Raw genomic sequence first — 113,712 nt, forward strand, 5'->3', positions numbered from 1 at the left:
GTGGCACCGGCCGACACGGCGGGCAGTGCCAACGGGCTCTACAAGTACGGGGCGGCCACGGCCTTCCCGTCGAACACCTTCGGCTCGGTGAACTACTGGGTCGGCCCGATCTTCACCACCACGGCGCCGCCCGCCCTGCAGGAGGGGCTGTCCACGGAGGTGAGCGGGCAGTGAGCACGGTCAGCGTGGTGATCCCCTGCTACAAGTACGGCCACTTCCTGGCGGACTGCGTCAAGAGCGTGCTGGACGAGCAGGAGGGCGTCGACGTACGGGTACTGATCATCGACGACGCCTCGCCCGACGACTCCGCGGAGGTCGCCCGCGCGCTGGCGGCCACCGACCCGCGGATCGAGGTACGGGTCCACGAGACCAACAAGGGCCACATCGCCACCTACAACGAGGGCCTGCTGGAATGGGCCGACGGGGACTACGTGGCCCTGCTGTCGGCGGACGACCGGCTGGTCCCCGGGGCCCTGGTGCGCGCCGCGGCCCTGCTCGACGCGCATCCGGAGGCCGGCTTCGCCTACGGCAGGCCGCTGCGCTTCCGGCACGGCGGGCCGCTGCCGGCGGCCCGTACCCGGAGCACCGGGTCGGTCGTGTATCCCGGCCGATGGTGGCTGGACCGGCGGTTCCGGGAGGGCACCGGGTGCATCACCTCACCCGAGGTGGTGGTCCGCACCAGCCTCCAGCGCAAGGTCGGGGGCTACGATCCCGAGCTGCCGCACGCCGGCGACATCGAGATGTGGATGCGTCTCGCGGCGCACGCCGACGTGGGCTACATCCGCGGAGCCGACCAGGCCTTCTACCGGGTCCACGGCGAGAACATGTCCACCACGGACTTCGGCGGGCAGCTCGACGACCTGCGCCAGCGCCTCGTCGCCTTCGACTCGGTGCTCGCCAAGTGCGGCGGGCTGCTGCCGGGGTCCGACCGGCTGGCGCTGTCGGCGCGTACCCGGCTGGCCCGGTACGCGCTGCGGCGCGCCTACCGGGCGTACGACCGGGGCCGTACGGCGGTGGTACCGGTCGACGAGCTCGTGGAGTTCGCCGCCGAGTGCCTGCCCGGGGAGTACACGAAGCTGGCCGAGTACCGGGCGCTGCTCAGGCGTCGACGCATCGGGGCGCGCACCATGCCGTACCTCCAGCCGCTCGTGCTCTCGGCCGTGGCCGACCGGGGGCGCGAGTGGCTGTGGTGGCGGTCGTGGAAGCGTCGAGGGATTTGATGACGCGAACGCCGTGTTCAGCGGGTCGCCCCGGCGAGGGCGGCCCGCTCGGGCTCCTCGGCCCGGACCACCGGACCGGCGTCGGTGGCGGCCTCGTGCCGCTGCCGGCGCCGGCTCCGGCGTGTCAGGAGCCGGTCGGTCCACAGGGCCACCGCCACGCCTCCGACCCCGCCCAGCAGGGCGGCCCCGGCGAGGCCCCGGCTCTTGTTGCCGGTCTGCGCCACCGAGGTGGGCGGTACCAGCAGCGTCACGCTCATCCGCGCGGAGTCCGGGACGCCCTGCTGCGTCTGCAGGTCCGTCAGGTGTTTCGTCCAGACCTCGATGATCTTGCGGACGGCCGTGTCGGCGGTGGCCGGATCCGCCTGCTCCGCCTGGATCTGGAGCGAGGGGATCAGATAGCGCGGGGTGACGCTGGTCCCGCTGTTCCGCGGGATCAGCCGGTACGTGCCGCGTACCCCGGCGGCGCGCAGCTCCTCGGCCCCCTCGGGCGAGTCCAGCTGCTGCACGGCGGCGTAGGAGACGGCGGCGAGCGGTGGTTGCAGATTGGCCAGTTGGTTGGGCTGGTTGTCCGTGACCGGCGGCTTGAGCACGACGATCGCCGTACTCAGGTACGTCCGGGTGGGGTGCAGCACTTGCACGGCTCCGGCGGCCGCGAGCACCGCCGCCACCATCAGGACGTACCAGCGCCGACGCAGCGCACGGATCAACTCACCAGGCGACACAGGGATTCCTTCCGTTGTGACCGATCTTTCCAGGACACGGGTAGGTCCGCCATCAATTGCGTTTCCCTCGGGGGGTGTTCATGAGCATCGGTGAGATCGTCGCGGTGCTCCGGCGCCGCTGGTACGTGATGGTGCCGATCACGCTGATCAGTCTGCTCGCGGGGGCCCACCTGTACCGTTCGGTGCCGGTGGCCTACCAGTCGCAGAGCTCGGTGGCGCTGCTCGACTCCACGGCGGTGGCCGAACTGGCCCCCGCCTTCGGCAATCCCATCGCGAACGCCGGCGGTTCGCTGGTGGTCACCGCGGACGTGCTGATCAGGACGCTGTCGGGGACGGACGCGGCGCGGGACCTCCAGGGCATCGGTGTGACCGATCCCTACACGGTCGGGTTCGCCGCGAACACCTCGGGGCCGATGCTCACGCTGACCGTCACGGGGACCGACCGGGAGAACGTGCTGGAGGAGACCAACAAGCTGACCGCCTTCGCCGGGGAGACGCTCAACGCGCTCCAGGCGGCGGCCGAGGTCCAGCCCGCGTACATGGTGCAGACGGCTCCCGTGGTGCTGCCGCAGACCCCGGTGCCGCAGATGAAGAGCCGCTACCAGCAGGTGCTGGGCGTCGTCATCCTGGGCACCACCGCCGCCTTCGTCCTCTCCTTCCTGACGGACAGCCTGCTGGCGGCGATCCGGCGCAGGCGCGCGGCCGAGGCCGCCCCGGCCCGGGGGCGCGGGCGCCGCAAGCCGTGGGGGCGACAGCTGGACGCGACCGCCCTGCTCAGCGGCTATCTGGCGCTGGCCTTCTTCATCCCCTCGAACCTGACCCTGCCGGGGATGGGCGGGGTGGGCACTCCGGCCAACGTGTTCGCACTGCTGTGCCTTTTCTGGTACCTGGCGGCCTGGATCACCGGCCGGATCCGGCCGGCTCCCGGTACCCGGCTGCCGCGGGTGGTGATGTGCCTGCTGGCCTTCTCCGTCCTGGGCTCCTACCTCGCGAACGCGATGCGCGGCAGCTCGCACAAGGAGGTCCTGGCGGCGGACCGCGGACTGATCGGGCTGCTCGTCTGGGTGTCCTTGGTGGTGCTGGTCTCCGCGGGGATCCAGGACCGCGAGCGTCTGGACGTGCTGTTGCGCCGGGCCGTGGTGATGGGGTCGGTGGTGGCCGCCATCGGCTTCTACGACTTCTTCACCGCGACGAACGTCGCCGACAGCATCAGCATCCCGGGCCTGCAGTCGAGCGTCGCCCAGATCACCACCCTGGACCGGGGTTCCTTCACCCGGCCGCGGGCGACGACGGCGCAGCCCCTGGAGTTCGGCGGGATGCTCGCGATCCTGCTGCCCTTCGCCGTGCAGCAGGCCTTCGATCCGGTACGCCGGCACCTGCGCGCCTGGCGCCGCTGGGCCCCGGTGGCGCTGATGGGGGGCGCGCTGCCGCTGACGGTGTCGCGGACCTCCATCATCGGGGCGCTCATCGTGGTCCTGGTGATGGTGCTGCGCTGGAAGCCGGAGCGGCGGTGGGCGGCGATCGGGCTGCTGATGGGCGCGGTGGCCTGCTTCAAGGTGATCATCCCGGGGTTGATCGGCACCATCACGGCGCTCTTCGCCTCGTTCGTGTCGAACTCCGACAGCAGTACCCAGGCCCGTACCGTCAAGTACAGCGCGATCGTCCCCTATCTGACCGAACGTCCCCTGTTCGGAAGGGGTTTCGGGACCTTCCTGCCCGAACTGTTCTTCTTCACCGACAACCAGTACATGCTCACCCTGGCGGAGATGGGCCTGGTGGGGCTGCTCGCCCTCCTGGTCCTCCTGTTCACCGGGATCCACCAGGGCGGTGCCATCCGGCGGCTGGCCCGCACCGAGTCCGACCGGGAGCTGGGGCAGGCCTTCTTCGCCTCCGCCCTGGTCTCCCTCGTCATCGCCGCCACCTTCGACGCCCTCAGCTTCCCGATGTTCGCCGGGGTGTTCTTCCTGACGATCGCCGCCGGAGGCAGCTACCTCGGCTTCATCCGGCGTACGGCGCCGGAGCCCGCAACCGTGGAGTCCCCATGCAGTTCGACCAACCGACCGCCGTCCGCCGACCGGAGCCGGGTGGCGGCCCGATAGCCGTCCTCGTCGTCACCTGGAACAGCGCCGCCGTGCTCCCCGAGTTCCTCGCCTCGCTGCCCGAGGGCATGGCCGGGCTCGACTGGCGCCTGGTCGTCGCCGACAACGACTCGGCCGACGACACCGTGGAGCTGATCCGGTCCCTGGCCCCGGACGCGACGGTCGTCCAGACCGGCCGCAACGCCGGTTACGCGGCCGGGGTGAACGCCGCCCTGGCGGCCGCCGCCGCGTGGGAGGGCGGCTTCCGCGCGGCCCTGGTCTGCAATCCGGACGTCCGGATGAGGCAGGGCTGCGCCAAGGTGCTCGTGGACGCGCTGGGCACCGGGACGCCCGGCGGCGCCCGGGTGGGGATCAGCGTCCCGCTGCTGTACGAGGAGGACGGCCGTACGCTGCTGCTCTCGCTGCGCCGGGAGTCGCGGGTGACCCGGGCGCTCGGCGAGGCGGTGCTGGGCAATCGTCGGGCCGGGCGGTTCCCGCGTTGGAGCGAGATGGTCACCGACCCGGCCGCGTACGAGCGGGCGACGGTCGCGGACTGGGCGACGGGCGCGCTGATGGCACTGTCCGGGGAGTGCCTGGAGGCCTGCGGGGCCTGGGACGAGTCGTTCTTCCTGTACTCGGAGGAGACCGAGTACTGCCTGCGGGCCCGCGACCTCGGCTTCGTCACCCGGCTGGAGCCCGCGGCCACGGCCACCCATCTGGGCGGGGACTCGCAGGTGTCGCCCCGGCTGTGGACCCTGTTGACGCTCAACCGGGTGCGGCTCTACGGGCGCCGGCACGGGGCGGCGGCGACCGCCGCGTTCCGGGCGGCCGTACTGCTGCGGGAGACCTCCCGCGCGCTGCTCGGCCGGCCGGCCAGCCTGGCGGCCGCGAAGGCCCTGGCCGACCCGGCGGCGCTACGGGCCACGCCCGGGCCGTGACGCTCACCGTGACGTCGCCCGGCGGGTGATGCCGGTGAGCTTGTCGGGGTTGGTGACCGAGTAGACGCCGATGATCCTGTCCCCTTCGGGGGTCAGGTCCACCACGACGACGGCGAGCGGACCGCCGTCGGCGAAGACGAGCGCTCCGGGGTCGCCGGCCACCCGGCGGTGGCGGAGGTCGACACCCTCCGCCGGGAGGGCGCGCGCCACCGCCATGAACACGGCGGCGACCCGGTCGCGGCCGTGGACGGGGTGCAGGCTGACGGCCGGACCCTTGCCGCCGCCGTCGGTCCAGAGCGTGACGTCGGGCGCCAGGAGTTCGAGGAGCGTGCGCAGGTCCCCGCCGAGCGCGGCCGCGGCGAAGCGCTCGGTGACCCGGGCGTGCAGGTCCGCCTCGGGCCGGTGGCGGGGTCGGCGGGCGTGGACGTGGCGGCGGGCCCGGGTGGCGAGTTGGCGGACGGCCGTCGGCGAACGGTCCAGGATGCGGGCGATCTCCGGGTGCGTGAATCCGAACACCTCGTGCAGCACGAACACGGCGCGTTCCAGCGGGGACAGCGTCTCCAGGACGACGAGCAGCGCCATCGACAGCGCCTCGGCCCGCTCGACCCCCTCGCCGGCGTGGTCCTCGACGGCGGCGAGGGGCTCGGGCAACCAGGTGCCGACGTAGCTCTCCTGACGGCGGCCCAGCTCCGCCCGTCGGGCGAGCGCCTGGTTCACGGCGATCCGGACGAGGTACGCGCGGGCGTTCTCGACGGGCTCGGCGTCGGGTCTGCGGTGCCGGGCGGACCAGGCCAACCACACCTCTTGGAGCGTGTCCTCGGTGTCGGCGACGGTGCCGAGCATGTTGTAGACCACCGAGAAGAGCAGTTCGCGGTGGCCGAGGAAGCGGTCGGTGACGGAGTCGAGCGGGTGGGGCGGCGGGGTGGCGGTCATGCGTCCTCCTTGTCTGCCGTGACCGAAGAGGTCGCCCGGGCCGGGAGTGTGACACGCGGCGGCCCGGGTGTGAGCCGTGTCACGGTGGGCCGCCGCGATGTCACAGCCGGAGCCGGGTCCGCCCTCTGTGGTGGCGTCCGGGGTGGATGGGCCGCCCCGGCGCACAGAGGAGGGCCTTTCATGCGTACACGGATCCACGGCGTCCGCGTCTTCGACGGCCGGCAGGCCGCCGGTGTCCAGGACGTGGTCGTGGAGGACGACCTGGTCGTGGCGGTGTCCGCCCCCGGGGCGGCCCAGGACGCCGACGTCGAGGTCGACGGCCGGGGCAGGACCCTGGTGCCGGGGCTGATCGACGCGCACACCCACGTCTTCGACGGCAGTCTCGCCGAAGCCCTGCGCCACGGGGTCACGACCGAGCTCGACATGTTCTGCCTGCCGCGCCCGCTCGCCCGCCACCGGCGGCTCGCGGCCGACCGCGACGACGTGGCCGATCTGCGCAGCGCCGGCCTACTGGCGACCGCGCCCGGCGGACACCCGACCCAGCTGATCGCCGCGCTGACCGGCACCCTGCTCGACCCGGAGGACGTGTCGGAGATCGACTTCGTGGCGGATCCGGAGCGGGCGGCGGAGTTCGTGAAGGCCCGCCTCGCCGAGGGCAGCGATTTCCTCAAGCTCGTCATCGACGACGGGACCGTGCACGGCGCCGATCTGCCCGTCATGTCCCCGGCGGTCGCGAGCGCCCTGACCGCGGCCGCCCGCGCGGCCGGGCTCCGGGTCGTCGCGCACGCCGTCACCGCCACCGACGTGGTCACCGCGCTCGACGCGGGAGTGGACGGGCTCGCCCATGTGTGGGCCGATCTCGCCCCGCGGGACCCGGCGTGCGCACGCCTCGCCCGGCGGGTCCGCGACCAAGGCGTGTTCGTCGTGTCCACGCTGGCGTACTTCGAGGCGGTCGACGCCCAGGGGGCCGGCGCGGCGACGTGCGTGCCTCCCGGCCGGTACCCGGCCGCCGTCGGCGCGCTCCGCGCGCTGCGCGAGGCGGGCGTCCCGCTGCTCGCCGGCACCGACGCCACCCCGTTCGCCCCGGCCCACGGCGCGGGTCTGCACCGTGAACTGGCGCTGCTCGTCCAGGACGGCGGGCTGAGCCCGCGGGAGGCGCTGACCGCGGCGACCGCCCTGCCGGCCCACCACTTCGGCCTGGCCGACCGGGGCCGGATCGCCCCGGGGCTGCGCGCGGACCTGCTGCTCGTGGAGGGCGATCCGACACAGGAGGTCTCGGCCCTCGGCGCGATCGTCGACGTCTGGCGCCGCGGCGTACGGCAGGCCCGCTGAGCCCGGACCGGCACGTCCGGCTCCGTCCCCCACCCTTCCAGGAAAGGACCACACCCATGTCCGACGAACGCTTCGTCCTCCTCGACGCGGGAGCGGCCCGTCCGGGCCGGATCCCGCTGCCGCCCGCCTTCTCGGTGAAGGCCGCCACGGCGGACACCGAAGGGCGCTTCTCCCTCCTCGAAGTGGTGCTGGCGCGGGAGATCCCGCGTCACACGCACCATGTCGCGGACGAGAGCGTGTACGTGTTCGACGGTGAACTCCTCGTCGACTTCGAGGACCGCTCGCACACCCTGACCGCCGGGCAGTTCGTCCTGCTCCCCCACGGCGTACCGCACGCGCTGCGCCCCGGTCCCGGTGGGCCGCCGCGGGTGCTGCAGATCTCCTCGCCGGGCGGCTGGGAGTGCTTCGTGGAGGACATGATCGAGGCCGGACCGCACCTGACCGTCGACGGCCGACTGCACCCGGCCCGACTCAACCGGATCGCGCGCCGGCACGGCATCACGTACGAGGAGACGGAGCGGGGGGCGTCTGATCCCAACTGGTCCAGAAACTTTCCGGGTTGACCAGGTAGCGGACCGTCGCCCGAGGGAGGTGGCGTACCTCGTGGTGGCGGGCGTAGCGGCGGATCAGTTCCCAGTCCTCGCGGGGCAGGACCTCGGGGGTGCGGCGCAGTCGGCTGAAGTGCAGGGACCGGGTGCGCCGTGCCACGAAGGCGTTGGTGTCCAGGAAGGCCTCGTGTGCGGCGCGGCGGCGGTCGAAGGGGACCGAGAGGACGTCCCGGTCGGTGCCGTCGGGCAGCACCCTGCGCAGGGCGGTGTAGACGGCGTCCGGCCCGTCGGGTGCCTCCAGTGTGGCCAGGGCCTGCTCCAGGTGGTCGGGCTCCCAGAGGTTGTCGTCGTCGAGGAAGGCCACGTAGCGCGACCTGGTCAGGCGGATCCCTACGTTGCGCACGACACCGGCGGTCGCCGTGTTGCGGGCCAGGGAGACTGCGAACAGTCGCGGGTCGGCGGGGAGTTCGGGCAGGCCGGCGCCGTCGTCGACGACGATGACCACATGGTCGGTGACCGTCTGGGCGAGGGCGGAGCGGACGGCGGCCCGTAGTGCCTCGGGGCGTCGGTGGGTGGGGATGACGGTGGCGACCAGGGCGGCCGGGGGTTCGCCCAGGTCAGCGGCGAGGCGGTGGGTCTCGGCGTCCTCGAAGCGGCGCAGCCGTAGGGCGGAGGGGGCCAGCAGGACCTTGTTCCGGGCTTCGAAGAGCACCAGCCAGCCGAAGGTCCGCTTGAGCAGTTCCCAGGGGGCCCGCGCGATCCGGCGCATCATGTCCTGTCGGTCCTCTCGGTGGTCAGGAGGCGGGTGGGGGTTCGACGGGGCGGCCGTCGGACATGCGGTTGCCCTTCCACACGTTCCCGGCGCCGGTCGCGTTCCAGGCGGTGGCGGCGCCGTAGGCGCCGGCGGCCGGGTGGTACTGGGTGGAGAAGACGTTGTTCGTGACCTGGATGCCGGTGGCGCCCGGGCCGCCGCCGTAGAGGGCGTACGCTCCCCCGGCCAGCCAGTTGCCGTCGACGATCACGGAGGAGACCACTCCGGTGTCGGCGAACAGGCCCACGGCCGCGGTGGCGCCCTTGTCGACCGCCGTGGAGTTGAGCAGGGTGTTGCGGCGGATGGTCAGCCGGCCCTTGTTGCCGCCGCCGCTGATGACGGCGTCGGTGTGCTGCCATTCGCCGCCCTGGTTGCGGAAGGCCACGATGTCGTGGACGTAGTTGTCGTGCAGGTCCCCCTGCCCCATGGACAGGGCGTTGCCGAACACCGAGATGTCGCACCAGCCGACCTCGATGGAGCTGCCGCCCATGTTGGAGACCGCGTAGTTGACCCCTCCGTTGTCGGGGCCCTTGCCGGGGACGGCGGTGATGGTCGTGTGCAGGACCTTCAGTCCGCTGAAACCGGGGCGCAGGTTGATCCCCCACCAGTTGGTCGAGGTGATCCTGCTGTCGATGACGGTCACGTCGTCGGCGTAGATGTCGAGGGAGCCGCGGATGTCCCAGCCCTTGATGACCATGCCGTCCTGCTTGACGGACATGTTCCCGGTGTCGTGCCGCTCCAGCGCGATCCGCGGGCCGGTGGTGCTCGCGTCGGGGAATCCGCAGGTGCCGGGCGAGGTGCAGGCGGGGGTGGTGGGCGGCGGTTCGTTCCCGGACGGCGAGGCGGTCGGGGAGGGTGGGCCGGAGGTGGTCGGCGAGGCCGAGGCCGACGGTGGGGCCGGGGCCGTGGTGGAGGGGGTGGCGGGCTCGGTGGCGCCGGGGGCGGCCGCGTGCTCGCTCACGGCGGTGCGGTCGGCCTGGTAGAGGGTGAGGACGACGGCGAGGACCACTCCGGCGAGCAGCCACGCCGTCAGGCGCCTTCGGTGCTGTGTCACAGCTGTCTAGCCTTTGAGTAATGCGCGGCCGGGCAGGACGCACAGGACGTAGCAGAGGGTTCCGGCGGCTCCGGTCGCCAGGAGCGCGAGGACGCCATCTCCCAGGTACCGCTCCAGGAGGAGGAGTACGGCGGACATCACCGCGCCGCCGAGCAGCGGCCAGGCGCAGGCCCGGGCGACGGTGCCCAGGCGGATGCCGCCGCGGTGCAGGGCGAGGAGGAAGACCGGGACCACGACGGCCCCGGCGACCAGGACGTGCCCCTGGGCGACTCCGACGATCCCGCCGGTGCGGGCGCCGATCACGAGGGCCGGGATCAGGATGATCAGCCACAGTCCCTGGACGCCGATGAGCGAGCGGCGGTGGCCGATGGCCACCAGGCAGTCGTAGGCGAGTTCGCAGCCGATGCGGACCAGGCCGAGTGCCATCAGCCAGGGCAGGGCCCGGGCGGCGGGCAGCCAGCGTTCGCCGTAGATCAGTTCCACGACGGGAGCGGCGAGGGCGGCGAGCAGGACGCAGATCGGGACGGTGCCGGCCATCACGACGCCGAGGGCGCGGGCGAATCCGGCGGCCAGCGCCTGTGGGGAGTCGGCCAGTCGGGAGAAGCCCGCGAAGGAGACGCGGCGGGCGGCCTCGGAGATGATGCGGACGGGCCAGCCGGAGATGTTGAAGGCGAGCACGTAGAAGCCGAGGGCGAGGGGGTCCAGGGCCGAGCCCACCACCATGGTGTCCACGTTGACCACGCCGAGGGCGAGCATGCTGGCACCGGCGAGCGGCAGTCCGAACTTCAGCAGCGCCCGCGCCTGTTCCCGGTCCCAGCCGAACTTCAGGGTGCCGGGTGCGGCGAGGCAGCAGCCGATGAGCGCGGCCACGTTGCCGACCACGGATCCCCAGGCGAAGCTCATGGCGCCCCAGCCGTCGACGGCGAGGAGCAGGGTGACGGCGGTGCTGAGGACGAAGTTGAGGCCGTCGACGGCCATCCGCCGGCCCTGCGCGAACTCCCGGGTGAGGAAGCCGGCGGGGACCTGGGAGAGTCCGTCGAGCACCACGCACAGGCACATCACCCGCAGGACGCCGGAGGCCTCGGGCGAGCCGAGCACCCCCGCCACCGCAGGGGCGACCGCGAAGAGCACGGCGTACAGCAGGCAGCTGGAGGCGGCGCTGAGGGTGAGGACGGTCGGCGCGAAGCGGCGGGGGTCGCCCTCCCAGCGCACGATCGCGAGCGAGACGCCGAGTTCGTTCGCGGAGAGGAGGACCAGCAGGACCGTCTGGGCGATCCCGTACACGCCCCAGGCCTCGGGGCCGAGGAAGAAGCGGGCCAGGACGATGCCGGTGGCGAAGTTCCCGAGGCGCATGACCACGGTGTTGATCAGGCTCCACTTGGCCGCGGAGCCGACCTTGCGGCCGAGCGACGGCGCCGGGGCCGGGGTGGTGTCGCTCGCGGTGTCCGCGGCGGGGCCGGTCACGGTGATCCGGCCGTACGGGAGCCGGCGGCGCCGGAGCCGGCCGGATGGGCGACGGTCATGCGCAGGGTGGCCGTCGGGTCACCGGCGTCGGCGTCGGAGCCCTCGCCGCTCTCGCCGCCCTCGGCGGGGGCGGGTCGGTGCTTGCCGGGCGAGGCCCCCCGGCGCTTTCGGGCCTCCACGAAGAAGGTGGCCACCAGGCTGAGGACGAAGCCCAGTGCGCCCGCCATGATCAGGAACTGGAGCCTGGCCTTGGTCTGCGCCTCCGGCTTCTGCGGGGGCACGATCGTGGCCATCCGGATCATGGCGTCGGGGGTCACCGACTGCTGGGTCTGGAACTCCAGCAGTCGCTTCTCCGCGTACTTGGTGAGGATCTCGTCCGACTTCAGCACGGCGGCCTGGTCGGTCCCGACGACACTCAGCCACATGTAGGGGCCGAGCGCGTTGTCGGCGATCTTCGCCTCGTGCACTCCGGTGACGCCGAGGGACTTGAGGTCGGCCTTGGCGTCGTCGGAGTTGAGGTTGCGGGCCAGGCCGTCGGCCATCCCGGTGAGCGAGGCCTGGGTGCTCAGGAAGGGGTTGCCGTCGAAGGCCACCGTGGCCTTCTTCGAGTTCAGCAGGGTCACCGTGCTCTGCGACCGGTACTCCACCGGGACCAGCAGGTACACGGCGGCGGTGAGCGCCGCCGTGATCAGCAGTCCGGGCAGCAGCACGTACCAGCGTCTGCGCATGACCCGCCAGATCTCCGCGAGATCCATGGTCTTCCCCTTCGCATTGCGTTTACAGCACGTGCTGTTGTTCGGTGGCCGCCCCGCGCGGGACGAGGTCGGTGGGGCGCGGCCTGGTGTGTGCGGGCGGTCCGTCGAGCAGGACCGCGGCGATGCGCTCGCTCGCCCGGCCGTCCCAGAGTTCGGGGCAGCGCGGGGCGGGAGGATCGTCGAGGACCCGGTGCACGGTGGCCGTGATGCGCTCCGGGTCCGTGCCCGCCAGCACGTTCGTACCCTCCTCGACGGTGATGGGGCGCTCGGTGTTCTCCCGCAGGGTCACGCAGGGCACCCCCAGGGCGGTGGTCTCCTCCTGGACGCCCCCGGAGTCGGTGAGGACCACGCGGGCGGAGTCCTGCAGGGCGATGAAGTCGAGGTATCCGGCGGCCGGGACCAGTCGGATGCCGTCGGGCACGCCCAGCTCGGAGAGCCGTTCGGCGGCCCGCGGGTGCACGGGCAGCAGCAGCGGACAGCGGTCGGCGATCTCGCCCAGTGCCTTCAGCAGGCCGCGCAGCGCTCCCGGGTCGTCCACGTTGGCCGGCCGGTGCAGGGTGACCAGGCCGTAGCCGCCCCGGGTCAGCCCGTACCGGTCCAGGACGTCCGACCGTCTGGCCCGGTCCAGGTTGGTGAGCAGGGTGTCGATCATGACGTTGCCGACGACGTGGATCTGGTCGTCCCGGTAGCCCTCGGCGCGCAGGTTCACGGCGGCGTCGGGCGAGGGGGCCAGCAGGTAGTCGCTGAGCCGGTCGGTGGCGACCCGGTTGACCTCCTCGGGCATGCTCCAGTCCCGACTGCGCAGCCCGGCCTCCACGTGGGCCAGCAGGGGGCCGGCCTTCGCGGTGACCAGGGCGCAGGCGAGGGTGGAGTTGATGTCGCCGACCACCACGACGGCGTCCGGGGCGAGTTCCTCGACGAGCGGCTCGAAGGCGGCCATCACCCGACCGGTCTGTTGGGCGTGGCTGCCGGATCCGGCGCCCAGGTAGCGGTCGGGCGGCCGGATGCCGAGGTCGCGGAAGAAGACGTCGTTCATCGACTCGTCGTAGTGCTGCCCGGTGTGGACGAGGATCACGTCGGCGCCGCGGCGCTCCAGTGCGTCCATCACCGGTTTGATCTTCATGTAGTTGGGCCGGGCCCCGGCCACGCAGACGATCCTGGTCACGGGGTCAGAGCACCTCCACGGTGGGTCCGGAGACCCGGTTGCGGCAGTCGAGGACGTAGGAGGCGTGCTCGGTGACCATCCGGTAGTCGAAGGAGTCGTGGTCGGTGAGCAGGACGACGACGTCCGCGGCCGCCAGTTCCTTGCGGGTCGGTTCGACCCGCACGAGGCGGGCGTCGACCTTGATGCTCTCGACGACGTGGGGGTCGGCCGCGCGGACCTTGGCGCCCATGTCGAGGAGCAGTTGGGCGATGCGGACGGCGGGCGACTCCCGGGCGTCGCCGGTGTTCTTCTTGTACGCGAGTCCCAGCAGCAGGATCTTGGAGCCGTTGACCGAGCGGCGCTTGGAGTTGAGCGCGTCGATCACGCGGCGCGTCACGTATTCGGGCATGTGGTTGTTGATGTCGTTGGCCAGTTCGACGAAGCGGAAGTTCTGGCCGAGTTCGCGCTGGACCCGCCAGTTGAGGTACGAGGGGTCGATCGGCAGGCAGTGGCCGCCGACGCCCGGGCCGGGGGTGAACTTCATGAAGCCGAAGGGCTTGCTGGACGCCGCCTCGATGGCCTGCCAGACGTCGATGTCCAGGTGGCGGGCGAACATCGCGATCTCGTTGACGAGGGCGATGTTGACGTGGCGGAAGGTGTTCTCCAGCAGTTTGGCCAGCTCGGCCTCCTTGGGGGAGCGCACGGGCACGGTGGTGTCGACGAGGTCCCCGTAGAAGGCTTCGACGGCCTTCAGGGAGCGGGCGTCGACGCCGGACACCACCTTGGGGGTCTGCTGGAAGCCCCAGACGGTGTTGCCCGGGTCGATGCGTTCGGGGCTGTAGCCCAGGTGGAAGTCCTCGCCCGCGGTGAGGCCGGAGCCGTCCTCCAGGATGGGCGCGAACAGTTCCTCGGTGGTGCCCGGGTAGGTGGTGGACTCCAGGATGACGGTGGCACCCGGGCGCAGGAAGCGGGCCAGGGTGTGCGCCGACTCCTCGATGTAGCGCAGGTCGGGGGCCCCGTCCTGTAAGGGTGTGGGCACGGTGACGACGGCGACGTCGAAGCCGCCGCAGTCCCGGGCCAGTTCGCTGGGGCGGTAGGTGCCGCGCGCCAGTGCGCGCGCCAGCCGTTCGGAGGAGACGTCCTCCACGTACGACTCACCGGCGGCGAGGCTCTTGACCCGCCGGGTGTCCACGTCGTACCCGATCACCTGGTGCCCGACCTCGGCGGCCCGGATGGCCAGCGGAAGTCCGACGTATCCCTGTCCCACGACGACGACGCGCATCAGTAACTCCTGTTCGCGGAAGCGGAAGGGGCGGACGGTGTGCGGTGGATGAGTTCCCGGACCGTCATGAGGAGGAAGGCAGCGTTGGTGGTGAGGTAGCGCTTGCCGAGCCGGCGCGGCTCCTGGAGGGTGCGGTAGAACCATTCGAGCCCCATCCGCTGCCAGACCAGGGGGGCCCGCTTGGTGATGCCGGCGAGGATGTCGAAGGAGCCGCCGACGCCGTGGACCACGTGGGCCCCGGTGCGTTTGCCGTAGCCGGCGGTGAAGATCTCCTTCTTGGGTGAGGTCATGCCGAGGAACAGCAGCCGCGCCCGGCTGTCGGCGATGGCGTCGGCGATGCCTTCCTGGTCACCGTCGCCGAAGTAGCCGTTGCGGCTGCCGGCCACCCGCAGCTTCGGGAAGCGCTCGGCGATCTGCCCGAGCATCATCTCCAGGACGTCCTCCTGGGCTCCGAGCAGGTAGACGGGGATGTCCGCGACCTCCGCGGCGGCCAGCAGCCGCATGAACAGGTCGATTCCGGCGACCCGTTCGGGCAGTTTCACACCCAGTACCCGGCCGGCCCAGACCACGGCCTGGCCGTCGGCCAGGACGAGGTCGCAGCCGGCGACCGCCTCGGCGAGGAGGGGGTCGCGCCGCATGTTGACCAGCTTGGCCGCGTTGACCATGCCGATCTCGATCTGTTCGCCGCGCCGTACGGCGTCCAGGCAGCGCTGTACGGTCTCGTCCATGGTCAGCGGGTCGAGCGGGACCCCGAAGAGGGACTCTCGTCGTGTCATCTCCGGGGCCCTCCGAGCCAGGCGAAGAGCATCCAGCCGAACTCGTACGGTCGGCACTCGCGGTCCACGGCGCCGGGTCGGAAGATCCGGTCGAGCGGGGCGAGCCGGGCGTGCGGTGCCACGCGGGTGGTGAGCCCCCGGGCGGCCCGGACGGCCTTCTTCGGGTCGCCGCGGTAGACCTTGCGCCAGGTGACGCCGAAGTCCTCGCGGATCATCGACTCCCGCGGGTTCCCGGTGGGGTCCGCGAGCTCGGGCACGTCCGTCATCCAGCGCAGGCCGCGGCGGATCGCGGCGCCGAAGTCGGTGCCGCCCGCCTCGGCCAGGTCGAACAGGGCGGTCGGGGCCATCGCGTGCTGGTGCACGCTGTAGACCGGGTAGCCCTCCACCACGCCGCCCTCGCGGGCGTCGTAGTGCCACCACCACTGTCCGCCGTCGCCCTGCAGTTCGCAGATGCGGGCGGCGCAGGCGTCGGCGGCCGCCAGCGCCTGCGGGTCGTCGCCGCTCGCGTGCAGCCGGGCCAGTGCCTGCAGCGGATAGGTCTGGTCGGCGAAACAGGCCACGTGGGCTCGGTAGCCGGGTACCAGTCCGGGCTCGGTGGCGTGCGGGAAGAGCGGGCTGTCGCCGATCCGTGCCGCGAGCAGCCGTACGCGGGCCGCCGCGAGGCGTTCCTCCACGTCCACCACGGCGCGCGCGGCCGTGAGCGCGGAGAGCACCCAGGCGGCCTCGACCGTGTACTGCGGTCGCCCGGGTACGTCGAGCGTGGCCACCCGGTCGAGCGCGTCGGCCAGTTTGGGGTGGCCGGTCTCCGCGGCGGCCCAGGCGATGAGCGCCGCGTCGCCGAGGTTCACCACCCCGGGGAGGCGTTCCACGAGCAGCCCCGTGAACTCCTGCGCGGTGTGCCCGCCGAAGAGCGCGCGCTGCCGGTCCTCGGGCAGGAAGCGGGCTCCGAGCGCGGTGATCGCCGCGTACCGGGTGCTCGTTCCCCGCTGTTCCAGGACGGGGGTTCCCTCGGGTGAGATGACCCCTGCCCGGGTGAAGACGAAGGTCTCCTCGTCCGGCAGGTACATCGCCGGTAGCCCCGCCTCGGCCAGCGCGAGCAGCCGCTCGGCCAGGGCGTGCAGCGACTGGTCCTCGTGGGCCAGTGCTCCTAATCGTGTGGTGTTCATCGGGTCCCCACCCCGATTCCCCTGGTGCTCCCCGCACCCCGTATGTCCGAGCTGTTCGGCTCCAACACACCTACCCCCTCTGATCGTTCTCCTCGGACGGACCTGGCGGTCGTCGCTCCGTGGAGGGGGACTGCGCATGACGGCGTCCGTGCCCGCGGCGATGTCACGCCGATGGCACGAACCGTCCGAAGGCCGGCGTCTGGATCCCCCCAGCGATGCCTCGGACCGGGACACGCGTGAACGGCAGTGTCAGCAGGCGCGGGTGTGCCCGCGCCGGCCATGGCACTGCCCCGGTGCCCTCGTCGTACACAACCCCCCACTGAACATGGCCTGTTGCCTGCTCAGATCCCGTGTGCAGGGACACGTTATGCCCGCGGATGTTCGTTGATTGCGGTTTTGAGGAAATGCCGGTGCCCTAAATTGCCGACATTCCGTCAGGTTCGCTCGATGAGCGTGCCGTCCTTCTCTTCGTGCAGCGCTCCGGTGCGCGGGCACTCCCAGGCACCCGGTTCCCCCTCGCGCTCCACCAGGCGGACCCCGGCCCGGCCCACCCACCCGATCCGTCGCGCCGGCACACCCGCGACGAGCGCGAAGTCCGGCACGTCCTTGGACACCACGGCGCCGGCCGCGACGAGCGCCCAGCGTCCGACGCGCACCCCGGCCACGCACACCGAGCGGGCCCCGAGCGAAGCCCCCTCGGCGACCACGACCCCGGCGGCCTCCCAGTCGCCGTCGCGCTTGATCCGACCCTCGGGGTCGACGGCGCGCGGGTAGAAGTCGTTGGTGAGCACCGCCGCGGGGCCGATGAAGACCCCGTCGCCGAGGACCGCGGGCTCGTAGACGAGTGCGTAGTTCTGCAGCTTCACGTGGTCGCCGATGCGTACGCCGGGCCCTACGTAGGCCCCGCGCCCGACGATGCACCCGCGTCCGAGCCGGGCCTCCTCACGGATCTGCGCCAGATCCCAGATCGTGGTTCCCTCACCGAGTTCGGCGCTCTCGTCCACCTGGGAGGAGGGTTGGATACGGACACTCACGGCACGGTCCCCTTACGGCTGCGAGGCATACGGAAGCACAGATGCACCATGTACGCATGTACGGAGTGCGGGTGCACGAACCGAGCATATGCGCCGAGGGGCCGGCCCACCCGCAGATCAACCGACTGTTCACGCAACGCACTTGAGCCCGGCTCGCGACGGCCCGATCGGCGACGGCCTTCGGGAACGGAACCGGGTCCCGGGCCGGCCGCCGGATCGGGGAGAACATCACGCAGCGGCGCATTGGGGGCGGAAAGGGGTGAAACCCGATCGACGGTGGGGCGTTAGAGGGGTGGGCCGCCGTTTCGCCCGCGGCTCAGACGAGAGTACGAGGAGCACGATGACAGACCCGAGGCCGGCCGGACGCGGTCGGATGAAGCTGGCAGCCCGATGCCGGGTGGCCACGGAAGCCCCCGCCTTCGGGATGGTCGTCTTCTGCGCGATCCTCTTCAACGCCGCGTTGATGGGGGTGGAGACCTACAGCGGCCTCGCCGCGGAGTACCGGCTCGTGCTGCAGGGCGCGGAGAACTGCTGCCTGGCCCTGTTCACCCTGGAGATGCTGCTGCGCGTGGGCGCCTGCGCGGACCGGCCGAAAGCATTCTTCCGCGACCCGTGGAACCTCTTCGACCTCGCGGTCGTCGCCTCCGCCTTCGTCCCGCTCGTCCGCGAGAACACCACCTTGCTCCGGCTGCTGCGCCTGGCCCGGGTGCTGCGCACCGCCCGCTTCCTGCCGCACCTGCGCATCCTGCTGATCGCGGTGGGCCGCAGCCTGCCGGGCACCGCCAGCTTCCTGTTCGTCGGTGCGCTGGTGCTGTACGTGTACGCGATGATCGGCTGGGTCTGCTTCGCGAGGTCGGACCCCGGGCACTACGGCTCCGTGGGCCGCGCGATGCTCACGCTCTTCCTGCTGACCACGCTCGACGGTCTGACGGACGCCGTCCGCGCGGGGCTGCAGATCTCCCGGCTGAGCATCATCTACTACGCCTCCTACGCGCTGCTCGCCTCCTTCGTGCTGGTGAACGTACTCATCGGCGTGGTCCTCAACTCCCTCGACGAGGCACGCGAGATGGAGGACGAGGCGAAGCGCGCCCCGACGCCGGGGGCGGAGCCCGACGTCCGGGCGCGGATCGCCACCGCCCGCCGGGCCCTGGACGAGATCGAGGCGAGCCTGCCGCCCGCGGCCGACCGGCCGGAGCGGCGGCTGGAGGCCTCTCACACCGGGGCCTGAGGCCGCCCGGGCGGCCTTGTCAGGTGCCGTCGCCGGAGATCAGCCGGATGTCCCGGCCCCCGTACGGGCGCTCCTCGGTGCTCCAGCGTTCCGGCCAGCCGGGGAGCGGGGGCTGCGGGTCGGCCTTGAAACGCACGCCCTGGAAGTGGACCCCGCTCCCGAAGTGTGCGTTCCGGAAGTCCACCGGCTGTTCGAACGTGGTGTCGGTGCTGGTCAGTTCACGCTCCCAGGTGGAGGACGCGAAGGTGACGGGGCCGGCGAACCTGGTCCCGCTCAGTCTGACCCGACCGCCGAAGGATGTGCCCGCGAGGTCGGCCGCGCCGGCCACGTGCATGGCGCTCAGGTCCGCGGCGTCCTCCAGCACGGCTCCCGCGAAGGACACCTCCCCGCGGAACACGGCGTTCGTGTACGCCGCCGGGCCGCGGAAGACCGTACGCCGGAAGCCGCTCGCCGCGTGGAAGCGGCTCCGGTCGAAGGCGCCGCCGTCCTGGAACACCGCGCCGTCGAAGGAGGCGGGGCCGGTGAAGGTCGCTCCCACGAACGCGGCCCGGCCGGTGAACACGGCCCGTACGAAGGAGGCGCGGTCCGTGAACTCGACGTCCACCCGGTTCCAGTCGTCCACGAAGTGCGCCCGTTCGAAGGCGGCGGGCCCCAACCGGACCGGTCCCGAAGAGCGGGGCTCCAGCGCCGAGAGCAGGCGTGGGAGCAGACCGTCCGCGAAGGTGGTGCCCCGCAGGTCCACCGGCGCTCCCTGGGCGAGGGTCGCCAGGTAGGCCCGCTCCTCCTCCGCCTCCAGGTGCGCCAGGCACCGCCCGAACCCGGGCAGTCGGATGCCGACACAGGCCGCCGACCCGCCCACGTCGACCCCGCAGGTCGGCCAGTCGGCGGTCTCGGCCAGGAGCCGGTCGGCCTCCATCAGGACGTACCCGAGCCGTTCGGCGGCGGGTTCCGGGCCGACGGACACCCAGCCCTCGTCCGCCGCGCCCACCCGCTCCAGCTCGACCGGATCGGGGAACCCGAACAGACCGTCGAGATCCGCGTGCAGGCGGTGGGACACGGCGAGGACCAGCGTCCCGGAGGCGGCCGTCCGCCGCAGCAGCCCGAGCACCGCGGGATGCCGGACCAGCCGGCCGGCCTCGCGCGGCCCGATGCCCAAGGCCACGGCGAGGGAAGGATGCGTCCCCTCCATCCACCGGTCTCCGTACCCGACCGCCACCCCGCGCAGCGCGGACAGCAGGTGCCCCGCCCTGGCGTGGGCACCCGGCGGTTCCACGGCGACGAGCAGCGGCTCGTCCCCCTGGCCACCACTCAGCCGCCCGCCGACACGGGCCCGCGCGATGAGCTCGACCAGCATGTCCCTCGTCTCCGAGATCGGCGAACTCCCGATCGGGATCAAGCCGTCGTCGCCGGGCAGTACCGCCAGGCACACCCCGGTGTCCGGGTCCTGGGCCCGCCCGGATCCCTCCAGCGCCGCGCGGAAGCCCGGTTGTTCCAGCAGGGCGTCGGCCAGCAGGAACACCATGCGGTTGCGCCAGACCGTGTGGACGACGCCGACCAGCGCGCCGTCGACGGAGACCGGGCCGCCCCGGAAGTGCGTCCAGCCCTCCGGTTCCCCCGAGAGGCGGACGAGTTCGCCGTTGCGGCCGCCGTCGTGCGGGGCCGACTCGCCGGTCAGCGCGAGCGGGTCCCCCTGGTCGGTGCGGCCGTCGATCCGTAGCCGGTCCGCGCGGTGGTGGTCCGCCGCTGTCAGCCAGGGCAGCGGCTCGGCGCAGAGGGCCGGGTCCACCAGGTCTTCGTCGGCCCGGAGGAGAAGCATCCGGGGCGTCGCGTCGTCGGACCACACCGTGCGGCAGGGGATCTCCCGGTCGGCGGGCCGCACCCAGGTCACCGCGCCCGGCGCGGGTGGTGCCTCGCCGACCGTGAGGACCAGCCGTGGCGTCAGCAGGGTGCCGACCTCCTGCGGCTCGGGCATGGCGTCGTGGCGGACCCGGACGACCCGGTCGGTCAGGCCCGGCTCCCGCGGGGGTCGCGCCGCGAACGGCAGGGCACCCTCGGCCACGCGGCGCACGCCGTCCCGGCCCGTGGTGACCCGGGTCGCGGAGAAGTCCGGGCCGGTGCTGCGGTTGCGGGACATGAACTCCCAGACCCGGCGCCGGACCAGTTCCCGTACGGCGGCCACGTCCCCCCGCAGCTGCGAGCCGAGCAACGCCTCCCGTACGCCGGGCAGGAACTCGAACTCCACTTCCCCCGGGTCCCGTTCGTCCTCCCAGGTCTCGAAGAGCCCGCCGAGGGCGACTTCGGCGAGGTGGCCGTGCTCGGAGTCGCGCAGCAGGGATCTCCGTACGAGGGTCATCACGGGCAGGGTCAGCGGCACGGCGGCCAGGTGGGCGGCGAGCCGCTGGGCCGTCGGCGAGGCGCTCGCCCGGAAGCGTTCCACCACGTCCAGGGCGCTGAGGCCGCCGGCCGGGGCGGGATCCTCCGGGGCGCTCGCGGCGGCGGGTTCGGGGTCCAGGCGCAGACAGGCCAGGCGCCGCCACCGGCCGTCCCCGGAGACCACCCGCACCAGCCGGGCCAGGCTGCCGGAGGCGACCCCGACCACGGGAACGACGGGAACCACGGGGAGGCCGGGCGGGGCGGCGGTGCGGCGACGGCCGGCGCGGGCGCTGCGGGCGGCCGGGACCCGCTGCCAGGAGCGGGTGGCGGCGGCCGGTCGGTCGGCGCGGACGGCGAAGGGGACGGGCCGGACGGCGCCGCGTGTCCAGAGCCGTTCGGGCAGGACGTTCAGTACGGCCACGGCGTTGTGGGCGCACCAGTGCCGGAGCATGTTCCGCATCGGGGCTTCCCGCCAGCCGCCCGCCACGGTGTCGGAGAGGACGAGGATCAGCCGGCGGCCCGCCGGGTCGGCCAGTTCCAGGGGGTTGCGGGGCGGGCCGTCGTGGCCGTGGGTGACCATCGGGGTCGCGCCGGGGCCGGTCCCGGTCAGCTGCCAGGTGCGCACGTCGCGGAAGACCCCGCTGCGGGTCAGGACGCGGCGGAGCTCGTCCACGTGGTCCGACCAGAGCAGCATGGAGTGGTGGGTGTCGACGACCAGTGCCAGGTCCAGCCAGCGGCTCTCGGCGGGGCGCAGGACCGGGGTCGTCACCATGCGCTCGATGCTGCGTTCCACGGTGAGCTGCTCGTCCAGTTCCTCCCCCGGGCCGCCGATGGAGCGTCGACCGACGGGCCGTAGGGAGCGCATCAGGGCGAGCGGGTCGTCGAGGGAGGCGGCGCGGGGCAGTCGCAGGGGTGAGCCGCGGCGTTCCGTGGCCTCGTCGGCCGGTTTCCCGGCGAACTCGCGCCGGGCGGCCGGGAAGAGCTGGACGGCCGGCTCGCCGCCGGGCGGGGCGCCGGCCCCGGGGGTGGGGCCGGGCTCGGGTGCAGGGGGGTCGGGGGGCGGCGGCCGCTCGCCCGGCGGGTCGGCGCCGGGGTCGCCGGGCGGGTGGGCCCCGGCGGGGTCCACCCGGGCCGCCAGCCACAGGATGTCGGCGATCTCCTCCGCCCCGATGCCGGTGCTCGGGACGCTGCCGTCGGCACGGTCGGTGCCGTCGGCGAGGGCCGCGAGCAGCTTGTCGATCACGCCGTGGGCCCGGTCAGGTGCTGCATGACGGTGGCGAGGAAGCGTTCGCGGTCCGCGGGCGCGGACCAGGCGCCGGCGAGGCGGAGTTGGATGGCGTTCAGGAGCTGGTCGGTGGCCAGGTCGCCGTCCTCGCCGCGGTCGAGGAAGGCCTGGACGAGGTCCTGGTACTCCTCGCCGGAATCGATGTCGACACCGAGCCGGCGGCGCACGATGCGGGCGAGTTTGTCCGGGCCGGGCGGCTCCAGGTGCAGGCGGACGCAGCGGCGCAGGAAGGCGGGCGGGAAGTCGCGTTCGCCGTTGCTGGTGAGGACGACGATGGGGAAGTAGCGGCACTGGACGCGGCCCTGGGTGATCCGTACGACCGCGTCGGGGTCGTCGTCGGTGCCGATGGCGACGGTGGGGTCCTCCTGGGCGAGGCGGGCGAGTTCGGGGATGAGGAAGCCGCCGTCCTCGAAGACGGTGAGGAGGTCGCCGGGGAGGTCGATGTCGCTCTTGTCGATCTCGTCGACGAGCAGCACGCGGGGGCGGTCCTGCGGGAGCAGGGCGGTACCGAGGGGGCCGAGGCGCAGATAGCGGGAGATCGACGGTGCGGAGGGAGGGTCCTGCGCGGGCGCGGTCGCGGGCGGCGTCGCGGTCGCGGGTTCGGTCAGGGCCGGGGGCGTGGCCTCGGCCGCCGCGTGGTGTGCTCCCGGGGTGCGCAGTTGCTCCAGCCCGGCCTCCTGGAGGCGGCCGATGGCGTCGTACAGGTACAGCCCGTCCCGCAGGACGGTCCGGCTGGTGATCGGCCAGTGCAGTACGGGCCCCAGGTTCAGGTCGGAGGCGATGCTGTAGGCGAGGGTGGACTTGCCGACGCCCGGCTTCCCGGTGACGAGCAGCGGCCTGCGCAGGTGCAGGGCCGTGTTGACCACGTCCTTCTCCGGTTCGTCGGGTACGTAGCCCTCGCCGCGCCGCCAGGTGCGCTCCCAGGCCGCTCCCGCGCACCCGGGCGGCGCGTATCCGGGGTCGGGGGCGCCGGTGAAGTCCCGCCAGGGTGGCGGGAATCCGGCCTCCAGGCGGGCACGCCGGTCCGCGCCCTCGCCGGTCCCGTGGTACAGCCACCAGTCCTTCACCACTGCCTCTGCCTCCATCTTCGGTTCCGCCGTCGGTCGGTGGTCGGGGTCAGGCCAGGGACCGGAGGCCCGGCATGTCGTCGGGATCGTCCCACAGGAGCACCAACTGGTCTGCCCCTGTGGGTGGTTGGTGGGCGTGTGCGGCTCCCGCGGCGGCGCGTGCGGCTCCCGCCGCGCCGACTGCGGCCGCCCGGCGCACCTCCCGTACGCGCGCGGGCAGGGCCAGCACGTCCAGTGCGCCGGGGTCGGGGCGGCCGTCCGGCCCGGTCGGAGCCAGCAGGTCGAGGAGGGCGGGCGCGGGCAGGCCGCCGCCGCGCCGCCATACGGCCACGGGGAGCCCCCCTTCGAGTACGGCTTCGAGCAGCCCGGCGTGCGGGGCGGCCGTGGTGTGCGCGAGGACGCAGGCGGGCGGTGGCTGCGCGGCCAGTTCCATCCCGAGCGCGTCGGTGACCTCGTCGTCCGTGACGACCCGGACCGCGTCGGGGTGCCGGCCGCCCTGGGCGTGCAGCCAGCGCCAGGTGCCGTGCCACTCGGCCCGGGTGTCCGCGCGCTCCTGCGGGCAGCGCACCACCACCTGGTGGAGCAGGCCGAGGGCGCGGCGCCGGCCGGCCGGCCCGCGGGGCACCGGCCACTGGTCGAAGTCGGCGTCGAGCAGTTCGTACGGCACGTGGAACTCGACGCGGTCCACGACGGTGTACGCCTGCCGCCCGGCGTCGCCGTCGGGCTCCGACGCGCCGCCGATGAGCGCGAGTTGCCGTACGAGCTCCTCCCGTACCCGGTCCAGTCCGACCGGCGCTCCCTCCGACTCCCAGATGTGTCGGACCTGTTCGCCGCGCAGCCACATCCGGGCCAGGAACCCGGTCTCCCCGCCCGGCGGCGTCTCCAGCCGCACGTGCACGACGGTCCGCCGGGCGGGCGGCGGGGGCGGGGGCAGCACCGGCAGGGCGAGGCGCTCGCGGGTGGCGCGCACCCACTCCCCGAGCCGGTCCGCCCACGGGGTGTCGCCCGCGGTGGCGGCCCGGTCCGCGAGGAAGCGTACGAAGGGCACGGCCAGCGGCATCCCGCCGCGGCCGCCCTGCCGCTCGTCCAGGTCCTGGACCACCTCCAGCAGGCCCTCCCCCGGCAGGCCCGCGTGCACCGGTGTGGTGCAGCCGGCCGCCTTGAACGCCCACGCGTAGGCCTCGTGGGCGCAGCGGGGCAGCTCGCGACCCTCGAAGAGGGTGCCGAGGCCGTCCCAGGCCGCCTGGTCGAGCTTGGCGGCCCGGGGCAGTGCGGCCCGGGTCAGGTCGTCGTCGAGGAAGGAGCAGGCGTCCCAGTCCCGGTCGACGATGAACTGCGGCAGCTGCCAGCCCTCGCCGCGTTCGCGCAGCTCCTGGAAGGTGCGGTGGATGCTGAGGGCGGCGCCGGGCAGCCCGCTGACGCTCTCCCGTACGGAGCGTCCGCCCAGTTCGCCGAGCAGGGCCTCGGTGAACCGGCCGGCGCCGCGCTCGGCGTCGTTCTGCGCGACCTCGCCCTCGCGGGAGGCGTAGAGCCGGAACTGTCTGCGGCCCGGGACGGAACTCCCGCCGCCGTAGTCGGTGTTGCCGAAGTTCCAGCGGGTGTCGCGGGGCGCGTCGACCCGGCAGGAGTCCACGAGCGCGGCCTGGAGCGGGAAGCGGCGTTGCTTGACGAGGTCGGTGCGCCACCAGCGCAGCGCCGAGTCGAGGTTGAGGTGCCTGATCTGGCTGGGGCGGGCGTCGGCGCAGGGCAGCATCAGCTCCTCGCGCGGCCCGAGGTAGCCGTGTCCGGCCCAGAAGATCCACAGCAGGTCGCCGTCGCACTGGGGGAGTTCGTCGAGGAGCGCCGACTTCACGTTCTCCTCGGTCGCCGGCCGGTAGGCCGTGCGCAGGGCGGTCATCGCCGGGGCGTCCGTCCAGTCGAGGTCGCCCGGTTCGTCGAGCGGGGAGAGCAGCAGCCGGACGTTGCCGGGCGGCACCTCGGCGGGGCCGGTCAGCCACCGGGCGAAGCGCAGGGCGTCGCGGGCCGGGCCCCGTAGGTTCCAGCGGTGGCTGATGTCGTAGCGCTCGACCCCGGCGACGAGCGCGAAGGTGCGCTGCGGTCCGAGGGCCGGGGGCAGGAAGTCGGCGGGAGTCACCCGATCTCCGCCTCGGTCACCGCCTGTTCGATCCGCTCGTAGAGGGAGTGCTGTTTCCAGTAGGCACTGTGGCAGGTCGGGAAGGGCTGACGGCTGCGGATCTCGTGGTCGGTGACGCGCGCGTCACCGGGGAAGACGGGTTCGGCGAGGTAGGAGAGGACGTCGTGCCGGTCGTAGACGTTGAGCCAGCGCGGGAAGCCGTACGGGAGCTTCGCTCCGGGTTCGAGCGCGGCCAGTGCGCCCAGTTCGTGGAGGAACGGGGCCTGGGAGCCGACGGTGACCAGCAGCTCGGCTCCGGGGACGGCCTCGCCGCGGGCGGCGGCGAGGGTGAGGAGGTCCACGAGGGCGATCCCGCCGAGGCTGTGGCCGATGAGTACGGTCGGCCCCGGAGCGGCGGTGATGCGGGTGTGCAGGAAGTCGCGGAGCTCGTGGCCGCGGGACTGGTAGCGCAGGATGTCGCCGAGCACGGGGGTGGCGCCGACGGTGAGGGAGCCGCGTCGGGTGTCGAGGAGCGGCTGGGTGGTGACCCGTAGGGCGAGCCGGCCGAGGACGGCGGCGACGCGGGCGCCCGGCACCCGGCCGTCGCCGCCGAGGCGGGTGGTGAGCAGTTCGACGAGGCGGTCGCGTTCGGCGGCGGTGCAGTCGGCCTCGTCGGTGACGGCGGCGGTGGCGAGGGCGGTGGCGGTCACGGCCCGGGCGAGGGCGGTGGCCAACTCGCGGGCCTGCGGCTCGTCGGTGGCCCGGGCCGCGGCCCGGGCCGCCTCGGCGGAGTCGGCGGTGGAGTCCAGGGCGGCGGCGAAGCCCGCGACGAGGCCGGTGCCGTGCAGCAGGGCGCCGAGCTCGTCACCGGTGCGTGGCGGTGCCGGTGGTAAGGCCTCCAGCAGGGCGAGCACCCGGGGGCCGGCGGCCTGTACGCCGGGCATCGCGAAGCCGTCGTCGTGGCCCGCGTCCTCGTCGGCGTGGGCGGCGTCGGCCCCGTGTCCGCCGTCGTGATCGCCGGGACCGGGCCGGCCGACCTCGGCCAGGACCCGCAGCTCGCACAGCGGGTCGGCGAGCAGCAGCGCCCACTCGGCCGTCTCCGCGTCCACGGCGTCGGGCGCGCTCCGTGGGGCGGGGCGCATTCCGGGCACCGAGCGGCCGCCCGCGCCGAGGGTCGCGCCGAACCGGTCGCCCCAGTAGCAGGATTCGACGGCCGCTCCGTGGAATCTGTCCGTCAGCCGTTCCCGGACCAGGGCGAACAACCTGTCGTGCCGCTCGCGCCGTACGCCCGTACCGTGGACAAAGAGAAAACGCATCGCAGCCCGGCCCCCCTCGCGCAGTCGTCCCCCGCCCGGCACCATAGCCCGGCGGGGGTAACAGGGGCCATGGAACGTCGAGTTCGGCGTGCGCGGGCGGATCGGGGGCCGCCGGCCGGGGAATCGGCTGCGGGGGCTGTGAGCACGGACACGTCCGCCCTTCGGAACCCGGGCCGCCGCTCCCCCATCGAACGAAGAGTCTGAATGCGTCTGGGGCGGGAGTACCACATGGTCGGCAAGGTTGACGGGCGGGAACGGGAGCGGGGCCGCCGGTCCGCCCCGCGAGGCTCCATGGTCGTCGGCCTGCTGTGCACCGTGGTCCTCGCGGGCGTCGGATACGCCGCCTGGGAGCTGCGCGGTATCGCCGCCACCCGCGCGGACGGCGATCCGGCGCAGGGCGTCTACCAGCAGGACCCCGAGCGGGCCGACAGGACGGCGGCCGCGGTGCTGGACGGGATCGTGCGGGAGGACCCGGAGCCGCCGAAGGACGACAAGGCCTTCACCGGCGGCGGCACGGTGGACTGGCGGTACGCCGGGTGGCAGCCCTCCGACCCGCTGGAGGCCCGGCCCGCCCCGGCCGAGCCCGCCGTCGGCGCGCTGTTCTCCCCGGGCGGCGACGGCGACCCCGACCACCACTGCTCGGCCGTGGTGGTGCACTCCCCGCGCGGCGACCTCATCGCCACCGCCGCGCACTGCGTGTACGCCGGCGGCTTCCGGACCAATCTGGCCTTCGCGCCCGGCTACCGGGACGGGGTGGCCCCGTTCGGCATCTGGGTGCCGACCCGGATCGACGTGGACCCGCACTGGACGCAGGACCAGGACCCCGATCACGACGTCGCCCTGCTCCGGCTGCGCCGGCCGGGCTATCCGGGGCAGCGGTTGGAGGACGTCACGGGCGCCCTGACCATGGACTTCGGCACCGAACTACCGGCGCCCGCCCGCCTCATGGGCTATCCGAACTACGCCGAGCAGCCGGTGGAGTGCCGGAACACGGCCGTCCTGGCCGGGCCGACGCAGGTGCGGCTGGACTGTGCGGACGTACCCAACGGGACCAGTGGCGGCCCGGTCCTGACCGGCCGCGGCACCCTGGTCGGGGTGATCGGCGGCCGGGACGGGGGCGGGGACGAGGAGACCTCGTACAGCGTCCGCTTCGGCGACGCGGTCCGCGCCCTGTACGAGCGCTCCACCAAGTCCTGAACGGTCTCGGGTTCCGCGTCGCCGGACTCGTCGGCACGCATCGCGCAGCAGGCAGCACATCGACGGGACCGGGACATGGCGCTGTTGCTGCCCGCCTCCGCCGAGGAGATCGGCGCGGCCGAGGCGACCCGTCCCGGCCCGGGCCCCGGCCAGGACGGTCGATGCGGTCGTGACGGCCGCGGATTTCTGGGTGGTTGTCCGGCTCGTCGTCGTTCATGCCGCAGATTCTGCTGTGCGGGGGGCGCGCGCGGCAGTCCCGAGCCGGGGCGCCCGGAGGCGACCCGGGGGCGGGCGGACTCGTGCCGGGGCGCCGGCGCGATCCGCTCAGCGCGGCAGGGCGGCGTACGAGACTCCCGTGAGCTTCTCGGAGGCGGCCCACAGCCTCTCGCCGGACGTGTCGTCGAGGGTCCAGCCGGCCCGCCAGGACCGGGCGGGGGCCCCGCGCCAGCCGAACCGGGGGCCGATGAACGCGTCCGGCTCGACCCCGGGCGCGGTGGCGGCGTGGAGGGTGGGTCGGGCGCCCGAGGAGGTGGGTTGGGCGAGGACCGCGTTGCCGAGGGCGGCCACCCGTGAGGTGAGGGTGGGGCCCTCCAGCTTCGACGCCCCGGAGTGGAGGTTGCTGGAGGCGTAGCCGGGGTGGGCGGCGACGGCGGTGATCGGGGAGCCGGCGGCCGTGAAGCGGCGGGCGAGCTCGTGGGTGAAGAGCAGGTTGGCGGTCTTGGAGCGGCCGTAGGCGATCCAGCGCCGGTAGCCGTGCTCGCCGCCGACGTCGGCGAGGCCCGCGTCGTCGGGGTCGATCCGCCCGAGCACGTGGAAGCCGCTGGAGACGTTGACGATCCGGGCCCCTGGGGCGGCGGCGCGCAGCCGCGGCAGCAGCAGTCCGGTCAGGGCGAAGTGCCCGAGGTGGTTGACCCCGAACTGCGTCTCGAATCCGTCGACGGTCCGCCCGTACGGCAGGGCCATCACACCCGCGTTGTTGATCAGCAGGTCCAGCGAGGCGTGCAGCTGCCCGTAGGCGGCGGCGAACTCCCGTACGGAGGCCAGGTCGGCGAGGTCCAGCGGCAGGAACTCCGCCCGCGCCCGCGGGACCTCCGCGCGCAGCCGGATCACGGCGGCCCTGCCGCGGGCCGCGCTCCGGCAGGCCAGCACCACCTGGGCGCCGCGCCGGGCGAGCTCGCGGGCGGTGACGTACCCGATCCCGCTGTTGGCCCCGGTCACGACGGCGACGCGGCCGCTCTGGTCGGGGATGTGCGTGGCGTTGCGGCCCGGCATGGCGGCTCCCTCGTGAAAGGCACTGGGTTACCGAGGGTAGTGCGGGGGTGTTCCGCTGCTGTCGCCGGGCCGGAGCCAGGGCGGCGCGGGTCGTGGATCCGCAGGCCAGTAGGCTGCGGCGGGTCCGCCCTCTTCACCCCCTCCCGCTCCCGTCCCCGAGGAACCGCGCAGTGAGCTCCCCGCCGCCCCCCATGCCCGTGACGGTCGTCGGCCTCGGCGCGGACGGCTGGGCCGGGCTCTCCGCCGCCGGCCGCTCCGCTCTCACCTCGGCCGAGGTGCTGATCGGCGGGCCGCGCCAGCTGGACCTGCTGCCGGCGGCCGAGTGCGCCGGCGAGCGGGTGGCCTGGCCGAGCCCGCTGCGGCCCGCCGTGCCGAAGCTGATGGCCGAGCACGCCGGTCGCCGGATCGCGGTGCTGGCCAGCGGCGACCCGATGTTCTACGGGATCGGCCGCGCCCTCGCCGAGGAACTCGGGCCGCGGTCCCTGCGGGTGCACCCGCACCCCTCGTCGGTGTCCTACGCCTGCGCCCGCCTGGGCTGGCCGCTGGAGGACACCGAAGTGGTCACGGTGGTCGGCCGCCCGGTGGCCCGGCTGGCGGCCGCGCTCCACGAAGGACGCCGGGTGCTGGTGCTCAGCGCCGGAGCCGCGTCCCCGGGCGAGATCGCCGCACTGCTGCGGGAGCGCGGCTTCGGCCCGAGCCGGATGCGGGTCCTCGAACAGCTCGGGTCCGAGCGCGAGGACACGTACGAGGGCCACGCCGACACCTGGGACCACGCGCCCGCCGACCCCCTGAACGTGGTCGCGCTCGACTGCCGCCGCGACCCGACCCACGACGCGCCGCGGCTCGGCGCGACCCCGGGCCTCCCGGACACCGCGTACGAGCACGACGGGCAGCTCACCAAGCGCCATGTCCGGGCCGCGACCCTGTGCGCGCTGGCCCCGGCCCCCGGCGAGTTGCTGTGGGACATCGGCGGCGGCTCCGGCTCCATCGGCATCGAGTGGATGCGGACGCACCCGTCGTGCCGGGCGGTGGCCGTGGAGCGCGTCCCGGAGCGGGCCGGGCGCATCACCCGCAACGCGGCGGCGCTGGGCGTCCCCGGCCTGCGCGTGGTCGTCGGGGCCGCGCCGCAGGCGCTGGCCGGACTGCCGGCCCCCGACGCCGTGTTCATCGGCGGCGGGCTGACCGCCCCCGGCCTGCTGGACGCGGTCTGGGACGCGCTGGCCCCCGGCGGCCGGCTCGTGGTCAACACCGTCACCCTGGAATCGGAGGCGGTGCTCGCCGAGCGCTACCGACGCCATGGCGGCGAACTGGTCAAGCTCGCCGTCGCGCACGCCGTGCCGGTCGGTGGTTTCACGGGCTGGCGGCAGGCGATGCCGGTCACCCAGTGGTCCGTGACGAAGTCGGAGGGCTCGACCGCCGGGTCGACCGAGGAGAAGGATCGAACATGACCGTGTACTTCATCGGTGCCGGCCCCGGCGCCGCCGACCTGATCACCGTGCGCGGCGCCCGGACCCTGGCCGCCGCCCCCGTCTGTCTGTACGCGGGCAGCCTCGTGCCGCGCGAGCTGCTGGCCGAGTGCCCCGCGGACGCCCGCCTGGTCGACACCTCGCAGCTGAACCTGGACGAGATCGTCGCCGAGTACGTACGGGCCCACGCGGCGGGCCAGGACGTGGCGCGGCTGCACTCCGGCGACCCGTCGATCTTCAGCGCGGTCGCGGAGCAGATGCGGCGGCTGGACGCGGCCGGCATCCCCTACGAGGTCGTCCCGGGCGTCCCGGCCTTCGCCGCGGCGGCCGCCGCCCTCAAGCGGGAACTGACCGTCCCCACCGTCGGGCAGACGGTGATCCTGACCCGGATCGCCCAGCAGGCCACGCCCATGCCGCCGGGCGAGGACCTGGCCACGCTGGGCCGCAGCGGCGCGCTGCTGGTGCTGCACCTGGCCACCCGCTACGTGGACCGGGTCGTCGACGAGCTGCTACCGCACTACGGGGCCGAGTGCCCGGTGGCGGTCGTGGCGATGGCCTCGCGCCCCGACGAGCTGATCCTGCGCGGCACCCTGGCCGACATCGCGCCGCAGGTGAAGGAACACGGGCTGGTGCGCACCGCCGTCATCGTGGTGGGCCGCACGCTGGGCGCGGAGCAGTTCCGTGACAGCCACCTGTACTCGCCCGAGCGTGACCGGCATGTCTGCTGAGTCGGCCCCCCGTCCGGACCCGCGCCCGGAGCCCCGCCCGGAGCCCAGCCCGGACGGGCGCCCGGCCCGCCACGTCCTGGTCCTGGGCGGTACGACGGAGGCCCGCCGCCTCGCGGAGGCGCTGGCGGCCGCCCCCTCGGGCCGGGTGACCACCTCGCTCGCGGGCCGGGTGACCTCGCCCGTGCTCCCGCCCGGCGAGACCCGCGTCGGTGGCTTCGGCGGCGTCGAGGGCCTCGCGGCCTGGATCGTCGCCCACGACGTCACCCATGTCGTGGACGCCACCCATCCCTTCGCGGAGCGGATGAGCTTCCACGCGGCCGGGGCGGCCGCCCGCACGGGCGTACCGCTGCTGGCACTGCGGCGGCCGGGTTGGACGCCGCGGTCGGGCGACCGTTGGACCTTCGTGGACTCCCTCGACGAGGCGGCCGACCGGCTGCCCGCCCTCGGCTCCCGCGCGTTCCTGACCACCGGTCGGATGGGCCTGCACACCTTCGCGCACCTCACCGACACCTGGTTCCTGGTGCGTTCGGTGGACCCGCCGGCGCCGCCGGTCCCGCCGCGCCTCGAAGTGCTCCTGGACCGGGGTCCGTTCACCCTGGACGACGAGCGGGGGCTGATCGCCCGGCACCGGATCGACGTCCTGGTCACCAAGGACAGCGGTGGCTCGGCCACCGCCCCCAAGCTCACCGCGGCCCGCGAGGCCGGCATCCCGGTGCTCGTCGTACGCCGCCCTGCGGTGCCGGCGGGCGTGCCGGAGACGGGCTCCGTCGAGGCCGTGCGGGACTGGCTCGCCACGAGCCGGTAGCCAGGCTCCGGTTCTGCCCCGGGGAAAAGGAATTGCCTGCCGGGGCCGGGTCACGTTGGGTGGACGGCATGACCGTGCTGCACACCGAACGCCTCGTCCTGCGCCCCTGGCGGGACTCCGACCTCGGCCCCTGGGCGGCGATGAACGCCGATCCCGAGGTTCGGGAGCACCTGGGCGACCCGCTCACCCGTGAGCAGAGCGAGGCCTCCATGGCGCGGTTCCGGGCCGCCTTCGACCGGCGGGGCTACGGCTGGTGGGCCGTGGAGGTCCGGGCCACGGGCGAGTTCATCGGCTTCGCGGGCATGGACGACGTGGACGAGGGCATGCCGTTCACCGGGGTGGAGATCGGCTGGCGGCTCGCCCGTGCCTCCTGGGGCGTGGGCTACGCCACCGAGGCCGCGCGGGCGGTCGTGGCCCACGGCTTCGACACGCTGGGGCTCCCCGAGCTCCTCGCCGTGACCACGGCCGGCAACCTCCGCTCCCAGGCGGTGATGCGGAAGCTCGGGATGACCCGGAACCCGGCCGACGACTTCGACGACCCCGACGCGCCCGAAGGACCGCTGCGTCCGAACGTGCTGTTCCGGCTGGAGCGGGACGCGGCGCCGGCGGGCGGTGCGTCGGGCTCCCGCTGAGGCGCCACCGTACGGGCAAGGCCCGGTGCGCTCGTCGCACCGGGCCTTCCCGCGTGTACCGCCGCGTCCCGCCTCACCCGGTCACGGGTAGCGGCGCGGCGTCCAGGTGATCCTCGAACCGTCGGCCCGCTCGGTGACCTGCGTCTGCGAGGAGCCGATCAGCAGGATCGTGCGCATGTCCACCTCGGACGGCTCCAGTTCGGCGAGCGTGACGATCCGCACCGACTGCTCGGGGCCGCCCACGTCGCGGGCGACGACCACCGGGGTCTCCGGCGAGCGCAGTTCCAGCAGCAGCTCCCGGGCCTGGGCCACCTGCCAGGTCCGACTGCGCGAGCCCGGGTTGTAGAGGGCGAGCACCAGGTCGGCCGCGGCGGCCGCGCGCAGCCGCTCCGCGATGACCTCCCAGGGCTTGAGCCGGTCCGAGAGCGAGATGGTGGCGTAGTCGTGGCCGAGCGGGGCACCGGCCGCGGCGGCCGCCGCGTTGGCCGCGGTCACCCCCGGCAGGACCCGTACCGGCACGTCCTTGTACGCGGCCTGCCCGGCCACCTCCAGGACCGCCGTGGCCATCGCGAACACACCGGGGTCGCCGCCGGAGACCACGGCCACCCGCTTGCCGCGCCGGGCGAGGTCGAGGGCGAACTCGGCGCGCTCCGACTCCACCTTGTTGTCGGAGCCGTGGCGGATCTGGCCCGGCTTGACGGGCACCCGGTCCAGGTAGGTGGTGTAGCCGACCAGGACCTCGGCGTCGGCGAGGGCGCGCCGGGTCTCGGGGGTGAGCCACAGCGGGCCGGCCGGGCCGGTGCCGACGACGACGACCTCGCCGGGGCCGGACGGGACGCTGCCCGGGTTGCCGATGCGGCTGGGGAGCACGGCGACGGCGAAGTACGGCACGCTGTCGGCCTCGATGTCGGCGAGGAGTCCGGTGCGCTCGCCGGCCATGGTGGCCCGTTCGACGTAGCGGGCCTCGGCGAGCCGACCACTGCTCTCCATCGCGCCGCGGACGGCGGGGAAGGTCCGGCCGAGCTTCATCACGACCGCCGAGTCGGTGGCGGCGAGGCGGGCGGTGAGCTCCTCCTCGGGCAGGGTGCCGGGGAGGATGGTCAGCACCTCCTCGCCCTCGACGAGCGGGGTGCCGAGCCGGGCGGCGGCGGCGCTGACGGAGGTGACGCCGGGGATGACCTCGGCCTCGTACCGGTCGGCGAGCCGCTTGTGCATGTGCATGTACGAGCCGTAGAAGAGCGGGTCGCCCTCCGCGAGCACGGCGACGGTCCGGCCGGCGTCCAGGTGCGCGGCGAGCCGGGCGGCGGCGGCCTCGTAGAACTCCTCCATCGCCCCCTGGTAGCCGCCGGGGTGGTCGGTGGTCTCGGTGGTGACCGGGTAGACCAGCGGTTCCTCGACGTGGTCGGCGCGCAGGTGCTTCGCGGCGATCGAGCGGGCGATGGAACGGCCGTGGCGGGCGCTGTGGTAGGCCACGACATCGGCCTCGGCGATCACCTCGACGGCGCGCAGGGTCATCAGCGACGGGTCGCCGGGGCCGAGCCCGACCCCGTACAGCCGTCCCTTGGCGATGTCGCTCATTCGGCCACGCTCGCAATGGCGTTGAGGGCGGCGGCGGCCATCGCGCTGCCGCCGCGCCGGCCGCGCACGATCAGGTGGTCGAGGCCCGAGGGGTGGGCGGCGAGGGCGTCCTTGGACTCGGCGGCGCCGATGAAACCGACGGGGACCCCGATGACGGCGGCGGGGCGCGGGGCGCCCTCCTCGATCATCTCCAGCAGCCGGAACAGGGCGGTCGGCGCGTTGCCGACGGCGATGACCGAGCCCTCCAGCAGGCCGCGGTCGCGCCAGACCTCCAGGGCGGCGGCGCTGCGCGTGGTGCCCATCTTCGCGGCGAGTTCCGGTACGGCCGGGTCGGAGAGCGTGCAGATCACGTCGTTGTCGGCGGGCAGCCGCTTGCGGGTGACACCGCTGGCGACCATCTGCACGTCGCACAGGATCGGCGCGCCCGCCTCCAGCGCCGCGCGGGCGCGCAGCACGACCTCGGGGGTGTACCCGAGGTCCTGCGGGAGGTCGGTCATTCCGCAGGCGTGGATCATGCGCACCGCGACCTGGGCGACCGTGTCGGGCAGCCCGGAGAGGTCCGCCTCGGCGCGGATCGTGGCAAAGGACTGGCGGTAGATGGCCGCGCCGTCCTTCTCGTACTCAAACACGGTGTACTCGCTCATTTCTTCACTACGTCGGGGTCGGTGCGGGCGTCCGCGAGTGCCGCGGCAAGTTCGGTGGGCCGTACGTCGTCGCGTACGGGGCGGCCGGGTGCGGCGAGCCGGTATCCGGAGCCGGTGGCGACCAGATCCACCCAGGCGGTGCCGCGCGGATGCCCGCAGCGGCGCTCGCAGCCGGACCAGTGCACGGGCAGCGGACCGCGCGCCCGGTCGGCGACGGCCCGCGCGTCGGCCCGTACGTCCGCGAGGGATTTCGCGCAACCCGGGCGCCCGGTACAGGCGGTGACGGACTGCCAGGAACTGTCGGGGGTGACGACCAGCCCGGCGTCCTCGATGCGGGCGGGCACGTCCAGGGGCACCGAGGGCAGGACGACGCTGCGCCACGGGGTGATCCGCAGGCCGCCGTTCCCCTCGTCCGCGGCCTGCGCCAGGAGCCGCCACTGCGCGGTGTCGAGCCGGCCGAGCGGGGGCAGCACGCACAGGGTGGCGTGGCCGTCGGGCCCGATCGACGGCCCCGGCCGGGGCGGAGCCGCGGACGGCCATGCGACGGCGCCGAGGGTCACGCAGGCGATGCCGGCGGCATCGAGCCGCCGAGCGAACTCGCGCTCGTCCAGGATGTGTTCGGCGGGCAGTTCGGCCACCCGCCAGGCCTGCGTACCGGCTTCGGCGGCGACGTCGAGGAAGTACCGGGCGGCCAGCAGCGCCGCCCGGGGGGCGTCCGATCCGGCCAGCTCCACGGCGTCGGCGGCCCGGCCGAGCCGGACCAGCGCCCGGCCCCGGGAGCGGCCGAGCACGGTCACGTCGGGGGCGAGCGCGGCCACGTCGCCGCGGCCGTCGTCGAAGGCGAACAGGAACCGCCCGGACAGCGCGGCGGCCCAGGGGGCGGCGCACAGCAGCCGGTCGAATTCCACGGCCCGGGCCGACGCGTCGGGCCGGTCGGGTCCGTCCAGGCCGGACAGGGGCGTGGCCACGATGTTCCGTACCCGCTCATGGCTCGGCGCGGGCAGCAGCCCGGCCCGGTCCAGCAACTCCGCGAGCCCGGCGCCGCACCCGTCGGCCAGGCCGCGCAGTTGCACGTTGCCGCGCGAGGTCAGCTCCAGGTGCCCGTCCCCGAACCGGTCGGCGGCGAGCGCCAGCGCCGAGGCCTGCTCGACGGTGAGCAGCCCGGCCGGTACCCGGACCCGCGCCAGGAACCCGTCGTCCGCCGCGTGCAGCCGCAGCGCGCCGGGGCAGGCGTCGCCGCGCTCCCGTATGACGGGTTCGTCCCGCGATGCGGCGGAAGGGGGCTGGGGCATGGCCGCGAGCATACCCACGATTGCGCCCCCCGGACCTGTGTCCGTCACCACCCCGACCAGCGACATTCGCCCCCGCCACCACCCAGCACCCCCATTCGGCCCCACCCACCCGTCCACCCCCACCCCACGCCTCCAGCCCCGCCGGCGTTTGAGGCGCGGGGCCCGGGGCAGAGCCCCGGCAGCGGCGCCGCACCGGCACGCCACCCGCTCCACCCCACCCACCCCCGCGGGAGCACCCGGCGGGAGCCACCCGGCCGGAGCCACCCCGCCCACCCCGGCGGGAGCCACTCGCCCCTAAGATGACCTTCCGGCGGACCACACGGCCCGCCGTCGCCGAGGACGGCGACATGGGAGGAAGCCCGGTGCAATTCCGGCGCGGTCCCGCCACTGTGAACCCCGCGGAGCGATCCGGCGCCCGGGGTGAGTCAGGAACTCCCGCTGTCCTCACACTGCCCGGGGCGCGGAAACCCCGAGGAAGGCCTGCCGCCGCATGATCCTGCTGCTGTCGACGTCCGACACCGATCTGCTCAGCGCCCGCGCAGCGAACACGGCGGACGGCCCCGTCCCGTACCGGTTCGCGAACCCCTCCCGTCTCCCCCTCGACGACCTGCCCGGCCTCCTCGACGGGGTCGACCTGGTCGTCGTACGCCTCCTCGGCGGCCTCCGCGCCTGGCAGGACGGCCTCGACCTGCTCCTGTCCCCCGGCCAGACCCGCCCGGTCGTGGTCCTGACCGGCGAACAGGCTCCGGACGCCCAGCTCATGGAGGCCTCCACGGTCCCCATCGGCATCGCGGCCGAGGCCCACGGCTACCTCGCCCACGGCGGTCCGGCGAACCTGGAGCAGCTGGCTCGGTTCCTCTCCGACACCGTCCTGCTCACCGGTCACGGCTTCGAGCCGCCCGCGGCCTCCCCCACCTGGGGACCGCTGGAGCGCACCCCGCGGCGCACCGAGGGCCCGCGGGTCGCGGTGCTGTACTACCGCGCCCACCAGATGAGCGGGAACACCTTCTTCGTGCACGCCCTGTGCGACGCGATCGAGGGCCACGACGCCCAGGCGCTGCCGCTGTACGTGTCCTCGCTGCGCACCCCCGAGCCGGAGCTGATCGCCGCGCTGGAGTCGGTCGACGCGGTCGTCACCACCGTCCTCGCGGCGGGCGGCACCAAGCCCGCCACCGCCTCGGCGGGCGGCGACGACGAGTCCTGGGACGCGGGCGCGCTCGCCGGCCTCGGCGTGCCGATCCTCCAGGCCCTGTGCCTGACCGGCTCGCGCGCCGCCTGGGAGGAGAACGACGAGGGCCTCTCCCCGCTGGACGCCGCCACGCAGGTCGCGGTGCCCGAGTTCGACGGCCGTCTGATCACCGTCCCGTTCTCCTTCAAGGAGATCGACGAGGACGGCCTGCCCGCCTACGTGGCCGACCCCGAGCGGGCCGCCCGCGTCGCGGGGATCGCCGTACGCCACGCCCGTCTGCGGCACATCGAGCGCCGCGACAAGAAGGTCGCGCTGGTCCTGTCCGCGTACCCGACCAAGCACTCGCGCATCGGCAACGCGGTCGGCCTCGACACCCCGGCCAGCGCCGTGGAGCTGCTGCGCACCCTCATCGCCGGTGGCTACGACTTCGGTCCGACCGAGGACATCCCGGGGCTGGTCTCGGGCGACGGCGACGAGCTGATCCGCGCCCTGATCGAGGCCGGCGGCCACGACCAGGACTGGCTGACCGAGGAGCAGCTGGCCCGTAACCCGGTCCGGATCCCGGCCGCCGACTACAAGCGGTGGTTCGCCGAGCTCCCGGCCGAGCTGCGGGACAGCGTCACCGAGCACTGGGGCGAGGCCCCGGGCAACATGTTCGTGGACCGCTCCGCCAACCCGGAGGGTGACATCGTCCTCGCGGCCCTGCGCCGGGGGAACCTCCTCATCCTCATCCAGCCGCCGCGCGGCTTCGGCGAGAACCCGATCGCGATCTACCACGACCCGGACCTGCCGCCCTCGCACCACTACCTGGCCGCGTACCGGTGGATCCAGGCGCGCGCCGAGGACGGCGGTTTCGGCGCCGACGCGATGATCCACCTGGGCAAGCACGGCAACCTGGAGTGGCTGCCCGGCAAGAACGCGGGCCTGTCCGCCGCGTGCGCGCCCGACGCCGCCCTCGGTGACCTGCCGCTCATCTACCCGTTCCTGGTCAACGACCCGGGCGAGGGCACCCAGGCGAAGCGCCGGGTGCACGCCACGCTGGTCGACCACCTGGTGCCGCCGATGGCGCGCGCGGAGTCGTACGGCGACATCGCGCGCCTGGAGCAGCACCTGGACGAGTACGCGCAGATCTCCGCGATGGACCCGGCGAAGCTGCCGGCCATCCGCGCGCAGATCTGGACGCTGATCCAGGCCGCCAAGCTCGACCACGACCTCGGTCTGGAGGAGCGCCCGGACGACGACGGCTTCGACGACTTCCTGCTGCACGTCGACGGCTGGCTGTGCGAGGTCAAGGACGCCCAGATCCGTGACGGTCTGCACGTCCTGGGTGGTGCGCCGACCGGTGAGGCCCGGGTCAACCTGGTCCTCGCGATCCTGCGCGCCCGGCAGATCTGGGGCGGTACGACGGCCCTTCCGGGTCTGCGCGAGGCGCTCGGCCTGGACGAGTCCAAGGCCACCCGTACCTCGGCGGACACCGTGGAGGAGCAGGCCCGCGCCCTGGTCCAGGCGATGGAGGACGCGAACTGGTCCCTGGACGCCGTGTCCTCGGTCGCGGCGGACCACCCGGCGGACGTCGCGGCGGTCCTGTCGTTCGCGGCCCGCGAGGTGGTTCCGCGCCTGGCCGGCACGACGGACGAGATCGCCCACGTGGTCGCCGCCCTGGACGGCCGTTTCGTCCCGGCGGGCCCTTCGGGCTCGCCGCTGCGCGGCCTGGTCAACGTCCTGCCGACGGGCCGCAACTTCTACTCGGTCGACCCCAAGGCCGTCCCCTCCCGCCTCGCGTGGGAGACGGGCCAGGCCCTGGCCGAGTCCCTCCTCACCCGCTACCGCACCGACAACGGCGAGTGGCCTGCCTCGGTGGGCCTGTCCTTGTGGGGCACGAGCGCGATGCGCACGTCGGGCGACGACGTGGCGGAAGCCCTCTCCCTCCTCGGTGTCCGCCCGGTCTGGGACGAGGCCTCGCGCCGCGTCACCGGCCTGGAGCCGATCCCGCTCGACGAACTGGGCCGCCCGCGCATCGACGTGACGCTGCGCATCTCGGGCTTCTTCCGCGACGCGTTCCCGCACGTCATCGGCCTGCTGGACGACGCGGTGCGGCTCGCGGCCTCGCTGGACGAGCCGGCCGAGCAGAACTTCGTCCGGGCGCACGCCCAGGCGGACCTGGCCGAGCACGGTGACGAGCGGCGCGCGACGACCCGTATCTTCGGCTCGCGCCCGGGCACGTACGGCGCCGGCATCCTGCAGTTGATCGACTCCCGCGACTGGCGTACGGACGCCGACCTCGCGGAGGTCTACACGGTGTGGGGCGGCTACGCGTACGGCCGGGGTCTGGAGGGCCGCCCCGCCCGGGACGAGATGGAGACGGCGTACAAGCGCATCACGGTCGCGGCGAAGAACACGGACACCCGCGAGCACGACATCGCGGACTCGGACGACTACTTCCAGTACCACGGCGGCATGGTGGCCACGGTCCGCGCCCTGCGCGGTACCGCTCCCGAGGCCTACATCGGTGACTCCACCCGCCCGGAGACGGTCAAGACCCGCACCCTGGTCGAGGAGACCTCGCGTGTCTTCCGGGCCCGTGTGGTGAACCCCAAGTGGATCGAGGCGATGCGCCGCCACGGTTACAAGGGTGCCTTCGAGCTCGCGGCGACGGTGGACTACCTCTTCGGGTACGACGCCACCACGGGCGTGGTCGCGGACTGGATGTACGACAAGCTCACCGAGACGTACGTCCTGGACCCGACCAACCGCGCCTTCTTGGAGGAGGCCAACCCCTGGGCCCTGCACGGCATCGCGGAGCGCCTGCTGGAGGCCGAGTCGCGCGGCATGTGGGAGAAGCCGGACCCGCAGATCCTCGAATCCCTGCGCCAGGTCTACCTGGACACGGAAGGCAACCTGGAGGGCGAGGCGGAGTAGTCCGCTCCCCGGAACACAGGCCGTCCCCCTCACCCTGCCGAAGGGTGAGGGGGACGGTTCTTTCGTTCAGGCCCACGCGCCCCGAGCACGCGGACCTGGTGGGTGACTACGCCTTGACCGTCTGGTTCAGCGCGACGAGCGCCTGGGCCCAGCGCACGTACTTCAGCTGCCCGAAGTCGGCGACGGTCTTGACCCCGAAGGCCTGGTGCAGCAGCTCGCCGTCCTCGTCGCTGACGCCCTTGAGCGCGGCGACGGGTGCCGCGAGCACCTCGGCGAGCGGCTTGTCGGCCCACGCCTTGTCGAGCACCTTGTCCAGATCGATCGCCATGAGCGTCCCTCTCGGATCCCCGAAACGAATATCGGGGCAAACCTAACCCAATCCGACAATCACCCCACGCTCCGACACCCCGGGGAGACATCCCCGCTCAAGGCTCAGGGCTCAGGGCTCAGGGCTCCGACGGTTCGGGGGGGCCGTGCCCGCTCCGCCCCCCGTCGGGCTCGGAGCGGTACACGCGGACGGACGCGCAGCGCACGAAGCTCCTTCCCTCCGAGCGCCTCCCGGCAGCTCGCGCCCCTCGCCAGAATGGACTCCATGAGTTTCGACATCTTCGTATGCCGCTTCGAGAACGGCGAGCCGGCGTCGCTGGACATGGGCGCCGCCCACGAGATCCTCGACCCCCACGCGGTGGCCCGGGACCCCGAGATCGGCTTCCTGCAGGTGAGTACGGCGGACGGCGAGGAGGCCGGGGTGTACCTGAACGATCCGACCGGCATCACCTTCAACCGCTTCGGAGGGGGCGGGGTCATGGACCTCCTGGCCGACCTGCTGCGGCGGCTGGACGCCGTGCTCATCGTGCCGGGCGGGCCGACCATGATCCGGCGGGACGAGGACCACGCACGTCTGCCGGCGGCCCTCAGGGACGAGTGGCCCGTCGTCGTGGCCCGGACCGGGGCCGAGATCGACCGGGCGATCCGGGCCGCCTGATCCGACGGGCGACCGGCCGAAGGCCCACCCCCGCCGCACCCCGCGCAATCCCTCGAAGGGGGGCATCGACACCTACGGGTGGTTCGAACGCCGGGTCTCCGCACGGCGCATGGGCTCCGACGCGTGGTCGCACCTGTGTGCGGGCATTCGTTCCCCCGGTCCCGTGACGCCGCTCTGAGCAGCCACGTTCATGCGGCGTCAGTGCGCAGCCGCGGCACCTCGGGAGGAATCTTGCGATCCGTGCACGTTCATGTGGCGTTCGACCCGACACCGGGCGGGGGTGGCCGCGCATGAGGCTCCTCAAGCGACCCGAAGCCCCCGAGCCCGCCGTCTCCGAGAGCGAACGGCGCCTCTTCGGCGGGCCCCTGCGCTACGACGCCGGCTGGTCCAACCACGAATACGCCCAACTCGAAGGGCGGCTGCTGACCACCCTGCGCTCCATGCCCCGCATGGTCGGCGGAACCCTGCGCCTCGCCCGGGACACCGACCGGCCCGCCCTGCTCACCGTCGCCGCCGCCGAGGCCGGGCAGGGGATCACCTCCGCCGTCGGGCTGCTCGTCATCAGCGATGTGCTCCGTACGCTGCTGAGCGAGGGCAGCGCCGCCGACCGGCTGTACGCGGCCCTGCCCGCCCTCGCCGCCGGGGCGCTGGTCGCCGTCCTGGGGGCCGTGCTCGCCGCCCGTTCCACGGCGGCCGCCGGACGGCTGGAGCCCAAGGTCGAACGGGCCGCGTACGAGCAGTACCTGAGCGCCGCCGTCGAGGTGGAGCTGGAGGCCATCGAGGACGGGGAGTTCCGGCGGCTGTTGGACAGCGCCCAGTGGGGTCCGCCCTCGGCCCGCCGCACGGTCGGCGCCTGCGTGGCCACCCTCGGCGGGGTCATCTCCCTGATCGCCACCGCCGGGGTGCTGACCGTCCTGCACCCCCTGCTGCTGCCGATGCTGTTGCTGATCGCCGCCCCGCGCGGCTGGGGCGCGATGCGGGTGGCGCAGCGCCGCTACCTGTCGATGATCACCTGGGTGGAGCACGTACGGGCCGCCCGGCTCATCGGCCAGCTGCTGATCTCCCGCACGTCGGCCCCCGAGGTACGGGTGCACGGCGTCGGCCGCTACCTGCTGGGCCACTACCGCAACATGGCCGAGGTCGCCGAGAGCGAGGCCACCCGCCTCGCCAAGGACAAGGCCGCCACCGAGCTGCTGGCCGCCGCGCTCTCCGGCCTCGCGGCCCTGGTCACCTACGGGGCGATGGGCGCGCTCATCGTCTCCGGCCGGATGGACCTCGCCGTCGCCGGTACCGCCGTGATCGCGGTGCGCACCGGTTCGGCGAGCCTGGGGGCGCTCGTGGCCACCACCAACACCCTGCACGAGGAGTCCCTGTACGTACGGGACCTGGAACGGTTCGTCGCCGAGGCGGCCCGCCGCGCCATCCCGTCCGGCGGGGCCCCGCTGCCCGAGCGGCTCGCCGCGGTGCGGCTGCGGGACGTGGACTTCAGCTACCCGGACCGGGACGAGCCCGCCCTCAGCGGGGTCTCTCTCACCATCGAGGCGGGCCAGGTGGTCGCCCTGGTCGGCGAGAACGGCTCCGGCAAGAGCACCCTCGTCAAACTGCTGGCGGGTCTGCACCTGCCCGACTCGGGTTCGGTCACCTGGGACGGGGTGGACGTGCGGGACGCCGACCGGGAGCAGGTCTTCGACCGGGTCGCGCTCCTCACCCAGGACTTCGAACGCTGGCCGGTGACCGCCCGTACCAACATCGCCATCGGACGCCCGGGGAAGGAGGACCCCGAACGCGCCGTCGACCAGGCCGCGGAGGTGGTGACCGCCGCCCGGTACGCCGGGGCCGACCGGATCGTCGAGAAGCTGCCGCACGGCTACGAGACGCTGCTCGCCCGGGTGTTCAGGGGTGCCTCGGAGCTGTCGGGCGGGCAGTGGCAGAAAATCGGTCTCGCCCGCACCCGTTTCCGCGACGCCCGCGTCCTGGTGGTGGACGAGCCCACGTCGGCGCTCGACCCGGAGGCGGAGATCGCCGCCTTCGACAGCATCCGGGGCCTCGCCGGCCCCGAGCGCGCGGTCGTCCTCGTCACGCACCGGATGTCCGGGGTGCGGTTCGCCGACGTCATCTACGTACTCCACGAGGGCCGGCTCGTCGAGCGGGGCGGCCACGACGAACTGATGGCGCTGGGCGGCCGGTACGCCTCCATGTACGCGATGCAGGCGGAGCAGTTCGGCCACGATCCGCGGCGCCGTTCGCCGTCGATCCCCCGGCAGTCGCCCGCACCGCAGAACGACGACTCGGTCACCTGAGCCGGGCGGGCCCGTCGCGGGGGGACCTGCGACGTCCCCAGCGTTATCCGGTGCGGGGGGCCCGCGCCGGCGGAAGCCCGGATCCTCACCTGAAGCGGTGAACCGCCCCTTATCCCGCGGTCACCAGGGGTAGGGCACTGCTGATCTCGTGCGGGGGTCCGGGTCGACCGGGCCCCCGCACCCATGGAAGAAAGGCCGACCCCGCCGTGACGCAGCCGTTTCAACTGCCGGATTTCTATGTGCCCTATCCGGCACGACTGAACCCCCACCTGGAGCACGCGCGGGCCCACACCAAGCGGTGGGCGCGCGGCTTCGGGATGCTGGAGGGTTCGGGCGTCTGGGAGGAGAGCGACCTCGACTCGCACGACTACGCGCTGCTCTGCGCGTACACCCACCCCGACTGCGACCGCGACGCGCTCGCTCTGGTCACCGACTGGTACGTGTGGGTGTTCTTCTTCGACGACCACTTCCTGGAGATGTACAAGCGCTCGCAGGACCGTGACGGTGCCAAGCGGTACCTGGACCGGCTCGCGGCCTTCATGCCCATGGACCTGTCCGACGGGTTCCCCGAGCCGACCAACCCGGTGGAGGCCGGGCTCGCGGACCTCTGGGCGCGGACGGTCCCCGCGATGTCCGCGGACTGGCGGGAACGGTTCTCCTTGTCCACGAAGAACCTTCTCGACGAGTCCATGTGGGAGCTCGCCAACATCAACATCGGGCGTGTGGCGAACCCGCTGGAATACATCGAGATGCGCCGCAAGGTGGGCGGCGCCCCCTGGTCGGCCGGCCTGATCGAGTACGTGTGCGCCGAAGTGCCCGCACGCGTCGCGCACTCGCGCCCGCTCGGCGTGCTGCGCGACGCCTTCGCCGACGCCGTGCACATCAGGAACGACCTCTTCTCCTACGAGCGGGAGGTCGCCGACGAGGGCGAACTCTCCAATGCCGTGCTGGTGTTGGAGACCTTCCTGGGCTGCACCACCCAGGAGGCCGCCGAGGCCTCCAACGACCTGCTCACCTCCCGCCTCCACCAGTTCGAGCAGACCGCGATCGGCGAGCTCCCCCTGCTCTTCGCCGACCACGCGCTGGACCCGACGGAGATCGCGGCCGTCCTCGCCTACGCCAAGGGCTTGCAGGACTGGCAGTCCGGCGGCCACGAGTGGCACATGGTCTCCAGCCGCTACATGAACAAGGAGGCCAGGCCCACCGCCCCGGCGGCCCTGCCCTTCCAGCCGTCCGGGCTCGGCACCACCGCGCTCGATCTGCGGTCCGTGTTCACGCGGCGTTCGATGGAACTGCGGCACCGCTCCTTCACGCACGTCCCCTTCGAGCGCACCGGTCCCTCGGTCGTCCCCGACATCTACATGCCGCACCGGCTCCGGATCAGCCCGCACCTGGCGCACGCGCGCGAGGAGTCCGTGGCCTGGTCCCGTCGAATGGGCCTGCTGGACCCGCAGCCCGGCGACCCCGGTTCGGCGATCTGGACCGAGGAGCGGCTGCGGGGCTTCGACTTCGCGCTCTGTTCGGCGGGCATCGACCCCGACGCGACGCCGCAGGAGCTGGCCCTCAACGCCTGCTGGCTGACCTGGGGCACGTACGGGGACGACTACTACCCGGTGGTCTTCGCCCAGGGCAGGAACCTTCCGGCGGCCAAGGCGACGACGGCCCGCCTGATCGCCATGATCCCGGTGGACCACGCCGAGCAGCCGGAGCCGGTGACCGCGATGGAGCGCGCGCTGGGCGATCTGTGGGTGCGTACGACCGCTGCGATGGCCGCCGAGCACCGTGCCGAGTTCCGGGCGACCTTGGTGAGCATGCTGGAGAGCTGGCTGTGGGAGGTGGACAACCAGATCCGCAACCGGGTCCCGGACCCGGTGGACTACGCGGAGATGCGCCGCCACACCTTCGGCAGCCACCTGACGATGTACCTGTGTCGGCTCGGGCACCGGGGCCGGGGCATCCCCGAGGAGATCTACGCCTCCGGGACCATCCGGTCCCTGGAGAACGCGGTCGCGGACGCCGCCTGCATGATCAACGACATCTACTCCTACCAGAAGGAGGTGGAGGTCGAGGGTGAGGTCCACAACTACATCCTGGTCGCCCGCACCTTCTTCGGCATCGACTACCCGCAGGCCCTGGGCATCTGTCATGAGCTGATGACCCGGCGCACCGAGGAGTTCGAGCACATCGTGGCGACGCAGCTGCCGCTGCTCTACGACGACTGGAAGCTCGACCGGCCGGCCCGGCAGGCCCTGGACGCGTACGTGGGAGAGCTGAAGGACTGGCACGCGGGCATCCTCAACTGGCATCAGAAGATCCGGCGTTACCGGCCGGAGGACCTGCACGCGCGGCCCGATCGGTTGGCCACCGCCGTCCTGGGCGCCGGCTTCGGGATGTCCGCCGCGCGGATCTCGCTGCCCGCCTGATCCCGGCGTTCGGGGGCGGCCGGCCCGACCGCCCCCGATGTGGCCCCGCGTCAGAACTCGTCCGCCGTGTGCGGCAGTACGGCCGTCCGCAGGGCCGCGTCCAGTGCCGCCGCCGAGCCGGGGGTGTGCTCCCGTACCAGCCCGGCGGCGACGAGTTCCTGGGCGCGGGTCCCACCGAGGTAGCAGGCGGCCAGTTCGCGCACGTCCAGGGCCAGGTCGGCGGCGGAGTCGGCGTGCTCGCACGTGGCCCCGTCCGGCCCGGCCGCCAGCCGGAACCGCCCGGCGTTGGCGGGCATGTGCGCGTCGTGCACCTCCAGCACGACGTCCACCGGCGCCGCCCAGGAGCGCTCCGTCAGCGCCGCCCGTACGTCGACCAGGCGCAGCCAGAGCGCGGGGAACTGCGAGGTGACCCGCACCTGGTCCCGGTCCGCGGCGAAGTGCAGCAGCGGGTCGTCCACGGGACGGCCCCACGCGCGGACCGTCCCGGTGAGGTCGAGGGAGGCCACGCACTCCCAGAGCGCGGCGGCGACGGCCGGGGTGTCGGCCTCCAGCTCGTCGACCCGGACCAGGCCGGGCACCCGGGCGGCTCCGGCGCCGTCCTCCGGCTTCGTGCGGTAGAGCACGTAGCCGGCGATGGGTCGGTCCGCCTCGCCGAGGACGATGATCCGCGGCGGGCTCAGTTCCTCGTCCTCCTCGTCCTGTTCGGCCAGCCACTCCTGGGACCAGCGCTCCGCGCTGCGGGTGGGGCGGCCGGCCCGGCCGGCGCGGGCGGCCTCGTGGAAGGGCCCGACCACGGCGACGGCCTCCTGCGGGTCGACCAGGCGCAGCGGGCGCCGGTCCGGGTCGATGCGCAGGGCCAGCGGGCGGGTGGAGTCGATCTCGATGGTGACGCCCGTGGTGGCGCTTCCGTAGCCGAAGCGCCCGTAGATCGCCGCCTCGGAGGCCCAGAGGGCGGCGAGCGGGCTGCCGGCGTCGGCGGTCCGCCGCAGCATCGCGGTCATCAGCCCGGTGAGCAGGCCGCGTCGGCGGTGGGTGGGGGCGACGCCGACGAAGGTGAGCCCGGGGCAGGGCAGGTCCGCCCCGGGCACCGAGAGCCGGAAGTCGTGCGCGGCCATGAAGCCGGCCAGGACCGTGCCGTCGTAGGCGCCGATCCGGTCGCAACGCGCGAGCAGGGCGTGGTGTCTCTCCCGGACCTCCTTCTCGGGCCGGTCGTGGAAGACCAGGTAGGCGAGCTCCAGAGCACGGTCGATGTCGGACTCGGGTACCTCGCGGATGTCCACCATGATCGCGAGACTAATCGGTCATCTCTGACCGGTCATCCCATAAGGGCCGCCGGCCATGGGTTTCCGGTCGCTCCGGCGGGCGAGTGGTACGACGGGCTGCGGTGCGGGACGGCCCGGCAGGAGTGGCGGGCCGTACGATCCAGGTGGACGCGCGGCACGGACCGGCCACGCCGCCGCCGTGTCCCGGGCTTCCGCCCACCCGCGTCCGTCCCGCCCCGCCCCCCCGCCCTGGAGAGGGAGCAGCCGCCATGGCTCGACTGCACTCCTACACCACCCGCGTGACCTGGACCGGAAACCTCGGCACCGGCACGAGTCACTACCGCGCCTACTCACGGGCCCACGAGGTGGCCGCCGGGGAACTGCCGGTGATCCTCGGCAGCTCCGACCCGACCTTCCACGGAGACGCCTCCCGCTGGAACCCCGAGCAACTGCTGCTCGCCGCCCTGTCCCAGTGCCACATGCTCTCCTACCTGCACTTCTGTACGCTGGGCGGCGTGGTGGTCACCTCCTACGTCGACGAGGCGGCCGGGACGATGGGCACGGCCGGGGACAGCGGGCGGTTCACGGAGGCCGTGGTGCGCCCCCGGATCACCGTCGGCGACGCGTCGATGGTGGACGCTGCGATCGCACTGCACGAGGAGGCCCACCGGGCCTGCTTCATCGCCAATTCGGTGAACTTCCCCGTCCGGTACGAGCCGACCGTGACGGTGGGCTGAGCGTCCGGGCCGGCCCGGTCCCGCCGCTCCCCGCCCCGGCCCGTCGGGCAGGACACCCGGTCGACATGGCCTACCGGGCGGCGGGGCCGGTCCAGCCGGTCGGGACGTGGCCGAGCCGGACGCGCTGCGGATGGTCGCCGACGGGTACGGAGACCCGCTTGGCGCCGGTGGCGAAGTCGATGGCCGTGACCCGGTCGGCGCCGCTCTCGGAGATCACGCAGGCGCTGCCGTCGCCGGAGACCGTGGCCCAGTACGGCTTGGCGGCGGGCACGAGCGGTCCTTCGGCGAGGGTGGCGCGGTCCACGACGGTCGCGTAGTCGTCCATGGTGCCCGCGATGCAGAGCTTCGCCCCGTCGGGGCTCATGGACATGCCGTGGTGGCGGGAGTCGTTGACCCAGGTGGTGCGGTCGGTGCTGGTGGCGGGATTCATCGGGAGGGTCTTGAGGCGGGTGATCCGGTCGGAGGGGACGTCGTACTCCAGGAAGCCGTTGAAGAAGGACACCTGGAAGTAGAGCTTCGACTCGTCGGGGCTGAAGGACACCGGTCGGACGGCGTCGGACAGGTCGCGGCGGCCGAAGGCGTCGAGCCGCTCCCGCATGTCGATCACCCGGACGGTGCGGAAGGTCTGCGCGTCGACGACGGTGATCTTGCGGTCGCCCTTCGTCCAGTCCAACCAGGGCGCGTCCAGGGCGGTGTTCACCTCGCCGATGGAGCTGTTCCACAGGAAGCGGCCGTCCCGGGTGAAGGTGTTCTCGTGCGGCTTGTCCCCGGTGCCGAAGGAGCCGACCTGTCGCCCGGTGGTGATGTCCAGGACGTGCACGGTGTTGGAGGTGGAGGCCGAGACGGCGACGCGGGTCCCGTCCGGCGAGACCGCCATGTGGTCGGAGCGGAATCCGGAGACGGGGAAGCGCCAGTTGACGCGTCCGGTGGCCACGTCGATGGACACGACGTCGGCGAAGCTGGGGCGGGAGACGACGACGGCGGAGCCGTCCGGGGTGGTGAACATGTCGTCGACGAACTGGTCGTGCCCCTCGCCCGCGCTCTCGCGGATGCCCAGGAAGAAGGCGAGCTTCACGGGGTTGAGGTAGATCTCGCGCAGCCGGTCCGCCTTGTCGGGGATCACGTCGATCCGGCCGACCTTGGCGAGGTCGCCGGTGGAGGCGAGGACGTCGGCGGTCCCCTCCCAGTTGTTCCCGACGAAGAACACCTCGCGCAGGCCGTCGCCCGGAGCGGCCGCGGGCGCGGGCGCCGCCGGGGCCGGGGTGAAGGCGGTGAGCAGGGTGGCCGCGGCCAGCAGGCCGAGGGTTCGCACGGTACGCAACATCCGCTCAACTCCGGTACGGGGAAGGGATGGAGAGGGTGCCTCCTCTTACCGGCGGGTAAGATAGGGGGAACGTCGAAAGGGCGCAACCCCCACGGGGTGCGCCCTTTTCTCACGTTCGGCCGTCACGCCTTCAGGCGACGGAGCCGATCCGGTCGAGCATCGTGTGCGAGAGGTCCGGGTGGATCGGGATGTGCGCGCCGGTCAGGGACACGCCGGTGCCGCCGCGGCGGTTCGCGACGATCTCGGCGGCGATGGACAGCGCGGTCTCCTCCGGGGAGCGGGCGCCGAGGTCCAGGCCGATCGGGGAGCGCAGCCGGGCCAGTTCGAGCTCGGTCACCCCGACCTGGCGCAGTCGCTCGTTGCGGTCCTCGTGGGTGCGGCGGGAGCCCATGGCGCCGACGTAGGCGACGGGCAGTCGCAGGGCCAGTTCGAGGAGCGGGACGTCGAACTTGGCGTCGTGGGTGAGCACGCACAGGACGGTCCGGCCGTCCACGGCCGTGCCCTCCAGGTAGCGGTGGGGCCAGTCGACGACGATCTCGTCCGCCTCGGGGAAGCGGGTCTTCGTCGCGAAGACGGGCCGCGCGTCGCACACGGTCACCCGGTAGCCGAGGAACTTGCCGATCCGTACGAGGGCGGAGGCGAAGTCGATGGCACCGAAGACGATCATCCGCGGGGGCGGGACGCTGGACTCGACGAGGACCTTCAGCGGCTCGCCGCAGAGCCTGCCGTCGGCGCCGATCTCCAGCACGCCGGTCCGTCCGGCGTCGAGCATGGCGCGGGCCTCCTCGGCGACGGTCCGGTCCAGCTCGGGGTGTCCGCCGAGGCCGCCCTGGTGGGCGCCTTCGGTACGGACGAACACGGCGCGGCCCATGAGCTCGGCCGGGCCCTGCGCGACGCGGGCCACCGCCGCGGCCTCGCCGCGGGCGGCGGCGGCCAGCCCGGCCGCGAGGACCTCCCGTGCGGGAGAGCCCACGCGGACCGGGGTGACCAGGATGTCGATGATTCCGCCGCAGGTCAGGCCCACGGTGAAAGCGTCGTCGTCGCTGTACCCGAAGCGCTCGTGGACGGTTTCGCCGTCCTCCAGCGCCTGCCGGCACAGCTCGTAGACCGCACCTTCCACACATCCACCGGAGACCGACCCGATGGCCGTGCCCTCGCTGTCGACGGCGAGAGCGGCCCCGGGCTGCCGGGGCGCGCTCCCGCCGACCGCGACCACGGTGGCGACGGCGAAGTCACGCCCCTGCTCGACCCACCGGTTCAGCTCTTCGGCGATGTCCAGCATGGGGGCCTCCTCGGAGGTTCGGTTCCAGTATCGGATACGCGCGGCGGTCGCGCGGATCGGCTACGTGGAGGTGCGGTCACGTGGTGAGTCGGATGGTTCCGGGTCAGCCGACCCCGAGCCAGTGCTCGATCGGGTTCAGGGCGAAGAACACCACGAAGATCGCGGTCAGTGCCCACATGAAGCCGCCGATCTCCCGGGCCTTGCCCTGAGCGATCTTGATGGCGACGTAGGAGATGACACCGGCGGCGACACCGGCCGTGATCGAGTACGTGAACGGCATGATCACGACGGTCAGGAAGACCGGGATCGCGGTCGCGCTGTCGGCCCAGTCCACGTGGCGGGCGTTCTGCATCATCATCGCGCCGATGACGACCAGGGCCGCGGAGGCGACCTCACCCGGGACGATCTGCGTGATCGGGGTGAAGAAGAGGCAGGCGGCGAAGAACAGGCCGGTGACCACGGAGGCGAGGCCCGTACGGGCACCCTCGCCGACACCGGTCGCGGACTCGACGAAGACGGTCTGGCCGGAGCCGCCCGCGACGCCACCGATGGCGCCACCGGCGCCGTCGATGAAGAGCGCCTTGGACAGGCCCGGCATGCGGCCCTTGTCGTCGGCCAGCTTTGCCTCGGTACCGACACCGATGATGGTGGCCATGGCGTCGAAGAAGCCGGCGAGCACCAGCGTGAAGACGATCATGCCGACCGTCATGTAGCCGACGTCGCCCCAGCCGCCGAAGGAGACGTCACCGAAGAGCGAGAAGTTCGGCATCGAGACCGCGGAGCCGTCCAGCGTCGGCGGGCCGTTCTTCCAGGCCTTCGGGTCGATGTCCACGACGGCGTTGAGGATCGCGGCCAGGACGGTACCGCCGACGATGCCGATCAGGATCGCGCCGGGCACCTTGCGGGCCTGGAGCATGAAGATGGCGATCAGGGTGATGCAGAAGAGCAGCACGGGCCAACCGGACAGCTCGCCGACCGCACCGAGCTGGACGGGGGGACCGAACTCCGGACCCTTGCCGACGAAGCCGGCCTTGAAGAAGCCGATCAGGGCGACGAAGAGGCCGATGCCCATGGTGATGGCGTGCTTGAGCGCGAGGGGGATCGCGTTCATGATCATCTCTCGGAGGCCGGTGACGACCAGGAGACAGATCACGACACCGTAGACCACACACATGCCCATGGCCTGCGGCCAGGTCATCTGGGGGGCCACCTGCGAGGCCAGCACGCCGGACACGGAGAGACCGGCGGCGAGGGCGAGCGGCACCTTGCCGACGAAGCCCATGAGGAGCGTCGTGACGGCGGCGGCGAACGCGGTGGCGGTGATGATCGCCGATCCGTCCATCACCGTGCCGGCGACGTCCTTGCCCGACAGGAGCAGGGGGTTGAGCAGGAGGATGTACGCCATCGCCATGAAGGTCGTGATACCGCCACGGACCTCGTTGCCGACGTTGGACCCTCTGTGCGTTATGTGGAAATACCGGTCGAGCCAGGACCGTCCGGCGGGCGGCTGGGAGCCGTCGCCGGCGTCCTCCGCGGTGGTCTTGGGCTCTACTGACGATTGGGTCATGGTGCCTAACTCCCAAGGTTCAAAGGGGCACCCGCTTGGAGATTGGAGACGCGGGATTTGGGATGCTGCGTTTGGCTGCACGACCCGGGGTGACGGCCCGAGGCGACGCGAATGTTCACTGCGTTTACTGCGGGTAGCGCGGGGGTGACCGCTGGTACTACGAGGGTTCTTGCAGGGGTACTGCCAGGTGAAGGGACCGCGAGCGGTGCGGTACTTCGTACGTCCTCCGGGCGGTGTGGCGTGAAGTGTGACGTTCCCATGCACACCGCCCGGAGAGTCTGAGGGGTCCGGAGCCTCACGGCCCCCGGACCACGCCGTCCTAGAGGGTCCCGGTAAGGGCTTCCGGACGGATCGGCGTCTTGTCGATCTCCAGACCCGTCGCCTGCCGGATCGCCGCGATGACGGCCGGGGTGGACGAGAGGGTCGGGGCCTCGCCCATACCGCGCAGGCCGTAGGGGGCCTTCGGGTCGGCGAGCTCCAGGACGTCGACCGGGATGGTCGGGGTGTCCAGGATGGTCGGGATCAGGTAGTCCGTGAAGGAGGGGTTGCGCACCTTCGCGGTCTTCGGGTCCACGATGATCTCTTCCATGATCGCGACGCCCAGACCCTGGGTGGTACCACCCTGGATCTGACCGACCACGGAAAGCATGTTGAGCGCCTTGCCGACGTCCTGCGCGGTCGCCAGCTCGACGACCTTGACCAGGCCGAGCTCGGTGTCCACCTCGACGACCGCGCGGTGCGCGGCGAAGGTGTACTGGACGTGGCCGTTGCCCTGGCCGGTGACCAGGTCGAAGGGCTCGGTCGGCGCGTGCCTGAATTCGAGTTCGAGGTCGATGGCCTCGTCGCCCAGGATGTCGGCGATGTCCGCGAGGACCTCGCCGCCGTCGGTGACGACCTTGCCGCCTTCGAGGAGCAGCTCGGCCGTGGCCCACGCCGGGTGGTACGAGCCGTTCTTGCGGCGGCCGATCTCCAGCAGGGCCTCGCGGACGGCCTCGCAGGTGTTCTTCACCGCGCCACCGGTCATGTACGTCTGCCGGGAGGCGGACGTGGAACCGGCGGAGCCGACCTGGGTGTCGGCCGGGTGGATGGTCACCTGCGTGACGCCGAGCTCGGTACGGGCGATCTGCGTGTGGACGGTGATACCGCCCTGGCCGACCTCCGCCATGGCCGTGTGGACCATCGCGACGGGCTCGCCGTTGATGACCTCCAGGCGCACGCGGGCGGTGGAGTAGTCGTCGAAGCCCTCGGAGAAGCCGACGTTCTTGATGCCGACCGCGTAGCCGACGCCGCGCACGACGCCCTCGCCGTGGGTGGTGTTGGAGAGGCCACCGGGCAGCGCGCGCACGTCCGCGCTCTCGCCGGCGGACTCCCACTGGCGCTCCGGCGGCAGCGGGCGGGCCTTGACCCGGCGCAGCAGCTCGGCGACCGGCGCCGGGGAGTCCACGACCTGGCCGGTGGGCATGATCGTGCCCTGCTCCATCGCGTTCAGCTGACGGAACTCCACCGGGTCCATGCCCAGCTTCGCCGCGAGCTTGTCCATCTGGGCCTCGTAGGCGAAGCAGGCCTGGACGGCGCCGAAGCCGCGCATCGCGCCACAGGGCGGGTTGTTCGTGTAGAGCGCGATCGCCTCGATGTCCACGTCCTCCAGGACGTACGGACCCACCGAGAGGGAGGAGGCGTTGCCCACGACCGCCGGGGAGGCGGACGCGTACGCCCCGCCGTCCAGGACGATCCTGCACTTCATGTGCGTGAGCTTGCCGTCCTTGGTGGCGCCGTGCTCGTAGTGGAGCTTCGCCGGGTGACGGTGCACGTGGCCGAAGAAGGACTCGAACCGGTTGTAGACGATCTTGACCGGCTTGTTCGTGGCCAGGGCCAGGAGGCAGGCGTGGATCTGCATCGAGATGTCCTCGCGGCCACCGAAGGCTCCGCCGACGCCCGAGAGCGTCATGCGGACCTTCTCCTCGGGGAGACCGAGGACGGGGGCGATCTGCTTGAGGTCCGAGTGCAGCCACTGGGTGGCGACGTACAGCTCGACGCCGCCGTCCTCGGAGGGCACGGCCAGACCGGACTCCGGGCCGAGGAAGGCCTGGTCCTGCATGCCGAAGGTGTACTCGCCCTCGACGATGACGTCGGCGCGCTTGCGCGCCTCCTCCACGTTGCCGCGGATGATCGGCTGGCGGTGCACGATGTTCGGGTGCGGGACGTGACCGATGTGGTGGTCGTCGCGGTTCTCGTGGATCAGGGGCGCGTCGGGGGCGAGCGCGGAGGCCTCGTCCGTGACGAGCGGCAGCTCACGGTAGTCGATCTTGATCTTGGCGGCGGCGCGGCGGGCGGTCTCCGGGTGGTCGGCGGCCACGAGGGCGACCGGCTCACCGTGGTGACGCACCCGGCCGTCGGCGAGCACCGGGGTGTCCTGGATCTCCAGGCCGTAGTTCTTCATCTCGGCCGGCAGGTCGTCGTACGTCAGGACCGCGTACACGCCGGGCATGGCGAGCGCCTCGGAGACGTCGATGGAGACGATCTCGGCGTGGGCGACGGTGCTGCGCAGCGTCTGGCCCCAGAGCATGTCCTCGTGCCACATGTCCGAGGAGTACGCGAACTCGCCGGTGACCTTGAGGGTGCCGTCCGGGCGGAGAATCGATTCGCCGATGCCGCCCTTGGTGTGCTTCTGGGTGACGTTCGTCGGCGTACCGGCGGGCACGGTGCGGGTGTTCTGCGCCATGATCAGACCGCCTCTGACTGACGGGCGGCCGCGAGGCGGACCGCGTCGAGGATCTTCTCGTAACCCGTGCAGCGGCAGAGGTTGCCGGACAGGGCCTCACGGATGTCCTGGTCGGACGGGGAGGAGTTCTCCTCCAGGAGCGCGTCCGCCTGGATCAGCAGACCCGGGGTGCAGAAACCGCACTGGACGGCGCCGGCGTCGATGAACGCCTGCTGGACGGTGGAGAGCTCCACGCCCTCGCCGGTCTGCGAGTCAGCCGCTCGACCGGACCCGTGCGCCTGCCACCGCTTGGCCGCGTCCAGGGACACGCCCTTGCCGCCGCAGCCGCCGCCGGTACCGCAGGCACCGCCGTGGCCGTGCTCGTCACGCTGCTTGGAGAAGTCCGCCAGGCCCTCGACGGTCACGACGTCGCGACCCTCGACCTGACCGGCCGCCACCAGACACGAACAGACCGGCACGCCGTCGAGACGGACGGTGCAGGAACCGCACTCGCCCTGCTCACAGGCGTTCTTGGAGCCCGGCAGGCCCAGGCGCTCACGCAGGACGTAGAGGAGGGACTCGCCCTCCCACACGTCGTCGGCTTCCTGCTGACGGCCGTTGACCGTGAAATTGACGCGCATGATTACGCAGCCCCTTCGAGCGAGCGGCCGTTGCCGGTACCGCGGTACTGCTCCCAGGTCCAGACGAGCTGGCGGCGAGCCATGATGCCGACCGCGTGACGGCGGTACTTCGCCGTGCCGCGGACGTCGTCGATCGGGTTGGCCGCGCCGGAGGCGAGATCACCGAACTGCTTGGCGATCGACGGGGTGATGACCTTGCCGGACTCCCAGAAGCCACCCTCTTCGAGCGCGGCGTTCAAGAACTCCTCGGCGACCTTCGCCCGGATCGGGGTCGGCGCGGCCGAACCGATTCCAGTGCGGACCGTGCGGGTCCCGGGGTGCAGGGCCAGACCGAACGCGCAGACCGCGATGACCATCGCGTTGCGGGAGCCGACCTTGGAGTACTGCTGGGGGCCGTCCGCCGTCCTGATGTGAACGGTCTTGATGAGCTCGTCGGCGGCGAGCGCGTTGCGCTTCACCCCCGTGTAGAACTCGTCGATCGGGATGAGGCGCGAGCCGCGTACGGATTCCACCTCGACCTCGGCGCCCGCCGCGAGCAGCGCGGGGTGCGAGTCGCCGGCCGGCGAGGCGCAACCGAGGTTGCCGCCGACACCGCCGCGGTTACGGATCTGCGGGGACGCGACCGTGTGCGAGGCGAGCGCGAGTCCCGGAAGCTCCGTGCGGAGGTTCTCCATGATCTGTGTGTACGTGACGGAGGCGCCCAGACGGACCACGTCCTCGCCGACCTCCCATTCCCGCAGCAGACCGATGCGGTTCAGGTCCAGGAGGTACTCGGGCCGACGGTGGTCGAAGTTGATCTCGACCATCACGTCGGTACCACCCGCGATCGGCACGGCCGAGGGGAACTCGGCCTTGGCGGCGAGTGCCTCCTCCCAGCTTGCGGGGCGAAGGAAGTCCATGAGCGGCTCTCTTCTTCTTCATCGTGTCGTTTACTTCAAGCCAGGAAGCCTGCGAGTCCTCGACTGGTCGTTCACGTGCTGTTAACGCGGTGTGGACCCAGTACACAAGCCGCTCGCCCCCGGGTGCAGTCACTGAAACCATGAAGGAGTTGGCTGACGGCCTCCCTCGTCTTGTAGATTCGTATGAAAGGCAGGATGCGACGACCTGCCCGATTTCCAACGGCAACATTCGAGACAGATCGGCGGCGACATCATGCGGCTGCGCGCACTGCTGGAAACCGAGGCGCTGGGGCTGCGGCTGCTCGGCGGCGAGGGTGAACTCGACCGGACGGTCCGCGGGGTCATGACGACCGACCTACGCGATCCCAGCCGATATCTGTCGGGGGGCGAACTGGTCCTGACCGGCCTGGCCTGGAGACGAAATTCAGCCGACTCCGAGCCATTCGTACGAATCCTGGCGAGCGCGGGCGTCGCCGGGCTCGCCGCGGGCGAGGCCGAACTCCAGGCCATTCCGGATGATCTTGTTTCGGCCTGTGTGCGCAATCGGCTGCCGCTGTTCGCCGTGAACGAGGACGTTGCATTCGCCACGATCACGGAGTACGTCGTCCGGCAGGTCTCGGGCGAGCGCGCCGGAGACCTCGCGGCCGTCGTGGACCGACACCGCCGGCTGATGACCTCGGGTCCGGCCGGCGGCGGCCCCGACGTGGTGCTCGATCTGCTCACCACCGACCTCGATCTCCGGGCCTGGGTGCTGTCCCCCACCGGCCGACAGATCGCCGGGGCCGGTGAGCCGCTGGCGCCGGGCGTGTGCGCAGCACTGGCGAGCGAGCACCTTGCGGCGGTCCGGACGGGCCGTAGGGGGCCGCATCGGATCTCCATCCAGGGTATTACCTACTCCCTCTTCCCGATCAGGGGACACGGGCGCGGAGCCGCCGGTCCGGGCACCCGTGACGTGCGCGAGACGGTGCTCTCGGACTGGCTGCTGGCGGTCGAGGCGGACGCGGGCGACTGGCCCGCCGAGCGCCTCGACCTGCTGCAGGGCGTCACCCAGCTGATCGCCGTGGAGCGGGACCGGCGCGACGCGGCCCGCACCGTGCGTCGCCGTCTCGCACAAGAGGTGCTCGAACTGGTCCAGACGGGTGCCCCGCCCGCCGAGATCGCCGCCCGTCTGCGGGTCGCGGCCCCGGTCCTGCTGCCCGGCCTGGGCGCCGCCCCGCACTGGCAGGTCGTCGTGGCCCGGGTGGACTGGGAAGGCGGGGACATCCCCGGCGGCCCGGTGGCCCAGTCGCTGCTGGAGGAGATCCTCGTCGACCCGTCCGTCTCGGGGCCCGAGCCCTCGGACCGGATCGCGGTCGCCCATGCGGGTGACGAGGCCATCGCCCTGGTCCCGCTGCCCTCGCTCTCCGGGGACGCCGGGGAGGACAAGGGCCCGGACTCCGCCCTGCACGCCGACGAGCTGCTCGCGACCGTACGGGACCCCCTCGCCGCCGGTCTGGCCGACGACGGCCGGCTCACGCTGGGCGTCAGCGCGGCCGTGCACTCCGCCGAGGGGCTGCGCGGGGCGCTGGAGGAGGCCCGGCACGCCCGCCGGGTGGCCGCGGCGCGCCCGGGCCGGGTCTGCGCGGCCGGCCACCACGAGCTGGCCTCGCACGTGCTGCTGCTGCCGTTCGTCCCGGACGACGTCCGCCGCGCCTTCACGGCCCGGCTGCTGGACCCGCTGCGGGACTACGACCGGCGCCACCGCGCGGAGCTGATCCCGACGCTGGAGGCGTTCCTCGACTGCGACGGTTCCTGGACCCGCTGTGCGACGCGGTTGCACTTGCACGTCAACACGTTGCGCTACCGCGTCGGGCGAATCGAGCAGTTGACGTCGCGGGACCTTTCCCGGCTGGAGGACAAGCTCGACTTCTTCCTGGCACTGCGGATGAGCTGAGAAGATCCGCCCCGGGGCCGCGGGGTTCGGCCACGGGGCGGCTGATGATCCGTCCGGACTTTGTGAAAGAGTTCACCCAACCCCTTGGCCGAGGCCCTGAATCCGTGCTCTCATTTCGCCCCAGGGCTCAACGATGTGCTGCTTGCATGCTTTGGGGAGGGCAATGTGGCGGACACCGCCATGTCGGGTGCCGGAACAACCGGAGGAGACGACCCCCTCCAGCGGGCGATATGGCGGCTGCGCTCGCGCGGCTGTTGGACGGACGCGGCGGCGCTGCTGACGCCGCACGTCGGCAAGGCCGGCAGCGCCGAAGCCGCGGTGCAGCGGACCGCGCTGCTGGTGGAGCGCTGCCTGTTCACCGGGCAGGGCTGGGCCGAGGCCGAGGACGCCTTGCGGATCGCCGAGGCGGTCTCCCAGGACGACGACGACCGGGGCGCGGCCGCGTGCGAACGGGGCCAGCTGGCGTACGCCGCCACCGTGCTCGGCGTACGCGACCGGGCCGACGAGGCCCGCTCCGCGCTGGGCCGGGCCGCGGCCCTGCTGTCCCCGAACTCCCGGACCCGCCCGCTGCTGGACTTCCGGCGGGGGCTCGTCGCCGAGCACCTGGCGGACGCGCCCCAGTCGGCCCGGCCCGCCTACCACCGGGCCCACGCGGGGGCGGAGGCGCACGGGGACACCCTGCTGCTGTCCTTCACCTGGCGGCACCTGGCCGCGTTGGCCCTGCGGGACGGGGAGGTGGCCGAGGCCCGCAAGGGCTTCGCCGAGTCCCTGCGCATCCGGGAGGACCTGGGCTTCCTGATCGGCACGGCGCCCGCGCTGGCGGCGCTGGCCGAGGCCGAACCGGAACCGGAGGCCACCCGGCTGCGCGCCGAGGCCCGCCGCCTGTTCCACCTGCTGGGCGGCATCCCCACCTGGCTGGCGGACCAACTCCACCACCCGACCCCGTCGCCTGCTGCGTAGCTTCCGGTACCCGCACGGCGCTCCGCGCCCGCGCCTCGAACGCCGGCGGGGCTGAAAGGGAGGCGCGGGGCAGGGGTCGGGGACCGGTCAGGCCGGGGAGCCCGCGAAGTGTTCGCGGACCAGGGACTCCACCACCGGGAGGTCCCGCGCGATCAGCGCCTCCAACAGTGCCGCATGCTCCGCCGCGTCGGCGACGAGATCGGCCCGCCGGACCCGCGGAGCGCCCGGCAGGGGCCACTGGGCCCGGCGGTGGAGTTCCTCCGCCACCTGCACCAGCTGATCGTTGCCGGCCAGTCGCAGCACCGCCCGGTGGAAGCCCCGGTCCGCCTCCGCGTACCCCGGCAGGTCACCGGCGGCCGCCGCCTCGGCCGTGGCCGCGGCCGCCGGGCGCAGGGCCTCCCAGTCGGCCGCGGGCACCGTGCGGGCCAGCCGGAGCATGACGGGGACTTCGAGGAGCGCCCGTACCTCGGCCAGCTCGGAGCGTTGCCTCGGGGTGCGCGAGAGCACGCGGAAGCCCCGGTTCGGGAGGCATTCCACCGCCCCCTCCACGGCCAGCTGCTGCATCGCCTCGCGCACCGGGGTCGCGGAGACCCCGAACCGCTCCCCCAGGGCCGGGCCCGAGTAGATCTCCCCGGGCACCAGCTCTCCGTCGATCAGGGCCGCGCGCAGCGCGTCGAGCACCTGACCGCGCACCGAATGGCGCAACACCTTCTGCCTTTGTGCGGGTACCCGGGCGTGGGCCGTTTCGTGCACGCGGTCCTCCTCCGGGTCTCGACCTGCCCTTGAGAATAAGTGACGTGACTCGCCGGTAGGGGTGCGGATCGATCCGAATCAGGTAAGGTAAGGCTAACCTGTTAACGATCGTGTGATTCTGTGATTCGGTGGCCCGTCATGACCGTCACGACCTTTCCGGCTGTCACATCCGCCCCGTCCGGCTCTGCGGTGACGGATGCGTTCGCCAGGCTGGCCGAGGCGTACAGCGGGTTGCGGGTGAACGAGCGAACCGCTGACGAACCCCTCCCTCGCGGTGCGGGATGGGTCGGCGCGGACGAGCTCGCCGCCGGCGGGCCGGCCTTGGACGCCTTCCTCGCCTGGGACAACGCCCAGGTCCTGAGGGACTACGGGACCCAGGCCCGACCCGATGTGATCGCGGGCTTCGGGCTGCACCGGTACGCCTGGCCGGCCTGCCTGCTGATCACCCTCCCGTGGTTCCTGCACCGGCGGGTCCCACGGTTCCCGGTCACCGAGGTGGCCTTCCACCGGACCCTCGGACGGCTCAGCGTGCGCGTCGGGGAATTCGCCTGCCTGCCGGACGATCCGGCGGCCGCACTCCCGGGGGCGCGTGTCGTGCCCGACGAGGAGGCGCTGCGCGAGGAGGTGCGGGCCGCGGTGGCCCAGCACCTCGGACCGCTGCTGGAAGGCTTCGGCCCGCGCATGCGGCGTGGCCGCCGCGCCCTGTGGGGCATGGTGACCGACGAGGTCGTCGAGAGCCTCTGGTACATCGGCAACCTGCTCGGCGAGGAGCAGCGCGCCATGGCCGAGCTGGAGGCGCTGCTGCCCGGCTCGACCGCCCCGTACACCGGGGGCGCGGGCTTCCGTACGCTCACCGGACCCGAGGGCGAGGAGCTGCCCACGCGGGACCGGGCCGGCTGCTGCTTCTTCTACACCATCCGCCCCGAGGACACCTGTGTCACCTGTCCCCGGACCTGTGACGCCGACCGCGTCGCCCGCCTCGCGGCGACCGCCGCCTGAACCCACCCCGTACGACTGACCGTAATCGAACGCAACTCAGTCTGTACGGTCTCCAGTTCGAGTCACAACACCCTATCCGGCGGGCCCCTCCCCCCGATGGCGTCGACTTGCCCCGAAACCCGCGTGCACGGCACACCGGCTACGCCACTATGGCGCCCGGAAAGCCGCACAGCCGCATACGCGAGGCAAGGGACATCCGCATGAGACTGACCGACATATCGCTGGACTGGCTGCTGCCCGGCAGCCTGCTGATCCTGGGCGTACTTGCGGCAGTTGCGGTACTGGCCCGTGGCAAGCGCGAGAGCGAGAAGGCCGCGGCCGACGACAGCTGGGAGCGCAGCGAGGAACGGCGGCGGCGCAAGGAAGCCGTCTACGGGACCGCTTCGTACGTCCTGTTGTTCTGCTGCGCGGCGGTCGCCGCCGCGCTCTCCTTCCACGGACTGGTCGGGTTCGGCCGGCAGAACCTCAACCTCACCGGAGGCTGGGAGTACCTGGTCCCCTTCGGCCTCGACGGCGCCGCGATGTTCTGCTCGGTGCTCGCCGTGCGCGAAGCCAGCCACGGCGACGCGGCCCTCGGTTCGCGCATGCTCGTCTGGCTGTTCGCGGGCGCGGCCGCGTGGTTCAACTGGGTGCACGCCCCGCGGGGCATGGGCCACGACGGAGCCCCGCAGTTCTTCGCGGGGATGTCGCTCTCGGCGGCCGTCCTCTTCGACCGCGCCCTCAAGCAGACCCGCCGGGCGGCGCTGCGCGAACAGGGCCTGATCCCGCGGCCGTTGCCCCAGATCCGGATGGTCCGCTGGCTGCGGGCCCCCCGGGAGACCTTCGGCGCCTGGTCGCTCATGCTGCTGGAAGGGGTGCGCACCCTCGACGAGGCCGTGGACGAGGTGCGCGAGGACAAGAAGGAGCGGGAGCAGGACCGGCACCGCAGGCGCGATCAGAACCGGCTGGACCGGGCGCGCATCAAGGCGCTGGGCCGGCAGAACCGGGCGTTCGGGCGGTCCCGCGGCCGCCAGGTCGAGCTCCCGGAACTGACGCAGGGAGCGGGCTCCGCGCCGGTCGGCGCGGAGCCGGCCATACCGGAAACAGGACAACTGCCCCTACGACGCCGGCCCTCCCTGCAAGCCGTCAACCGAACCGAACCCACTGACGTGACCGGCGCCCGGACGGTGGACCTCACCGCCGAGGACGACACCCAGACCATTCCCCGGCTGGACTCGCTGGAGCGCAAACTGAAGGATCTGGAGCAGCAGTTCGGCTGACCCGGTCCGTGAAATTCGGGGAAACCCCGTGGGGCCCGCCTGTTCAGGCGGGCCCTGCGTCATGCCGTGCGTCGAGCTCGAACCACACCACCTTGCCGCTGCCCAGGGCGAGCGCGTCCACGCCCCAGTCGTCGGCGAGTTCCTGTACCAGCACGAGTCCCCGGCCGTGCGTACCGTCGTCGGCGGTCGGTACGTACGGCCGGGGACGGCGTGCGGCGTAGTCCCGGACCTCCACGCGTAAGCGGGTGGCGGTGAGGCTCGCGTGCACCTCGGCACCCCGGTCGGTATGGACGAGCGCGTTGGTGACGAGCTCGGTGATCAACAGTTCGGCCACCTCGGCGGCGTCGGTCCGGCATCGGTGGCGCATCAACTCCCGCAGAGCCCGCCGGACTTCGCCGACCGCCTTCAGGTCGGCCCGGCGTACGCTCCGGGTGATCCGTAGCGTGTCCACCGGTTCCCCGTCCCCGTCGGCGGACGGCTCACGCGGCACCGGCCTCCCTCTCCCCCACAACTTCCCGGTCTTCGCCCCCACCCGCACGGCGATGTCCCTCCCGTGTCCTTGCTCTCGAACAGGTCTACGGGATGCATGCCCCCCGGGCGGTTCCGCACTCCTGCGGGCTTACGGGCGGGGCACGTCGCGGGGGTCGGAACGAGGCGTCCGGATCATGCGTTCCACTCCTGCGTCCCCCACGACCCTGCCGACGGACCGTACGAATCCGGTCACCGTTCCGGCACCGGTCCTCGGAGGAATCGACAGGCGACCAGGTCCGTGGCCACGTCCGCCGGAGCGGGTCCCCGGTGCCGGACCGCGCCCTTCACAGCCCTCGTGAGCTGCTGGGGCCGCTCCACGCGGACCCCGTACGCACCGGCCGCACCGCGAGGGCCACGCAGGCCGGGTTCCTGATCGTCGCCCCCAGGAGGGCAGGCCGGAAACCGACGCCTCCGACTCGGCCGTTCCGAGCGATGAGTTGTCGAAGAGGACCACTTCGGTGGGCGGGCCGTACTGCACCAGGGGGAGGAAATCTCCCACCGGCATCGAGAAACCACCATCGCCCGAGATCGACACCCCTTGACGGTTCCGGTCGGTGAAGGAGCCTACGATGCGCCCTTGCCGTTCGGGGAAAGATAGCGCGTCGCCCCCACCTTGCACATGTCGGCGGCGACGGCGAGAACGGCGGTCCGACCGGAACCGGCGGCCCGACCGACTTCACCCGAATGGAGTAATCAAACGCGCCACCCACATGGGTGAAGATCAAGCTGAGTAGTGCCCCAACCGAGCAATCCGTGAAAGGGAAACCATATGCGCATTCGACGAATCTTCGCCGCCGTCATCGCCACGGCAGCCCTCGCCGGACTCGGCCTCACCGGCGCTGCCGCCGCGTCCGCCGCCCCTACCACCCCCACCGTCGCGGTCACCGAGAACCCCACCCCTGGTGAGTGCATCGACGGTGGCGGAAAGGTCGGGGCGAACAACATCTGCGAGGGCGGAACGCGCAACGGGGAGCTGGTCGACTGAATCTCACGGTGCGCCCCGCGGCCACGCGCCGCGGGGCGCACCGGCGTGAGCAGGCTGCGTCGACGGGACACCGGGGCCACGGGTGCTCCGGTCACGCCTCCCAGACGGCGGCGGCCGTGCGGTCGTCGGCGTAGCCCTTGAGGCGGAGCTGGGTGTCCGCGAGGAAGGCCGCGAGACCCGGCGGCTCCTGGTCGGCCCAGCGCGCGGCGAGCTCCGCCGGGAGGGCGGCCTCCTCCCGCATCGGTTCCGCCAGGCCCCCGGAGCACAGCAGCAGGGTGTCCCCCGGCCGGGCCACGGCGGCCCGGAAGCGGAAACCGCCCTCGGTGCCGTCGCCGCCCTCCTTGTCCTCGGCCGACCCGGCGGGCTCCAGGTCCTGCCACCGGCCCGAGCGGAGCCGGAACAGCCCGCCCGCGCCGGCGCCGAAGCACACCCGGGTGCGGCACTGCGGGTCGACCGGGAGCAGCAGCCCGCGCAGCCCGGCGGTGTACGCCGACTCCGCGAGGCCGAGCTCGGCGGCGCGGGCCCGCAGGCGCCCGTAGCCGCGGTCGGTGAGGCGCTGGAGGCCCGACCGCAGGGCGTCGCGGTGCCCGGCGCGGATGTCCTCGGCCAGCCTGTCCTGGCTGCGCCCCACGGCGGAGGCGACGGTGCGGCACAGTTCGGCGGCGGCCTCGGCGGCACCGGGGGCGGCCCGGTCCCCGCCCGCGAGGGCCACCAGGATCAGCGCGTCGTCGCCGCTGCCGAAGCGGGCGGTGAGCAGGAAGTCGCGGCGGGCCTCGCCGCGGTAGCGGGCGGAGTCCCCGCGCAGGGAGGCGGCGCGCAGGGTGTAGCTGCCGTAGCGGGCGCCCTCCAGGACGGTGTCCGGGGTCAGCGCGTCGAGGGCGGCCGGGTCGGCGGGTGGGAGGGCTCCCGGTTCGGGGGCGTACGTGGGGGCGCGGTCGCCGAGGTGCGAGACCGCGGGCCGCACGGCCTCGGGTCCGGCCGCCACCGGCCCGGGCCCCTGCTCGGCCCGTTCTCCGGGCCCGGCCTCGGGATCGGCCTCAGGATCGGTCTCCCGCTCGGGCTCGGCGACGGGCGCCTGTCGCGGCGCCGGATCGAACCAGGCCTCCGGGCTCGGCGCCTCCGGGTGCCGTACCGGCAGCTCGGGTCCGCGCACCGGTGGTACGTCCACGCCCCCGAGCGCGTACCCGGTCGCGTCGCCCGCCCGGGGATCGCGCGGCGGCGGGAGGCTGGGCAGGGTCGGGGTGGGCACCGGCTCCCCCTGCCGGGGGCCGGGCAGCAGCGGCTCCGGGGCGCGCGGCGGCTGCGGCGGGCCCTGGTCGGGTGCGAGGTCCGGTGCCGGGCCCGTGGCAGGGGCCGTGCCCGACGCCACGGCCGGTGCGGTGGCCGGTGCGGTGGCCGGTGCGGTGGCCGGTGCCGGGTCGGTCGTCACCCCCGCCGCCGAACGGAACCGGTTGTCCAGGGTGTCCCCCGGGTCGGGTTCCGCTCCCGCGTCCGGGCCCTCGTAGAGCTTCTGCCACCAGTCGTCCGCGCCCTGCTGACTCATGGCTTCATTCTCGGCCCCCCATGGGGGCGGAAAACGCCGAATGCGGGAAAAGGGTCCACCGGACCGCGGTCCGGTGAACCCCTCCCGTTCCCGTCGTACGGATCAGCGCACGTCGTACGCGCGCACGACCGTCTGGGTGACCGTGGCGCCCTCCGCGTCGGTCAGTTCGACCATCAGCGACACGGGCCTGCCGGACGCTCCGGCGTGGTCGACGACGGCGCTCCACCGGCCGCCGCGCTCGCTCACCGTCGCCTGCGTCCAGTGCTCGCCGTCGTAGGAGTACGACAGCTTCGCCGACTTCAGCGCGCCGGGCGTGTAGCCCGCGTGGCCGGTGACGCCGAGCCCGATGCTCAGGCCGTTCGCCGCCGCGACCGTCTTCGTCCCGTCCAGCGGGGCCGTGTACCGCGGGAAGAGGATCCCGAGCCCCTGCGAGTACGCCGACGCGTCGAGCTTCGAGGTGAAGCCCCAGGTGGTCCGCACCGCGGTGGAGCGCTGCCAGACGCGGGCGGGCGGGCCGATCTTCTCGATGGACTGGGTCAGTTCGTAGCGGCCCTCCTCGGCGGGCACCTCGAAGACCCCGAACGGGTACCAGCTCTCCCCGACGACCTCCCCGCCCCGCTTGAGCTCCAGTGAGCCGATGTCGCCGAAGGAGCCCGGCTGGGCGGCGTGGGCGCTGTCGCCCCACATGGCGGGGGCGAAGCCGATCAGGTTGCCCTGCCGCTCGGCGGCCAGGGTCTCCCGGCCCGCCACGTCGCGCGGCGCCACGGGGCCGGTGACCCCGTCGTACCAGGTGGCGGTGGTCCGCTGCCCCTTGGTGTAGGCGCGCTGCTCGCCGACCATGAACTCGCCCCAGGGGAAGCTGCTGGAGAGCAGCTGGTCCCAGGCGGTGTCGCCGGCGGAGTGGTACTCGGTGCGCGTCCCCGGGGCGGCGACGGTCTCGATGCCTCCGAAGTACACGGCGGTGCCGATCGGCCGGTAGGCGCCGGCCAGGTCGATGAAGTCGGCGGCCACGCCCATGGAGTGGTAAGTGGATTCGGTCCGGCCGAGGTCGCGGTCGCGCACCCGGTGGGTGCGGCCGCCCGTGACCTCTCCCTTCTCGGGGAGGGCGAGGGAGTAGACGTACGGGCTGTTCGCCTCGGCCTTCCAGGACAGGGCGACCTTGCCGGTCACGAGCCGGGCCAGCAGGGCCTTCGCCTCGGCGGCCTCGATGGTCAGCGCGGGCAGCGCGCCGCCCGCGTAGCCGGTGGATCCGGTCCAGCGGCCGGGGGTGTCGCGGTGGGCGAGGACCGCCTTGGCGCCGGCGTCCCGTGCGTTCCGCGCGACCTCGTGGAGCGAGCCGTCGACCGCCTTCACGAGGACGACCGCGTCCTTCGCGCCCGCCGCGGCGAGTTCCTCGGGGGTGCCGGAGCCGGCGTCGACCAGCGGGGCGCCGCCGGTTCCGTCGAGGTTGTCGCTGCCGGTGGACGCGGTGATCGGGTGCAGGACCGGGCCGCCGACGACCTTCAGCTCGGAGACGAGCGGCGCGGCCGCCCGCCAGTAGGAGGCGAACTCGAACGCGCCCTCCTTCGCACGGCCTTCGACGGAGGCGTAGAAACCGCGGATGGTGCGGCCGCCCATGGCGGTGCCCGCGTGCAGCCACACGTCGTCCCAACTGCGGGCGAATCCGAGGGTGGTGTTGCGGGCCTCGATCGGCCGGTCGGCGGCGATGTCCAGGCGCCCGGCCTTACGGGCGTCCAGGACGACGGTGGTGTCCTTCTTCAACTCGATCTGGGGGCGGCCGAGATAGGTGAGGGAGTCGAGCAGCCTGTCCCCCTCTGCCGCGCCCGCGTCGGGGGTGGCGACGAAGGCGGAGAGGAAGTACGCGCCGGGGCGCACCCGGTAGACCTGGTCGGTGGCGCCCTCGTTGAAGCGGCGCTCGCCGGTGGCGTCGTCGGTGCCGATCACGTCCAGCGAGGAGGGACCGGCGGCCGGCTCGCCCGCACGGTCGACGAGCTTGACGCGCAGGGTCACCGTCTCGGGTTCGACGTAGAGCGAGAAGGGGGTGGAGACCCGTACGCCGTTCCCGGTGGCGACGACGCGGCCGGTGAGGTCCCCGTACTGGGAGCGTTCAAGCTTCGCCGCCGGGTCGAGGGCGAGCGGAACCCTGGTGGTGGCGCCGGCCGGGACGGTGACCGTACGCCGTTCCAGGCGGGCCACCTGGGCGCGGACGGGCGAGCCGTCGTTGCCGGTGACCTTCTCGACGGCCAGGTTCAGGGTGACGGGGGTCCTGCCGGTGTTGGTGTAGGGGACCTCGACGGTGGTGCGGTCGCTGCGGTCCTGCGGCCAGCTGTACGTGCCGCCCTGGACGGCGGGCGCACCGGTCACGGTGGCGTCGAGGGCGGCCTTCACGTCGAGGCGGCCGGCACCGGTCTCCCGTACGTCCCCGGGGACCGCGGTGGCTGCGGAGCCGACGAGGGCGGCCTTGATCTGCTGCGCGCTCCAGTCGGGGTGGCGCTGCTTGACGACGGCGGCGGCGCCCGCGACGTGCGGGGTGGCCATCGAGGTGCCGGACATCGACCGGTACGCGTACACCCCGCGGCCGCCCGCCGCGGCGGCGGAGATCCCGACGCCGGGGGCGGCGATCTCGGGCTTGAGGGTGTGCTGGAGGCCGGCCGGGCCGCGGCTGGAGAAGGTGGCCGTGGTGTCGTCGCGGTCGACGGCGCCCACGGTCAGGACGGAGGGGGCGCACCCGGGTGAGGAGACCGTGTTGTTGCCGGGGCCGGTGTTGCCGGCGGCGACGACGAACAGCGGGCCCTGCTGGGAGAGTCGTTCGGCGGCGGCGGCCAGCGGGTCGTCACAGGCCGTCCGCGAGGGATCGCCGAGGCTCATGGAGACCACGTCGGCCTTGGCCTGCACGGCCCACTCCATGCCGGCGATGATCCACGAGTCGAGTCCGTAGCCCGCGTCGTCGAGCACCTTGCCGCTGAGGAGTTCGGCGCCGGGGGCCACGCCCTTCTTGGCTCCGCCGCTCTCGGCGCCGGAGCCGCCGACGGTGGAGATGGTGTGGGTGCCGTGCCCCTGCCGGTCCGCGTCGGTGTCGGAGTCGGTGAAGTTCTTCGAGGCGGTGACCCGGCCCCTGAGGTCGGGGTGGTCCAGGTCGGTGCCGGTGTCGAGGACGGCGACCTTGGTGCCCTTGCCGTCGTACCCGGCGGCCCAGGCGGCGGTGGCTCCGACCTGCTTCGTGGACCGCTCCAGGTTCGCCCGGACCTTGCCGTCCAGCCACAGCTTCTTCAGTCCGCCCGAGACGGAGCGCGCGCGGGCGTCCGTACCGGTGACGTCGGACCAGAAGGCGGCGGCCTGCTCCTTGTCGGCGGCGAGGGCGACGGCGCCGATGGAGCCGAGGACGAGGGAGCGGTCGGCGCCGCGGGGCGTGGGCGGGGCGCTGCGTGCCACGTTCACGGATCCGTCGTAGACCGCGATGAGCGGCAGCTTCTCGGTGTGCGCGTCGTCGTAGCCCTGCCGGACCAGGCCGGTGACGTTGAACAGCTCGGGGTCGACCGTGCCGGCGGCGAGGGCCCGCACCGCGGCTTCGGGGTAGACGTACAGGTCCTGGCCGGACTGCCGGGTCTGTACGAGCGGTTGCGAGCCGTCCGTGCGGGGCATCGCGGTGGCGGCGGTGCGACCGGCCGCGTCGGTGGAGACCAGGATCCGGTCGCCGGTGACCAGGGTCACCGTGACCGGGGTGGTCGGCTGCTTTCCGGCGGCCTCGCTTCCGACGAGCGGTCTCTTCCCCGCTCCGGGCGCTCCGTCGGCCGGCTGCGCGGCCGTCGGGCCGACGGCGGTGACGGCCAGGACGGCCGCGGTGGCCGCCCCGAGTGCCGTACGCGATATCGGACGCATCGCTCTCCCCAGGTGAATTCCGGCCAACTGCTGCGTTGCACGACGAAAGCGCCGCGTAAATGGCTTCCGGCCGGCGGATGTTGGTGCTGCGGTGGCGTCACCTTGGCAGAGTGGCGGCAGGTGCGGCGATGATGTCCGCGGCGGGTTTGCGCCGTGGCCGCTTCCCGCCAGGCGCGTGTCGAAAGGTGGGTGGACGGGTTGCTGGGTGCCATAGGGCTGGACGAGGGCCAGGAGTCGGCGTACCGCGCGTTGGTCGCGCTGGGTGCCGCGGAGGTACCCGACCTCGCGCACCGGCTGACGCTGCCGGTGCAGCACACCGAACGGGCCCTGCGCCATCTGGAGCGTCAGGGTCTGGCGGCGCAGTCCTCGGCCCGGCCCGGGCGCTGGGTGGCGGCCCCGCCCGGCGTCGCCCTCGGGGCGCTGCTGACCCAGCAGCGGCACGAGCTGGAGCAGGCGGAGCGGGCGGCGGCGCTGCTGGCCGAGGAGTACCGGGCGGAGGCGACCGAGCCCGCGGTGCACGACCTCGTGGAGGTGGTGCAGGGCGCGAGCGCGGTGGCGCACCGCTTCCACCAGATCCAACTGGGCGCGGAGAAGGAGGTCTGTGCGCTGGTCACCGGCCGGCCGCAGGTGGTGACGGGGACGGACAACGAGGCGGAGGACCGGGCGTCGGTCCGCGGGGTCGAGTACCGGGTGGTCATCGAGCGGGAGGTGCTGACCGCGCCGAGCGGGATCCGGGAGGCGTCGACGGCGCTGGCGCGCGGCGAGCGGGTCCGGGTGACGGAGCGGGTCCCGACCAAGCTGGTGATCGCGGACGGGACCCTGGCCATGGTCCCGCTGACGGCCCGCGGGGCGGAGCCGGCGGCGCTGGTGGTGCACGCCCCGGGGCTGCTGGAATCCCTGACGGGCCTGTTCGAGGCGGTGTGGCGGGAGTCGTTGCCGCTACGGCTGGGGGCGGCCGGTTCGGCGGAGGAGGCCGGTGGCAGCCCCGACGCCACGGACCTGGAGATCCTCTCGCTGCTCCTGGCGGGCATGACGGACGCGAGCGTGGCCAAACACCTGGAGCTGGGGCTGCGGACGGTGCAGCGCCGGGTCAAGGGCCTGATGGAGCTGTCCGGGGTGACGACCCGGCTACAGCTGGGCTGGCACGCGTACGAGCGGGGCTGGGTGGCCCGATAGCCCCAGGTCGGTCAGGCTGAGCGCATGGATCTGCCTCAGCTGCTGCTGGTGGGGCTGGTGCTGCTGCTCGGGGTGGTCGGAGTGCTGATCCCGGGTGTGCCGGGCACCTGGCTGGTGTGGGCGGGGCTGCTGTGGTGGGCGCTGCACGTGCGCTCGACGCTCGCCTGGTCGCTGCTGGTCGCGGCGACGGCCCTGCTGCTGGTGGTGCAGGTGGTGAAGTGGCTGCTGCCGCCCCGACGGGTGCGGGGGCTGGGGATCACCTCCCGGATGGCGGTGTTCGCGGGGGCCGGGGCGGTGCTGGGTTTCGTACTGGTTCCGGTGGTGGGGGCGGTACCGGGCTTCGTGGGGGGCATCTACCTGTGCGAGCGGATGCGCCTGGGCACGCACGGCGAGGCCTGGGCGTCGGTGCGGGCGGTGATGCGGGCGGTGGGGACGAGCGTGCTGGTGGAGCTGTTCGCGTGCCTGATGGTGGTGGGGGCGTGGGTCGGGGCGGTGGTGGCGGCGTAGCGACCCGTCGGAGGGCGCGGGAACGCCCTCGTGCGGCTCGCGCGTTCGGTGGATAGGCTCTCAGCCCCTGCCTCGATCGGTCGTGGAGCTCTCATGGACGAGTCCGTTCGGGACGAGCCGGCCCGCCTCGCCCCGCAGCCCGCCGACCCGGTCGACGTCCGGGCGGGTGACGACGCCCCGCCGATCACGTCGGACGCCGGTGAGCCGGCCTGCCTCCTGCACCTCGTCTGCGCCGCGTGCGGGGCCCTGGACACCGAACGCGACGCGCGACGATGCCCCCGATGCGGCGCCCCGCGGGCCGACTGAACGCCCCGGGGCCCTGCCCGCGGGCCCTAGGTCGACAGCCCGATGCGGTAACGAAAAGAGGCTGCGAGGGTGGGCGGTATGACGGACTTCAAGGGTTTCAGCGAGGCCGAAATGGCTTATCTGCGTTCCCAGCACCTGGGCCGGCTGGCCACGGTGGACGCGGCCGGGCAGCCGCAGGCGAACCCGGTGGGCTTCTTCCCGCAGGAGGACGGGACGATCCTGGTGGGCGGGATGGCGATGGGCACGACCAAGAAGTGGCGCAACCTGCACGGGAACCCCCGGCTGTCCTTGGTCGTGGACGACCTGGTGAGCACCCGGCCGTGGCGGGTGCGCGGTATCGAGATCCGGGGCCGGGCCACGCTGGAGACGGGCCCGCACGAGCTGGGCGCCCATTTCAGCCCGGAGGTGATCCGGATCCACCCGGAACGCGTCCACGCGTGGGGGCTCTGACCGTCCCGGGAGCGCGGCCCCCGCGGTGCGCGGGCGGCGGGGCGTCGCCGTACGGCGCCGGGTGCTGACGCCCTGCTCAGGGGTGGAAGGGCGACAGCGGGGGGTCGGGGCTCGTGACGGCCGGTACGCCCTGTCGGCGCTCCGGCGGATCACCCGCGGTACCCGCTGAGGGCGGTCCCGGGCGAAGTCGGGGTGCCGGCCCGCGGCACCCCGACCCGCGGCCGGGTTTCAGACCCGGCCGCCACGCTTGGCGGCGTGGTTGGCCCGGCCCTCCGCCGACTTCAGGCGCCAGTCACGGCGGATCTCCGACCGCAGCCGGGCGTCCGTCTTGGCGACGATCCGCTGGTTCTCCCGCAGGAGCTTGCGGTAGCTCTCCAGACGACGGTCCGCGAGCTCGCCGGAGTCCAGCGCGGCCAACACCGCGCAGCCCGGCTCCGCCTCGTGCGCGCAGTCGTGGAAGCGGCAGTTCTCGGCGTACTCCTCGATCTCCGAGAAGACCTGGCCGACCCCGGTCTCGGCGTCCCACAGCCCGACGCCGCGCAGTCCGGGCGTGTCGATCAGGACGCCGCCGCCGGGCAGGGCGAGCAGGTTGCGCGTGGTGGTCGTGTGCCGCCCCTTGCCGTCGACCTCGCGGGCGGCCTGCACCTCCATGACCTCGGCGCCGAGCAGCGCGTTGGCCAGGGTGGACTTGCCGGCGCCCGAGATGCCCAGCAGCACACTGGTGCCGTCGCCGACGATCGCGGCCAGCACGTCCGTGCCCTCCCCCGTGACGGAGGAGACGGTCAGTACCTGCACGCCCGGAGCGGTGGCCTCCACGTCCTGGACCAGATGGCCGAGCGTGGCCGCGTCCGGCACCAGGTCGGCCTTGGTGAGGACGACCAGTGGCTGCGCCCCCGACTCCCAGGCCAGGGCCAGGAAGCGCTCGATGCGGCCGAGGTCCAGCTCGACGGCGAGGGAGACCGCGATGATGGCGTGGTCGACGTTGGCGGCGAGGATCTGCCCCTCGGAGCGCTGCGAGGAGGTGGACCGTACGAAGGCGGTCCGGCGCGGCAGGTACGCCTTCACGTAGCGGGGGTTGCCGGACGCCTCGACGGCGGCCCAGTCCCCGGTGCAGATGACCCGGAGCGGGTCGTGGGGGGTGACGAAGGCGGTGTCGGCGCGGACGATGCCGTCCGCGGTCATGACATCGCACTGGCCGCGGTCGACGCGTACGACACGGCCGGGCACGAGACCCTGCTCGGCGTACGGGGCGAACTCGGCCTCCCACGCGTCGTCCCAGCCGAGGGCGGCGAGGGCGTGCGGGAGCGAGGTGTGTGAAACGGACGGGAGAGCGGAGAAAGACAAGGGAAACCCTTCACAGGGTGGCCCCGGCCGCGGGCGCTCGCTCGGTGGCGGCGCGCGAAGAGGTGTGAGGTCAGCCGGAGACCACAGAAGTGACATTGATGGTCTTCTGAGTGCGGGCAGCGCCCTGCGCGATGACAGTCATCAACGAACTCACCTCCGGGTCCATGCACATGCTGATCGTCTCCTCGCCGGTCGGCGGGAACGGATGCACCGTAACAAGACCGCTCCCGCGGGGGCCACTTCTTTTTCCGGGTCTATGTGTCCGGGGTCGCGGCGTCGTCCGTGCCGGGAGCCGACCAGGGCCCGTCGGGGTACGCCGCCTGGGCGCGGCCGACTCCCGCCTCGATGTCCAGGCTGTGGGTCGAGGTGGGGTCGCGCAGGGCGTCCGGCACGTCGCAGCGGCCGGCTCCGGCCTCGCATCGGACCTGGAAGCGGGTGGCCGCGGGCACGGTGAGGGCCAGCCGGCCGGAGCCGACGCGGGCCGTGATCCCGTCGGGCGGGGTGACGAAGCCGGCGACGGCCCGGCCCGAGCCGACCCGGATCTCGGCCCGGTCCGAGGCGAGTCCGGTGGCCTCCAGCCGGCCCGAGCGGACCTTCGCCCGCAGGGCGCCGCGCAGCCCGACGAGCTCGACCTGCCCGGAGTCGACCTCCGCGTCGACGGTGCCGGCCAGCCCGCTGACCGCGATCCGGCCGGAGCGGGTCGTCACCTTCACGGGGACGTCCACGGGTACGGTCACCGCCAGTTGGACCGAGCAGCCCGTCCCGCCGACCGGCCAGAAGCCCTCGCCGGGGCAGTGCGGGGTCAGCCGCAGGGTGTCGCCGAGTCGGCTCCGCTCGATGGTGGGCGTCCTGAGGGACCAGCTGACCTTGGCCCGGTAGTCGACCTGCCGGTCCGCTCGCGGGGTGACCGTGACGTCCGCGTCGCCGCCGACGATCTCCACCGCGGTCACCGGGCGGCCGTCGCTGCCGCCGTGCAGGGTGTCGCTCCGGGTGCTCCCCCAGGACCGGACCTGCCAGGTGGCCGGTGCCACCACGAGGACCGCGCCGAACAGGGTGGCGGTGATCCAGGCCAGGCGCTGCGTGCGGTGCGGCCGGTCGGTCCGGGTCACGACGTGCCGTCCAGGAAGCGCAGGACGGCGAGGACCCGCCGGTGGTCGCCGTCGGCAGGGGGCAGGTCGAGCTTGGCGAAGATGCTGTTGATGTGTTTGGCCACCGCGCTCTCGCTCACGACGAGTTCGGCGGCGATCCCGGCGTTCGAGCGGCCCTCCGCCATCAGGGCCAGGACCTCGCGCTCGCGCGGCGTGAGCCGACCCAGGGGGTCCGGGCCGCCACCGCGGCGCAGCAGGAGCTGGGCGACGACCTGCGGGTCCAGCGCGGTGCCGCCCGCGGCGACGCGGCGCACGGCGTCGATGAACTCCTCGACGTCGGCGACCCGTTGTTTGAGCAGATAGCCGACGCCCGCCCGGGTCTGCGTGGCCAGCAGATCGGCGGCGTAGCGCTCCTCCACGTACTGCGAGAGCAGCAGCACCGCGGTGCCGGGGCTCTCCTGGCGGATCATCAGGGCGGCCCGGACGCCCTCGTCGGTGAAGCCGGGCGGCATCCGCACGTCCACCAGGGCCAGTTCGGGTCGGTGTTCCTCGACGGCGGCGAGCAGACCTTCGGCGTCGCCGGTCTCGGCGACCACCTCGAATCCGGCCATGTCGAGGACTTTGACGAGTCCTATGCGCAGCAGGACGGAGTCCTCGGCGATCACAGCCCGCACGGCAGCTCCACGGTGATGACGGTCGGACCCCCGAGGGGGCTTTCGATCATGATGGTTCCGTCGACGGACCCTACGCGTTTGCGCAGGCCCACCAGGCCGGTGCCGCGGGCCTGATCGGCGCCGCCCACGCCGTCGTCGGTGACGGTGATCCGCAGCAGGTCGCCGCCGCGGGCGGTGCCGTCGGGGGCCGGGGCGCGTACGACGTGGACGCGACAGCGTTCCGCCCGGGCGTGCTTGGCCACGTTCGCCAGGGCCTCGGAGACCACGAAGTAGGCGACGGCCTCGACGGTGGCCCCGGGCCGCTGCTCGATGTCCACGGTCAGCTCGACGGGGAACGGGGCCCGGGCGGCGACCCCGGAGAGCGCCGCGTCGAGTCCGCGATCCTCCAGCACGGCCGGATGCAGGCCCCGTACCAGGTTGTTCAGTTCCTCGATGGCCTCCTTCGCCTCCCGGTGCGCCTCGTCGATGACGGCCTTGGCCTCGGCGGGCAGGTCGGTGAGGGTGGCGCGGGCGATGCCGAGGTTCATGGCCAGGGCGACCAGCCGCTGCTGGGCCCCGTCGTGCAGGTCCCGTTCGATCCGTCGGCGTTCGAGGTCGGCGGCGTCCAGTACCCCGGCCCGGCTCTCCGCGAGGTCCTCGACCCGCCGCTCCAGTTCGCGGGCCCGGTTCGGGCCGAGGAGGGCGGCCGCGGCCACGGAGTCCAGTCGGGCGAAGAGGGCGGCGAGCCAGGGCGCGGCGAGCAGCAGGAGGACGCCGCCGACGGTGACGGCGTCGTAGTCGTTGGTCCAGCCGGGAGTTCGGGTGTCGGCGGGCAGGATCCAGAACCAGCCGTAGACGCTGGTGGCGGCGGTGCCGAAGGCCCAGGCGAGCACCACCACTGCGCCGGCGACGGCGGCGAGCGGGCTGACCAGCAGGTGGTAGCCGTACTGCCGCCAGGTCGACTCGGAGCGCAGGCGTCGCGCCACCGCGAACGGGGTGAACCGGCCGCCCTCCCGTTCGACCTCGGGTACGTCGAGGCCCAGCAACGTCCGGAACCGGCTGCGTTGGAGCCGGGTCAGGAGCGGCCCGAGCAGCAGGATCAGGAGCGGTGGGATCGTGCCGGGCCCGGGTGCCATGACGGTGGCGGTGAGGCCGAGGAGCACGGGCAGGGCGGCCGGGATCGCGGCCGCGGTGAAGGTGGTGTTGCGCCAGGCCCACGCCGACCACGGTGCGTGCGCCGTGATCCAGGTGTACGTACGCCTCGGCGCGCCCCCGCGAATTGCCATATCAGTACGGTAATCGCACTGATCAGAGGCGTGCCATCATGCGGGCACCCGCCCGGGGGTGTACCTGGTGCCACCCCCGATCCGGATCGAGGGGCTACTGATCCGACGGGCCCGGCCGACGAGGCTGGTGGTGTGCCCGGAGGACGGACCGCCGGGCGGGAAGGAGACCCTCGTCATGGCCCTCGTCGCCCCGCAGTCCCGCGCCTGGCGCACCGCCCGCACGCCCCGCACGCCCCGTACCCGTGCCTTGCGCGCGCCCGGCACGGCCACCGTACTCACCGGCGCCGGACTGGTGTTGCTGCCCTGGGTGGTGGTGCTCGCGAAGACGATGCCGCGGACCACCGAGGTCTCCCACTGGTCCACGGCGTGGATCGGCCTGGACCTGATGCTCGCCGCCGGGCTGACCGGGACCGGGGCGCTGTTGCGCCGGCGAGATCCTCGGGCGTCCCCGATCGCCGCGGCGACGGCCGCGCTGCTCGTGATGGACGCCTGGTTCGACGTGACGACCTCGGCCGGGACCGGCGGTCAGGGGACGGCGTTGCTGCTGGCGGCGGGCGCGGAGCTGCCGTTGGCGCTCGCCTGCGCGGTGGTGGCGGCCCGCCGCCCGTGCTGATGCCGGACGGCCGGTCGCGTCGCCTGCCGAGTTCGAACACGCCCTTCCGGGCCGGGGCACGATCGGACACGCCCCAGGGGTGCCGGCGGAACACGATGCGGCGCGTGTCCGATTCGTTCAAGACGGGCGCCCGGTGCCCGCCTAGCCTGCTGCCATGACTCCTCGATTCGACCTGATCGGCATGGTGGTCTCCGACATGGCCGCCTCGCTCGCCTTCTACCGCCGCCTCGGGCTGGACATCCCGGCCGAGGCCGACGACCTGCCGCATGTGGAGGCCGTCCTGCCCGGGGGCCTGCGGATCGCGTGGGACACGGAGGACACCATCCGTTCCTTCGACCCGTCGTGGACCCCGCCCACCGGTGACGGCCGCCGGGACCTGGCCTTCCTGTGCGACTCCCCCGCCGAGGTGGACGCGCTCTACGCCGAACTGACCGCCGCCGGGCACACCGGACACCTGAAGCCCTGGGACGCCTTCTGGGGCCAGCGCTACGCCGTCGTGCTCGATCCGGACGGCGGCGGCGTCTCGCTGTTCGCCCCGTCGGCTCCGGCGGCATAGGCCCGCGGCGTCGTCCCGGCCGGCGCCCGCACCTCACGGGAGAGTGCGCCTGGTCGGCGTACCCCGCGACGCAGGCGACCTCGGCGAACGGCAAGCCCGCGCGGGCGTCCCCGTACCCCTCGACGTACGCCTCGACCAACCCGGACGCCCGGCGCACCGCGCGGGAGGGCCACAGGTCGGACGGCGCTTCCTCGTACACCACTCCAGGTTGAGGACCGGGCGTCTCTTTCGGATCAGGCCCGGCGCGCCTCGGTGGGACGGGAGGGCGCCGGTGGAGGATCGGGGGGCGGCGGATGCGGCCGATGCGGGCCGCATCCGCCGCGCCCCTCGGATCCGCCCGGTACCCGCCGGATCCGCTTCGTCCGCCGCACCCGCCGCATCCCCTTTCCCGCCCCGTGAAGAGGTCCGGACGTGAATCTCCCCGACGACGACCCGGCGCGTCCCGACGGCGTGGCCGGCGGACGCTACGGCGAGGCGGTGTTCCGGCCCGAGCTGCCGGGCGAGGACGACCGCATCGACCTCGGTGCGCTCGCCTACGACGACTTCACCCTGGCCCGGCTGCGCGCGCTGGGCGCCGGGCCGGGCTGGCGCTGCCTGGACGTGGGCGCGGGAACGGGCACGGTCTCCCGGCTCCTCCTGGACCGGGCCGGGGTCTCGGAGGTCGTCGCCGTCGACCGGGACACGACCTTCCTCACGGCGCACCCGACGCCCGGGCTCACCCCGCTGGAGGCGGACGTCACGGCCCTGGACTTCGCTCCGGGACGGTTCCGGCTGGTGCACGCCCGGTTCGTGCTGATGCACCTGCGGAACTGGCCGCGGATGATCGGCAAGCTCGCCTCCCTGGTCGCCCCGGGCGGTGTCCTGGTCCTCGGCGACGCGGTCGACCTGACCACCCCGGCCGCGCCGACGACCACGTACGGCCGGGTGATGCGGGCCATGTGGCAGGGGCTGGGGGACAGCCTGGGCACCGACGTCTCCTGGGTTCCGGACTACCCCGCGCACCTGAGGGAGGCCGGTCTGCTGTCCGTGGGCGCCGAGATCCTCGTGCCGCCGCTGCTGCCCGGCAGCCCCATCAGCCGGTTCTGGGCCGATACCTGGGAGCGCGCGCGGGAGCCGATGACGGCCACCGGGCTGGTCGACGACGCGACGATCGACGCGGCGATCCGCTACCTGGACTCGCCGGACTGTGCCGCGCTCTCCCCCGGCCTGCTCACCGCCTGGGGTGTGAAGGCCCCGGAATGACATAGGGCGGTCCGGGAGGGAGAGAGGGAGGGAGTGGGACGGGACGGAACGGGCCGGGCGGCTCGGGCACCCCGCCCGGCCCTCGGTCAGTGCTTGCGCAGCCGGGAGTGGTAGTCCTCGGGCGGCAGGAACTTCGACCACCGCTCCGGGAACTCCGACGGCATCCCGTCGTCCTCGTCGTCCTCCGACTCGCCCTCCGCCATCGCCCGCCAGGCGGCGGCCCGCGCGATCAGCTGCGCGGCCTCCGCCTCACGGGCCCGTTCGTTCGCCTCGCGCGCCGCCGCCGTGGCCACGGAGGGCCAGACCCGGTCGATCGCGGCGTTGACGGCGGCCCCGACCAGCACCGCGAAGGCCGAGATGCCGATCCACAGCAGTACGGCCACGGGCGCGGCCAGTGATCCGTAGATCGTCGGCCCCTCCACCGTGTTGGTGAGGTAGATCCGCAGCAGGAACGAGCCCAGCACCCACATGGCGAGGGCCACCAGCGCCCCGGGCACGTCCTCGATCCACGGGGAGCGCACGGGCACGGACACGTGGTAGAGCGTCGTGAGGAAGGCGATGGACAGCAGGGTCACGGTCGGCCAGTACAGGACCGCGATCACTTCCGTGCCCCAGGGCACCAGCCGTACCACCGCGTCCGGTCCCACCACCATCAGCGGCAGCACGATCGCGCCGATCAGCAGGGCGATGATGTAGAGCAGGAAGGCCAGCAGCCGGGTCTTGACGATGCCGCGCTGGCCGTCGAGCCCGTACATCACGGTGATGGTGTCGATGAAGACGTTGACGGCCCGCGATCCCGACCACAGGGCGAAGGCGAAACCGAGCGAGATCAGGTCGGGCCGGCCACTGCGGGTGACGTCGTCCAGGAGGGGTCGGGCGATGTCGTTGACGCCCCGGTCGGACAGGACCGTGCCGACCGCCGCCAGGATGTTCTCCTCGATGCTTTCGACCGTGCGGGTGTCCGTCCAGCCGTCCACGTAGCCGAGCAGACCCAGCAGGCCGAGGAAGAGCGGGGGCAGCGAGAGCAGCGTGAAGAACGCCGCCTCGGCCGCGAGCCCGAGGATCCGGTACTCGATGCACGAGTTGACGGTGTCCTTCAGCAGCAGCCAGCCCATCTTGCGCATCGAGACGTTGCGGTAGAGGGCGCGGGCCCGGTGGAGCCGTCCTGGGGTCCGCTCGGGTGTTTCTTTTGCTGGCTGCACATCCTTACGGTATCCGCATGGCAGCCACCACCCACACAGTCAGCAACCAGGCCCCGCCCCTGGTGGGGTACGACGTCTACGGCGGCGATCGGGCCCTCACCGAGGGCGTCGAGCGTCACCTCGCGGCCGCGGAACCCGAACTCCTCGGCGAGGTAAGGCAGGAGCTCACCGACCTCGGGCGCGCGGCCGGTTCCGCGCAGGCCCAGGAATGGGGTGTGCAGTCGAACGAGAATCCGCCCAAGCTGCGGACGCACGACCGGTACGGGAACCGGATCGACGAGGTCGATTTCCACCCGGCCTGGCACCGGCTGCTCGGACACGCGGTGACCTCGGGGCTCACCGACGCCTGGGGCAGGCCGGCCGGGCATCTGCGCCGGGCCGCCGGGTTCTTCATCTGGTCGCAGGCCGAGGCGGGGCACGGCTGCCCCATCTCCATGACGCACGCCGCCGTACCGGCGCTGCGCACCGATCCGGTGCTCGCCGCCGAATGGGAGCCGCGGCTGACCTCGCACGTGTACGAGCAGGGGCTGCGGCCGGCCGCCGAGAAGGGCGGTGTGCTCTTCGGCATGGGGATGACGGAGAAGCAGGGCGGCAGCGACGTACGGGCGAACACGACGGCCGCGGTGCCGCTGGACGCCTCCGGCGAATACCTGCTGACCGGACACAAGTGGTTCTGCTCGGCTCCGATGAGCGACGGCTTCCTGGTGCTGGCGCAGGCACCGGGCGGACTGACGTGCTTCCTGGTGCCGCGGGTGCTGCCGGACGGTACCCGCAACGTCTTCGCGATCCAGCGGCTGAAGGACAAGCTGGGCAACAAGTCGAACGCGTCGAGCGAGGTGGAGTTCGACGGGACCTGGGCGCGGCGGGTCGGTGAGGAGGGCCGCGGGGTGCGGACCATCATCGAGATGGTCGCGGCGACCCGGCTGGACTGCGTCATCGGCTCGGCCTCCCTCATGCGACAGGCCCTGACCCAGGCCGTGCACCACGCGGAGCACCGCTCCGCTTTCGGAGCACCGCTCATCGACCAGCCGCTGATGCGCAACGTGCTCGCCGACCTCGCCCTGGAGTCGGAGGCCGCCACCACCTTGACCCTGCGTCTGGCGGCCGCCAACGACGCCGGTACCGAGCAGGAGAAGGCCTTCCTGCGCCTCGCCGTGCCCGCCGCCAAGTACTGGGTGACCAAGCGCTGTACGCCGATGGTGGCGGAGGCCCTGGAATGTCTGGGGGGCAACGGCTACGTCGAGGAGTCGGGGCTGCCGAGACTGCTGCGCGAGTCCCCGCTGAACTCCATCTGGGAGGGCTCGGGCAATGTGCAGGCGCTGGACGTGCTGCGCGCCCTGCAGCGCGAGCCGCAGGCGCTGAACGCCTTCCTCCAGGAGGTCGGCCTGGCCCGGGGCGCGGACCACCGGCTGGATTCGGCCATCAAGGACCTGCTGACGGATCTCGCCGATCTGGAGGGCATCGAGGCGCGGGCCCGCCGGGTGGTGGAGCGCATGGCGCTGGTGCTCCAGGGATCGCTGCTGGTGCGGTGGGCCCCGCCGGAGGTCGCGGACGCCTTCTGCGCCTCGCGGCTCGGCGGCGACTGGGGCACGGCCTTCGGCACGCTGCCGCACAGCCTGGATCTGCGCGCGGTGGTGGAACGGGCGCGGATCACGGGCTAGGAGAGAGCCCCCGTCGGGCTCCACGGCGGTCCCCAAACCGCTCCCAGCCGGGATCCGGGCCCATCACCGGTACAGAGGTGGCGCCGCGCCGACTCGGCACCACCCCTGATCCGAAGCCCCGAGGAGGAGCCGGCACGCCGCTCTGCGGCGTCCGGACAGTTTCGGTCGTGCGAACGGGACTTGGCGAGAGTTGCATACCGTTGCAACCTTTGAGTCGGCGGTCGCCCGTCGGGGTGCCCGGGGAAGCGGCCCGCGCGGACCTCCCGGGCGGCCTGCGTCGTACGTCCTGTTCGCACGGGGAGGTTCCGGTGGCCGACACCACAGGCAGCACGGTCGATGTGGCACGCATCTCGGCCATGGACGCGCGAGCGGCGGCACGTCTGCTCAAAGGCGTCCGGGCGGCGGCGCTGGCCGGGGACCGGCCGCCGGCCGCGCCCCGGCCGGAGATCGCGGAGTCCTGGCGCCGGATGCTGGCCGGCGGGGTGCACCCCGACCGGGACGCGCGCTCGCGGATGCTGTCGGCCGCCGAGACCGAGGAGCGGCGGCACGTGTCGCCGCTGCGGGAGATCCTGCCGGTGCTGCGCGAGGGGCTGCTGCCCGCCTTGGACGAGGCCCTGCACATCATGGTCGTCGCGGACGCGGACGGGCGGCTGCTGTGGCGGGAGGGCCACTCCTCCATCCTGCGCAAGGCGGACCGGCTCGGCTTCGCGGTCGGGGCCGACTGGGACGAGGCCGTCGTCGGCACGAACGGGGTGGGGACCGCCCTGGTGGCCCGGCGCCCGGTGCAGGTGTTCTCGGCCGAGCACTTCGTCTCCAGCCATCACGACTGGACCTGCGCCGGGGCGCCCGTACGGGATCCGCGCGACGGGCGGCTGCTGGGCGTGGTCGACGTCAGCGGGCCGCTGGCCACCATGCACCCGGCGACGCTGGCGTGGGTGACCTCGGTGGCCCGGCTCGCGGAGCGGGAGCTGCGGCTGCGGCACCTGGAGTCGCTGGAGCTGCTGCGGACGGTCGCGGCCCCGCTGCTGGCCCGGCTGCCGGGACGGGCACTGGCCGTGGACCCGAACGGCTGGACGGCGGCGGTGACGGGCCTGGCCCCGGCGGAGCGGATCCGGCTGCCGAAGACCTTCGGGCCGGGCCGGGTGTGGGTGCCGCGGCTCGGGGAGTGCGTGGTGGAGCCGCTGCCCGGCGGCTGGCTGCTACGGATCGACCAGGACGGCCGCGGCACGGCGCCGGTGACCCGGATCGTCCTGGACCTGAGCCGGGCGGGGTGCTGGTCGGCGACGGTGTACGGGCCCTCCGGGAGCTGGTCGCAGGAGCTGAGCCCGCGCCACGCGGAGCTTTTGTTCCTGCTGGCGGAGAGCCCGCGCGGGCGTTCGGCGGCGGAGCTGGCCGGGGAGCTGTTCGGCGACCCGACGCGCACGGTGACGGTCCGCGCGGAGCTGTCCCGGGTACGCCGCCACCTCGCGGGCGTCCTCACCCACCGGCCGTACCGGTTCGCGCAGGACGTGGAGGTGGAGCTGATCCGCCCCGAGGACCCGGCCGGACTGCTCCCGCACTCCACCGCGCCCACGGTGGTGCGGGCCCGCCTGGGCCGGACGGGGCCCGGCATGATTCCCTGAGCTGCATGAGCACCATCACCCTCACCACCTGGTCCCTGGAAATGACCTCCCCGTCGGACCTCGTCCCGGCGGCCGTTCCGGGCCACGAGATCACGATCTCGCGGGCAGAGGTCCCCTCCCCCGAGTTCAGCCGCTTCCTCTACGCCTCGGTGGGCGGCGACATCCACTGGACGGACAGGCTGTCGCTGACCCGCGCGCAGTGGGTGGAGCAACTGGACCGGCCGGGTGTGGAGACGTGGGTGGCGTACGACCGGGGCACGCCGGCCGGGTACGTGGAGCTCGACCCGCAGGACGACGGCGTGGTGGAGATCATGTACTTCGGTCTCCTCCCGGACTTCCGCGGCCGCCGCATCGGCGGGCACCTGCTGTCCGTCGGTGTCCGAAGGGCGTGGGACCTCGCGGAGCGCTGGCCGGACCGGGCACCGACCCGGCGGGTCTGGGTGCACACCTGCAGCCAGGACGGCCCGACGGCGATGAGCAACTACGAGCGGCGCGGCTTCAAGATCTTCAAGACGGAGACCGAGTCCAAGGTGGAGACCCCGACCCCTGGCCCCTGGCCCGGCGCGTAGCCCCTCCGGGGCCGGTCGGCCGAACACAACGGGCGCGGCGGCGCTGCGGGGACTCCGCCCCCGCGCCCCGCGCCTCGAAACTCCCCCGGCTACCGCGGCGAGGTTCTCCCTGGCGAGGCTGACATACCCGGCCTCACCGGCGTTCCATGCGTGACCCCCGTCACGTCGTCCCATCCTTCGAGACGAGTTCGTCCGAATCGTGGACAGTAGTGGACTCCTCCAATCGGCACATGACACGCTTCCGCCATGAATGGAGCTGGAATTGCCTTGGTGAGTCGGCGGCACGTCGACCTCGGCCGCATGTCCAGCGCCATCTGTCCGGCCCGCTGACGGAACCAGCCACGCCGCACATCGCCGCTGTCCCCGCCGTCGCGGACGCGCCGATCACCCGCTAGCCCCCTGAGGCCGTAGTACCGCCCTGCCCGCCGGCAACCCCGGCGCGGAGCGGGAATCAGCCGCACCCGCTCGGAGTCGCCGAGCCCGCAGGGGAGCGCCGCCGCCTCCCCCTGCCCTTGCCTCGAGCCGCCGAAGAAGGACGTACCGCCATGGCCGCCACCCCCGAAACGCCCGCAGCCGCACCCGCAGCCGCCGCGCGCCGCAAGACCGGCCGTCACCGCGGCGAGGGCCAGTGGGCCGTCGGACACCACACGCCCCTCAACGGCAACGAGCAGTTCAAGAAGGACGACGACGGTCTCAACGTGCGGACACGCATCGAGACGATCTACTCCAAGCGCGGCTTCGACTCGATCGACCCCAACGACCTGCGCGGCCGTATGCGCTGGTGGGGCCTCTACACCCAGCGCAAGCCCGGGATCGACGGCGGCAAGACCGCGATCCTGGAGCCGGAGGAGCTGGACGACGAGTACTTCATGCTGCGCGTCCGCATCGACGGCGGCCGGCTGACCACCGAGCAGCTCCGCGTGATCGGCGAGATCTCGGAGGAGTTCGCGCGCGGCACCGCCGACCTCACCGACCGCCAGAACGTGCAGTACCACTGGATCCGGATCGAGGACGTCCCGGAGATCTGGCGCCGGCTGGAGGCCGTGGGCCTGTCCACCACCGAGGCCTGCGGTGACACGCCCCGCGTCATCCTCGGTTCGCCCGTCGCCGGCATCGCCCAGGACGAGATCATCGACGGCACGCCCGCCATCGACGAGATCTACCGCCGCATCGTGGGCAACAAGGACTTCTCCAACCTGCCCCGCAAGTTCAAGTCCGCGATCTCCGGCTCGCCGCTGCTCGACGTGGCGCACGAGATCAACGACATCGCGTTCGTGGGTGTGGAGCACCCCGAGCACGGTCCCGGCTTCGACGTCTGGGTCGGCGGCGGTCTGTCCACCAACCCCAAGCTGGGTGTGCGCCTGGGCACCTGGGTCTCGCTGGACGAGGTCCCGGACGTCTACGAGGGCGTCATCTCGATCTTCCGCGACTACGGCTACCGCCGGCTGCGCAACCGCGCCCGTCTGAAGTTCCTCGTCGCCGACTGGGGCCCGGCCAAGTTCCGCCAGGTCCTGGAGGACGAGTACCTGAAGCGCAAGCTGACCGACGGGCCCGCGCCCGCGCAGCCCAGCGGCCGGTGGCGCGACCACGTGGGCGTCCACCAGCAGAAGGACGGCAAGTTCTACGTCGGCTTCGCGCCCCGCGTGGGTCGCGTCGACGGTGCCACCCTGACCAAGATCGCCGACGTGGCGGCGCAGCACGGCTCCGGCCGGCTGCGCACCACCGCCGAGCAGAAGATGATCGTGCTCGACATCGAGGCCGACCGGGTCGACTCGGTGGTCGAGGCGCTGGAGGCGCTGGACCTGCGGGTCGAGCCGTCCCCGTTCCGTCGCGGCACGATGGCCTGCACCGGCATCGAGTTCTGCAAGCTGGCCATCGTCGAGACCAAGGCGCGCGGCGCCTCGCTGATCGACGAGCTGGAGCGCCGCCTGCCGGACTTCGCCGAGCCGCTCACCATCAACATCAACGGCTGCCCGAACGCCTGCGCCCGTATCCAGGTGGCGGACATCGGTCTCAAGGGTCAGCTGGTCCTGGACGACGACGGCAACCAGGTGGAGGGCTACCAGGTCCACCTGGGCGGCGCCCTCGGCCTGGAGGCCGGCTTCGGCCGCAAGGTCCGCGGCCTCAAGGTCACCTCGGCGGGTCTGCCCGACTACGTCGAGCGGGTCGTCAAGCACTACGAGGAGCAGCGCGAGGACGGCGAGCGCTTCGCGGCGTGGGTCGCCCGCGCGGACGAGAAGAGCCTCTCGTGAGCGAGCGCGCCGCACCGTTCTACTGCCCCTACTGCGGCGACGAGGACCTGTTTCCCCACGAGGCGGGTCACGGCGCGTGGGAATGCAGGTCCTGCAACCGAGCCTTCCAGCTGAAGTACCTCGGGCTGCTGGCCCGGGGCGTTCGGTCGGATTCACCGGGATCAGCGGGAGGGGACGGGATATGACCACCACTCAAGACGTGCGTCTCACGGCGGAGGAGCTGAAGGCGCTGGCCGAGCAGGCGGGCCGGGACCTGGAGGACGCCTCCGCGTCGGACATCCTGCGCTGGGCGGTCGACACCTTCGGCAAGACGTTCGCCGTGACCTCCTCCATGGAGGACGCGGTGGTCGCCCACCTGGCCTCGCGGGTCCTCCCCGGTGTGGACGTGGTCTTCCTCGACACGGGCTACCACTTCGAGGAGACCATCGGCACCCGTGACGCGGTCGAGGCCGTGATGGACGTCAACGTCATCACGCTGACCCCGCGTCAGAGCGTCGCCGAGCAGGACGCCGAGTACGGGCCGAAGCTGCACGACCGGGACCCCGACCTGTGCTGCGCGCTGCGCAAGGTCAAGCCGCTGGAAGAGGGCCTGACGGCGTACACCGCGTGGGCGACGGGGCTGCGCCGCGACGAGTCCCCGACCCGGGCGAACACCCCGGTGGTCGGCTGGGACGAGAAGCGGCAGAAGGTCAAGGTCTCCCCGATCGCCCGCTGGACCCAGGACGACGTGGACGCGTACGTCGCCGAGCACGGCGTACTCACCAACCCGCTGCTGATGGACGGTTACGCCTCCGTCGGCTGCGCCCCGTGCACCCGGCGCGTCGCCGAGGGCGAGGACGCGCGGGCCGGCCGGTGGGCCGGGCGCGGCAAGACCGAGTGCGGACTGCACGGCTGATGACGACCGGCGAAGAACCTACGGAGACAGAGCAGATGAGCGTGAGCGACCAGGGCGCCACCGTGTGGCTGACCGGGCTGCCGAGCGCGGGCAAGACCACCATCGCCTACGCGCTGGCCGAGCGGCTGCGCGACGAAGGACACCGGGTGGAGGTCCTCGACGGGGACGAGATCCGCGAGTTCCTCTCCGCGGGCCTGGGCTTCACCCGCGAGGACCGGCACACCAACGTGCAGCGGATCGGCTTCGTCGCCGAACTCCTCGCGAGCAACGGGGTCAAGGCGCTGGTACCGGTGATCGCACCGTTCGCGGACAGCCGTGAGGCCGTCCGCAAGCGGCATGCCGCCGAGGGCACCTCGTACCTGGAGGTCCACGTGGCCACCCCGGTCGAGGTCTGCTCCGAGCGTGACGTCAAGGGCCTGTACGCCAAGCAGGCGGCGGGCGAGATCTCCGGTCTGACCGGGGTCGACGACCCGTACGAGGCGCCGGACTCCCCGGACCTGCGGATCGAGTCGCACACGCAGACCGTGCGGGAGTCGGCTTCGGCCCTGCACGCGCTGCTCACCGAGAGGGGTCTGGCATGACGACGACCGTCGCACACGTCCACGACGAGACGGATGCGCCCTACGCGCTGTCGCACCTCGACGCCCTCGAGTCCGAGGCCGTGCACATCTTCCGCGAGGTGGCGGGCGAGTTCGAGAAGCCGGTGATCCTCTTCTCCGGCGGCAAGGACTCCATCGTCATGCTGCACCTGGCGCTGAAGGCGTTCGCGCCGGCGCCGGTGCCGTTCACGCTGCTGCACGTCGACACGGGTCACAACTTCCCCGAGGTGCTGGAGTACCGCGACCGTACGGTCGAGAAGCACGGCCTGCGCCTGCACGTGGCCTCCGTCCAGGAGTACATCGACGCGGGCAAGCTGCGCGAGCGTCCGGACGGCACCCGCAACCCGCTGCAGACCGTGCCGCTGACCGAGGCGATCCAGAGCCTGAAGTTCGACGCCGTCTTCGGTGGCGGCCGCCGCGACGAGGAGAAGGCCCGCGCCAAGGAGCGCGTCTTCAGCCTCCGCGACGAGTTCTCCCAGTGGGACCCGCGCCGCCAGCGCCCCGAGCTGTGGCAGCTCTACAACGGCCGCCACGCCCCCGGCGAGCACGTGCGTGTCTTCCCGCTCTCCAACTGGACCGAGCTGGACGTCTGGCAGTACATCGCCCGCGAGGGCATCGAGCTGCCGGAGATCTACTTCGCCCACGAGCGCGAGGTGTTCCTGCGCAACGGCATGTGGCTGACGGCCGGCGAGTGGGGCGGCCCGAAGGAGAGCGAGACGCCCGAGACGCGGCTCATCCGCTACCGGACCGTCGGTGACATGTCCTGCACCGGCGCCGTCGACTCCGACGCCACCACGCTGGACGCCGTGATCGCCGAGATCGCCGTCTCCCGTCTCACCGAGCGGGGCGCGACCCGCGCCGACGACAAGATGTCCGAGGCCGCGATGGAAGACCGCAAGCGCGAAGGGTACTTCTAGACATGACCAGCACCACCGATCAGGTCGCCAACTTGGCCGACCTCGCAGCGACCACGCTGCTGCGCTTCGCGACCGCCGGCTCCGTCGACGACGGCAAGTCCACCCTGGTGGGCCGGCTGCTGCACGACTCCAAGTCGGTCCTGACCGACCAGATGGAGGCCGTCGAGGCCGTCTCGGCCCAGCGCGGCCAGGAGGCCCCCGACCTCGCGCTGCTGACCGACGGCCTGCGGGCCGAGCGTGAGCAGGGCATCACCATCGACGTCGCGTACCGGTACTTCGCCACCGCGCGCCGCCGGTTCATCCTCGCGGACACCCCGGGGCACGTGCAGTACACCCGGAACATGGTCACCGGCGCCTCCACCGCCGACCTGGCCGTGGTCCTCGTCGACGCCCGCAACGGCGTGATCGAGCAGACCCGCCGGCACGCGGCGGTCGCCGCGCTGCTGCGCGTCCCGCACGTGGTCCTGGCCGTGAACAAGATGGACCTGGTGGGCTACCAGGAGTCCGTCTTCGCGACCATCGCCGAGGAGTTCACCGCGTACGCCTCCGACCTGGGCGTCCCGGAGATCACCGCGATCCCGATCTCCGCGCTGGCCGGCGACAACGTCGTGGACGCCTCCGCCAACATGGACTGGTACGGCGGCCCGACGGTCCTGGAGCACCTGGAGACCGTCCCGGTCAGCCATGACCTCACGGCCTGCCCGGCGCGTTTCCCGGTGCAGTACGTGATCCGTCCGCAGTCCGCCGAGCACCCCGACTACCGCGGCTACGCGGGCCAGATCGCCTCCGGCGTGCTGCGCGTCGGAGAGGCCGTGACCGTCCTGCCGTCCGGCCGGACCTCGGTCATCGAGGGCATCGACGCGCTCGGCGAGAGCGTGGACATCGCCTGGGCCCCGCAGTCGGTGACGCTGCGGCTGAAGGACGACATCGACATCTCGCGCGGCGACCTGATCGCGCCGTCCGCGAACGCTCCGGCCACCACGCAGGACGTCGAGGCGACCGTCTGCCACGTGGCCGACCAGCCCCTCTCCGTCGGCGCCCGGGTGCTGATCAAGCACACGACGCGCACGGTCAAGGCCATCGTCAAGGAGATCCCCTCGCGGCTGACCCTGGACGACCTGTCCCAGCACCCGAACCCCGGGCAGCTGGTGGCCAACGACATCGGCCGCGTCGTCGTCCGCACCGCCGAGCCGCTCGCGCTCGACGCGTACGCCGACTCGCGCCGGACCGGGTCCTTCCTGCTGATCGACCCGGCCGACGGAACGACCCTGGCGGCGGGCATGGCGGGCGAGTCCTTCGCTTCCCAGGCCGAGACGACCGTCCAGGCCGACGAGGAAGGCTGGGACTTCTAGCTCATGCTTCCCGACATCTACTCGACCTTCGCGAAGGAGGGCGGCCGCGTAGGCAGCGGTGCTCTCGGCAGCGGCCAGGGAGGGGTTGCGCGATGTGCGCGATGACGTACGTGCACCGCATGCGCGCCCACACCCCCCACGAGCCGTACCCGACCTCGTTCCACAAACGAAGACGTGCGTCATGAGATGACGCCGTCACGAGAGGGAGTCCTCCCGTGCCTGCCACCGCCAGCACCCGCACCACCTTCCGCCGCGGCATCGTCGCAGCCGCCGCCCTGCCGCTCCTGATCGGTGCGCTCGCCTCCTGCGGCTACGGCTCCGAGGCCACGAAGGACGAGCCGAAGACCGCCGACACGGCGGACGCGGGTAAGAAGCTCTCGGCTGCCGAGGTGCGGATCGGGTACTTCCCCAACCTGACGCACGCCACCGCGCTGGTCGGCCTCCAGGAAGGCCTGATCGAGAAGGAACTGGGCGGCACCAAGATCAAGCCGCAGTCCTTCAACGCCGGCCCGTCCGAGATCGAAGCCCTCAACGGTGGCTCTCTCGACATCGGCTTCATCGGCCCCTCCCCCTCGATCAACGGCTACGTCAAGTCCAAGGGCTCGAACCTGCGGATCATCTCCGGCTCGGCCTCCGGCGGCGTCAAGCTCGTCGTGAACCCCGACAAGATCAAGACCCTGGACGACCTCAAGGGCAAGAAGATCGCCACCCCCCAGAAGGGGAACACGCAGGACGTCGCGTTCCTCAACTGGATCTCCGAGAAGGGCTGGAAGGTCGACCCCGAGTCCGGCAAGGGCGACGTCTCCGTCGTCCGCACCGACAACAAGGTCACCCCCGACGCCTTCAAGCAGGGCTCGATCGACGGCGCCTGGGTACCCGAGCCCACGGCCTCCAAGCTCGTCTCCGACGGCGGCTCCGTCCTCCTCGACGAGACCGCCCTGTGGCCCGACAAGAAGTTCGTGATCACGAACATCATCGTGTCCCAGAAGTTCCTCAAGGAACACCCGGACGTCGTCGAGGCCGTACTGCGCGGCACCGTCAAGACCAACGAGTGGATCCACGCCAACCAGGACAAGGCCAAGGCCTCCGCCAACGCCCGCCTCGAAGCCGAGGGCGGCAAGCCGCTCGACGCGAAGGTCATCGACCCGGCGTGGCCCAGCATCGCCATCACCGACGACCCGCTCGCCGCGACCCTGAAGACCCAGTCGGATTGGGCGGTCAAGGCGGGGCTCATCGAGCAGCCCGACCTCGCCGGCATCTACGACCTGACGCTCCTCAACAAGGTGCTCAAGGCCGCCGGCAAGCCCGAGGTCTCCGACGCCGGCCTCGGCGCCAAGTAACCCCGCAACCCCGCAATCCCAGGAGGTGACGACCATGGCCACCACGCTTGCCAAGGCTGCCGAGGGCTCCGCCCTGGAGCAGACGCACGCCGCCCGCATCGAGCACGTCTCGAAGTCCTTCTCCGGCCCGGCCGGATCGCAACTCGTCCTGGACGACATCAGCCTCGATGTCGCTCCCGGCGAGTTCGTCACCATCCTGGGTGCCTCGGGGTGTGGCAAGTCCACGCTGCTGAACCTGGTCGCGGGTCTGGACAAGCCGTCCGCGGGGTCCATCGAGGCCCCCGGCGGCCGGCCGGCCCTGATGTTCCAGGAGCACGCCCTCTTCCCGTGGCTGACCGCGGGCAAGAACATCGAACTCGCCCTGCGTCTGCGCGGGGTGGCCAAGGCCGAGCGCCGCCCGGAGGCCGAGCGGCTGCTGGAGCTGGTCCGCCTCGGCGGCTCGTACGGCAAGCGCGTGCACGAGCTGTCCGGCGGTATGCGCCAGCGCGTGGCACTGGCCCGGGCGCTCGCCCAGGACAGCCGGCTGCTGCTCATGGACGAGCCGTTCGCGGCCCTCGACGCCATCACCCGGGACGTGCTGCACGGCGAGCTCACCCGCATCTGGGCCGAAGCGAACACGAGCGGCTCCGCCACGGGCGGTCTGTCCGTCCTCTTCGTCACCCACAACGTGCGCGAGGCCGTCCGTCTCGCCCAGCGCGTGGTCCTGCTCTCCTCCCGACCCGGCCGGGTCGCGAAGGAATGGACCGTGGACATCCCGCAGCCGCGCCGCATCGAGGACGCGGACGTCGCGGAACTGTCCCTGGAGATCACTGAACACCTGCGTGGGGAGATCCGCCGCCATGGCCAGCACTGACATCACTTCGAAGGCCACGGGCAAGTCCGACGACCTGGCCGGCCTGGAGGCGGGCCTCGACGCCCTCGACGCGGTCCAGACCCACCGCACCCCGATCCGCGAGGTCCTCGTCAAGAAGGTCCTCCCGCCGGTCCTGGCCGTGAGCCTGGTGCTCCTGGTCTGGCAGGTCCTCGTCGCGACGCACGTGACCGAGGAGACCAAGCTGCCCCCGCTGTCCGCGGTGTGGGACAGCCTGTCCGACATGTGGGTCAAGGGCACGCTGCTGGAGGTCATCTGGACCAGCGTCTCCCGCGGTCTGCTCGGCTTCCTGCTGGCCCTGGCCATCGGTACGCCGCTCGGACTGCTCGTCGCCCGGGTGAAGTTCGTCCGCGCCGCGATCGGCCCGATCCTGCAAGGCCTGCAGTCGCTGCCGTCGGTGGCCTGGGTGCCGCCGGCCGTCCTGTGGTTCGGCCTCAACGACGCGATGATGTACACGGTCATCCTGCTGGGCGCCGTCCCGTCCATCGCCAACGGCCTCGTCTCCGGCATCGACCAGATCCCGCCGCTGTACCTGCGGGCCGGCCGCACCCTGGGTGCCACCGGTCTGCGGGGCGCCCGGCACATCGTCATGCCGGCCGCGCTGCCCGGCTATCTGGCCGGCCTCAAGCAGGGCTGGGCCTTCTCCTGGCGCTCGCTGATGGCCGCCGAGATCATCGCCTCCTCGCCCGACCTGGGCCTGGGCCTGGGCCAGTTGCTGGAGAACGGCCGCAACAACATCGACCTGCCGGGCGTGTTCCTCGCGATCATCCTGATCCTGGTCGTCGGCATCGCCATCGACCTGCTGGTCTTCAGCCCGGTCGAGCGGTGGGTGCTGCGCAGCCGCGGCCTCCTGGCGAAGAGCTGATCGCCATGGACCGCGCCCTCCTGGTCATCGCCCACGGCAGCCGCGATCCGCGGCACGCGGCGACCGTGCACGCCCTCACCGGGCGGGTGCGGGCGCTGCGGCCGGGGCTGCGCGTGGAGACGGCCTTCCTCGACTTCAACACCCCGACGGTGGGGCAGGCGCTGTCCTCGCTCTATCTGTCGGGCGTACGGGAGGTCGTGGCGCTCCCGCTGCTGCTGACCCGCGCCTTCCACGCGAAGTCCGACATCCCGGCGGCGCTCGCCGAGGCGACCTCGCGCCTGCCGGGGCTGTCGGTGCGGGTGGCGGACGTCCTCGGGCCGTCCCCGCTCCTGCTGACGGCCCTCGAACGCCGGCTCTCCGAAGCCGGCCTCACCCCGGCGGACCGCGCCACCACTGCCGTGGTGCTCGCGTCCGCCGGCTCCACGGACCCGGAGGCGATCGCAGTGATCGCTGAAACCGCGCGGGAGTGGCGGCGCACCGGTTGGTGTGCCGTGCGGCCTGCGTTCGCCTCCGCCGCACTGCCCCGTACGGAGGACGCCGTACGGGCCCTGCGCGCCGAGGGCTTCGTACGGGTGGCGGTGGCCCCGTACGTCATCGCCCCGGGCCGGCTCCCGGACCGCATCACGGCCGGCGCCGAGGCCGCGGGCGCGGACGTCGTCGCGGACGTCCTGGGCGCGGCCCCGGAACTGGCCCGACTGCTACTGCACCGCTTCGACGCGGCCGCGACGGCGCCGTCCCGCCTGCCGGCCCTGTCCGCCTGACACCTCTCGCGGCACGTCCGGGCCCACCGCACACGAATGCCCCCACCCGAGGGGTGGGGGCATTCGTGTGCGGGAAGTTCCCGGTAGGTCTCCACGACTCCTTCGGACTTTCCGTCCGAGGGAATCAGGACTTTCTCCTCCAGTTTCCCCCGTAATCGACCGACCGTTCCGCTTCCTTTCGGAGCGGGGTCGGTCAGCGAGCCTCGGAGTAGTTCTCCATGGCCAGGACCTTGCCGTAGGTCGTGCGAGTGGTGCAGTTGCTGTAGGTGTGGACCTTCTTGACGGTGTACGCCCGCTGGAGAATCCCGTCCTTGTACGTGACCTTCGTACGCGGGGGCGCCGTGACCGTGAACCGGGTCGACGTGGTGTACGAAGCGGTCACCGCGGTCGACACCCCGAACTTGGCGTTGACTTCGGCGACGACAGCGTTGGCGGTCAGGCCGACCTCCGCGGAGACCTCGGTGCTCTTGGACTTGTTCGACGAGTGGGTGAAGGTCTTGGTGATGGTGCCTGCGGACGAGTTGTTGAGAATTCCGGAATCGTAAGAGTGCCAGGAACTCCCGTTCGAGGTGTACGAGCGATAGTCGTGCGGCTGGCAGTGATCTGCCGCCATGGCATTTCCAGTGGAAAGAAGGCTGGCAGTGAGAGCCAGAACGCCCGCGGTCACGGTCGTCTTCACCCTGGGCAGCATGAATTCCTCCAGCATGTGACCCACCCCCCGTTGGAGTGGCCTTTTCGCTGAGCAGAATCTATGTGATCAAGCCGTCCAGCGCGCAGGAAAATGCATATATCTGAGCATTCCTTGAGGAATCGCGGGCCGAAAGAGAGCTATAGAACCTACTTCCTTGATCATTTATTTTGTTTACAATGTCCCGATATCGACCCTCGTTGGGCCTCATTTGTGCCAGTTCGGTCGCGGTGGTACCCCCGCGTCTTCACATCCGGCTACTCCCCTGCCAGATCGGCCTTCTGGGACTCGCTGAAGGTCGCCGAGGTCATGATCATTCCGGCGGTGCAGAAGCCGCACTGGAATCCCGGGGCGTCGCGGAACTGCCGCTGCATCGGGTGCAGGTTGCCGGGCGAGCCCAGCCCCTCGATGGTGGTCACCTCACGGCCGCTCTCCCTCACGAGGGCAGGCGTGTGACGGACCATCCACCGGCCTGAAGGGGTACGCAGGCGGGGATCGCCTCGACCTCGGGCGACGCACCGCGTTCGCGTCGAAGCCCGGTCGGCCACGGAGCGCCCGCTCTTCGTCCCCGGGTCGGATCCGGGGCGAATCCGGGTCGCTCCTACCGCTGCGGTCGGACAGCTCGACGAGGACCGGCGGACGTAGAGACTCCCCGCCAGCGTATCCCCGACCCGCCCGGCACCGCCAAGCGCGGCTGTCGAGCGCTGCCGCCGGGCCCGGCAAGATCCGAAAGAGACGGCCTAGGCCCGGGCGGCCGCCTCGTCCGCCAGGGCCGTCAGGTCCTCGATCGACATGGCGCCCGGCGGCAGGCCCTCCCGGGCGAAGATGTTCGCCGCGTGCCGCAGGACGTCGTTGACCGGCGTCGGTACCCCGTGCAGCCGGCCCAGCAGGGAGATCTCCCCGTTGAGGTAGTCCGCCTCCACCGAGCCCGTGCCCCGCGCCAGGCTCTGCCAGGACGAGCCGCCCCGCACGCCGGCGGGCTGCTCCACCTTGCCGTCGCGGGCCAGCGCCTGCTCGGCGTCCGAGGCGTACGGGATGCCGGCGGCCCGGAAGGCGGCCTTGCCCTCGCGGACGGCCCGCAGCAGCAGCGCCGCCTTCGCCGGGTCCGGTTCCGGTCCGGTGGTCGCCTGGATCGCGTTGCCCAGGTTCCCCAGCAGCTTCGCGTACTTCCAGCGCATCACGTCCGGGGCTTCCGGCGCCCCGAAGCCGGCCTTGGCGAGGTCCGCCGCGACGGACCGGGCCAGGGCGTCCGTGCCGCCCGCGGCCCGGCCCACGTGCAGGATGCCGGTCAGTGGCGCGCACAACGCCGAGACCACGCCCGGCTCCAGGAAGGTGGCGGGCAGCCATACGCACACCCCGTACACGCGCGCGAAGCGCCGTAGCGCCAGCCGCTCGCTCTCCACACCGTTCTGCGCGCACAGCACCGGCAGTCGCTGGGCGGCCGTACCGCCGCCCGCGACCTCCGCGTCGCCCCACGCGTCGAGCGCGGCGATGGCGTCCTGGGTCTTCACGGACAGCAACAGCACGTCGTCGGGGCGCAGTTCACCCAGTTCGTCCGGTCCGGTGACCACGGGCAGCCGGTGGACCCGGGTCCCGTCGGCCGTCGTGAGCCGCAGCCCCTCGGCCCGCAGGGCCTGCGCGTGCGCGCCGCGGGCGACGAGGACGACCTCACCGCCCGCCTCCGCGAGCCGTCCGCCGATGGTGGCGCCGACCGCGCCCGCGCCGATGATGATGTAACGCATGCCCCGAGCCTGGCACATCCGGCCGCCCGTGTGACCGCCGGGGCACGCAGAACTCCCGTGCGGGCGGGCGCGCCTTACGACTGGTAGTTCTGCCAGCCGGAGGGATCCGACCGGACCATGGTCAACAGGTCCTCGGCGAGCTGCTCCTCGAAGAAGAGCCCCCGGAATTCCTCCGGGACCAGCTCGGAGTTGATTCCGAACGAGGGGGTGCCCGGTCCGATCGGGTCGTCGCCCGTGTGCTCGTACGCCGACTGCGACGCGGTGACGAAGTCCTGGTGCTTCATCGTGGACACCGCGGTGTCGAAGGCCTCGCCGCGCAGACCGGGGACCCGATCGGCGAGTTCGAGCAGACGCTCCGTGGTGAAGCCGCCCGACTCCTCGACCGCCGTCTGGTTGTCGATCAGCACGGCGTGGTACTCGGCGAACTTCTGTCCGTCCAGCGCGGCGCGCAGGGCGTTGACGGCGCGCTTGGAGCCGTCGCCACCCAGCCTGACGTCCTTGAAGGAGGCGAGCGTGTACTCCGTCCTCACCTGGCGCCTGAGGGTCTGCGCGCGGATCGCCTTGGCGCCGGTGGACTCGAAATCGACCACGACCGGGCACCTGGGGTCCTCGTAGAGCCGGACGACCGTCTTCGCGAGCGGGTCCCCCACCGTGATCGTCGTACCGTCTGCCGCCAGGGCCTCGGGCAGATCCGTGATCCCCGCGTACGTCGCGGGCGCGGCGCCCCCGTTCGACGAGGGGGCGTACGCCCCCTGGCCACATCCGGCCGTGGCCACCGCCAGCGCTCCCCACGCGACTGCGGCGGCCAGCCGTCCGACTGTTCTCATCTGCACGTTTCCCCTCCCGATGAACAACCGGACTGTAGACGTCACCGGCTCGGGGCGCACACCTGTTTCGTTCGGCGCCCGGGATCAGGGCGCGGTCAGCTCCACGAGCTTGGCGACGGTGTTCCAGTTCCGCGTGGTCACGTCGAGGCCCTTGACGACGGCGGGCTTGGCGAGGGCCTCGGCGAGCTTGGAACGGCCCAGGCCCTCGGGGACGTGGAGGTACACGACGCGGTCACCGATCCGGTACTCCTCGGGGAGGTACGCCGCCTCGTCGAGCGCGGCGAAGCGTTCCGGGCCGGGCTGTTCGGAGCAGAAGGTGACGTGCAGCTGCTTGCCCTCCAGCTCCGCGGCCGGGAACGGACAGGCTTCGGCGACGCCGCGCAGGTACGTGCCGTCCAGCACCAGGCACGCCACGCGGAAGCCGAAGTGCGCCTCGATGGCCGCCTCCAGTTCCCGGGCGAGGTCCGTCGGGTCCTGCCGCACGCTGCTGAAGACGGCGTTGCCGCTCTGCAGGTACGTCCGCACGTCGCCGTGGCCGAGCCCCTCCAGCAGCGAACGCAGCTCCGCCATCGGGACCTTCTTGTTCCCGCCGACATTGATCCCGCGCAGCAGGGCCGCGTACTTCTTCCTCGCCGTCGTCTTCGCCGTCGTCATCGCCTTCTTCGCCATGGGCGCACCCTAGAACCCTCCTACGACAATTCGGCCTCGATGAGGTCGGCGGCCTGCCGCGTGCCACCCTCGGTGGCCATCCCTGCGCGGACGGCCTCCGCGCGGGCGGCGACCTCGGGGTCGGCGACCAGTCCGAGGACCGCCTCGCGCAGGGTCGCGGCGTCCGCCTCCGCCATCGGGACGTGGCGGGCCACGCCCAGCGAGACGAGCATGTCGGCGTTGCCGAACTGGTCGACGGCCTGCGGGACGGCGACCATCGGGGTGGCGGTGGCGAGCCCCTCCTGGCTGCCGCCGGCGCCCGCGTGGGTGATGAACGCGTCGGCCTGGCGCAGGATGTCCAGCTGGGGGACCCAGCGGTGGACCTCCACACCGGCGGGGACGGGACCCAGGTCGGCCTCGTCGGTGAACTTGCCGATCTGCAGGACGAGATGCCAGTCGGGCAGGTCCGCGAAGGCCTCGACGCAGGCGCGGTAGAAGGCCGGCTGCCGGGTGAAGGTGGAGCCGAGCGAGACGAGGACGACCTTCTTCCCCTCGGCGGACGCGGGCCGCTGCCATGTGCCCTCGGTGGTGCCGCGATCGGCCTGGCAGGCGCCGACGAAGGTGTACACGGACCCGTCGACACGATCGGCGTGCGGCTGGAGCGCCCGGGGGATGAGGACGACGCTGCGCCGCGGGCGGCCCTGGAAGCGGTCGACGTCCTCGCCGAGGCCGTTCTCGCCGAGCCAGGCGGCGAAGGCGGCGTAGTACGCCTGCCCGCGCGCGGAGGCCTTCAGCTCGGCGAACAGCGGCTCGGCCACCTCCTGCTCGTACCCCTCCCAGGCGACGAGGTTCGGGGAGAGCGAGACGGCCGGGACCCCCCAGCGGTGGGCGAGCACGGGCGCGGGGTAGGAGGTGATGTCGTGGAGGACGAGATCGGGCTCGTCGCCCTCGAAGGCGGCGGCGAGCTGCGGGAGCGCCTGGACGGCGTCCGTCAGGAACGGCTCCACGTTGTCGATGAGCTCGGTGCCCCAGGCCTCCGGCGCGTCGTCGGTGGGGAGGGTGGAGGTGTAGATCACGGGCGTGGCGCCGGTCTCCGCGACCTTCTCGGCGAAGGAGGCGGGGATGGCGTAGCTGACGCGGTGGCCCCGGGCCACGAGCTCCCGGATCACTTCGATGCTCGGGTTCACGTGTCCGTGGGCGGCGATGGAGAACATGGCGATGTGGGCGGGCTTCGCTGTGGTCATGATCCAACCGTAAGCGAGACGATACGTCTCGTGCAACTTCTTTCCGGTGGCTTCAGGACCGGCCCGGCGAACCCGACGCGCCGTTCGGACCCGCTGGGCCGAACGGGTGATCCGCGCCCGTCATGCGGTCGACGTCGACGTCGAGGGAGTTGAGCCAGGCGAGCGCGGCGAAGAACCGGGGCGAGGAGACCCCCGGCGGACCGTCCGTGGCGGGCCCGCCGGGCACGGGCGGTCCGCTGCGCGGATCCACGGCTTCCCCCGCCCCCGCACCCGCCCACTCGGCCGCCTTCCGCATCCGGGTGGCCACCCCGGCCGCCCGGTGGTCCAGCCGGACACCGTTCGCCGGCCCGACGGCCGGACCGCCGCGGACGAACAGTCGCCGCGAGCCCCACAGCACGTGGTGGCCCGACATCATGGCCGCCTGCCAGTCCGTGGTCGGGTCCTCGGTCGTCGTCCGTGGTTCGCTCTGGTGCTGGGCGAACGCGGACTCCGCCATGGTCAGCGCGTGCTGGAGCGGCCGGTCGTCGGGGACCTGCCCCGGTCCTCCCTCCACCACGGCGGCCGTGGTGCGCTCGACCGTCTCGGCCTCCGTCGTCAGCAGCAGGGCGACCGCCCGGTGCAGCTCCCGCTGTGCCCCGCGCGGCCAGGCCAGCACGCCGAACACCACACCGATCAGACTGCCGATGATCACGTCCAGGATCCTGACCTCGGCCAGCTGCCAGGTCACCGGCGCCAGCTGGGCGAAGACGAAGGCCACCGTGAGGGTGAACAGGCCCTGGGCCCAGCCCACGCCCCGGACCGGCCCCACCTGGAACGCGGTGAACATCACGAACGGCAGGGCGATCGCGTAGACGGTGGTGTGGCCGGCGATCAGGGCCAGCAGCAGGCCCGTGACCAGGGCGCCGAGCATGGTGCCGGTGATCGCCACGCGGACGGTCGCCCGGGTCTGGGCGGCGGTGGTCCGGGTCAGGCTGAGGACGGCCAGCATCGCCCAGAAGCCGTGGGGCAAGGAGTCGACGCCCGCGACCGTACGGGCGGCCGCCAGCGCGAGGCTGATCCGGACGGCGTTCTGGAAGTACACGGAGCGCGGCCCGGCGTGGCCCGCCAGCCGGTGCCACCACAGGCGCGGCGCGTGCTTGCCCGCGTACCAGAACCGGCCCGAGTCGACGTCCTCGGGCACCCGCGCGTGCCGGCCCCGTACGGCCAGCTCGGCAGCTGTCGCCAGGGCCACGGCCGCGTCCGTCACCTCCAGCACCGCCGCCCGCCGACGGCCCCGCGCGGCGGTCGTGGGTGCCTCGCGCGCCGCCGAGGTGGCGGCCCGCTCCCGTACGCGCCGCAGCACGTCGGCCGCCTCGGTCGTGTCGGCCCTGCCGTCCAGCAGGTCCGCGGTCTCGGTGACGGCCCGGCCGACCGCGGTCAGCACCTCCGCCTCCTGCTCCATGGGCACGGGGCCCGGGGGCGGGGGTGACGGGGGCAGGTTCACCAGGCGGGCCAGGAGCGTGCGGGCGGCCAGGCCCACGTGCGACAGGGCGCGGTCCCGCAGGCCCGGCCCGGCGGGACGGTCGGCCTCGTCGACCCGGAAGGGCCGGAGCGATCCGCCGGCCTCCTTGGCCGTCTCCGCGGAGGCGGCGGACAGCGTGTACGGTGCGCGGCCCAGCTCGGCGACGCAACGGGCGGCGGTGTCGGCCGCGTCGGCGGCCGTCCGACGGTAGGTGGGCCCGCGCTTCTCCGGCAGGAGGAAGACCTCGGCCAGGATGAGCAGCAGCAGGCCGAAGGTCGCCCCCGCGAGCCGTTCGAGGAGGGTGTCCGGCGCGTACGGCGGGAAGCACGGCAGGATGTAGAGCAGCTGCAGCCCCGGGGCGGCGCCCGCCGCGCGGGGCCCGGCCGCCGCCACGAAGGCCAGGAAGAAGCCGATCAGGAGCATGCCGACCACGGCGCTCCAGGTCCGGATCGCCAGGTAGGTGCCGATCGTCAGCAGCAGCCAGGCCGCGGGGGTCGCCTTGGCCATGACCGCCGCCCGCTGGCGTCCGGTACCGGGGATGTGCGAGAGGGCGGCCATCGACACGGCGGCGAACAGCGCGTACGTCGCCGCCACCGGCCGGTCCAGCGCGTACAGGCACACGAAGAACGAGGCGCACGCGGAGAGGGTGGTGCGCAGGGCGCGCCGTGTCACGACCGAGGGACCCCGGTCGGCGCGTCCGGCATGTTCGGCGCACATGACTCCAGGATCGGGCCACCTGCCGGAAGCCACCACATACTGACGTGCGGGAGCGGATCCACGGCGAGGGGCGGGAGCGGCGGTATGGACGAGGCACGGGCACGGAACGTACTGGCGACAGCGGGCCTGACCAGGGGCACTCCGGACGGTCCGGGCACCTCGGGCGCGCCGGTCCTCCTCGCGCTCGGCGAGAACGCGGTCTTCGCCATCGGCGACCTGGTGGTGAAGGTGGGACGGGAGGCGGCGCTGCTGGAGCGGGCCGAACGGGAACTCGCGGTGTCCGGCTGGTTCGCCGAGGCCGGGATCCCGGCGGTCCGCGCGGCCGAGCCGAAGCCGCGGCTGGTGGACGGGCACCCGCTGACCCTGTGGCACCGGCTGCCGGACGCGGTACGGCCCGCCGGGCCCGCGGACCTGGCGGCGCTGCTGCGCCTGGTGCACGCACTGCCCGAGCCGCCCTTCGCCCTGCCCGCGCGGGACCTGCTGGCCGGGGTCGAGCGCTGGCTGCGGCTGGCGCAGGATGCCGTGGCCCCGGCCGACGCGGCCTATCTACGGGCCCGCCGGGACGCCTACGCGGGTGAACTGGCGGCCCTGACCCCGCGGCTGCCCCGGGGCCCGATCCACGGGGACGCCCTGCCGCGCAACGTCCATATGGGCCCCGACGGTCCGGCCCTGGTCGATCTGGAGACCGTGTCGGTCGATCTGCGCGAGCACGACCTGGTGGTGATGGCGCTCTCCCGGGACCGGTACGGCATGCCGTCCGAGGAGTACGAGGCCTTCGTGGCGGCGTACGGGTGGGACGTCCGCGACTGGGAGGGCTGCGCGGTCCTGCGCGGCGCCCGGGAGACGGCAAGCTGTGCCTGGGTCGCCCAGCACGCCCCCGCCGACCCGGCGGCACGGGCCGAGTTCCGCCGCCGCGTGGCCTCCCTCAGGGACGGCGACCGGGAAGCCCGGTGGCGTTCGTTCTAGACGTCCTCAGGCGGGTCGGCCCTGGGGCGGGATCAGGCCGCGCAGCGGCCAGGCCTCGTCGATCACCGCGTCCGGGGTGCCCTGGCGGCGCAGGTACGACTGGAAGTCGCGGGCCCAGCGGGCGTGCCAGGTGCTCTGCCGCGCGTGCAGGTCGGCCGGGCTGAGCCCCGCCACCTCCGGATGCCGCTCGGCTATCGCGCGGGCCACCTGGACCGCGGCCAGCGCGTCCGCCCCGGCGTCGTGCGCGTCGTCGAGGGTGACCCCGTACACCCCGCAGACCGCCTCCAGGGTGCGCTTGCCCCGCCGGTAGCGGTCCACGGCCCGGTCGATGGTCAGCGGGTCCACCACCGGTCCGGTCCGTGCCGCCCCGCCCAGCCGGTCGGCCAGCGACGGCAGCCCGTGCCGGGCCAGTTCGGCGCTCAGCAGGGTCAGGTCGAAGGCCGCGTTGTACGCGACCACCACCGCGCCCGTGCGCCAGTGCCCGACCAGGGCCTCGGCGACCTCGTCCGCGACCTCCCGCACCGGGCGTCCCTCGGCGACCGCGCGTTCCGTGCTGATCCCGTGGATCGCCGACGCCCCTTCCGGGATCGGTATCCCCGGGTCCGCGAGCCAGCCGCGCCGCTCGCCCACCGCTCCGCCCCGCACCTCGACCAGGGCCGCCGTCACGATCCGCGACTCCCCCGGCTCCGTGCCGGTCGTCTCCAGATCGAATCCGATCAGCACACCGCCGTGCCAGTCCCCCATGCCGCGCCAGTCCTCCACCCCGTGCCCCTCCCCCGTACACCTTCGGTCAACGGGTTTCAGCCTGCCACGGGGCACTGACAGCCAGGCCGCCGGGGGCGCGCCGGGGCCGCCACGCCCGGTGTCAGGACACAGGTCGGGAGTCCTCCCACATCGACTCGAACTCTTCCCGGTACGTCGTGAACAGCCCGTGCTCCGCGTCCTTCGGCACCCCGCGCCCGCCGCCGCGCAGTACCAGGACCGGGGACTCCATGCCGCGTGCCCGTCGTAGGTAGGACTGGACCACCGCGATGCCCGAGGACTGCCCCTCCACCAGGTAGGCGGTGAACCGCGGGGTCTCGTCGAAGACGTGGATCTCGAAGCGGGAGGGGTCCCGCAGTCCCGCCCGGACCCGGCGGACGTGCAGGATGTTCATCTCGACCGAGCGGCTCAGCTCGCCCTTGCGCAGTCCCAGTTCCCGCTCGCGCCGCTTCACGGCGCTGCTCGCCGGGTTCAGGAACAGCAGCCGCACCCGGCAGCCGGCCTCCGTGAGCCGGACGAGTCTTCGGCCCGAGAAGTTCTGGACCAGCAGGTTGAGCCCTATGCCGATGGCGTCCAGCCGCCGGGCGCCGCCGAAGAGGTCCTCGGCCGGGAGCTGGCGCTGCAGCCGTACCCGGTCGGGGTGGACCGAGATGACGTCCGCGTACCGGTCGCCCACCAGGTCCTCGACGGCGTCGATCGGCAGCCGCTCCGCCGACGGGCTGCCGGAGACCCCGCCCAGGACCTCCAGGAGGCGCGCCGAGGCCCGCTCCGCCTGCTCCAGCACGGGCCGGGACAGGGCCCGGTTGCGGGAGACGACGTTGCGGGTGACCTCCAGTTCGTCCAGGGCCAGCTCGATCTCGCGCCGGTCGTCGAAGTACGGCTCGAAGCACGGCCAGTGCTGGACCATCAGCTCGCGCAGCTGGGGCAGGGTCAGGAAGCTCAGCACGTTGTCGTCGGCCGAGTCGAGCAGGTAGCCCTTGCGCCGGCTGACCTCGCGGACGGCGACGGCCCGCTGCACCCACTCCTGCCCGGCGGGTCCGGCGGCCGCCACGACCCAGTCGTCGGTGCCGTGCACCGGTTCGTAGATCGGCCGGAGCACCGCCCCGACCACCGCGCGCAGGCGCTGTTCGATGAGATTCAGCCAGATGTACGCACGGCCGGCCCGCTGCGCCCGGGTGCGGACCTCGCTCCAGGCCTCCGCGCCCCAGTCCAGCTCCACGCCGGTCCCCGCGTCCCCGGCCTCGGCCGGTCCGCCCGCCAGGGAGACCGCCCCGGCCGGGATCCCCGCGGGTGTCCCGCCGGGGACACCCCCTGGGGCGTCCGCCGGGCCACCCTCGTGACTGCTGTCACCAGGGGGCAGCTCCAGACCTCCCGAGCTCACCCGTGCACCGCCTTCTGCGTCTGGACGCCCGTCTCCAGTGATCACGGAAGGGTACTCCGCGCGCGCGGCCCGGTGCAGCCCGACGGCCCTTACCGCGACCGTCCGTTGACCCATTATCCGATGCGCACACAGTCCGCTGACCCGCATATCAGGTCTGCGGGTCACCCAATAGGACCCCTGCCAAGTCCGCGCTTGCGGCCCCTCTTTCGGGGAAGATCTGGCAGGGACGTGGTCCATGCCGGGTCGGCCGGGACATCTTCGGGCAACGAGGGAAGAGTCGTTATCTATGCAGGTCTGGCCGGGACAGGCGTATCCGCTGGGTGCCACGTACGACGGCGCCGGCACCAACTTCGCGGTCTACTCGGAGGCAGCGCGACGCATCGAGCTGTGCCTCCTGCACGACGACGGGTCGGAATCCGCCGTGGAGCTGCGCGAGACGGACGCCTTCGTCCGTCACGCGTACCTGCCCGGCGTGATGCCGGGCCAGCGCTACGGATTCCGCGTGCACGGACCGTACGAGCCCGAGCGCGGGCGGCGCTGCAACGCGGCGAAGCTGCTGCTGGACCCGTACGCCCGGGCCATCAGCGGTCGGGTCAGCTGGAACGAGGCGGTGTACGGCTATCACTTCGGTCGGCCGGACTCGCGCAACGATCTGGACTCCGCGCCGCACACGATGAGCTCGGTGGTGGTCAATCCGTACTTCGACTGGGCCAACGACCGGCCGCCGCGTCACGAGTACCACCACACCGTGCTGTACGAGGCCCACGTCAAGGGTCTGACCATGCACCATCCGGACCTTCCGGAGGAGCTGCGCGGCACCTACGGGGCGCTGGCGCACCCGGCGGTCATCGGTCACCTCACCAAGCTCGGGGTGACGGCGCTGGAGCTGATGCCGGTCCACCAGTTCGTCAACGACCACCGGCTGGTCAACGACGGGCTGAGCAACTACTGGGGCTACAACACCATCGGCTTCTTCGCCCCGCACAACGGCTACGCGTCGGGCGACCGCGGCCAGCAGGTGCTGGAGTTCAAGTCGGCGGTCCGGGCCCTGCACGAGGCCGGCATCGAGGTGATCCTCGACGTGGTCTACAACCACACCGCGGAGGGGAACCACCTGGGCCCGACGCTGTCCTTCCGGGGGCTGGACAACGCCTCGTACTACCGGCTGGCGGACGATCCGCGGCACTACATGGACACCACCGGCACCGGGAACTCGCTGCTGATGCGCTCCCCGCACGTGCTCCAGCTGATCATGGACTCGTTGCGGTACTGGGTCACCGAGATGCACGTGGACGGCTTCCGCTTCGACCTGGCGGCGACGCTGGCCCGCCAGTTCCACGAGGTGGACCGGCTGTCGTCGTTCTTCGACCTGGTCCAGCAGGATCCGGTGGTCAGCCAGGTGAAGCTGATCGCGGAGCCGTGGGACCTGGGCGAGGGCGGCTACCAGGTGGGCAACTTCCCGCCGCTGTGGACCGAGTGGAACGGCAAGTACCGGGACACGGTACGGGACCTGTGGCGCGGGCAGCCGCGCACGCTCGCGGAGTTCGCGGGCCGGCTGACGGGATCCTCGGACCTGTACCAGGACGACGGGCGGCGACCGCTGGCGTCGATCAACTTCACCACCTGCCACGACGGTTTCACCCTGAACGACCTGGTCTCGTACGACGAGAAGCACAACGAGGCCAACCGGGAGGGCAATCGGGACGGCGAGACCCACAACCGCTCGTGGAACTGCGGGGTGGAGGGGCCGACCGAGGATCCGGAGATCCTGGAGTTGCGCGCACGCCAGATGCGCAACTTCACGGCCACCCTGATGCTGTCGCAGGGGGTCCCGATGCTCAGCCACGGCGACGAGTTCGGGCGTACCCAGCAGGGCAACAACAACGCCTACTGCCAGGACAACGAGCTGTCGTGGGTGCGTTGGCCGGAGCCCGGCAAACCGGCCCCGTCGCTGCTGGAGTTCACCCGGCGGATGGTGTGGCTGCGCCGCGACCACCCGGTCTTCCGGCGGCGCCGGTTCTTCCACGGGCGGCCGGTGGAGGGTACGCACGACGAGCTGTCCGACATCGCCTGGTTCACCCCGCACGGGGAGGAGATGCGGGCGCGGGACTGGCAGGCGCAGCACGCGAAGGCGCTGACCGTCTTCCTCAACGGGGAGGCGATCTCCGAGCCGGGCACCCGGGGCGAGCGGATCACCGACGACTCGTTCCTGCTGATGTTCAACGCGGGCGCGGAGTCACAGGACTTCACCGTTCCGGCGGGGCACGGCACGCAGTGGCGGTTGGTGGTGGACACGGCGCGGGCGGACGTACTGCCACCCGGCACCGGGCCGCAGTACGCGGCGGGTGACCGGGTGGCGCTGACGGGGCGGTGCCTGGTGGTGCTTCAGCGCCCGGCGTAGGCGACGCCGCTCCCGTCCGTCGCCGGGGAGGAGTCGGTCCGCGGGCCCGGGAAGCGCGCCTGCGTGGGGTGCGTCCGGGCGGCGGGCTCCGCGGTGACGAGGGCGAGGAGCAGGCAGAGCGCGGCCGCCCCGACGGCCACGGCGAAGGCCCCGGCGGGCCCGTACGCCTCGGCGAGGCGCCCGCAGACGACCAGTGCCGTGGCCTGCCCGGCCACCAGGCAGCTGGCGGCGAAGGCCATCGCGGTGGAGAGCCGGGCCGGTTCCACGGCCCGCTCGGTGAGCGCGAACGCGGTGATCAGGTGAGGTGCGTAGGCCGCGCCCAGCACGGTGACGACGGCGTACAGCGGCCACAGGCCGTCGGTGAACAGCAGCGGCGTCGAGAGCACCAGGGCGGCGGCGGTGGCCACCCGCCAGCGCAGCCGCAGCCCGAAGCGGGCGGGCAACCCGCCGAGCGAGATGCCGACGACCGCGCTGACCACGCCCATGGCGGAGTAGACGACGGCGGCCTGGTCCGGGACGCCGAGCCGGATGGTGAGCGCGGTGATGCCCGCCTGGCAGGCGCCGAACATCACGCCCTGGAGGGCGAGGGAGCCGCGTACGGCGTGGACCACTCCGGGCGAGCGGACCCGGCCGCCCGGGACCCGGTCCGGGGCCGGCGAGCCGGCCGTGACGGCGGCGGTCGGGTGCAGCGCGTAGATCGTGCCGAAGACGGCGACGAGGCCCGCCGCGCCGGCGAGGGCGACGGCCGGGTGCGCGAGGAGCGCGGCGAGTCCGACGAGGGCGGGCCCGAAGACGAAGGAGACCTCGTCCAGGGTGCCTTCGAGCGCGTGGACGGCTCCGACGACGCTCTCGTCGGACCGGGCCCGGTGGGCCAGGGCCACCGAGCGGGTGCGGGCGAGCGGTCCGATCAGCGGTACGGAGGCGCCGGTGAGGGCGCCGATCGCGGCGAGCGGGACGGTGGCCAGGTGGGTGAGCGCCCCGGCGACGAGGGCGGCGGTGGCCACGGCGTTGACGGCGGCGGCGGCCAGGACGACGGGGCGCTGCCCGTGGCGGTCGGCGAGCCGGCCGAGTACGGGTCCGAAGAGGACCTGCCCGAGGGAGAGGGCGCCGCCGACCGTGCCCGCGGTGGCGAGGGATCCGCTGGTCTGGGCGACCAGCAGGAAGCTGCCGAACTGGGACATCGCGACGGGCAGTCGGGCGAGGAAAGAGACGAGCGGAAGTAGGGGCCCGGTCAGGGCGATGACTTTTCGATACGTGCTGACGGTTCCAACCACTTGATCGACATTAACCCGGCGCAGTCACTCGGATGCATTGGGTCATGGCACGGAATCCGGCAGGTTGGGTACGTACGTTCTCATGAGCCAGCCGCACGCGACCCCCGAATCGGAATCTGACGTTCCGACACCGGTCACTCCGACGTCGACCTACCGCCTCCAGCTGCGCCCCGAGTTCCCCTTCGCGGCGGCCGAGGCGGCCGTACCGTACATCGCCTCGCTCGGCGTGTCGCACCTGCACCTCTCCCCGGTCCTGGAGGCGGCGCCCGGTTCCACCCACGGCTACGACGTCACCGACCACTCCCGCGTGCGGGCCGAGCTCGGCGGCGAGGCCGGCCTGCGGGCCCTGGCCGGAGCCGCCCGGGCGCACGGGCTCGGCCTGGTCCTCGACATCGTGCCCAACCACATGGCGGTGCCGACCCCGCTGCGGCTGAACCGGCCGCTGTGGGAGGTGCTGCGGGACGGCCCCGCCTCGCCGTACGCCCGCTGGTTCGACATCGACTGGGAGGCGGGCGGCGGGCAGGTGCTGCTGCCGGTGCTGGCCGGGCCGGTGGACTCCTGCGAGCTGGAGGTCGACGGCGAGGTGCTGCGCTACGGGGAGCAGCACTTCCCGCTCCGGGAGGGCACCTCGGGGCTGCCGCTGCCCGAGCTGCTGGCCGCCCAGTGGTACCGGCCGGCCTGGTGGCGTGAGGCCCGCACCGGCCTCAACTACCGCCGCTTCTTCACCATTTCGGATCTGATCGGGGTCCGTGTGGAGGATCCGGAGGTGTTCACCGCCACCCATGCGAAGGTGCTGGAGCTGGTCCGGGACGGGGTCGCGGAGGGCTTGCGGATCGACCACGTGGACGGTCTGGCGGACCCGGAGCAGTACCTGCGGCGGCTGCGGGCGGCGGCCGGCGACGGCTGCTGGGTGGTGGTCGAGAAGATCCTGGCCCGCGAGGAGCGGCTGCCGTCCGCCTGGCCGGTGGCGGGAACCACCGGCTACGACGCCCTGCACCGGGTGGACGGGGTCTTCACCGACCCCGAGGGCGAAGCGGAACTGGCGGCCCGGTACGGGGAGACCACCGGGCTGCCGCACTGGCCGGAGACGGCCCGGGCGTCCGCGCGGGAGGTGCTGACCGGCGATCTGGCCGCCGAGCTGGGCGCGCTGGAACGGCGTGCCGGTGAGGAACTGGCTCCGGCGGTGCGGGAGCTGCTGATCGCCTTTCCGGTGTACCGGCCGTACCCCGGCGAGCCGGAGCTGCCGCCGCGGGCCCTGGAGCAGGCGGCCGCGGCGGCCGGCCCCGGCGCGGTGGCCGCCGTACGCGAGCTGCTGCTGCGGGATCCGGCCTTCGCCGCCCGGTTCGCCCAGACCTCGGCGGCGCTGCGCGCCAAGTCCCTGGAGGACCGTGCCTTCTACCGGTACGCGCCGCTGCTGTCGGCCACCGAGGTCGGCGGGGAGCCGGGGCGGCCGGCGGTGTCGACCGCGGAGTTCCACGCGTACTGCGCCGCCCTCGCCGAGGAGTGGCCCGCGGCCGGGACCGTCCTGTCCACGCACGACACCAAGCGCAGCGCGGACGTCCGGGCCCGGATCTCGGCGCTGTCCCAGGCGCCGGAGCTGATGGGCCGCCCCGAGGGGCCCGACCCCCAGCTGGCCTGGGTGGCCCGGCAGACCGCGCTGGGCCTCGGCAAGGTTCCCGAGGCCGGGCCCCGACTGGCCGACGCCCTGCTGAAGGCGGTCCGCGAGGCGGCCCTGCACACCAGCTGGACCGAGCCGGACGAGGCGTACGAGGCGGGCGTGGCCGGGTACGTCCGGGATCCGCTCGACCTCCCGGCGGAGCTGGCCGGGGCGGCCCGGGCCAACCTGCTCGGCATGACCCTGCTGCACCTGGCGATGCCGGGGGTCCCGGAGGTCTACCAGGGCGCGGAGACGGAGTACCGGGCGCTGGTGGACCCCGACAACCGGCGTCCGGTCCACTTCCCCCGCCACGCCCTGGCCCGCCTGGACGACGGGTCCGCCCCCGAGCACGCGGCCGACGAGAAGCTCGGGCTCACGGCCACCCTGCTACGGCTGCGCCGGGACCGGCCGGAGCTGTTCCGGGGCTACGCGCCGGTCCTGGCCCGGGGCCCGGCGGCCGACCATCTGCTGGCCTTCACCCGGGCCCCCGGGCTGCTGGTGGCGGCCACCCGGCTGTCCCACCGCCTGGCCGCGTCGGGCGGCTGGCGGGACACCCACCTGCACCTGCCTCCCGGCACCTGGACCCGCCTGGCCCCCTCCGCCCCGCCCTCCCGATCCGGGGACGACACCGAGTCGCACAGCGGTTCGACCGAGGTGGCCGCCCTGCTGGACGGCCACCCGGTGGGGGTCTGGCTGCGCCGGTGATCGGACGGCGCCGGGGCGGCCCGCCGCTCAGTGCGGCGGCGCGTCCGGGGCCGCATCCGGTACGGAGCGGGCGCCGATCAGCTCCGCGAAGGCGGCCGCGGCGCCGGTCAGCGGGACCCGGGAGAAGACCGCCAGGGGCCGGTGCCACGGCGGGTCGAGGGAGAGCAGGACGCAGTCCTCGCCGACGGCGCCGCGGACCATGTGGGCCGGGGCCATGACGACGCCCACCCCGGCGGCCGCCATCCGTACGGCCGTCGAGGTGTGCTCCGTACGCAGCACCGTGTGCGGGGTGAAGCCGAGCGCCCCGCACGCCCGGTCGAGGACGAGGACCCCGTCCACCAACGGTTCCATCGCGCAGCGGATCCAGTCGCGGTGGGCGAGTTCGGCGAGGCCGACGGACCCGCGGCCGGCCAGCGGATCGTCGAAGGGGACGACGAGGACCAGCTCCTCCCTGCCGATCCGCAGCAGCGGCCCCGACCAGCCCGCGGGCTCCGGGCCCACCGCGAGGTCGGCCACGCCCCGTTCCAGCTGCTCCTCCAGCGCCTCGGTGCTGCCGTACTCCCGCAGCACCAGGGACACCCCCGGGTGCAGGGACCGCCAGCGGGCGGCGACCCCCGGGAGCAGACCGACGGCCAGCGCGTGCACGGTGGCGATGTGCAGTTCGCCTCCGGCCACCCCGGCGGCGGCGCGGGCGGCCCGTTCGGCCTGCCGGGCGCTACGGACGGCGAGTTGCGCGTGCGGGAGGAAGGCGCGGCCCATGGGGGTGAGCCGGACCCCACGCGGCCTGCGCTCCAACAGCGCTCCGCCCACGGCCCGTTCCAGGGCCTTGACCTGGTGCGACAGGGCGGGCTGCGTGACGTGCAGACCGTCCGCGGCGCGGGTGAAGGAGGACTCCTCCACGACGGCCAGGAAGTACTCCATCTGGCGCAGGCTCATGACCGCGAAGCATAAAGATCCTGCATGAACTTCAGAAGATCATTTCCTTGGACTTGACCCGCCGGGAGCGACAGGCTGGCGACATGACCGACGACAGCACCGTGGATGTGATCGTGATCGGCGGCGGAACGGGCGGCTACAGCACCGCCCTGCGCGCCTCGGCCCTGGGCCTGAGGGTCCTCCTCGCGGAACGCGACAAGATAGGCGGAACCTGCCTGCATCGGGGCTGCATCCCCAGCAAGGCCATGCTGCACGCGGCGGAACTCGTCGACGGCATCGCCGAGGCACGCGAGCGCTGGGGGGTCCGGGCGGGCGTGGAGTCGATCGACTGGTCGGCCCTGACCGCCACCCGGGACGACATCGTCTCCCGAAACCACAAAGGTGTGGAAGGCCACTTGGAGCACGCCGGGGTACGGGTGGTGCGCGGCGGAGCCCGGTTGACGGGGCCACGCACCGTACGGATCGACGACGGACGGGAGTTCACCGCCACCCGGGGGATCGTGCTGGCCACCGGGTCCCGGCCGCGCACCCTGCCCGGCCTGGAGCCCGACGGCCACACGGTGGTGACCAGCGACGACGCGCTGTTCGCGCCCGGCCTGCCGGCTTCGGTGCTCGTGCTGGGCGGCGGGGCGATCGGGGTGGAGTACGCCTCCTTCCACCGTTCCATGGGCGCCGAGGTGACCCTGGTCGAGGCCGCGGACCGGCTGGTCCCGCTGGAGGACGCGGACGTGTCCCGGCATCTGGCACGGGGGCTGAAGAAGCGCGGGATCGACGTGCGGACCGGGGCCCGGATGGAGGGGGCCGAGCGCCTCGCCTCCGGAGGCGTCCGGGCCACCGTGCGCACCGCGCGCGGAGAGCTGCTGGAGATCGGGGCGGAGCGGCTGCTGGTGGCGGTCGGGCGGGTCCCGGTGACCGACGGCCTGGACCTCGCGGCGGCCGGACTGGCCACCGACGAGAGGGGGTTCGTGGTTCCGGCCCACTGGTCGCGGCTGGAGACCGCCGTCCCGGGGATCCATGTGGTGGGCGACCTGCTGCCACCGCCCTCGCTCGGGCTGGCCCACGCCTCCTTCGCGGAAGGGCTCCTGGTCGCCGAGACCCTGGCCGGGGTGGCGAGCGCGCCGGTGGACTACGCGGCGGTGCCGCGGGTGACCTACTCGGCCCCGCAGACCGCCGCCGTCGGGCTGACGGAGGCACAGGCGCGCGAGGCGGCGTACGACGTGGTGGTGAACACGATGCCGCTGACCGCCGTGGCCAAGGGCATGGTGCACGGGCAGGGCGGCACCGTGAAGGTGGTCGCGGAGCGGGGCGGGCGGGTGCTCGGCGTGCACCTGGTGGGGCCGCACGTGTCGGAGATGATCGCGGAGAGCCAACTCATCGTGGGGTGGGACGCGGAGCCGGCCGATGTGGCCCGGCACGTCCACGCCCACCCGACGTTGTCGGAGGCGGTCGGGGAGGCGTTCCTCAGCCTGGCGGGACGCGGCCTGCACCAGCGGTAGCCCGGGGCGAGCCGGTCGGCGGCGCCGGCCGCGACCGGCCGGGTCCGCAGGCCTTGGCCAGGGGTTTTCTCGTCGATCGGGGGAACTGCGAAGCCCTGGGAGCAGTAGGCGGCGGGCCCTCGGGGCATGGCATCCCTTGTGACTCTCCTCCGTGACATGTGCTACCCCACTCCGCAGGAACTCGGGCTCGCCGCCCACGCTCTGGCGGACGAACACCCCGACGAGGTCCGGCTCCGCCAGGCCGGCACCTCCCGGGCCGGGCAGCCCCTCTGGGTGCTGTCCGTCGCCGCGACGGGCGGCGCCCCGCGCGGGGCCGAACGCAGTGTCCTCGTCGTCGCCGGGGCGCACGCCAACGAGCCCGTCGGCGGCGCCACCGCCCTCTCGCTCGCCCGGCGTCTCCTCGACGACCCGACGCCGCGGGCCGGCTGCGGCTGGCACTTCCTGCTCTGCGCCGACCCCGACGGCGCGAACCTGCACCGCACCCCGCTTCCGTACTCACTGCTGGACTACCACCGGAACTTCTTCCGGCCGCCCGGCCCCGAACAACCCGAGTGGGCGCCGTCCTTACTGCCCCCGGACCGGCTGCCGCCCGAGACCCTGGCCCTGACCGCGCTCATCGACGAGCTCCGGCCCGTGCTGCAGGTCTCCCTGCACGCCACCGACCTCGGCGGTTCCTGGGTGCAGCTCACCCGGGACATCCCCGGCCTCGCCGAGCCGTTCGCGACGTCGGCCGCCGACCTGCGCATCCCGGTGGAGAACGGGGCCTCGGACGCGGCCGGCTGGCCCTCCCCCGGGCCCGGGATCTTCGTGATCCCGCAGCCGGGGAGCGAGGCCGCCGGGGCCTTCCACCCGGAGGACACCCGGCTGAGCACCTGGTACCACGCCCACCGCTACGCCGGCACGACCGCCATCGTCGAAGTCCCCATGTGGGCCTCCGACCTGGTGGACGATCCGACCCCGCATCCGGACCCGCGCGGCGCCCTACGGATGCTGGCCGAGCGGCTCACCTCGGACGCCGCGCTCGTCGCCGGGGTCCGGGGCGGCGCCCACGTACCGCAGGACCCGCGGTCGTACGAGGACCCGGCCGCGGCGCCCCTGCTGCGCGCGGTGGACTGGACGCTCGCGCTGATCCCCCAGGTGGCGGCCGCGTGGACGGTCGGGGCCCCGACCGAGGCCACGGCGGCGTACGTCGCCAGCATCGACGCCTTCGGGCGCCGGCTGTCGCTGCGTGCCGCCGCGATGCTGCTACGGGTGCTGCGTGCCCAGGAGCATCCGGCGGCACCCGGGCTGGACCGGCTGGTCACCGGGTGGTGCGA

Annotated in this window: 95 protein-coding genes, 1 pseudogene and 1 riboswitch (2 of these 97 cut by a window edge); of the genes and pseudogenes, 48 read left to right on the forward strand and 48 right to left on the reverse strand. The window is 72.9% G+C overall.

The annotated features are described in order from the left end of the window. Together ACWG52_RS08565 and ACWG52_RS08570 are read left to right on the forward strand one after the other, a co-directional pair. Positions 1-174, forward strand: partial view of a DUF4082 domain-containing protein gene (locus ACWG52_RS08565; protein WP_390137079.1) — the 3' portion only. It extends 3,126 nt beyond the left edge of the window; only the last 174 of its 3,300 coding nucleotides appear in the window; its start codon lies beyond the left edge, outside the window; it ends in the stop codon at positions 172-174. After that, entirely contained in the window at positions 171-1,220 is a 1,050-nt protein-coding gene (locus ACWG52_RS08570; protein ID WP_389813966.1) for a glycosyltransferase family 2 protein, read from the forward strand. Before ACWG52_RS08565 ends, ACWG52_RS08570 begins: the two co-directional genes overlap by 4 nt. A 17-nt stretch (positions 1,221-1,237) precedes the next feature. Here ACWG52_RS08570 and ACWG52_RS08575 read toward each other — a convergent pair whose 3' ends face one another. Further along, positions 1,238-1,942 (reverse strand): hypothetical protein, encoded by a 705-nt coding sequence (locus ACWG52_RS08575; protein ID WP_389813963.1) that lies wholly within the window; start codon positions 1,940-1,942, stop codon positions 1,238-1,240. A gap of 80 nt (positions 1,943-2,022) precedes the next feature. Here ACWG52_RS08575 and ACWG52_RS08580 point away from each other — a divergent pair, with 80 nt between their 5' ends. Together ACWG52_RS08580 and ACWG52_RS08585 are read left to right on the forward strand one after the other, a co-directional pair. Further along, the gene (locus tag ACWG52_RS08580; RefSeq protein ID WP_389813960.1) at positions 2,023-4,041 is read left to right on the forward strand and encodes an O-antigen ligase family protein; all 2,019 of its coding nucleotides are present in this window, start codon (positions 2,023-2,025) and stop codon (positions 4,039-4,041) included. Beyond that, positions 3,984-4,958 carry a glycosyltransferase gene (locus ACWG52_RS08585; protein WP_389813958.1) on the forward strand — a complete coding sequence of 325 codons (975 nt, stop codon included), beginning with the start codon at positions 3,984-3,986 and terminating at the stop codon, positions 4,956-4,958. Before ACWG52_RS08580 ends, ACWG52_RS08585 begins: the two co-directional genes overlap by 58 nt. A 3-nt stretch (positions 4,959-4,961) precedes the next feature. Here the strand turns inward: ACWG52_RS08585 and ACWG52_RS08590 are convergent, their stop codons facing one another. Continuing rightward, entirely contained in the window at positions 4,962-5,891 is a 930-nt protein-coding gene (locus ACWG52_RS08590) for a sigma-70 family RNA polymerase sigma factor (RefSeq protein WP_390137081.1), read from the reverse strand. A 180-nt stretch (positions 5,892-6,071) separates the two neighbouring features. On the opposite strand from ACWG52_RS08590, the gene ACWG52_RS08595 reads away from it, so the two are divergent. Next, a complete protein-coding gene (locus ACWG52_RS08595; RefSeq protein ID WP_389813952.1) occupies positions 6,072-7,223 on the forward strand; it encodes an amidohydrolase family protein in 1,152 nt (383 codons plus the stop codon). Positions 7,224-7,279: 56 nt separating this feature from the next. Then, positions 7,280-7,786: a cupin domain-containing protein gene (locus ACWG52_RS08600; protein ID WP_389813949.1), complete on the forward strand. Its 507-nt coding sequence runs from the start codon at positions 7,280-7,282 to the stop codon at positions 7,784-7,786. Here the strand turns inward: ACWG52_RS08600 and ACWG52_RS08605 are convergent. The 9 genes from ACWG52_RS08605 to ACWG52_RS08645 form a co-directional block, all read right to left on the reverse strand. After that, complete coding sequence (locus ACWG52_RS08605) at positions 7,722-8,543, reverse strand: glycosyltransferase family 2 protein (protein WP_389813947.1); 822 nt, start codon at positions 8,541-8,543, stop codon at positions 7,722-7,724. The two genes, ACWG52_RS08600 and ACWG52_RS08605, sit on opposite strands and share 65 nt — an antisense overlap. Before the next feature lie 22 nt (positions 8,544-8,565). Further along, positions 8,566-9,636: a hypothetical protein gene (locus ACWG52_RS08610; RefSeq protein WP_389813944.1), complete on the reverse strand. Its 1,071-nt coding sequence runs from the start codon at positions 9,634-9,636 to the stop codon at positions 8,566-8,568. A gap of 6 nt (positions 9,637-9,642) precedes the next feature. Next, the gene (locus ACWG52_RS08615; protein ID WP_389813942.1) at positions 9,643-11,100 is read right to left on the reverse strand and encodes an oligosaccharide flippase family protein; all 1,458 of its coding nucleotides are present in this window, start codon (positions 11,098-11,100) and stop codon (positions 9,643-9,645) included. Continuing rightward, positions 11,097-11,855 carry a YveK family protein gene (locus ACWG52_RS08620; RefSeq protein WP_389813939.1) on the reverse strand — a complete coding sequence of 253 codons (759 nt, stop codon included), beginning with the start codon at positions 11,853-11,855 and terminating at the stop codon, positions 11,097-11,099. The genes ACWG52_RS08615 and ACWG52_RS08620 overlap by 4 nt, the downstream gene beginning before the upstream one ends. Positions 11,856-11,877: 22 nt before the next feature. Next, on the reverse strand, positions 11,878-13,020 hold the full coding sequence (gene wecB, locus ACWG52_RS08625) for a non-hydrolyzing UDP-N-acetylglucosamine 2-epimerase (protein WP_389813936.1): 1,143 nt from the start codon (positions 13,018-13,020) through the stop codon (positions 11,878-11,880). A gap of 4 nt (positions 13,021-13,024) precedes the next feature. Beyond that, a complete protein-coding gene (locus ACWG52_RS08630) occupies positions 13,025-14,281 on the reverse strand; it encodes a nucleotide sugar dehydrogenase (protein WP_389813933.1) in 1,257 nt (418 codons plus the stop codon). After that, a complete protein-coding gene (locus tag ACWG52_RS08635) occupies positions 14,281-15,057 on the reverse strand; it encodes a WecB/TagA/CpsF family glycosyltransferase (RefSeq protein ID WP_389813930.1) in 777 nt (258 codons plus the stop codon). The genes ACWG52_RS08630 and ACWG52_RS08635 overlap by 1 nt, the downstream gene beginning before the upstream one ends. Further along, positions 15,054-16,223, reverse strand: a complete 1,170-nt coding sequence (locus ACWG52_RS08640) for a hypothetical protein (protein WP_389813928.1) — start codon at positions 16,221-16,223, stop codon at positions 15,054-15,056. The genes ACWG52_RS08635 and ACWG52_RS08640 overlap by 4 nt, the downstream gene beginning before the upstream one ends. 434 nt (positions 16,224-16,657) lie before the next feature. After that, positions 16,658-17,257 carry an acyltransferase gene (locus ACWG52_RS08645; RefSeq protein WP_389813925.1) on the reverse strand — a complete coding sequence of 200 codons (600 nt, stop codon included), beginning with the start codon at positions 17,255-17,257 and terminating at the stop codon, positions 16,658-16,660. A gap of 340 nt (positions 17,258-17,597) precedes the next feature. Here ACWG52_RS08645 and ACWG52_RS08650 point away from each other — a divergent pair, with 340 nt between their 5' ends. After that, positions 17,598-18,485, forward strand: a complete 888-nt coding sequence (locus ACWG52_RS08650; protein WP_389813922.1) for an ion transporter — start codon at positions 17,598-17,600, stop codon at positions 18,483-18,485. A 19-nt stretch (positions 18,486-18,504) separates the two neighbouring features. On the opposite strand, the gene ACWG52_RS08655 is transcribed toward ACWG52_RS08650, so the two are convergent. From ACWG52_RS08655 to ACWG52_RS08670, 4 genes are read right to left on the reverse strand one after another with little or no spacing between them, the layout of a single operon-like run. After that, on the reverse strand, positions 18,505-22,101 hold the full coding sequence (locus ACWG52_RS08655; RefSeq protein WP_389813919.1) for an SAV_2336 N-terminal domain-related protein: 3,597 nt from the start codon (positions 22,099-22,101) through the stop codon (positions 18,505-18,507). Then, positions 22,098-23,228, reverse strand: a complete 1,131-nt coding sequence (locus ACWG52_RS08660; protein ID WP_389813917.1) for an AAA family ATPase — start codon at positions 23,226-23,228, stop codon at positions 22,098-22,100. The genes ACWG52_RS08655 and ACWG52_RS08660 overlap by 4 nt, the downstream gene beginning before the upstream one ends. Before the next feature lie 31 nt (positions 23,229-23,259). Beyond that, positions 23,260-25,344: a VMAP-C domain-containing protein gene (locus ACWG52_RS08665; RefSeq protein ID WP_453128363.1), complete on the reverse strand. Its 2,085-nt coding sequence runs from the start codon at positions 25,342-25,344 to the stop codon at positions 23,260-23,262. Then, complete coding sequence (locus tag ACWG52_RS08670) at positions 25,341-26,639, reverse strand: hypothetical protein (protein WP_389813911.1); 1,299 nt, start codon at positions 26,637-26,639, stop codon at positions 25,341-25,343. Before ACWG52_RS08670 ends, ACWG52_RS08665 begins: the two co-directional genes overlap by 4 nt. 228 nt (positions 26,640-26,867) lie before the next feature. Here ACWG52_RS08670 and ACWG52_RS08675 point away from each other — a divergent pair, with 228 nt between their 5' ends. Further along, a complete protein-coding gene (locus ACWG52_RS08675; RefSeq protein WP_389813908.1) occupies positions 26,868-27,836 on the forward strand; it encodes a trypsin-like serine peptidase in 969 nt (322 codons plus the stop codon). Positions 27,837-28,160: 324 nt separating this feature from the next. Here the strand turns inward: ACWG52_RS08675 and ACWG52_RS08680 are convergent, their stop codons facing one another. Then, positions 28,161-29,108, reverse strand: coding sequence for an oxidoreductase (locus tag ACWG52_RS08680; RefSeq protein ID WP_389813905.1), 948 nt, complete (start codon positions 29,106-29,108; stop codon positions 28,161-28,163). Positions 29,109-29,299: 191 nt separating this feature from the next. On the opposite strand from ACWG52_RS08680, the gene cbiE reads away from it, so the two are divergent. The 4 genes from cbiE to ACWG52_RS08700 all read left to right on the forward strand — a co-directional run bounded on the left by cbiE (position 29,300) and on the right by ACWG52_RS08700 (position 32,739). Then, the gene (gene cbiE, locus ACWG52_RS08685) at positions 29,300-30,556 is read left to right on the forward strand and encodes a precorrin-6y C5,15-methyltransferase (decarboxylating) subunit CbiE (RefSeq protein WP_389814239.1); all 1,257 of its coding nucleotides are present in this window, start codon (positions 29,300-29,302) and stop codon (positions 30,554-30,556) included. After that, positions 30,553-31,302 (forward strand): precorrin-4 C(11)-methyltransferase, encoded by a 750-nt coding sequence (cobM, locus tag ACWG52_RS08690; protein WP_033218014.1) that lies wholly within the window; start codon positions 30,553-30,555, stop codon positions 31,300-31,302. Before cbiE ends, cobM begins: the two co-directional genes overlap by 4 nt. Further along, positions 31,292-32,107 carry a cobalt-precorrin-6A reductase gene (locus ACWG52_RS08695; RefSeq protein WP_389813902.1) on the forward strand — a complete coding sequence of 272 codons (816 nt, stop codon included), beginning with the start codon at positions 31,292-31,294 and terminating at the stop codon, positions 32,105-32,107. The genes cobM and ACWG52_RS08695 overlap by 11 nt, the downstream gene beginning before the upstream one ends. Before the next feature lie 68 nt (positions 32,108-32,175). Next, positions 32,176-32,739 (forward strand): GNAT family N-acetyltransferase, encoded by a 564-nt coding sequence (locus ACWG52_RS08700; RefSeq protein ID WP_389813899.1) that lies wholly within the window; start codon positions 32,176-32,178, stop codon positions 32,737-32,739. A gap of 81 nt (positions 32,740-32,820) precedes the next feature. Here the strand turns inward: ACWG52_RS08700 and ACWG52_RS08705 are convergent, their stop codons facing one another. From ACWG52_RS08705 to cobG, 3 genes are read right to left on the reverse strand one after another with little or no spacing between them, the layout of a single operon-like run. Next, positions 32,821-34,317 (reverse strand): precorrin-2 C(20)-methyltransferase, encoded by a 1,497-nt coding sequence (locus ACWG52_RS08705; protein ID WP_389813896.1) that lies wholly within the window; start codon positions 34,315-34,317, stop codon positions 32,821-32,823. Next, the gene (locus ACWG52_RS08710; RefSeq protein WP_030715079.1) at positions 34,314-34,961 is read right to left on the reverse strand and encodes a precorrin-8X methylmutase; all 648 of its coding nucleotides are present in this window, start codon (positions 34,959-34,961) and stop codon (positions 34,314-34,316) included. The genes ACWG52_RS08705 and ACWG52_RS08710 overlap by 4 nt, the downstream gene beginning before the upstream one ends. Then, positions 34,958-36,265, reverse strand: a complete 1,308-nt coding sequence (gene cobG / locus ACWG52_RS08715) for a precorrin-3B synthase (RefSeq protein WP_390137181.1) — start codon at positions 36,263-36,265, stop codon at positions 34,958-34,960. The genes ACWG52_RS08710 and cobG overlap by 4 nt, the downstream gene beginning before the upstream one ends. Before the next feature lie 318 nt (positions 36,266-36,583). After that, a riboswitch (cobalamin riboswitch) is annotated at positions 36,584-36,688 on the forward strand. 55 nt (positions 36,689-36,743) lie between these two features. Between cobG and cobN the strand changes: the two genes are divergently transcribed. Beyond that, complete coding sequence (gene cobN, locus ACWG52_RS08720; RefSeq protein ID WP_453128368.1) at positions 36,744-40,361, forward strand: cobaltochelatase subunit CobN; 3,618 nt, start codon at positions 36,744-36,746, stop codon at positions 40,359-40,361. 106 nt (positions 40,362-40,467) lie between these two features. On the opposite strand, the gene ACWG52_RS08725 is transcribed toward cobN, so the two are convergent. Further along, positions 40,468-40,689, reverse strand: a complete 222-nt coding sequence (locus tag ACWG52_RS08725; protein ID WP_375942074.1) for a hypothetical protein — start codon at positions 40,687-40,689, stop codon at positions 40,468-40,470. A 264-nt stretch (positions 40,690-40,953) separates the two neighbouring features. On the opposite strand from ACWG52_RS08725, the gene ACWG52_RS08730 reads away from it, so the two are divergent. From ACWG52_RS08730 to ACWG52_RS08740, 3 genes are all read left to right on the forward strand, one after another. Then, a complete protein-coding gene (locus ACWG52_RS08730) occupies positions 40,954-41,346 on the forward strand; it encodes a hypothetical protein (protein WP_390137109.1) in 393 nt (130 codons plus the stop codon). A 290-nt stretch (positions 41,347-41,636) separates the two neighbouring features. Then, positions 41,637-43,646 (forward strand): ABC transporter ATP-binding protein, encoded by a 2,010-nt coding sequence (locus ACWG52_RS08735; protein ID WP_453128370.1) that lies wholly within the window; start codon positions 41,637-41,639, stop codon positions 43,644-43,646. A 206-nt stretch (positions 43,647-43,852) separates the two neighbouring features. After that, complete coding sequence (locus ACWG52_RS08740; protein WP_389813879.1) at positions 43,853-46,069, forward strand: terpene synthase family protein; 2,217 nt, start codon at positions 43,853-43,855, stop codon at positions 46,067-46,069. Between the two features lie 50 nt (positions 46,070-46,119). Here ACWG52_RS08740 and ACWG52_RS08745 read toward each other — a convergent pair whose 3' ends face one another. Beyond that, entirely contained in the window at positions 46,120-47,352 is a 1,233-nt protein-coding gene (locus ACWG52_RS08745; RefSeq protein ID WP_389813877.1) for a GNAT family N-acetyltransferase, read from the reverse strand. Positions 47,353-47,600: 248 nt separating this feature from the next. Between ACWG52_RS08745 and ACWG52_RS08750 the strand changes: the two genes are divergently transcribed. After that, on the forward strand, positions 47,601-48,068 hold the full coding sequence (locus ACWG52_RS08750; protein WP_389813874.1) for an OsmC family protein: 468 nt from the start codon (positions 47,601-47,603) through the stop codon (positions 48,066-48,068). Positions 48,069-48,138: 70 nt separating this feature from the next. Here ACWG52_RS08750 and ACWG52_RS08755 read toward each other — a convergent pair whose 3' ends face one another. The 6 genes from ACWG52_RS08755 to ACWG52_RS08780 all read right to left on the reverse strand — a co-directional run bounded on the left by ACWG52_RS08755 (position 48,139) and on the right by ACWG52_RS08780 (position 56,482). Continuing rightward, entirely contained in the window at positions 48,139-49,392 is a 1,254-nt protein-coding gene (locus ACWG52_RS08755) for a YncE family protein (RefSeq protein ID WP_389813871.1), read from the reverse strand. Positions 49,393-49,522: 130 nt separating this feature from the next. Further along, complete coding sequence (locus tag ACWG52_RS08760; protein WP_389813868.1) at positions 49,523-50,674, reverse strand: XdhC family protein; 1,152 nt, start codon at positions 50,672-50,674, stop codon at positions 49,523-49,525. A 103-nt stretch (positions 50,675-50,777) separates the two neighbouring features. Beyond that, positions 50,778-52,241: an NCS2 family permease gene (locus tag ACWG52_RS08765; protein WP_375942060.1), complete on the reverse strand. Its 1,464-nt coding sequence runs from the start codon at positions 52,239-52,241 to the stop codon at positions 50,778-50,780. Between the two features lie 319 nt (positions 52,242-52,560). Continuing rightward, on the reverse strand, positions 52,561-54,963 hold the full coding sequence (gene pucD / locus ACWG52_RS08770; RefSeq protein ID WP_390137118.1) for a xanthine dehydrogenase subunit D: 2,403 nt from the start codon (positions 54,961-54,963) through the stop codon (positions 52,561-52,563). 2 nt (positions 54,964-54,965) lie between these two features. Then, complete coding sequence (locus ACWG52_RS08775; protein ID WP_389813861.1) at positions 54,966-55,583, reverse strand: (2Fe-2S)-binding protein; 618 nt, start codon at positions 55,581-55,583, stop codon at positions 54,966-54,968. Between the two features lie 2 nt (positions 55,584-55,585). After that, positions 55,586-56,482, reverse strand: a complete 897-nt coding sequence (locus tag ACWG52_RS08780) for an FAD binding domain-containing protein (protein ID WP_389813858.1) — start codon at positions 56,480-56,482, stop codon at positions 55,586-55,588. A gap of 253 nt (positions 56,483-56,735) precedes the next feature. Here ACWG52_RS08780 and ACWG52_RS08785 point away from each other — a divergent pair, with 253 nt between their 5' ends. Together ACWG52_RS08785 and ACWG52_RS08790 are read left to right on the forward strand one after the other, a co-directional pair. Beyond that, a complete protein-coding gene (locus ACWG52_RS08785; RefSeq protein ID WP_389813855.1) occupies positions 56,736-58,415 on the forward strand; it encodes a PucR family transcriptional regulator in 1,680 nt (559 codons plus the stop codon). 165 nt (positions 58,416-58,580) lie between these two features. Continuing rightward, positions 58,581-59,375, forward strand: a complete 795-nt coding sequence (locus tag ACWG52_RS08790; RefSeq protein ID WP_453128372.1) for a hypothetical protein — start codon at positions 58,581-58,583, stop codon at positions 59,373-59,375. An 87-nt stretch (positions 59,376-59,462) separates the two neighbouring features. Here the strand turns inward: ACWG52_RS08790 and ACWG52_RS08795 are convergent, their stop codons facing one another. Next, complete coding sequence (locus tag ACWG52_RS08795; protein ID WP_453129053.1) at positions 59,463-60,197, reverse strand: GntR family transcriptional regulator; 735 nt, start codon at positions 60,195-60,197, stop codon at positions 59,463-59,465. A gap of 69 nt (positions 60,198-60,266) precedes the next feature. Here ACWG52_RS08795 and ACWG52_RS08800 point away from each other — a divergent pair, with 69 nt between their 5' ends. Both ACWG52_RS08800 and ACWG52_RS08805 read left to right on the forward strand, forming a co-directional pair. Then, a complete protein-coding gene (locus ACWG52_RS08800; protein ID WP_390137124.1) occupies positions 60,267-61,127 on the forward strand; it encodes a (2Fe-2S)-binding protein in 861 nt (286 codons plus the stop codon). Between the two features lie 200 nt (positions 61,128-61,327). After that, a complete protein-coding gene (locus ACWG52_RS08805; protein WP_161295620.1) occupies positions 61,328-62,386 on the forward strand; it encodes a DUF2637 domain-containing protein in 1,059 nt (352 codons plus the stop codon). A 43-nt stretch (positions 62,387-62,429) separates the two neighbouring features. Here the strand turns inward: ACWG52_RS08805 and ACWG52_RS08810 are convergent, their stop codons facing one another. Together ACWG52_RS08810 and ACWG52_RS08815 are read right to left on the reverse strand one after the other, a co-directional pair. Next, the gene (locus ACWG52_RS08810) at positions 62,430-62,876 is read right to left on the reverse strand and encodes an ATP-binding protein (protein WP_453128373.1); all 447 of its coding nucleotides are present in this window, start codon (positions 62,874-62,876) and stop codon (positions 62,430-62,432) included. A 129-nt stretch (positions 62,877-63,005) separates the two neighbouring features. Then, a complete protein-coding gene (locus tag ACWG52_RS08815; protein ID WP_389813846.1) occupies positions 63,006-63,422 on the reverse strand; it encodes a hypothetical protein in 417 nt (138 codons plus the stop codon). Positions 63,423-63,686: 264 nt separating this feature from the next. On the opposite strand from ACWG52_RS08815, the gene ACWG52_RS08820 reads away from it, so the two are divergent. Beyond that, positions 63,687-63,902, forward strand: a complete 216-nt coding sequence (locus ACWG52_RS08820; protein WP_033217977.1) for a hypothetical protein — start codon at positions 63,687-63,689, stop codon at positions 63,900-63,902. 91 nt (positions 63,903-63,993) lie between these two features. Here the strand turns inward: ACWG52_RS08820 and ACWG52_RS08825 are convergent, their stop codons facing one another. Next, positions 63,994-65,445 (reverse strand): protein phosphatase 2C domain-containing protein, encoded by a 1,452-nt coding sequence (locus tag ACWG52_RS08825; protein WP_453128376.1) that lies wholly within the window; start codon positions 65,443-65,445, stop codon positions 63,994-63,996. 102 nt (positions 65,446-65,547) lie between these two features. Then, positions 65,548-69,324 (reverse strand): S8 family peptidase, encoded by a 3,777-nt coding sequence (locus ACWG52_RS08830; RefSeq protein WP_453128378.1) that lies wholly within the window; start codon positions 69,322-69,324, stop codon positions 65,548-65,550. Positions 69,325-69,522: 198 nt separating this feature from the next. Between ACWG52_RS08830 and ACWG52_RS08835 the strand changes: the two genes are divergently transcribed. From ACWG52_RS08835 to ACWG52_RS08850, 4 genes are all read left to right on the forward strand, one after another. Beyond that, positions 69,523-70,500 (forward strand): helix-turn-helix domain-containing protein, encoded by a 978-nt coding sequence (locus ACWG52_RS08835; RefSeq protein WP_389813838.1) that lies wholly within the window; start codon positions 69,523-69,525, stop codon positions 70,498-70,500. 24 nt (positions 70,501-70,524) lie between these two features. Further along, positions 70,525-71,007: a DUF456 domain-containing protein gene (locus tag ACWG52_RS08840; protein ID WP_389813835.1), complete on the forward strand. Its 483-nt coding sequence runs from the start codon at positions 70,525-70,527 to the stop codon at positions 71,005-71,007. 93 nt (positions 71,008-71,100) lie between these two features. Beyond that, positions 71,101-71,313 (forward strand): hypothetical protein, encoded by a 213-nt coding sequence (locus ACWG52_RS08845; protein WP_390137132.1) that lies wholly within the window; start codon positions 71,101-71,103, stop codon positions 71,311-71,313. Positions 71,314-71,391: 78 nt separating this feature from the next. Next, a complete protein-coding gene (locus tag ACWG52_RS08850) occupies positions 71,392-71,763 on the forward strand; it encodes a PPOX class F420-dependent oxidoreductase (protein WP_389813829.1) in 372 nt (123 codons plus the stop codon). 228 nt (positions 71,764-71,991) lie between these two features. Here ACWG52_RS08850 and rsgA read toward each other — a convergent pair whose 3' ends face one another. The 4 genes from rsgA to ACWG52_RS08870 all read right to left on the reverse strand — a co-directional run bounded on the left by rsgA (position 71,992) and on the right by ACWG52_RS08870 (position 76,134). Continuing rightward, complete coding sequence (gene rsgA / locus ACWG52_RS08855; protein WP_386015218.1) at positions 71,992-73,107, reverse strand: ribosome small subunit-dependent GTPase A; 1,116 nt, start codon at positions 73,105-73,107, stop codon at positions 71,992-71,994. Positions 73,108-73,361: 254 nt separating this feature from the next. Further along, positions 73,362-74,216: a DUF4097 family beta strand repeat-containing protein gene (locus tag ACWG52_RS08860; RefSeq protein WP_390137134.1), complete on the reverse strand. Its 855-nt coding sequence runs from the start codon at positions 74,214-74,216 to the stop codon at positions 73,362-73,364. After that, the gene (locus tag ACWG52_RS08865) at positions 74,213-74,869 is read right to left on the reverse strand and encodes a response regulator transcription factor (RefSeq protein ID WP_389813822.1); all 657 of its coding nucleotides are present in this window, start codon (positions 74,867-74,869) and stop codon (positions 74,213-74,215) included. The genes ACWG52_RS08860 and ACWG52_RS08865 overlap by 4 nt, the downstream gene beginning before the upstream one ends. Next, the gene (locus tag ACWG52_RS08870; protein ID WP_389813819.1) at positions 74,857-76,134 is read right to left on the reverse strand and encodes a sensor histidine kinase; all 1,278 of its coding nucleotides are present in this window, start codon (positions 76,132-76,134) and stop codon (positions 74,857-74,859) included. The genes ACWG52_RS08865 and ACWG52_RS08870 overlap by 13 nt, the downstream gene beginning before the upstream one ends. Positions 76,135-76,201: 67 nt before the next feature. On the opposite strand from ACWG52_RS08870, the gene ACWG52_RS08875 reads away from it, so the two are divergent. From ACWG52_RS08875 to ACWG52_RS08885, 3 genes are all read left to right on the forward strand, one after another. After that, complete coding sequence (locus tag ACWG52_RS08875) at positions 76,202-76,747, forward strand: hypothetical protein (RefSeq protein ID WP_390137136.1); 546 nt, start codon at positions 76,202-76,204, stop codon at positions 76,745-76,747. 154 nt (positions 76,748-76,901) lie between these two features. Beyond that, positions 76,902-77,303 carry a VOC family protein gene (locus ACWG52_RS08880; protein ID WP_326749287.1) on the forward strand — a complete coding sequence of 134 codons (402 nt, stop codon included), beginning with the start codon at positions 76,902-76,904 and terminating at the stop codon, positions 77,301-77,303. A 411-nt stretch (positions 77,304-77,714) separates the two neighbouring features. Next, on the forward strand, positions 77,715-78,545 hold the full coding sequence (locus tag ACWG52_RS08885) for a class I SAM-dependent methyltransferase (protein ID WP_389813807.1): 831 nt from the start codon (positions 77,715-77,717) through the stop codon (positions 78,543-78,545). Positions 78,546-78,631: 86 nt separating this feature from the next. Here ACWG52_RS08885 and ACWG52_RS08890 read toward each other — a convergent pair whose 3' ends face one another. Beyond that, the gene (locus tag ACWG52_RS08890; protein ID WP_030715186.1) at positions 78,632-79,747 is read right to left on the reverse strand and encodes a YihY/virulence factor BrkB family protein; all 1,116 of its coding nucleotides are present in this window, start codon (positions 79,745-79,747) and stop codon (positions 78,632-78,634) included. 17 nt (positions 79,748-79,764) lie between these two features. Here ACWG52_RS08890 and ACWG52_RS08895 point away from each other — a divergent pair, with 17 nt between their 5' ends. The 14 genes from ACWG52_RS08895 to ACWG52_RS08960 all read left to right on the forward strand — a co-directional run bounded on the left by ACWG52_RS08895 (position 79,765) and on the right by ACWG52_RS08960 (position 93,451). Next, a complete protein-coding gene (locus tag ACWG52_RS08895; protein ID WP_033223478.1) occupies positions 79,765-81,408 on the forward strand; it encodes an acyl-CoA dehydrogenase family protein in 1,644 nt (547 codons plus the stop codon). 356 nt (positions 81,409-81,764) lie between these two features. Next, entirely contained in the window at positions 81,765-83,030 is a 1,266-nt protein-coding gene (locus ACWG52_RS08900; protein WP_389814233.1) for a GAF domain-containing protein, read from the forward strand. Between the two features lie 5 nt (positions 83,031-83,035). After that, on the forward strand, positions 83,036-83,599 hold the full coding sequence (locus tag ACWG52_RS08905; protein WP_390137140.1) for a GNAT family N-acetyltransferase: 564 nt from the start codon (positions 83,036-83,038) through the stop codon (positions 83,597-83,599). A 246-nt stretch (positions 83,600-83,845) separates the two neighbouring features. Next, positions 83,846-83,929, forward strand: a complete 84-nt coding sequence (locus tag ACWG52_RS08910) for a putative leader peptide (RefSeq protein ID WP_312847410.1) — start codon at positions 83,846-83,848, stop codon at positions 83,927-83,929. Positions 83,930-84,144: 215 nt separating this feature from the next. Beyond that, positions 84,145-85,851, forward strand: a complete 1,707-nt coding sequence (locus tag ACWG52_RS08915) for a nitrite/sulfite reductase (protein WP_389818394.1) — start codon at positions 84,145-84,147, stop codon at positions 85,849-85,851. Continuing rightward, positions 85,848-86,036: a hypothetical protein gene (locus ACWG52_RS08920; protein ID WP_266353746.1), complete on the forward strand. Its 189-nt coding sequence runs from the start codon at positions 85,848-85,850 to the stop codon at positions 86,034-86,036. Before ACWG52_RS08915 ends, ACWG52_RS08920 begins: the two co-directional genes overlap by 4 nt. Next, complete coding sequence (locus tag ACWG52_RS08925) at positions 86,033-86,746, forward strand: phosphoadenylyl-sulfate reductase (RefSeq protein WP_389818389.1); 714 nt, start codon at positions 86,033-86,035, stop codon at positions 86,744-86,746. Before ACWG52_RS08920 ends, ACWG52_RS08925 begins: the two co-directional genes overlap by 4 nt. A 35-nt stretch (positions 86,747-86,781) precedes the next feature. Continuing rightward, positions 86,782-87,327 carry an adenylyl-sulfate kinase gene (cysC, locus tag ACWG52_RS08930; RefSeq protein WP_030715207.1) on the forward strand — a complete coding sequence of 182 codons (546 nt, stop codon included), beginning with the start codon at positions 86,782-86,784 and terminating at the stop codon, positions 87,325-87,327. Continuing rightward, entirely contained in the window at positions 87,324-88,262 is a 939-nt protein-coding gene (cysD, locus tag ACWG52_RS08935; protein ID WP_389818385.1) for a sulfate adenylyltransferase subunit CysD, read from the forward strand. The genes cysC and cysD overlap by 4 nt, the downstream gene beginning before the upstream one ends. Positions 88,263-88,264: 2 nt before the next feature. Further along, positions 88,265-89,614, forward strand: coding sequence for a sulfate adenylyltransferase subunit 1 (locus ACWG52_RS08940; RefSeq protein WP_390137144.1), 1,350 nt, complete (start codon positions 88,265-88,267; stop codon positions 89,612-89,614). Positions 89,615-89,829: 215 nt separating this feature from the next. Next, positions 89,830-90,954 carry an aliphatic sulfonate ABC transporter substrate-binding protein gene (locus ACWG52_RS08945; protein ID WP_453128385.1) on the forward strand — a complete coding sequence of 375 codons (1,125 nt, stop codon included), beginning with the start codon at positions 89,830-89,832 and terminating at the stop codon, positions 90,952-90,954. A 34-nt stretch (positions 90,955-90,988) separates the two neighbouring features. Then, positions 90,989-91,807: an ABC transporter ATP-binding protein gene (locus ACWG52_RS08950; protein WP_389809152.1), complete on the forward strand. Its 819-nt coding sequence runs from the start codon at positions 90,989-90,991 to the stop codon at positions 91,805-91,807. Further along, entirely contained in the window at positions 91,794-92,690 is an 897-nt protein-coding gene (locus ACWG52_RS08955) for an ABC transporter permease (RefSeq protein ID WP_389809155.1), read from the forward strand. Before ACWG52_RS08950 ends, ACWG52_RS08955 begins: the two co-directional genes overlap by 14 nt. A gap of 5 nt (positions 92,691-92,695) precedes the next feature. Further along, a complete protein-coding gene (locus ACWG52_RS08960) occupies positions 92,696-93,451 on the forward strand; it encodes a sirohydrochlorin chelatase (RefSeq protein ID WP_389809158.1) in 756 nt (251 codons plus the stop codon). A gap of 193 nt (positions 93,452-93,644) precedes the next feature. Here ACWG52_RS08960 and ACWG52_RS08965 read toward each other — a convergent pair whose 3' ends face one another. The 7 genes and pseudogenes from ACWG52_RS08965 to ACWG52_RS08995 all read right to left on the reverse strand — a co-directional run bounded on the left by ACWG52_RS08965 (position 93,645) and on the right by ACWG52_RS08995 (position 100,818). After that, entirely contained in the window at positions 93,645-94,064 is a 420-nt protein-coding gene (locus ACWG52_RS08965; RefSeq protein WP_389809160.1) for a hypothetical protein, read from the reverse strand. A gap of 344 nt (positions 94,065-94,408) precedes the next feature. Beyond that, positions 94,409-94,591 (reverse strand): annotated as a pseudogene (locus ACWG52_RS08970) (2Fe-2S iron-sulfur cluster-binding protein); the annotation flags it as partial. Between the two features lie 288 nt (positions 94,592-94,879). Beyond that, complete coding sequence (locus tag ACWG52_RS08975; RefSeq protein ID WP_389809163.1) at positions 94,880-95,881, reverse strand: ketopantoate reductase family protein; 1,002 nt, start codon at positions 95,879-95,881, stop codon at positions 94,880-94,882. Positions 95,882-95,955: 74 nt separating this feature from the next. After that, positions 95,956-96,708 (reverse strand): DsbA family protein, encoded by a 753-nt coding sequence (locus ACWG52_RS08980; RefSeq protein ID WP_389809166.1) that lies wholly within the window; start codon positions 96,706-96,708, stop codon positions 95,956-95,958. A gap of 84 nt (positions 96,709-96,792) precedes the next feature. Next, the gene (locus ACWG52_RS08985; RefSeq protein WP_453128388.1) at positions 96,793-97,377 is read right to left on the reverse strand and encodes a DUF1697 domain-containing protein; all 585 of its coding nucleotides are present in this window, start codon (positions 97,375-97,377) and stop codon (positions 96,793-96,795) included. 20 nt (positions 97,378-97,397) lie between these two features. Further along, a complete protein-coding gene (gene mgt, locus ACWG52_RS08990) occupies positions 97,398-98,600 on the reverse strand; it encodes a macrolide-inactivating glycosyltransferase (RefSeq protein WP_390140270.1) in 1,203 nt (400 codons plus the stop codon). A 52-nt stretch (positions 98,601-98,652) separates the two neighbouring features. Next, positions 98,653-100,818 (reverse strand): FUSC family protein, encoded by a 2,166-nt coding sequence (locus ACWG52_RS08995; protein ID WP_389809177.1) that lies wholly within the window; start codon positions 100,816-100,818, stop codon positions 98,653-98,655. 84 nt (positions 100,819-100,902) lie between these two features. Here ACWG52_RS08995 and ACWG52_RS09000 point away from each other — a divergent pair, with 84 nt between their 5' ends. Then, on the forward strand, positions 100,903-101,784 hold the full coding sequence (locus ACWG52_RS09000) for a phosphotransferase enzyme family protein (protein ID WP_390168466.1): 882 nt from the start codon (positions 100,903-100,905) through the stop codon (positions 101,782-101,784). 6 nt (positions 101,785-101,790) lie between these two features. Here the strand turns inward: ACWG52_RS09000 and ACWG52_RS09005 are convergent, their stop codons facing one another. Together ACWG52_RS09005 and ACWG52_RS09010 are read right to left on the reverse strand one after the other, a co-directional pair. Next, a complete protein-coding gene (locus ACWG52_RS09005; protein ID WP_453129054.1) occupies positions 101,791-102,528 on the reverse strand; it encodes an exonuclease domain-containing protein in 738 nt (245 codons plus the stop codon). 121 nt (positions 102,529-102,649) lie between these two features. Beyond that, the gene (locus tag ACWG52_RS09010; RefSeq protein ID WP_266353737.1) at positions 102,650-103,927 is read right to left on the reverse strand and encodes an SAV2148 family HEPN domain-containing protein; all 1,278 of its coding nucleotides are present in this window, start codon (positions 103,925-103,927) and stop codon (positions 102,650-102,652) included. A 286-nt stretch (positions 103,928-104,213) separates the two neighbouring features. Here ACWG52_RS09010 and glgX point away from each other — a divergent pair, with 286 nt between their 5' ends. After that, the gene (gene glgX, locus ACWG52_RS09015) at positions 104,214-106,328 is read left to right on the forward strand and encodes a glycogen debranching protein GlgX (protein ID WP_389809183.1); all 2,115 of its coding nucleotides are present in this window, start codon (positions 104,214-104,216) and stop codon (positions 106,326-106,328) included. Here glgX and ACWG52_RS09020 read toward each other — a convergent pair. Further along, complete coding sequence (locus ACWG52_RS09020) at positions 106,313-107,602, reverse strand: MFS transporter (RefSeq protein WP_389809186.1); 1,290 nt, start codon at positions 107,600-107,602, stop codon at positions 106,313-106,315. The two genes, glgX and ACWG52_RS09020, sit on opposite strands and share 16 nt — an antisense overlap. 82 nt (positions 107,603-107,684) lie before the next feature. Here ACWG52_RS09020 and treY point away from each other — a divergent pair, with 82 nt between their 5' ends. After that, positions 107,685-109,964, forward strand: a complete 2,280-nt coding sequence (gene treY, locus ACWG52_RS09025; RefSeq protein ID WP_389809189.1) for a malto-oligosyltrehalose synthase — start codon at positions 107,685-107,687, stop codon at positions 109,962-109,964. Positions 109,965-109,991: 27 nt separating this feature from the next. Here the strand turns inward: treY and ACWG52_RS09030 are convergent, their stop codons facing one another. Then, positions 109,992-110,900, reverse strand: coding sequence for a LysR family transcriptional regulator (locus ACWG52_RS09030; RefSeq protein ID WP_389809191.1), 909 nt, complete (start codon positions 110,898-110,900; stop codon positions 109,992-109,994). A gap of 83 nt (positions 110,901-110,983) precedes the next feature. Here ACWG52_RS09030 and lpdA point away from each other — a divergent pair, with 83 nt between their 5' ends. Beyond that, positions 110,984-112,396: a dihydrolipoyl dehydrogenase gene (gene lpdA / locus ACWG52_RS09035; RefSeq protein ID WP_453128392.1), complete on the forward strand. Its 1,413-nt coding sequence runs from the start codon at positions 110,984-110,986 to the stop codon at positions 112,394-112,396. A 138-nt stretch (positions 112,397-112,534) separates the two neighbouring features. Beyond that, positions 112,535-113,712: the 5' portion of a M14 family zinc carboxypeptidase gene (locus ACWG52_RS09040; RefSeq protein ID WP_389809920.1), read on the forward strand. 118 nt of this gene lie beyond the right edge of the window; 1,178 of the gene's 1,296 nt are visible here — the first part of the coding sequence; the start codon lies at positions 112,535-112,537; the stop codon falls past the right edge of the window.

Source organism: Streptomyces sp. CLCI03, assembly GCF_053615355.1.

Coding starts and splice junctions, on each gene's coding strand:
- ACWG52_RS08880 (WP_326749287.1), top strand. CDS start 76,902: ATGACTCCTCGATTCGACCTGATCGGCATGGTGGTCTCCGACATGGCC.
- ACWG52_RS08925 (WP_389818389.1), top strand. CDS start 86,033: ATGACCACCACTCAAGACGTGCGTCTCACGGCGGAGGAGCTGAAGGCG.
- treY (WP_389809189.1), top strand. CDS start 107,685: ATGAGCCAGCCGCACGCGACCCCCGAATCGGAATCTGACGTTCCGACA.
- ACWG52_RS08800 (WP_390137124.1), top strand. CDS start 60,267: ATGACCGTCACGACCTTTCCGGCTGTCACATCCGCCCCGTCCGGCTCT.
- ACWG52_RS08805 (WP_161295620.1), top strand. CDS start 61,328: ATGAGACTGACCGACATATCGCTGGACTGGCTGCTGCCCGGCAGCCTG.
- ACWG52_RS08960 (WP_389809158.1), top strand. CDS start 92,696: ATGGACCGCGCCCTCCTGGTCATCGCCCACGGCAGCCGCGATCCGCGG.
- cbiE (WP_389814239.1), top strand. CDS start 29,300: ATGCCCGTGACGGTCGTCGGCCTCGGCGCGGACGGCTGGGCCGGGCTC.
- ACWG52_RS08670 (WP_389813911.1), bottom strand. CDS start 26,639: ATGCGTTTTCTCTTTGTCCACGGTACGGGCGTACGGCGCGAGCGGCAC.
- ACWG52_RS08700 (WP_389813899.1), top strand. CDS start 32,176: ATGACCGTGCTGCACACCGAACGCCTCGTCCTGCGCCCCTGGCGGGAC.
- ACWG52_RS08825 (WP_453128376.1), bottom strand. CDS start 65,445: ATGAGTCAGCAGGGCGCGGACGACTGGTGGCAGAAGCTCTACGAGGGC.
- ACWG52_RS08950 (WP_389809152.1), top strand. CDS start 90,989: ATGGCCACCACGCTTGCCAAGGCTGCCGAGGGCTCCGCCCTGGAGCAG.
- ACWG52_RS08980 (WP_389809166.1), bottom strand. CDS start 96,708: ATGAGAACAGTCGGACGGCTGGCCGCCGCAGTCGCGTGGGGAGCGCTG.
- ACWG52_RS08765 (WP_375942060.1), bottom strand. CDS start 52,241: ATGACCCAATCGTCAGTAGAGCCCAAGACCACCGCGGAGGACGCCGGC.
- ACWG52_RS08745 (WP_389813877.1), bottom strand. CDS start 47,352: ATGGTGGACATCCGCGAGGTACCCGAGTCCGACATCGACCGTGCTCTG.
- ACWG52_RS08870 (WP_389813819.1), bottom strand. CDS start 76,134: ATGGCAATTCGCGGGGGCGCGCCGAGGCGTACGTACACCTGGATCACG.
- ACWG52_RS08965 (WP_389809160.1), bottom strand. CDS start 94,064: ATGGCGGCAGATCACTGCCAGCCGCACGACTATCGCTCGTACACCTCG.
- cysC (WP_030715207.1), top strand. CDS start 86,782: ATGAGCGTGAGCGACCAGGGCGCCACCGTGTGGCTGACCGGGCTGCCG.
- ACWG52_RS08590 (WP_390137081.1), bottom strand. CDS start 5,891: ATGACCGCCACCCCGCCGCCCCACCCGCTCGACTCCGTCACCGACCGC.
- ACWG52_RS08905 (WP_390137140.1), top strand. CDS start 83,036: ATGAGCACCATCACCCTCACCACCTGGTCCCTGGAAATGACCTCCCCG.
- ACWG52_RS08785 (WP_389813855.1), top strand. CDS start 56,736: ATGCGGCTGCGCGCACTGCTGGAAACCGAGGCGCTGGGGCTGCGGCTG.
- ACWG52_RS08995 (WP_389809177.1), bottom strand. CDS start 100,818: ATGTGCGCCGAACATGCCGGACGCGCCGACCGGGGTCCCTCGGTCGTG.
- ACWG52_RS08735 (WP_453128370.1), top strand. CDS start 41,637: ATGAGGCTCCTCAAGCGACCCGAAGCCCCCGAGCCCGCCGTCTCCGAG.
- cobN (WP_453128368.1), top strand. CDS start 36,744: ATGATCCTGCTGCTGTCGACGTCCGACACCGATCTGCTCAGCGCCCGC.
- ACWG52_RS08750 (WP_389813874.1), top strand. CDS start 47,601: ATGGCTCGACTGCACTCCTACACCACCCGCGTGACCTGGACCGGAAAC.
- ACWG52_RS08840 (WP_389813835.1), top strand. CDS start 70,525: ATGGATCTGCCTCAGCTGCTGCTGGTGGGGCTGGTGCTGCTGCTCGGG.
- ACWG52_RS08755 (WP_389813871.1), bottom strand. CDS start 49,392: ATGTTGCGTACCGTGCGAACCCTCGGCCTGCTGGCCGCGGCCACCCTG.
- ACWG52_RS08985 (WP_453128388.1), bottom strand. CDS start 97,377: ATGGCGAAGAAGGCGATGACGACGGCGAAGACGACGGCGAGGAAGAAG.
- ACWG52_RS08760 (WP_389813868.1), bottom strand. CDS start 50,674: ATGCTGGACATCGCCGAAGAGCTGAACCGGTGGGTCGAGCAGGGGCGT.
- ACWG52_RS08815 (WP_389813846.1), bottom strand. CDS start 63,422: ATGCCGGTGGGAGATTTCCTCCCCCTGGTGCAGTACGGCCCGCCCACC.
- ACWG52_RS08900 (WP_389814233.1), top strand. CDS start 81,765: ATGGACGCGCGAGCGGCGGCACGTCTGCTCAAAGGCGTCCGGGCGGCG.
- ACWG52_RS08705 (WP_389813896.1), bottom strand. CDS start 34,317: ATGAGCGACATCGCCAAGGGACGGCTGTACGGGGTCGGGCTCGGCCCC.
- ACWG52_RS08600 (WP_389813949.1), top strand. CDS start 7,280: ATGTCCGACGAACGCTTCGTCCTCCTCGACGCGGGAGCGGCCCGTCCG.
- ACWG52_RS08650 (WP_389813922.1), top strand. CDS start 17,598: ATGACAGACCCGAGGCCGGCCGGACGCGGTCGGATGAAGCTGGCAGCC.
- ACWG52_RS08585 (WP_389813958.1), top strand. CDS start 3,984: ATGCAGTTCGACCAACCGACCGCCGTCCGCCGACCGGAGCCGGGTGGC.
- ACWG52_RS09005 (WP_453129054.1), bottom strand. CDS start 102,528: ATGGGGGACTGGCACGGCGGTGTGCTGATCGGATTCGATCTGGAGACG.
- ACWG52_RS08915 (WP_389818394.1), top strand. CDS start 84,145: ATGGCCGCCACCCCCGAAACGCCCGCAGCCGCACCCGCAGCCGCCGCG.
- ACWG52_RS09000 (WP_390168466.1), top strand. CDS start 100,903: ATGGACGAGGCACGGGCACGGAACGTACTGGCGACAGCGGGCCTGACC.
- lpdA (WP_453128392.1), top strand. CDS start 110,984: ATGACCGACGACAGCACCGTGGATGTGATCGTGATCGGCGGCGGAACG.
- ACWG52_RS08695 (WP_389813902.1), top strand. CDS start 31,292: ATGTCTGCTGAGTCGGCCCCCCGTCCGGACCCGCGCCCGGAGCCCCGC.
- ACWG52_RS08635 (WP_389813930.1), bottom strand. CDS start 15,057: ATGACACGACGAGAGTCCCTCTTCGGGGTCCCGCTCGACCCGCTGACC.
- ACWG52_RS08955 (WP_389809155.1), top strand. CDS start 91,794: ATGGCCAGCACTGACATCACTTCGAAGGCCACGGGCAAGTCCGACGAC.
- glgX (WP_389809183.1), top strand. CDS start 104,214: ATGCAGGTCTGGCCGGGACAGGCGTATCCGCTGGGTGCCACGTACGAC.
- ACWG52_RS08620 (WP_389813939.1), bottom strand. CDS start 11,855: ATGGATCTCGCGGAGATCTGGCGGGTCATGCGCAGACGCTGGTACGTG.
- ACWG52_RS08680 (WP_389813905.1), bottom strand. CDS start 29,108: ATGCCGGGCCGCAACGCCACGCACATCCCCGACCAGAGCGGCCGCGTC.
- ACWG52_RS08660 (WP_389813917.1), bottom strand. CDS start 23,228: ATGGAGGCAGAGGCAGTGGTGAAGGACTGGTGGCTGTACCACGGGACC.
- ACWG52_RS08640 (WP_389813928.1), bottom strand. CDS start 16,223: ATGAACACCACACGATTAGGAGCACTGGCCCACGAGGACCAGTCGCTG.
- pucD (WP_390137118.1), bottom strand. CDS start 54,963: ATGGCGCAGAACACCCGCACCGTGCCCGCCGGTACGCCGACGAACGTC.
- ACWG52_RS08630 (WP_389813933.1), bottom strand. CDS start 14,281: ATGCGCGTCGTCGTCGTGGGACAGGGATACGTCGGACTTCCGCTGGCC.
- ACWG52_RS08895 (WP_033223478.1), top strand. CDS start 79,765: ATGGCAGCCACCACCCACACAGTCAGCAACCAGGCCCCGCCCCTGGTG.
- ACWG52_RS08725 (WP_375942074.1), bottom strand. CDS start 40,689: ATGGCGATCGATCTGGACAAGGTGCTCGACAAGGCGTGGGCCGACAAG.
- ACWG52_RS08730 (WP_390137109.1), top strand. CDS start 40,954: ATGAGTTTCGACATCTTCGTATGCCGCTTCGAGAACGGCGAGCCGGCG.
- ACWG52_RS08845 (WP_390137132.1), top strand. CDS start 71,101: ATGGACGAGTCCGTTCGGGACGAGCCGGCCCGCCTCGCCCCGCAGCCC.
- ACWG52_RS08780 (WP_389813858.1), bottom strand. CDS start 56,482: ATGGACTTCCTTCGCCCCGCAAGCTGGGAGGAGGCACTCGCCGCCAAG.
- cobM (WP_033218014.1), top strand. CDS start 30,553: ATGACCGTGTACTTCATCGGTGCCGGCCCCGGCGCCGCCGACCTGATC.
- cysD (WP_389818385.1), top strand. CDS start 87,324: ATGACGACGACCGTCGCACACGTCCACGACGAGACGGATGCGCCCTAC.
- ACWG52_RS08975 (WP_389809163.1), bottom strand. CDS start 95,881: ATGCGTTACATCATCATCGGCGCGGGCGCGGTCGGCGCCACCATCGGC.
- ACWG52_RS09030 (WP_389809191.1), bottom strand. CDS start 110,900: ATGAGCCTGCGCCAGATGGAGTACTTCCTGGCCGTCGTGGAGGAGTCC.
- ACWG52_RS08580 (WP_389813960.1), top strand. CDS start 2,023: ATGAGCATCGGTGAGATCGTCGCGGTGCTCCGGCGCCGCTGGTACGTG.
- ACWG52_RS08850 (WP_389813829.1), top strand. CDS start 71,392: ATGACGGACTTCAAGGGTTTCAGCGAGGCCGAAATGGCTTATCTGCGT.
- ACWG52_RS08830 (WP_453128378.1), bottom strand. CDS start 69,324: ATGCGTCCGATATCGCGTACGGCACTCGGGGCGGCCACCGCGGCCGTC.
- ACWG52_RS08775 (WP_389813861.1), bottom strand. CDS start 55,583: ATGCGCGTCAATTTCACGGTCAACGGCCGTCAGCAGGAAGCCGACGAC.
- ACWG52_RS08820 (WP_033217977.1), top strand. CDS start 63,687: ATGCGCATTCGACGAATCTTCGCCGCCGTCATCGCCACGGCAGCCCTC.
- ACWG52_RS08605 (WP_389813947.1), bottom strand. CDS start 8,543: ATGATGCGCCGGATCGCGCGGGCCCCCTGGGAACTGCTCAAGCGGACC.
- ACWG52_RS08710 (WP_030715079.1), bottom strand. CDS start 34,961: ATGAGCGAGTACACCGTGTTTGAGTACGAGAAGGACGGCGCGGCCATC.
- ACWG52_RS08595 (WP_389813952.1), top strand. CDS start 6,072: ATGCGTACACGGATCCACGGCGTCCGCGTCTTCGACGGCCGGCAGGCC.
- mgt (WP_390140270.1), bottom strand. CDS start 98,600: ATGACCACAGCGAAGCCCGCCCACATCGCCATGTTCTCCATCGCCGCC.
- ACWG52_RS08910 (WP_312847410.1), top strand. CDS start 83,846: ATGAATGGAGCTGGAATTGCCTTGGTGAGTCGGCGGCACGTCGACCTC.
- ACWG52_RS08675 (WP_389813908.1), top strand. CDS start 26,868: ATGGTCGGCAAGGTTGACGGGCGGGAACGGGAGCGGGGCCGCCGGTCC.
- cobG (WP_390137181.1), bottom strand. CDS start 36,265: ATGCTCGCGGCCATGCCCCAGCCCCCTTCCGCCGCATCGCGGGACGAA.
- ACWG52_RS08940 (WP_390137144.1), top strand. CDS start 88,265: ATGACCAGCACCACCGATCAGGTCGCCAACTTGGCCGACCTCGCAGCG.